Genomic DNA, 113,638 nt, shown 5'->3' with positions numbered 1-113,638 from the left:
TAGAGTGAACCCTCTAAGTGGGACACAAGAAAAAACACCTTTTATGTCGTATAGTTAAACTATATTTCATAAGAGGTGTTTTTTTATGGGGACAAGAGTTCATTATGATCCGGTTGTAAAATGGAAAGCTGTAAAAATGAAAGAGGATGGCTGTTCGAATAAAGAGATTATGGAAACGTTAGGAATAAAAAATGTCTCACAAATTAAGACATGGGTGAAGTGGCATCGTGCTGGAGAGACACATCGATTTAATCAGCCAGTGGGTAAACAATATACTTTTAATAAAGGGATAGAAGCATTTCGGAAGTTGAAGCACTTAAATTAAGGATTAGGCAACTTGAGATGCAAAATGAATTACTGGGAAAGTTAAAAGGGATCTCAAAAAATTAACGAAGACGGGTATTGTAAAGGTAATAGAGGAACTAAAGACAAAATATCCAATTCGAGAAATGTTACTGTTTCTTGAGATCCCAAAAAGTAGTTATTACCGTTGGAAAAGACAAAAGCTTTCAAATGATGATCAGGAATTAATTAAATTGATTAAAAAAATATACAAGAAACATAAGAAAAGGTATGGTTACCGACGAGTTACAGGTGAATTAAAGACAGTTCACGGTTTGAAAATTAATCGGAAGAAAGTTAGAAGATTAATGCGAGAAATTGGGTTATTTGCGAAAATCAGAAGAAGAAAGTTTGTGCACTATAAGCCTTCTGAAAGTGTAAAAATGAAAGATTTAATTAAAAGAAAGTTTAAAGCTGAAGCTCCGAACCAAAAGTGGTATACAGATGTATCGACTCTAACATTTGGAGAAAACCATTTATATTTATCAGCTATTATTGATGGATTTAATAACGAGGTAATAAGCGCTGTAATAAGTGATTCTCCCAATCTAAAGTTAGCCTACGATACAGTAGATCAAGCTTTGGAGAAAAGGAAAATTAACAAAGTTATTCTACATTCTGATCAAGGAGGTCTCTATACATCGCCCAAATTTCAGGCATACGTAAAAGAAAAGAACATTATCCAAAGCATGTCCCAAAAAGGAGTATGCTACGATAATGTTCAAATCGAATCATTCTTCTCACATTTGAAGACAGAAGCCTTCTACTCTCAAGATTACGCAGCGACCAACTCCAAAATCATTGAGATTGTGAAAGAATATATTTATTATTATAACAATGAACGAATTCAAATAAAACTAAATAACCTACCCCCGATAAAATATCGGGAGCAGGTTGCGGCATAGGTGTTTTTTCTGAAGTCCCAAAAATGGGGTTCAGACTATAACTTAGAAATGAGCTTTTTTTTATTAAACTTAATTAAGGGGGGAACTAAATTTTATTATTTTATTACCACAATTGGGATAATATAACTAAATCCTGCATACTCCGCTCTTACAACTGCTGCTCCTTCAGAGGCTGCAAATACATAATGATCTTTCGTAACATAAGCGACATCAGAGTTTGACATTCTCCAAAACACTTCAGTTGTAATATCCTTTACAGTACCATCACTAAATAATGCATTAATTTTTAATTTCATTTTTGAACCTACTGATTTAACAACATTGTCTGGTGTAGCGAATATTCCTACTACATGAGTGGCATGTTTAGCAACAACTTCAATATTTAGCTCTTTCGTCACTCCTAAATAGGATGCGGTAATTGTCGTTTTTCCAACGGACTGGGCAGTAATCCGTCCGGTATCAGAAATGGTTGCAACTGTTTCATCTGCAACACTCCATTCTACATTATCTGTTACTTCAAATCTGTCCCACCGACCATTACCATATACTGCATCAATGCTTATATTCGTCATTTCTTTTGGTTCTAAAACTACTTTATCATCACCGACATTTGACACTAATTCCTTAGGCTTCATTACTCTCACCCAAACTGCATCATTAAAGCCATTATGATAGCGGAAGAAGACATGGGCTTCACCCGTGCCTACTGGCGTGATAACCCCGTTTTGATCAACCTTAGCAACACTCTCATCTGTAGACTCCCATTTTCCCTCTCGATCGACTTCTACAACTTCACTGTTTGTATACTCTGCGAATGGAATGATATCTACTGGCTGATCTCCTGGTTGCATTAGCAGATACCCCTGACTTAAAGTAAGTGAAAATAAGTTAACGGGTCCAAGTGTTTCAATTACATTAACAGGAATTTCAAATTGGTATCCGTCTATTTTACCTATAATAGTAGTTTTTCCATTCTTTTTACCAATAATCTTTCCTTCTGAAATACTAGCAATTGATGGATTCTTTACTTTCCATTTTACCAACTGTGTAAGATTTCTCTGAACGCCATCATTATATTGCCCTGAAATTTTAAAAGGATAAAGTTTACCTCTTTGAACGACAACATCGAAGGTATTAACTAGTAATGATTCAATTTTTAAATCCGTTTCTTGTTTTTCTTGTTGTGGACTTTCAGGTAAAATTGTGACATCAAGTATTTCTGTAATTGTACCGTTGTTGATTAGAACTTGTGTAGTACCAGGTGAGACCGCAGTCAGTACACCATTTTCTACTGTAACAATATCTGGATTTAGTGTTGTACATCTTCCAAGAGATGTAACGTCCGCATTTGAACCATCTTGATATTTTGCTTTTACAGAAAACGGGTGCGTTCGTTCAGTTATTTTAAATTTAATGTCTGTTTCACTTGGTTCTAAATCAATTATTCGACTAACTATCTTTTTATCTGATACAACAATTTCAAATCGTTTTGTGTAGTCCATACTATATACGCTTACATTTGCTGTACCTTTACCATGAGCTGTAATCAATCCATCTTTATCGATCGAAACGACATTTGGGTTAGAAGAATTGTAAAGTGATAAAGAAGTTACATCCAGTTCAGATCCATCCGAATAGTATGCTTTCACGTTTAACTGCTTTTGCTCGTTTACAATCATATTCGTCACATTAGGTGTAACGGTAATTTTTTCAGGCAATGGAGTAGCATTGTATTGCTTAACTATTACTGGAATATCGACAGTTTGCCTCTCAAAAATAGCAGTTAATATAGCTGTACCTTTATTGTGGCCCGTCACCTTATCTAAACTACCTGACGCTACTCTAGGATCGCTACTAATTAGCTCAACGGAATTTGTTACATCCTTTACCATTCCATCACTATATATGGCTTTAATTGATATTTTCTTTTCCTCTCCAGCTTTTAAGTAGAAGTTGGAAGGTGTAGCCGTTAAGCCAATTGGTTTAGGTGCAGAAAGCTTATTTGTGATGTTGACATTTATTTCAATTGGAGGATGTAGATTAGAGCGGTAGGAAGCTCTAATTTTTGTTTTACCTGTCTTACCTCCAATGATTAAACCATTGTTTGTTACTGTGGCAATGCTAGGATTATCACTCGTCCAAGCTGCTTTATCTCTGACATCTACAGACGTACCGTCATTAAATACTTCATTTAAGGTTGCCTCGAATGAAGCATTTGGTAAAATTTCAATATTAGGTGTATCCGTTACAAGTTTTTTCGGTTTAACGACCTTAACCCGTACAGCATCTACAAATTTATCATACTTAAAATAAATATATGCTTCTCCTACCCCAACCGGAGTGATCAAACCACTACTATTTACGGTTGCAACATTAGTATTTGTTGCTTCCCATTTACCAAGTGTTTTCACATCTTTCACTACACCTAAAGATGTTCTAGTTTGAGCTTCAACTTGGACAGGCTTGTCAGTTGCCTCTAGTCTTAACTGCCCTACTGAAAGTTCAAGTCCTGTTGTTTCTACATAAACCTCTTTAACTGAAACAAAAAAGTTAATCTCAGGAAATGTTGAATATTTAACCTTTAAAAAAGTATCACCTGCTGTAATACCTTTTATTTCTCCTTTTGAGACTTTTACAATTGAAGTATCGCTCGATTTCCAAGTAGCAGAACTAGTTACGTCTTTTACAGAACCGTCACTATAAAGTGCTTTCAATTGAATTGATTTCTTTTCTCCTTGTTTAATAAAAGTTGTTCGATAAGCTGATAGCATTAAAGTGACTATTTTCGGTTTTTTTTGAGTTTTAGGCTTGTCTTTCTTTATAGTAATCGAAACATCAACTTTTGATACTGCTGCTCCAAGCTTAAATTGAACTTGTGTAGATCCCGTAGAAATAGCCTTTAGTGTCCCATTTTTTACTGTTACAATCTTTTTATTGGCAGAAGTCCATTGTCCTTCTTTTGAGACATCCTTTTTAGTGCCATCTTCGTATACTGCTACAATTGATAATTTATGGCTGACTTCTGAAAGTGCAAAAGATACCGTAGACTCACTAGGAAGCATTTTTACAATTTTTTTACTCTTAGGGACCTTTATTTCTGTTTTCGATGCTGCAAAGGTCAAATTACTAAATAAAGAGATAAATAATGTAAAAATGATCGTTAATGTAAAAACCCGATTAAGGCTCTGTAACCTCATTTGTTGTCCTCCTAAAATTTTAATTCAGATTGAAATTAGAACTTTTTCATAACAAATTACTAGTATTTGAAGAAATACTAAACTTACGATCATATGGATTTTTAGAAAAAATAATAGATTGAGCACTCAACAACCTAATATTATGAGTATTCAGAATTATTAACAATACAGGATTTTAAATGATCTTGATTTGATTTGTCGATGGATGGGGATTTTTAGTCTAATAGTATGGTATTCCTGTGTAAAATATGATTTAATATGACAATCTTCGAATTAGAGTCCTTGAAAATATGTCTATTGTCTGTGTATATGAAGAGCTGATACTCCATTCTTAGGAGTATCAGCTTCGTAAGAACTTATTATTTCACTACTTTCATCCTACTCGAGTTAATTATGATTCTATTTCTTCTTAATTTCATTAAATTCTATAGTTAATAGCATTCATTGTCGTTTTATTTTACAATTAATGGAAAGTAAATAAAAAAGTGTGGTGAATTCTTTGTTTAAACTATTACTCATTGAAGATGATTCTTCCCTATTCACTGAGATTAAAGACCGTTTATCAGGATGGTCCTATGAGGTATATGGCATAAATGACTTTAGTAAGGTAATTCAAGAGTTTACAGAGATCAAACCAGATTTAGTTATCATTGATATACAACTACCAAAATACGATGGTTTTCACTGGTGCCGTATGATCCGTTCCCATTCAAACGTACCAATTATCTTTTTATCTTCAAGAGATCACCCTTCAGATATGGTCATGTCAATGCAGCTTGGAGCAGATGATTTTATACAAAAACCATTCCATTTTGATGTACTAATTGCAAAAATCCAAGCTACTCTTAGACGCGTTTATAATTACAATACTGAAAAAATTGCTCTTAAAACTTGGTGTGGTGCAACCGTGGACTATGAAAAAAATACGGTATCGAATGAAAATGGTGCAATTGAACTTACAAAAAATGAGATTTATATTTTAAAACTGCTAATTGAACAAAAAAATAAAATTGTAAGTCGTGAGGAATTAATAAATGCCCTTTGGGATGATAAGCGATTTATTAGTGATAATACTTTGACTGTAAACGTAAATCGATTACGTAAAAGATTAGATGAAATAGGTTTAGGGCAATTTATTGAAACAAAGGTTGGTCAAGGATATATTGCTTTAGAAGAGGCGATCTAATGTTTAGAACATTTTTAATTGAGCGATTTAGTTGGATACTTTTTTTTCTATTAACGCAAGTACTCATTGTATTTGTTTCTTTTATTGATTCGTCAATTCCAATAAAATCATTACTTTACATTGTCTTTCTATCACTATTATTGTTTTTTATTTTTTTAGTCGTTCGATATCCTAAAGAAATAAAATTTTATAAAAGTCTCATCGAACGTGAAGATAACCTTGATTTGACTGGTATTGAAGATTCAAATAGTCCATTTGAAGAAATTGTAGAAAACAGTTTAACGAACCAAACAATCTTATTTAAAAAAATAGCTATTCAAAATCAAACTTATTTAGAGCAAGAAAAAGATGAGCTCCTATCATGGATCCATGAAGTAAAAACGCCTTTAACAGCAATGCATTTAATGATTGATCGGATGAAGGATGAAAAGTTGAAATCAAATTTAACTTATGAATGGTTACGTATCCACCTATTACTAGATCAACAGCTTCACCAAAAAAGGATTCCATTTATTGAAAATGATCTTTATATCGAAAAAATTCAACTTGAAGATGTCATTTATCCAGAGATAAAAACTTTGCAATCATGGTGTATTCATAAAGGTATTGGATTTGATATTGAGTTAGAGGAGCTAGAAGTATTCAGTGATGCTAAATGGTTATCATATATAATACGACAGCTATTAACAAATGCGGTGAAATATAGTACATCCTCTGACATTCGGATTATAAGTAAGCAAAAAAATGAACAAGTGATTCTTGAAATTCAGGACTTTGGTCGTGGTATTCACTCAAAAGATTTACCGCGAATTTTCGAAAAAGGATTTACTTCTACAATCCAACATCAAGACAACGCTTCTACAGGGATGGGATTATATTTAGCAAAAAAAGCTGCCCAGTCCCTACATATTACTGTCCAAGTAAAGTCAGAATTAGAAAAGGGTTCGATTTTCACACTAATCTTCCCTAATCGAAATGAATTTGTAAAAATAACAGGCATGTGACAAAATTGTCACATGCTTTTGTTTATTGTTCGGTTAATCAAAGGAAACGGTCTTAGTAACCATTTATACTAATTTTATCGAATGAAAATAAAGGAGTGAATGAATTGAATATTTTAGAAGCAAATAAAATTCATAAAAGTTACGGAAATAAATTTAATAAACAAGAAGTGTTAAGTGGCATTAATTTAAACATCGAAAAAGGTGAATTTGTTAGTATCATGGGTCCATCTGGATCTGGTAAAACAACTTTACTAAACGTTCTTTCCTCAATTGATAAGATCAACAGTGGAACGATTGCAATTGAAGGTAAAGATATAACGGACATGAGAGAAAAACAATTAGCAGAATTTCGTAAAAACTATTTAGGTTTTATTTTCCAGGAATACAACTTACTCGACACATTAACAGTAAAAGAAAATATACTTTTACCTTTATCAATAACAAAAACTTCATCAAGTGAAGCCAATCAAAAGTTTGAAGTAATTGCTAGAGAGCTTGGTATTTATGAATTAAAAGATAAGTACCCTAACGAAATCTCTGGGGGTCAAAAACAGCGTACATCAGCCGCTAGAGCATTTATTCATGAACCGAGTATTATTTTCGCTGATGAACCTACAGGTGCATTAGATTCAAAATCCGCTTCAGATTTATTAAATAAACTAAGTGAACTAAATGAGAAAAGAAACGCGACAATTGTAATGGTTACACATGATCCAGTAGCAGCAAGCTTTTGCAACCGCGTAGTCTTTATTAAAGATGGACAAATCTATTCGCAACTACACAAAGGTGATGATACGAGACAGAATTTCTTTAAAGATATCATGAAAACTCAAGGTGTTTTAGGTGGTGTTCACAATGAGCATTAATCATTTGATATTCCGAAATTTAAAAAAGAATATAAAAAACTATTATTTATATGTTTTTGCTTTAGTGTTTAGTGCTGCTTTATACTTCTCATTTGTTACCTTACAATATGACCCATCAATGGAAGCGACAAAGGGTTCGATCAAAGGAGCAGCAGCAATTCGCTCGGCGTCGATTTTACTTGTTGCAATCGTTTCGATTTTCCTTTTATATGCAAATATGATTTTCATAAAAAGAAGAAGTAAAGAAATTGGTTTGTTTCAATTAATCGGTATGACTAAAAACAGGATTTTTGGTATTTTAACAGTTGAAAATTGTATTCTCTATTTTAGTTCACTGGCTCTTGGGATCTTAGTAGGTTTTTCGATTTCAAGGCTAATCATTATGATTTTATATAAAATCGTAGGCGTTAAAGCGATCGCTACTTTACATTTTTCTTCAGAAGCTTTAGTACAGACATTAATTGTATTTGTTGTCATTTATGCTTTCATTATGTTAATGAATTATGTCTTTATAAAAAGACAAACTATTTTATCTTTATTCCGAGTAGTCTCATCGACTGAAGGTAAGCTTAAAAAAATGTCTATTTTTGAAATAGCTATTGGAATTTTAGGTATCTTACTAATTATTTCAGGTTACTATTTATCATCAAAACTATTTGATGGTGATTTTACAACTACGACTGAACTATTTGCAGTAATGATCTATATTTTAGCGTCTGTCATCATTGGGACTTATTTAGTATATAAAAGCTCTGTTCGCTTTATTTTAAATATCGTTCGAAAAAAGAAAAAGGGCTATTTAAATATTAATGATGTTCTCTCTTTATCTTCAATTATGTTTAGAATGAAGTCTAATGCTTTGTTACTAACCATTATTACAACTGTATCGGCACTAGCAATTGGTTTATTATCTTTAAGCTATATTTCTTATTATTCTGCTGAAAAGACAGCTGAGAGCCATGTCCCTGCTGATTTTTTCTTAAATAATAAGAAGGATTTACAAACTTTCACATCTGCGCTAAATAAAAATGGTATTAAATATACAGAAGAACATACTGAGGTTATTCAAGTTAATGCAAATATAAAGAATATACTAGAAAAAGGGTTAGACGGTATGATGAAGGATACAGAAAAGTTTCCACTTGCCGTCGTAAGTGAAAAGTCAATTAAAGTAAACCTCCATTCTAATGAAGCGTTATTTACTGGATACGATGATATGCTACAAAAGTTTATGACGATAAAGGAATCAGGGCAAGTTGAATTAATTAGCAATAAGGAAAAGTTTAATTTAAACTATTTAGGATTAAAACGTGAAAAGATTATACCTTCCTACTTCACAAATGGTGGATTTCCTACTGTCATAGTAGACGATCAAGTGTATAAAACGTTAAAACAGAATCTTGATCCATCAATTCAAAAAGATTCTACTATCTATAATGGCATTAATATAAGTGATGAAAAACTAATCGAAAAAGCAAATGATATTTTTATGAATCATCAATTAGATAAGAATTATCCTAATGATTCTAGAATTGAAATCATTAAAACCCAGAAAGCAAATATGGGTCTTATTATGTTCATCGTCGGATTTTTAGGACTAACGTTCTTAATGACATCAGGATGTATTTTATACTTTAAACAAATGGATGAAAGTGTTGACGAGAAACCGAATTATACAATTTTACGTAAACTAGGTTTCTCTCGTAGAGACTTATTAAGAGGAATACGCTCTAAACAACTATTTAATTTCGGTATCCCTTTAGTAATCGGACTGATCCATAGCTATTTTGCTGTCCAATCTGGATGGTTCTTATTCGGTACTGAAGTTTGGACACCAATGATAATCGTGATGGTTTTATATGCTATTTTATACTCTGTATTTGGTCTTTTATCCGTTCTTTATTATAAAAAAGTAATTAAAGAAGCTCTTTAGACTAATACTACTTCCTATTAAATAATAGAAGCTGGAACCTTGAGCTTCTATTATTTTTTTACTTATTTTGATTTATAAAATCTTTATACATACTACTTTATAGGAGGATCGGGATGACGAAAACCATTGTTGAAAAACTAAATTTAAAAAAGTATAAAAAAGCTACCATTTTAAATCAACCGAGTGATGCAAATTATTTTGCAGATTTACCACATTTTGATACGGATCTACAAAACCATCCTTACGATCTCATATTTGCTTTTGTACTTGATATGGACTCACTAAAAGAACTAGTCCCAAAAATTATCCAGAATCATTATTTAGATAAAAATGGTTATATTTTTATTGCCTATCCTAAAAAAGGAAACAAAGTCTACCCGACTTATATTCATCGTGACGATTTATTCGAAGGATTAGGTGCTGATGAGAGCGGCTATATTGGTTCAAGTTCAATTAAATTTGCTCGAATGGTTGGACTTGATGATGTCTTTACGGTTGTTGGATTAAAAGATACGACGAAAACAAAAGCTGACAACTCATCGAAACCAAGTCAATGTGTCGATGACTATATCGATATGATTCCAAACGTTGAAAAAGATTTAGAAGATTCTCCTAATATACTTAAGATCTATAATTCTCTAACTCCTGGGTATCGTAAAGACTGGGCTCGTTATATATATAGCGCTAAGCAAGAAGCAACGAAAACAAAAAGGCGTGAAGAAATGAAAATGGCCTTAGGTGCTGGTTATAAAACAATGGATTTATATCGCAGGAATAAAAAATAAAAGTCAAAAATCCACAAGATATTCTTGTGGATTTTCTTCATGTATTAAATTATTTAGAAGTGTAGCCTGTTTTATTATACTTTTTTAGCAACAACGAGTAACTTTACCACCTTTAGAATTATAACGTGACTCTTGCGCTTCGATAAAGAACTCTTTTCTAGATTGAATTGGTTGATTTGGATGGTGTGCTTTCATATGTTCTACATATTTCTCATAGCTTGGTACACCTACTAATAAACTAATAAACTGCTTATAATATTTTTTAAACTCCTCCATCTTATAATGCATAATTTTTCGGTTCACTTTCTTCCCGTTTAATGTATGGAGTTTCATGTAATTTTATTGGTTTATTAGATAATATATTTATCCAATTTCGAACCGAAGCAATTAGAACTAAAAGTACGATGATCATAAACAAACCACAAATCGTTGCATCAATATAGTCATTTAGAATAATCTGGTTCATTTGTGCTTTACTAGTTGCCGGAGCAAGGATCGTCCCAGCATCTACATCTTTAAAAATTTTAGCATGCGCTAAGAACCCTATTTTTGGTGCTGGATGAAATAGTTTTTGCCAACCGGCTGTCATTGTGATGATTAAGATCCATATTGTTGGCACTAATGTAATCCAAGCATATACCTTTTTCCCCATTTTCAGTAGGATCGTTGTGCCCAACAATAATGCAATCGCTGCAAGCATTTGGTTTGCGATACCGAATAATGGCCATAAAGTATTAATGCCACCAAGTGGATCAATAACTCCTTGATAAAGGAAATACCCCCAGCCGAAAACGCAAATGGCTGTCGCAATTAAATTTGCAGGAAGTGAATCAGTCTTTCCAAGTGGCTTATACACATTTCCTAAAATATCTTGCGTCATATAACGTCCGATCCTGGTTCCAGCATCAATTGTTGTTAATATAAATAATGCCTCAAATAAAATAGCAAAATGATACCAAAAAGCCATTAATGCCTTACCACCGATTACTTTTGAAAAGAGTGCCGCCATGCCGATTGCTAAGGTCGGTGCTCCACCAGTTCGAGAAAGAATTGTTTGTTCCCCTACATCTTTCGCTAGCGTAGTTAAATCATTTGGAGCAATAGTAAAGCCCCAGCTTGAAACAACTTGAGCCACTTGATTCACGTCAGTTCCAATTACAGCAGGTGGGCTATTAATAGCAAAATATGCACCTGGAGTTAATAAACAAGCCGCAATCATAGCCATTACAGCTACAAAAGACTCCGTTAACATAGCACCGTAACCAATAGCTCGTGCATGCGTTTCACGCTCAATCATTTTAGGAGTTGTTCCTGAAGAAACTAATGCATGGAATCCAGAAACAGATCCACAAGCAATTGTTATAAATAAAAATGGAAATAGATTTCCGGCGAAAACTGGTCCTGTTCCGTCAATAAATTTTGTAACGGCCGGCATTTGTAAGTCAGGTGCTACGATAATAATGCCGATTGCTAAAGCTAAAATCGTACCAACCTTCAAAAATGTGCTTAAATAATCACGTGGAGCTAATAGTAACCAAACTGGAAGTACTGATGCTATAAATCCATAACCAATTAACATAAGAGCAATTGTTTCTCCCTTAAACGTAAACATTGCCGCTAATGTTGGATTTTCTGCCACAAATTGACCTGCAAATAATGAAATTAGTAATAAAATCACGCCAATAAAAGACCCTTCTCCTACTCGGCCTGGACGTATGTATCGCATATAAATACCCATGAAAATCGCGATTGGAATAGTTGCTGCAATCGTAAACATTCCCCACGGACTTCCTGCAAGCGCTTTAACTACAACTAACGCTAAAACAGCTAATAAAATAACCATAATTCCTAAAATACCAATTAAAGCAATGACCCCAGTTATAGGACCAATCTCTTCTTTAATCATTTCTCCAAGCGATTTACCATTTCTACGTGTCGAAGCAGCTAATATGACAAAATCCTGTACTGCTCCAGCAAATACAACCCCTACAATAATCCAAATTGTTCCGGGCAAATAACCCATTTGCGCAGCTAAAATTGGTCCAACTAGAGGTCCAGCCCCTGCAATCGCTGCAAAATGATGACCAAATAATACCCACTTATTCGTTGGTACAAAGTCTTTACCATCATTATTAATTTCCGCAGGTGTTTTACGATCTTCATCAAGTTTAAATACTTTTTCTGCAATAAACTTACTATAAAAACGATAAGCTACTGCATATGTACAAACTGCAGCTGTGAGGAGCCAAATTGCATTGATTGTTTCCCCTCTTTTTAAAGCTAATACAGAAAAACAGAAAGCTCCAAGTATTGAAATTAATCCCCAAACTACTATTGATTTTAAAGATTTCACAACCAAGATCCTCCTTTTTCATTTATAAAAGAAAGTATATCACCAATTCAGAATTTTTTGTCAATTAGTGGTAAAAAAAGTATAATAACGACATTTATACTGATTCTAATCTAGTTTTTTTTCATAAAAGTAGACGAAAGTTGTATTGAACTTATCGAATTGAAGAAATCAAAGGGAAAAAACAACTTTAGCTTCGGAACATTTGACCTAATCATTTTTTAAAACAAAAGAAAACCATCCTAAGCATTAAAGCTACAGAATGGTCTTCTTTTATATTCATTGAGTTATTTTACATGTTGAATAAAATTAACGTCGATCAACTCATTCAGCCTTTTTATTCCTTTTTCTCCAAGTAACGCTTTCCCGTCGTTCAAGGATGCTAATGCACTTTCAATTAAAAATTTTCGCGGCGTTTTTGACTGCAACAATTCGTTTTGTATAAAATCTAGTAGCTCATTGTACTTTTGTTGTTCTTTACTATTTATAACTGATTTTTTTATTGTACAAATAACACTACATAGCTTTTGTTGAAAATTTTCTTCGGTCTTTCTTACTGGTAACCATCTATCTAATAATTGTAAATTGAATAATTGTTCACCAGATTCCTCAACATCCTCAACAATCTTAATCAAACGTTTTACACTAAATCGAACAACTTGATCCATACTAATATTCATATCTTTTGCGAGGTCATAGTACCTCACATTATGGTGTATAATTCCTAAAAACATAATGGCACTATCTAATAAAAAGTCTTTCTTCTCACTACCAAAGATGTCTATTAAACGTGTATATACCCAATTTAATGTCTTAAAATTACCTTCTCTTATGAACTGTTTAATATCTAAGTCATTTATATAAATTACTTCTTCAAATAGAGAAATCAATTTATTATCTCTATTTGCCTCCATTAATAAAGTTATTTGCTTAATGAAAATTTCAATATTTGAAGGGCTCTGTCCGATCAACAACTCATTTCTTTCATGTTCAAGCTTTTTATAAATCATATTAAATAGTGCGACTACTAAATCACTTTTTGACGAAAAATAGTTATAAAATGTACCTTTCGAAATACCGCTATAGTCTAATATGTCTTGAATAGATGTTGCTTGAAATCCTTTTTCAATAAACAATTCATGAGCTATTTTTACAACATGCTGTTTACGATCATTCATATAATCACCTTGGTTCTAGTTAATGACTGCTTAAAAAACATAGTACATTATTTTAGCATTTTTAACTAGTAAATATCTTCTTAGTTTATTAAAGATTTCTAATGGTTATTATAATTGCATCTAATGAATGAATGGTATATCATATTATCTTATATAGATGATGGAAACATAGTTCAAAAAATTGAACTAGATGTACAAAGAGGAGGGGAAATCATGGATCAGTCCATGAATAAATCGATTAATCCACCATACGGAATTATTACAATCTTAATGGTTGGAGCTTTTATTGCTTTCTTAAACAATACTTTACTTAATATTGCTTTACCTTCCATTATGAAGGATTTAGACGTAGAGCCTTCGACTGTTCAATGGCTTTCTACTGGATATATGCTAGTAAATGGAATATTAATTCCGACTACTGCTTTTTTAATCCAAAAATTTTCTGTTAGACATTTATTTTTAACTGCACTACTTTTATTTAATATTGGTACTTTAACTGCAGGATTTGCACATGTATTTTCTTTATTATTAGCGGGCCGCATGATTCAAGCTTCCGGTTCGGCTATTTTAATGCCATTATTAATGAATGTTATGCTAACTAGCTTCCCTGTTGAAAAACGAGGAACTGCAATGGGCTTCTTTGGGTTAGTAATGATGGGTGCACCAGCAATCGGACCAACTTTATCAGGTTGGATTATCGAACATTATGACTGGAGAATGCTGTTCCATGTTGTTTCTCCAATTGCACTGACGATTTTAATTATTGGCTTTTTCTTACTGAAAGATAAAAAAGAGAAATCAAACAGTACAATCGACCTTTTCTCTGTTCTTTTATCAAGTATTGGTTTTGGTGGATTATTGTACGGTTTTAGTACTGCAGGAACGAAAGGATGGGATAGTCCAGAAGTTTTCGTTACAATAATTGCAGGGGTTATTTCATTAGTCGCCTTTATTGTACGTCAATTAAAACTTGATACGCCAATGTTAAACTTTAGAATTTATCGCTACCCTATGTTTGCTTTATCATCAGCGATCTCAATTGTTGTCACAATGGCTATGTTCTCAGCAATGATGCTTTTACCGATTTACACTCAAACACTTCGCGGCATCAAACCATTTGATGCAGGGTTAATGCTATTACCAGGTGCTTTATTAATGGCAATTATGTCGCCAATTACGGGTAAGTTATTTGATAAGATTGGCGGAAGAATACTTGCAGTAACAGGATTAGCGATTATGACGGTTACTACTTATTTATTAAGTAAATTAACAATGGATACAACTTATACACATATTATTATTTTATACTCATTACGTATGTTCGGTATGTCGATGGTCATGATGCCAGTATCAACAAATGGTTTAAATCAATTACCAAAACGATTCTATCCACATGGTACTGCGATGAATAATACTTTACAGCAAGTATCTGGTGCGATTGGTACTGCTTTACTCGTAACAGTGATGTCGAATCGTACAGAATCAAAAGCTAAAGAACTTGCTGCCGAAGCGATGAAACATGTGACTAGTAAACCTACACCTGAGATGCTTGCTCAAATTAAACAAGAGATCACAATGAAAGCAATGTTAGAAGGAATTAATTTCTCATTTTATGTGACGGTTTTCGTTGCCGCAGTTGCGCTAGTACTTGCTTTCTTTATCAAACGTGTAACAGCTGCAGAGGAACCTGTCGTAAAAGAAAAAACTACTAGTACTAACTTTAAGAAAAAGTTAGCGGAGAATTAAAATAGAGCATTCCCAAACTTAAAAAATCTACAAATTTTAAGACATACCATCAAGATATACCAATAGAAAGTGGACACAAAAAAGACTAAACCATTGTTAGCAAGTATATTACTTGGAAACATAGGTTTAGTCTTTTACATATATTTTTATAGAAATAGATCTATTCCATGATTATTGCTAATGTTAACTTTATACTGCTACTAAAATATACGAAATTTTAGCGGCATTTTCGTATTGCTCTGTTTCAAGATAGTATTCGTATAATTCCATAGCATATTTTTTTAACAAAGATAAGTGGTTTGCTGACTGGAAATACGGAAGCGCTTTTTCCTCTATATACTCGTAGTATTGCTTTTTTTTATACTCTATACGAAAAATAATTATTTTAAATAAAATTTGATATAACATATTGTTCATATTTTTTGCGATTGTTTTACCTTTATGTGCCAATCTTAACGCTTCTGTTTTTTTGATTAATTTACCGTCTTGGCAAAGAATCAAATAATTACGTAGAGTTTTGAGATATGGGGCTGAAGGTTTTTCAACCAGATTAAGTGCTTCTATACATAATCTTTGTGATTTTAAGTAATCCTTTCTTCCCCAGTAAATGAAAGATAAATTACTTAATAGTATTGACTTAATTTCAACTGCATTCAATAAATCACATTCCTGAATTAAATTATAATAGCTTTCCTCTATTTGTTTAATGTCTGTATTTTTATCATTGTGAATTTGTGCAAGCATAAAAGCTTCAGTCTCTAAAGCCATTTTAAAGTTTTTCGTATCTTTAAAGTGACGCAGAGCTTTTTCAGCTTGTGCATATGCCATTGTTTTGTTTTGAATTAAGTAATTAGCTCTCGCTATGTGGTAGTAGTATTCATCATTTCTATATTTATCTATATCAATTTCTTTTAGGATATTGATCGCCTGTCGTGTATCTTTTTCTAATGATATTTCATCTGTTTCAATGTAATAGATTCCCCACACATGCAAGTAGAGATTCTTTTCGAAAGGGGGAAGATTTTGATAGATCTTTTTTACACTTTGTAAAATAGAGTATGTCTTAACATAATCTTTTTTTAAGATATAATATCTGGCCTTTAACAAGGTATAGTAAGCTGCGTACTCAGTAGAGTTTAGAAATGGAATTCTTTCAAATTCTTTATACATCGCCTCTACAAAATCCATCTTTTGCATAATGATGAACTTATGCCAACGATTAAGTTGATTTTCCATATCATAAAGAAGAGCAACTTCTTTTTCTATATCAATCTTCAACCGGTCTGAAATAACCTTAATAATATCGTGGGAATAAGCTGTTTGCTCTAACTCAATTTTACTAATATAGGAAAGTGTGCAAATGCCCCTCCCTAATTCTTCCTGTGTTAACCCCATTTTTTGCCGATAAAATCTGATGATTTGCCCAACTGACAATATACTCTACTCCTTCAAACTCAACCTAATTAATTAAATTTTTAATATAATTAACTTTATCTTAATATATCATCACTTGCAAAGAGTTGACAATTCTTCAAATCTAATTGCTAGTATATGGAAAAATGTTTTAGGAACCACATTAAAGTATTTGATTATCTAATCATTATAAAATAAAACACCTCCAACATGACGCTCTTTATAAAGCAATCTGTTTGAGATGTTTTGGATATATTTATTAATGGAGGATCGGATTACTATTTATCTTAAAATCAGAATGAAACCTCTTCTTCTATGAGCTTATAGTTAGTTACTGTTTTCATCTGTATCATCATGATATGTCCCAGCTTCTTGCTGTGCATTAAATGTCCAGTTTACTTGTAGCTTGTCTCCTTGGAAATGGTTTTGGTCTTGTCCATTATCTACAAACTCGAATAATACGAAGATTTTTTCCTTATTGCCTGCTAAAATGCCATCTGGGATAGGACCATTTAAAGTATCAATTTGAGTGATATCTGGTTGTTGATTTTGTAAATCATATAGTGTTGTTTCAACAATTGGATTTGTTGCACTACTAGTGTTATACATAATTGTTACTTTAATATGTTTAGCTAAATCATCACCGTTATTATTTGAATTAGCATCTTTCACATTATATTTTGTGTCTAATAATACTTTACTGATATTTAATGAGCCATTGTTTTCCAATGTAAATTCACGGTAAATTTCATCTCCAGGTTTGATGTTGCTAATATTTACAACAGCTTTAGGATTTAATCCTAAGTCTAATGTTCCTGCAGCAAAAGTATTATGTGTCTCAACTGTGTCACTAAAATATGCAAATGTTCCTCCTCCAATTAAAGATAATCCTAATGCAGCACTCATGACTCCTTGACTTACTTTCTTCGTAAAACTCATTTTATTTCCCCCTTAGGTATAATATATTAAACTCTTATGTATTCTATAGGTGATACATATGAGATCTAATCAACTTAATCAGGCTTTTGCTGTTTGCTCTAGCTCTTTTTTTGCACTTCCAATTGAATAGATAGCAGAAATAATAAGTAAGATGCCTGGTATAATTAATAAAAGCGATGATCCAATTTTTGAATTCGCATAGTTTAACGCGTAACCTAAATAAGGAATCGTAAAACCAGTATATTTCCCTACTATGTCTTGCTTTGTGACTGTCCATAAATCTGGGCTATTATTGTTATCACCTTTTGTTTTATATGTGATGACGCCGTTCTTATTTTTTTTTTCTATGATTCTATGAGTTATTAACTTTTCTTTAACCCGAAAGGTGATAACATCATTTCTTTGGTAGTTAGTTTGATTTGTATGTAATTTTATTGAGATAATCGATCCTGTTTGAAAAGTCGGTTCCATTGAGCCAGATAATACTGATTTCACTTGGTAACCAAGCATCGAAGGTTCATGCCCGGATAATCTTGAAGAAATAACAACAAATGCTAAAATACAGACTAGTCCTCCAAACATTACTTTGATGAAATTACCTAATATAGTTAATAGTTTCTTCAACTTCTTCACCTACATAAAATTATTTTTGTTCTCCATTTAACTCCTGTACATTATTTGTTTCACTTTCTAGTTGTTTTATTTGAAATGAGATTAGTGAATGAACTTCTTCTATATAGTCAAAGTCAACAGTGGATTGAACATTTTTTGAAATGTACAGTACATCATGGTATCCCTCGCTTACATAATCGAATGCCTTAGGGTCTGCATTTTTTTGATTTTGTATTTGACTATTGAATCGTGAAAGTTCTTCTACATTACTTTCTAAAGCTTTGTATTGAAGACGAACTTTTTGATCAGTTTCTTTGATCTTCTCTTCACTCACCTTCAGTTCTTGGAGAGAATCATCTGTAGATGGAGGATCAATAGATTCATATTCTTTGTTTATAGTCTTAGCAATTTCTTTTGATTCGTTCACTAGCTGTTTAATTGTTGATGGAAATACAAATGCTGTTGATACTTCCACTGGACTTAACGTTTCTTTAGTAGAAAAGGAAGCTTCTGTTTCTCCAACGATTTTCACCCCAACGTAAAATGAAATACTGCATAAGCAAGGCAAAATGATCATTTTATGAATTGAATTCCTCATGTGTTCCCCCCTCTTGTGATGTAATCAAACTCAATTGATTTTTATTATACAGAATTTGCTGAAAATTGTTACCGAGATATTTTCTATTAAAATCATGGTAGAATTTTGTCGAATTTTGAATTATTTGTATGAAAAATCTATGTATCTACTCATATATCTCTCAAGATTAAATAATCGAAAATCCATTGATTTAGTTGGGTTTTTTTTCAATAATTGTAATTGTTCCAAAATTCAAATTTAGGGGTGTAAACAGTGAAAAAGAGAAATTCGAAAAGAACTAGAAGTAAAACCGTTATACCAGCAGTATTATCTTTATCCGTTGCAATGGGTGGCTTAATTCCAGCTACAACATTTGGATCTGGAAAAGCAAGTGCTGCAACCGTTTCAGATGTGGTAAATAAGGACGAGATTATCAAAGCGTTTCTACATTCAAAAGTAGAAAATCAAAGAACAAGACTAGTCAATATTGGTGAACAATTTAAAATTGTGAGCGAAGAAACGGATTCTTTAACTGGTACTTATCATGTACGCACAGTTGAGCAGTATAAAGGAATACCAATTTATGGATCAGGGCAAACTGTTGCACTAGATGAAAATAATAATGTTTATTCATCTATCGGGAAGGTAACACAAGATCTATCGCGTTCATTAATACCGACTGAAGCAACACTTTCAGAGCAAGATGCTGTTGAGATTGCAAAAGATAAAGTTGAATCAAAAATTGGAACAGTTGAACGTTATGATCAAATTGATTCTCAACTAACAATCTATCCTTTTAACGGAAAATATTATTTAACTTATTTAGTTAAAGCGTCAACTTCAGCACCAGCTCCAGGTTTCTTCCACTACTTTGTAGATGCAAATAGCGGAGAAGTGATTGATAGCTATGACGCATTAGATACTGCAATTGACCCAACAACACTTTCAACAGTAACTGGAAGAGGATTAGACCTTCACGGCAAGATGCAAACTTTCCCTGTCGGAAAGGATCTTTCAACTGGAACTAGTTATTTATACGGTGCATCAGTTTACGGAACTAATACTGTTCCTATTTCTACTTTTACTGCAAATCGTGCTAATGAAACAGCCTTTCAAATTGTTTCTGCTTTTGGTTTTAGTGGTTATGATATTACAACCACTAGCTCAAGTAATTTCTTTACTGATCCTGCAGCCATTTCAGCTCAATACAACTCGGATAAAGTCAACCAATACTATCAATATATTCATAAACGTAATAGTTTAGATAATAAAGGTATGACACTAATTAACACTGTTCACGTTGGAGTTAAATGGAATAATGCCGGCTGGAATGGAAAACAAATGGTATACGGAGATGGCGACGGAGTTAAATATAGCTCTTTAGCTGGTGGTTTAGATGTTGCGGGCCATGAAATGACGCATGGTGTGATTACAAATTCTGCTGATCTAATTTATAAAAATGAATCTGGAGCTCTGAATGAATCTCTAGCAGATATTTTAGGTAATTTCGCTCAAATTTACACTACTGGAGTAACTGAGTGGGAACTTGGAGAAGAAATCTTTACTCCTTACATCAATGGGGACGGAGGACTTCGTTCAATGAGTAACCCTGCAGGTAAGGCTCAAAGTTTAATGCCATCAGGTCACTATCCTGATACATACCAAGATCGTTACTTAGGTACTGAAGATAATGGTGGCGTACACATTAACAGTGGAATCAATAACAAAGCTGCTTATTTATTAACTCAAGGTGGAACGAATAATGGTATTACAATTAAAGGAATTGGAAATAAAAAAGCAGAAAAAATCTATTACCGTGCACTTACTCTCTATCTAACTCAATCTTCTGGATTTAAAGAGATGCGAGAAGCTGCAATCCAAGCTGCACGTGACTTATATCCAGATAAAAACGGTGCTCCTTCAGCAGAAACACAAGCAGTCATGGATGCATATACTTCTGTAGGTGTAAACTAATAAATAAAAAAGATAAGTCATTTAATCATGAGCTCTTAATGGGGGTCTCGAGAAAAACTTTTCAAGCGCAAAGTAAACCATGGTTACTAAAATCTAATTTTGTTGAACCTATGTATTGTGTTGTTCAACTATACTAAAATAATTACTAGTGCACCTCAAATGTTAGTCAATACTAATATTAGGGGGTGCATTTTGTATTATTCAGAGGTTTTACAGTTTGGTCCATTCAGTCCTCTACGTTTTGAATGATTAGCTTATAATTTCTAGGGACTTCAAACGTATGATGATCCCCTACAGATGGACTGTATACTTGTTAACTAAGGGGGCTTTTAAAAGAACAAACATTTTCAACTTAAAAAAGATGATCCTGTTCAATACAGAGATCATCTTCTTAAAGCTGCATAGTTTTTTTATTAAGGTTGAACTTTTTTAGTATTTGTATATAAAATAATCAAAATCCGCATGGAGCCCCTGACCAGTCGTATCCTGACATTGCATCCCAACGAATGCACCTGTGAAGAATCCACCGCCTTGAATATAATCATCAGACAGTTTATATGAATAAAGTGTTACAGGGATTACTGTCCATTCTTCTCCATCAAATGAGTAAGAGTACTCATAAACATTCGTTTTCACGTCTACACGAAGATACACATATTCAACATGTTCCGGAACGGTAATTTCGTTGCCTAGAAGAGGTTGATCGAACTTAAAATTATCACATGTTACTATTTCAAGAATTCTGCCCTTTGCTTCATTCCATGTAACTTGACATGAAGTCCAGTTTTGAGTGTTGTAATAGTTTACTAAACCAGCTGATTGATGGAATGTATTTGGATTAAATGCTACTTTTGTTTCTGCAGTAAAGTTAAAATGTTGCCAGCGTCTTGCTATAAATGACTGAGTAAACTTAGATGTTAGGGATTCTCTTCCGTAAAGACGTAGATGCCCTGGATTGTCTTTTAGTGAAACGATCTTCTCTCCTAATGGAATTCTCAAGTTTTGAAAGTGATGGTTTAAGATTTCTAAGTCAAAGTCATCCTTCTCAAGGTAATCAATTTCCCATTTTACTTCATCTATTTTTGGTCCTTCTATTTCAAGTGAAGGACTATTCCCGCCTACAACATACGGCCAATCATTTTTCCACTCAAGCCTTTGAATAGCAGTTTCTCTTCCTAATGGACAGAAGCCTCTTGGATCTAACAATGGTTGTCCTTCTCTTGGTAATGGTCTGCCTGTTAAATGCACTAGGAACCATTCATCTGTATGCGTTTGAACAATTGATGCATGTCCTGCTTTTTGAAGGGGAATTCTTGGCGCATGGAATGACGAAATTAACGGATTTTCTGGGTGTACTTCATATGGACCTCTTAACTGTTTTGACCTAGCAATTGTAGCTTGGTGATCATATTTCGTACCGCCTTCTGCCGTTAATAAGTAATAGTAATCATTTATTTTGTATAAATGTGGTGCTTCCGTCAGTTTAATATCAGTTCCTTTAAAGATAACCTCTGCTTTACCCACCAATTTTTGTTCTTCTACACTGTATTCTTGTAATGAAATACCATAAAAAGGATGATTTCCTACGCGATGATCCCAAACCATATTAACTAAGTATTTTTTTCCATCCTCATCGTGGAATAGCGACGGATCAAATCCAGTACTATTTAAATAAATTGGATCTGACCATTCTCCATCAATCGTTTCACATGTTGCAAGATAGTTATGACAATCTTTCCATTGACCTTCAACTACTTTTACATCCGTGTAAATTAACCAAAACTGTCCGTCACGATAAGATAATGCTGGAGCCCAAATTCCGCCCGAATCTGGATTGCCTGTCATATTTAATTGACTTAAACGATTCAAAGGTCTTGATGCTAAGCGCCAATTCTTTAAATCCTTTGAGTGATAGATCCCTACTCCTGGAAACCATTCGAAGGTTGAAACTGCAATGTAATAATCTTCCCCTACTCGGCAAATACTTGGATCCGGATTAAATCCCGGTAAAATTGGATTACTAATTTTAGCCATTTTAAACTCCTCCATATGTATTTATATCGTTCAATACTTTACTTCTTTAATAAGCACCTTTAATAAAATCAGAAACATTCTTTTGATAGAAAAGCTCTAATTGATCTAATTCAGCTTTCGAAAAAGATTGTATATTCATTGCATCTAAGTTGGCACTCACTTGGCTTTCATTTCTAAATCCAGGAATTACACATGTAATTTCCTTATGATCTAAAATCCATCTAAGAGCCGCACTTGCCATTGATGATCTTCCTTCAGCAATCCAATTAATTCGGTTTGCCAACTCTACTCCTTTTTTAAAACCTAAGCCTGCAAATGTTTCCCCGATATTAAAGGCCGCTCCATTTTCATTAAAGTTTCGGTGGTCATCTTCTTCAAAAATATGGTCAGCCTTATACTTTCCAGACAAAAGTCCGCTGGCTAGTGGTAATCTTACAAGAACTCCAACTCCACGTTTATAAGCCTCAGGAAGTAATGCTTCTAATGGCTTTTGTCTAAAAATATTAAAGATAACTTGTAAGCTTTTCACATTCGGGTTTTCTAAACAAATCATCCCTTCTTCAACCGTTTCAACGCTAACCCCGTAATGACGGATTTTCCCTTCACTTTTTAAGCGGTCAAGTACATCAAATACTTGTCCATCCTTTAAAATTTCAGTTGCTGGGCAATGTACTTGATATAAATCAATCACATCTCGGTTTAATCGTTTAAGACTACCCTCACAATAAGCCTTAACCGCTTCATATGAGTAATTATCCGATGAAAAGATATCACCTCTCCGGCAAAATTTTGTTCCTATATAAACTTTATCTTCTAGTCCTTTTGTGGCTTTAGCTAATAGTTCTTCGCTATGACCATCACCATAAACATCTGCAGTATCAAAAAAATTTACACCTTGATCGATTGCATGTTGTAAGGATTTTAAAGCTGTTGCATCATCTGTTTTTCCCCATGCTCCACCAATTGCCCAAGTTCCAAAACTTACCTCACTAATCATTAAACCTGTATTACCAAGTTCTCGATAATTCAAGTGAAACTCCTCCTCTAATGCAATCTAACGTCTTATACTACTTTCTAAATTCAGATAACATTCTATTTAGTTCCTTCGTGCTAGAATAAACTTGCTTATAAATTGAATAAAGCTTCTCATATTGCTTAACATTTTCACTAACTGGTTTATATGAAGTGACTGGCTTGATGAACTCTTCTGCACAAGCTTCTAATGATTCAAACCAATTACATCCATAAGCAGCAAGCATCGCTGCACCCATCCCAGGACCTTGCTCACTTGAAAGCTTAATAATTGTCGCATTAAAAATATCTGCTTGCATTTGAAGCCAAATAGGATTTTTTGCACCGCCACCAATTGAAATAATTGAATCAATCTTTTTACCATTGTTTCGGAAAATCTCAACTGACTCGTTTAATGAAAAAGTAATACCTTCCATGACAGCCCTCGCAAAGTCACTTCTCTTATGTGCTGCATCCATACCGATAAAACATCCTCTTATAACTGAATCAGCATGAGGCGTTCTTTCACCAACTAAATACGGAGTAAACATTAAACCATTTGATCCAATTGAAACACGATCGACATCCTCTAAAAGTTGATCAAAATTTACACTCTCAGCAAAAGTATCTTTGAACCAACTTAATGAAAATCCTGCCGCTAGCGTTACACCCATTGAATAGAAAGCATCTTCTTTACCATGGTTAAAATAATGAACTTTACCTTTGAAGTCATGTTCAGCGTGCTCTTCATAAGAAAGAACAACTCCTGAAGTACCAATACTACATAGCGTATTACCTTCTTTTAAAATACCTGAGCCAATTGCGCCACATGCATTATCAGCTCCCCCTGCAAATACTTTCACTTCACGACTAAGTCCCGTCAAATTAGAAACCTCTTTTGTAATTGTTCCAACGCAATGATGAGACTCGACGATTGGTGGACAAAGTTGCAGAGGAATATCAAATTTAGTACATAGTTGTTCACTCCACTGCTTTTCTTTTACATTTAAAAGTAATGTACCGGCAGCATCTGAGTATTCAGTATGAATTTCTCCTGTCAGACGAAAACGAAGATAGTCTTTAGGAAGTAAAAATACTGCTGCCTGCTGATAAATTTCTGGTTCATATTCCTTTACCCATAAAAGCTTTGGTAAGGTAAATCCTTCTAGCGCTGGATTTTTTGTTATTTCAAGTAAACATTCTTTACCTACTATTGAATTGATCTGTTCACATTGCTCAGTCGTTCTTGTATCATTCCATAAAATTGCATTACGAAGGCTTTCATTTTCTTTATTCAATAGCACTAGACCATGCATTTGACCAGAAAAACTAATCCCTTCTATATCATTTGGGTGACCATTAAAGTCTCTAACTAGTTCGGTGAGTCCGTCGATTGTTTTTTCAAACCATTCCTCTGGATTTTGTTCACTATACCCGGATTTCTCCTGTATTAATGGATAGGTACGAGATACTTCTTGGCATACTTCTCCGGACTGATTAACTAATAAAATTTTTACAGCACTTGTACCTAAATCAATTCCTACTACATATTTCATAACAATCATCCTTTTATTGTTTTTGATCAAATCGTATGAGAAAAATGTGCTGGAAATTATAAATTTCCCAGCACATTTCATGGTCAAATGGTTTTTAAACTGTAGCGAATTCAGAAATCGCTTCTAATAAATATTGGTTTAGTACTGATTTAAGACGTTCTTCACGACCAGATTTATTTTGGATATCACTTAGATTTAACGCATATGCTTCAAGCGTATGGAAATTTGCTTTATTTTCTACGATCTCTTTACCAATACCGTAAGTAAAGCTGCTATAACGATCTTCAATAAAACTTTCAAATACTTTATCCTCAATTAGTTTATTAGCTACTAACGTGCCAATTGCAAAGCTATCCATTCCAGCGATATGTGCATGGAATAAATCTTCTACATCAAATGATCCTCTTCTTACTTTTGCATCAAAGTTCAGGCCGCCTTTTTCTAAGCCACCATTTTTTAAGATTTCATACATTGCTAATGTAGTAGAGTAAAGATCTGTAGGGAACTCATCTGTATCCCAACCGATTAACTTATCACCTTGGTTTGCATCAACTGAACCAAGCATTCCGTTTATTCGAGCTACGCGTAATTCATGCTCAAATGTATGCCCAGCAAGTGTCGCATGATTCGCTTCAATATTGAATTTAAAATGTTTCTCTAAACCATTAGCTTGTAAGAAAGCTAGTCCAGTTGCCACATCAAAGTCATATTGATGCTTCGTTGGTTCTTTTGGTTTTGGTTCAATTAAGAACTGACCATCGAAACCGATTTCTTTTGCATAATCTACAGCCATATGGAAGAAACGTGCAAGGTTGTCTTGCTCAAGCTTCATATCTGTATTCAAAAGCGTGTCATAACCTTCACGTCCACCCCAGAATACATAGTTAATTGCACCAAGCTCTTTTGCAATTTCTAATCCTTTTTTCACTTTTGCAGCTGAATATGCAAATACGTCAGCGTTATTTGAAGTAGCAGCCCCATTTACATAGCGAGGATGAGTAAACATATTTGCCGTATTCCAAAGTAATTTTGTTTTACTTGTTTTCATATATTCTTTTATCATCTCTACAATGACATCTAAGTTTTTATAAGTTTCACCTAATGTATTTCCTTCAGGTGCAACATCTGAATCATGGAAACAGAAGAAAGGAACATCTAACTTTTCATAAAACTCAAATGATGCTTCTACACGTGCTTTAGCAAGGTCCATTCCTTTTAAATGGTTCCAAGGACGTTGCATTGTACCTGCTCCAAATGGATCTGAACCATCTGCAGTAAATGTATGCCAGTAAGCAACTGAAAAACGAAGTAAATCCTCCATTTTTTGGCCATTAATTATTCTTTGTGGATCATAATATTTAAATGAAAATGGATTTTTTGATTTAGGACCTTCGAATTTGATTTTGTTAATATTAGTAAAGTAACTCATGTTTAATTCCTCCTAAAATAATAATTTTATATGTTATGACTTGTGTGAAACGACAATCCATGTGCGCAATACTTTCAAATCACCTGGCTCAATACCTTGTAAGCCAGTCAATTCTCTATTAACTCCAAGATTAGGGGCGTTAGTTACCCACGTATAGGGCTCTGGGCATAAAAAGCCACTTCTCCCATCTTTGTTATAAACAACCCAATGCTTAAAGCTTTGGTCAACTGTATAATTAATCTCAATTCCTGTTGATTTGTTTGTTATTTGTGCCGTCTGTAGGCCACTGTTATTAGGACTAGCTAAAAAAACATCATCTAACTCTAACCCGTACAAACTCATGCCTTCACCTAGCTCATACTTGTACTCAATATCTTCTAATTCTCCCGTTGGTAAAAATCGTTCATTTAGTTTCCAGCGTTTATCAACTGGAAGCTTGAAGATTGAAGTTTCTTCTGGAAATAAGAAACTAGTATGATAACCAAAGCCAAACGGTAAGACTTCATTACTTTTATTCATTATTTCTGCTCTTTTAGCGAATAAATTATCATTCAGAATAAAGCTCATCCTAATCACAAAATGATGCGGGAATTGCTCCATAACATCTTCATGCTTATTTGAATCAAACTCAGTAGTAATTTTCACTGTTTGCTTATTAACTTCTACACTGGAAATCGTCCACTTTCTTTTGTGAACAAAACCATGAATGTGATTCTGCTTGTCCATTTCATTCATTTCAAATTGATACGTTCTCTCTCCGAATCGAAACTTACCTTGATCGATTCGGTTTGGTGGGAACAAAATTGGTGTACCGTAGAGAACTGGATTAGCCAAATACTCTTCAGTTGAGTCTGGGACTCTTAAAAGCTCAGTATTTGATTTTTTATGAACCATGGAAATCAAGTTTGATCCCCATCCAGGAATAATGATAATCTCTAATTCACTATTACCTGCTTTTATCGCCGGTTCATCTAAAAAAGTGATTTCCTCAGCATAAGTATTCATCTAGATACCCCGTTCTGTCATATTTTCTACACTTAGACTTTACTAATCTTGCCTTGTCTTTCGTCTATGCGATTAAAACTGTACATACCACAGAACATGAAAATCCATGCAATTGATACGACACTAAAGAATGGTATTAGTCCTGGCTGATATAGTAGCAAAAATAATATAGCGATTAGACTAACTAGCATTAGTAAAGTAATGTGAAAATGAAAAACACTTAAAAAGAATGCGTTTTTTAAATAGTCTTTAAGACTAAATTCGTAATGTACATAAAGTGGGAAAATATATAGGAAAACCAATAAATAAACTGCTGCAATGATTAATAAAGGAATGATTAATATAAATTGGAGCATCCCTTCTATCATTCGAATGTAAAATACATCAAACGTTAAGAAGATACCACTACAAATGAATACCAAGCCAAGTTTATTAGAACTTTTAAATTCATTCAGGAAGACAGTTAGAAATGTTCTCCAAATCGGAAGTTCTGTTTCTTTTACGATCCATTTACGTACAATTGTAAAAAGGGCCACTGTTGCTGGGAAAAAACCAAATATGACCAGTCCAGCAATTGTAAAGAGGAACCATAGTAGATTGACATAGGCTAATTTCATAACCCACTCACATAACGTAAACAATTTTCCCATTGTTTTTCCGAGTATCATTTAATCACCCTCCTTTACGAATTCATCTATAGCATTATCTAATGGCGTTAACCTTTTACCGATCCAGAAGCAATTCCTTCTACAATTCGATTACTTAATATTAAGAAGGCAATTAGGATTGGTAGAATACTAATAACTAATGTAGCCCCAATTGCTCCCCAATCAGTCGTATACTGTCCAATAAAGTTTTGAATACCAACTGTGAGTGTTTTAAATTGATCTGAACTAATAAATGTATTCACGAAAACAAACTCATTCCAGTTGTAAATCATATTTATGATTGCTGCTGTAGCAATTACTGGTGATGTCATTGGTAAAGTAATCTTAAAAAAGATATGGTTAATTGATGCCCCGTCCATAATCGCTGCTTCTTCTACCTCCCTAGGGAGAGCCTCGTAAAAACCAATTAAAATCATAATCGTAATTGGCAAGTTAAAAGCTGTGTACGTAAGGATTACCGAGAGTGGATTATCAATTAAATTTATTTTTGTAAAAGTATTAAATAAAGGAATCAGCGTTGAATGGACCGGAATCATTAAACCAACCATAAATAACCCTAATACCCATTTACTTGCTTTCCAGTTCATTCTTGTAATTGCAAAGGTTACCATACTAGCTAATACAACTGTTAAAATAACGGCAGCAATTGTATAAGTTACACTATTAAAAAAATACTGACTAATATTTCCCTCAGTCCAAACTTTCGTATAATTCTCCCACTTTGGGCTTTCAGGTAAAGAAAAAGGTGACATATTAAACACTTCTTGGTTATTTTTTAATGAAAAAAGGAATAACCATACGATCGGAAATAGTTGAAAAATCGCTACGATTGTAAGGAAAAGATACATAAATCCGTAAGCAATTTTACTAAAAATACTATTTTTGCTACGGTCAGTTTTCTTTTCTGTTACAATGGCTTGAGATCCTGTAGCTCTTACCGTATCCACTTTAAATCCCCCTTCCTTTTAGTAAATATCGTTATTTGCTTCAGTAAACTTACGAATAATCCAAGTAACGACTAAACAAATAACTAATAAGAAAAATCCAATTGCACTTGCATATCCAAAGTCAAAACCTTTAAATGCTTTTTGATACATATAAGATGCCATTACTTCACTTGAACCGTTTGGCCCCCCACCTGTCATAACATAAATTAAATCAAAATATTTAAGTGATCCAACAACAGCAAGAACAATCGTTACTTTAACGACATTCATAATTAACGGTAATTTTATTTTCAATGCGATTTGAATTGGGGTCGCCCCGTCAATTCTTGCAGCTTCGATTAGAGAATCTGGAATATTTTTAAGAGCTGCATAGTAAATCAGAATATAAAAACCAGCGTACTGCCAAATAATCGGAATAATAATCGCATATAGTGCTAAGTTTGTATCTGCTAACCATGCCGGTGGATTATTAACCCCTAGAGAAACAAGTAAGCTATTTAGAATACCGTTAGTGGGATGATAGATTTTAAGCCAAAGCTGAGCAATTGCAACGGAAGCAAGCAGCATTGGAATAAGATAGATCTTTCTAAGAAGGTCTGCACCTTTTATTTTTCCGGCAAGTATAAATGAGATGAACAAGTAACCAATTAAACTAACTGCCGAAAATACCGCTAATAAAAAGGAGTGGAAAGCACTTTTCCAAAATAGAGGATCATGTAATAAGTGGGAGTAATTCTTTAAACCTATGAATTCCTTTTCCCCAATTCCATTCCATTTCATTAAGCCAAAGTATCCAGTTTGTACAATTGGAACGTAAATCAAAGCAAGGATTAGAAAAAGAGCTGGTGTAATATATAAGGCGATTATTTTTTTATTTGACATAGCTTTATTCATTTTGATTCAACTCCTTCCTTTCTATTTAAAAATCAAGGGCATATTCAATATGAAGCCATATGCCCTTTTCTTTTTGTACATTAGAATTTATTTTTCTTCTGCTTTTAAAGCTTCTTCATGTTGTTTTGCAAAATCTTTTGGTTTTACTTCATTTCCAAATAAAGATTGAATTAAGTTTAAGTGAGTCTCCGCTACAGAAGCACTCATTTGAACATCAGCAAATAGTGTTAGGTTGCTAGCTTTATTTAATTCATTTAACACGTCAATATATAACGGTGGTAAATTTACTTTTGAAGTATCAACCTTTGTCGCAGGAATTACACCCGCTTTTTCAACAGATTGCTCTCCCCACTTCTCTACAAAAAATTTCACAAAGTCTTTAGCTTCAGCTTTAACTTTTGAATGTTCTGCTACGAATAAACCAACACCAGGTCCACCAACCCAGCTATTAATATTTCCTTTTCCGCCTTCATAGGTAGGGAATTTAAAGAAACCTACATTGTCTCGGAAATCTTTAGGAATTTCTTCATTTGTCGTAAAGTTTGGAAGCTCCCAAGTTCCCATTAAGTACATAGCTGCATGTCCATTTAAGAATTCAGATTTACCCTCATCATTAGATAATCCATTAAAACCTTTATTAAATGCTTTTTCTTTCACTAAGTTTTGAACCTCTGTTGCCGCTGTTACAAGTGCAGGATCCTCGAATGTTCCTGTACGGTTAATTGCTTTGTTTAATACATCAGCTCCACCAATTCTGTCTGCTAAATACATATACCAAAGTGAACCTGTCCAACGATCTTTATTTCCTAAAGCAATAGGAGCAACTCCATTTTTAGCAAGTGTTTTAACAACATTTTGGAATTCGCTATAAGTTTGTGGTACTTGAAGATTATATTTTTCAAAAATTGCTTTATTGTAATAAATTGGAGCGATGTTTAGTTCTAGAGGTAATCCATATGTTTTACCATCAACTGCATATGCTTCTGTTGTTCCACTTACAAATGAATCTTTTAATCCGTTATTTAACACATCATCTAAATCAGCAAAAAGGCCACCTTTTACAAATGGTTTCATATATCCTGCTGCCCATGTAAACCCAACATCAGGAAGTTCGTTAGACGAAGAAAGAACTTTAATCTTATTCTTGTATTGCTCATTTTCAAGAACTTCTACCTCGATTTTTACATCCTTATGTTCAGCCTCATATTGCTTAATAATGTCAGAGACAATTAAGTTTTGTTGCTTAGAACTTCCAGCCGGCCAAAGATGCATAAACTTAATTACCTTTTTGGAACCGCTTTCAGTTGAGGCGTTATTCGATTTACCACAGCCAGTTAAAGCAACCATAAGAATAAGGACTAATGCTAACATTAATGAAGACGCTTTCTTAAACATGTCAAACCTCCATTTTTTGAATTTTTCGTTACAAGTAAATTCTAGCACTAAAAAAAAAACGCGGTAAGGTAACCACGATTGGATAAAATTCCACTATTTTTGGATTAGTGCATCATCAAGTTCTGACATTTTTCTAAATTTACTAGGGGTAATACCCTCGTAGTCCTTAAAGATCTTAATGAAATATTTAGCTGTTTGATAGCCTACTTCTAGTGCAATTTCTCCAATTTGCAAATCAGTTGTCAGTAGCCGATTTTTTGCAATTTGTAATCTCTTTCTAGTCAAATACTCACTAAACGTTAACCCCACCTGCTCTTTAAATAACACACTAAAATAACTCGCATTTAGATGTACCGCTTCTGCAACATCCTTTAATGAAATTTGATTACTTATATTCTGATTAATAAATACTTTAGCTGACTTAATTGAATTAGAGTGATTATGAACTTGATCTAGCTTTAATAATTTCTGATCAGTCACTTTTTCCATATACTCAATCCGTTCATTATTCGCTTCCTTTTCAAGCGCTTGCTCAATAGCCTCAATTAATTTTTGTTTACTTACCGGTTTTAATAAATAATTTACAACTCCTAGACGAATAGCCTCCTGGGCATATTCGAAGTCAGGGTGTCCAGAAATAATAATGGAAACAAACTTATGACCTTTGTCCTTTAGGGTTTTTAAAAGCTCTAAACCATTCATTTCTGGCATACAAATATCAGTTACTAATAAATGAATTTTTGTTCTGCTCATCTGTTCAAATGTTTCTTGACCATTTGCCGCACTCAGAATTTCAAATTTACCATTTGACCATTTCTCTAATGTTTTTTTTAATCCTTGTCTAGTCACTTGTTCATCATCAACAATTAGAATCGTCTTTGTATCCAAATTATTCTCCACCTTTGTCTGGAACTTCGAATAATACAGTTGTACCTTTACCGACCTCACTTTCTAAATGAAGGCCTCTTAAGTCATAACCTTCGTAATATAATTTAATTCTTTTATTTACATTAGTAAGTGCCATCCCGATCCCTTTAAAGGATGACATATTATCATTTTTAATTGCTAGATTAAGAGCATCAAGGGCTTCTCGATCAATCCCTGGTCCATTGTCATGAACAATTACTAGTAAATTAGAAGTGTCCTCAATTCTTTCAATCTTGACTAATACAAGCCCTTGTTCCCGACTACTCTCAATACCATGCATAATAGCGTTTTCAACTAAAGGTTGGATTAACAGTTTAGGTATTTTAATGGCTAATAGATTAGGCTCAACAGATATCTCCCATAACAACCGTTCTCCTAATCTCATTTTCATAATTTGTAAATATCGTTCAATTTGGTCAAGAGCAGCTTGTATAGTTACCCATTCACTACTGTTTGCGTTACCAATTGTATAGCGAAATAATCCTGACATTGCAATCACTATTTCTGCTAAATCATCCTCACCCCTATCATCTAAAGACCAATAAAGTGCATTTAGCGTATTATATAGGAAATGCGGATCAATTTGGGCTTGTAGTGCCTTCAACTCAGTTTGACTACGAAGTAATTCTTTTTCATAAACGACCTGTATTAAATGATTGGTGTTTTCTACCATCTGATTATACGTTCTATTTAATTCAATAATTTCTAATGAAGCTGCGCTTTCCTTGTTAATTTTCAATTCGTCCATTTTCGCATTCTTCATTGTATTTGTAAGTTTCTTTATCGGTCTTGTAATCATTGTTGCTAGAATAATGGATGACACGACAAAAATGATAAAACCAATTGCGCCAGATAAAAGAGTTACTTTTCTTACCGGTGTTACTCTCTCATTTAAAAAGCTTGTAGGTTTTAAAATAACAAGCGTCCAGCCTGTTTTTGTAGATGTTTGTGTGACAATCATATATTGCTTTTTATTTACTTTTATCGATTCGTATCCTTCTACTAAAAATTTTTGAATATCAATGCCATAATTATCCGTTATCGGAGTTAAATCCCTATCAAGAAGCATCATATAATCCTTCTCCCCAGGAGATAAATTACTTTCTTCAACTTGAAAGTAACTATTAAGAATTCTTACTACTAAATAGCCTCCATTTGAAAACCAGCGATCCATTAAGCTTACCCTTCTTATTGCATAAGAATAGTTACTATTTTTAGGATCTTTTCCTACCCACACTAATCTTCCTTTCTCAGCTTCCGCTTCCTTTACCCATTTCTCATCGATTACACTAGATAAATTTTTTTCACCGAATGGAAAAATACGATTACCTTCCGAAGAATATAACTCGAAAGAAGAGATTCCATTTGAATAAGCTAAAAAGTTATTTATTACTCTAATTAATGATTGTCTTTTCGCAAAATCAACACTTTCTCCGTTTTTCAATCCAAGTAATATTTGCTGAACCGTCTCGTTAGTCATTAATTGATTTGACAAAGTATCAATTTGCTTATACAAGGTTTCCATTCTTCCGTTTGCTTCAACAGCCGTTTGTTTGATTTGTTTCTCTGTTGTATCTTTCATTAAAGTTCCAACTTGGTTATATACCATTATGGATACAATCGATAAAACAATCACCATAACAATCAAGAAAACTGCCAATATTTGATTTCGTAAAGTGTTTAATTTTCTGATCCGTAGTCTAAATTTGAGGATTTTAATCACCTCCTCAGTAGTAAGATAATGTAAGGGCTTTATATTAAAATAATCATACTATATTTAGCATTAGTCTGAATATTAAAAACACCTACCTAGTAATAACTACCAGATAGGTGAAATTAATCTTGAGATAATAGTTAGTTTAAATGAAAACAACACAAAAAAGGGAACCTAAACATTTGATGTTGAGGCTCCCTTTTCTACTTCCTTATTTACTATTCATTTACACCTACCCTGTCACTTATTAATTTGTCCAACTTTACTCCATTCTGCCTCCTGAAGAGTTCTCCATAAAATTTTCCCGCTTGCAGTAGTTGGTAATCGATCAATAAACTCGACATGTCTTGGATATTTATAGTTAGCCATATGCTCTTTAGACCAATCGATAATGTCATCCTCACTGACTTTGCCTAAATAATTTGGATTTAAGATTATATATGCCTTTACTGTTTCTCCCCTTTTTTCATCTGGCTTACTAACAACACATGCTTGTTGAATAGCCGAATGTTTATATAATAGGTTCTCCACCTCAGTTGGCCATACTTTAAAGCCTGACGCGTTAATCATCCTTTTAACACGGTCAACGATAAAATAGTACCCTTCATCATCAAACCGACCAATATCTCCTGTACGGAAAAATAGTTTTCCGTCTATTTCTATAAAAGCTTCATTCGTTTCTTCTGGTCGATTAAAGTAGCCTTTAAATACTTGTGGTCCATTGACAATAATCTCACCAACCTCACCAACACCTAACTGTTTCATTGTTAATGGGTCGATAATTCTGGCGTCTACGTCAAATGACGGAATTCCAAGACATTGAAGTTTTGGTCGATCTGGTGGATTAAAATGCGTCTGAGCAATTGTTTCAGATAATCCATACCCTTCTACAAACTTTAAACCTGTTAATTGGAAAAGTTGCTCTCCTACTGCTTCTGGTAGAGGAGCCCCTCCACCTGCAATATTTACAAGGGACTTGATGTCGTCAGTATTTAAACTTGGATTTGATAAAAAGTCGATTAGCATAGTACTTATATTTACCCAATGAGTACATTGATAGTGTTTAATCAGTTTGCATGCATGGCTTCGATTCCATCTAGTTAGCAATACCATACTTGAACCAGTGAGAATCGGAGTATGCATTCCATGAACCATTCCTGTAACATGGAATAGAGGTAAAGTTGAAAAACTAACGGCATTTGCAGAAATATTCATCCAAACAGCAGATCCTACTACATTTGCTTGTACCGTTTTATGCGTATGAATACAGCCTTTCGGTAAACCGGTTGTTCCTGAAGTATATGGAAGAACTGCAACATCTTCTGAATTACCTTCATAAAGTGATGGAGTGAGCTGTGTTTGTATAGCATCCTCCCAATAAAATAGATTTTTATTTTGATAAACTTTCTTTGGCTCAGTTATTTCTGCCGTTAAATCGGAAACTAAAGGAATGGTTGGTAAGTATTCAGAGTAAACTGCAACGACTAAATTCTCTAATTCAGTTGTAGCATGTAAAGGTTCAATTTGAGAGGTTAGTTCTTGGCCAATGATTGCGGTTTTAATTTTACAATCATTTAGATAAAATTCAAGTTCATTAGTGGTGTTCATCGGGTTAATTGGTACTACAATTCCTCTTACTCTTAATATTGCATAAAAGGCGATCACGTATTGAGGTGAGTTTTGCATATAAAGCATTACACGTTCACCAGGGGATATTTCTAACTCATGCTCAAGATATCCTGCTAAATAATCAACCTCTTCAAGAAGCTGCTTATACGTTTTTGATGCGCCATAATACTCTATGGCAGTTTTATTTGGATATCTTTTTGCTGAAACGACTAAATTATCATAAAGTGTTGTCTCAGGTAAAGTTAAAGATTTAGAAACCCTTTTTGGCCAATGTGCAAAATGTGAAGTACTCATAAATTTCCCCTTTCGCTTATGTACCTTATTAATATTAAATTTTAATACTGACATCTCTTTCTTGTATGTATACAAATGTTAGTCATTAACAAAAAAGTACAGGGCAATTTAATAAAATAACCACCAGAACAGAAAACGCTTACAAATCATTTGATTTAAATAGGATCTCCTGAAAATTAACTGAAAGTAAATTACAAAGTGAGGTATTTGCTAAGTTTAGTGTGGAAAGGAAATGTGTGGAATAGTAAAATATGATCAATATTGTTAACTTTAGACTTTATTATAATGGAAAAGCTTAAATGAATAAATAGTTTTTTGAAAATTTAAAAAATACTTAGTTTGAGTATCCAAAATTTTTTTAGTAAAATCACATACAATTACCACTTTTCTATGTTTCAATTAATAACAAGTGAGGTGTTAGCATATGAGAATTGGAATAATCGGTCTAGGAGATATAGCTACAAAGGCATATCTACCAGTTCTTTCTGAAAAAGAAAATATCGAGTTAGTGCTATGTACAAGAAATAATGAAAAACTGGGCTTTTTATCAAACAAATATCGGATCGTTGAAACAGTAAATTCAGTAGAAGATTTGTTAGAAAAGAATATTCATGCAGCATTTGTTAGTACAGCTACGGAAGCTCATTATTTGATAACTAAAAAGTTATTATCAAATGGTATAAACGTTTATATCGATAAGCCCATTTCATTGAACTTTAGTGAAACTGAACAAATTGTAAATCTGACCAGGAAACAAGGAAAAATAGCGATGGTTGGTTTCAATAGACGATTTATCCCTAGAGTAAGAGAGCTGACTATGCATGGAAAAGCTAACTTAATAATCATGCAAAAAAATAGATTTAACTTTCCTGAATATACTAGAAGATTTGTTGTAGAGGATTTTATTCATGTAGTAGACACACTTAGGTATTTAATGTCCACTAATGTAGTTGATTTAAAAGTAAACTTCTTAAAAAAAGATAATATGCTCGAACACTTAGTCATCCATCTTATAGGAGAAGGTTGCACGGCAATTGGAATAATGAACAGAAATAATGGTGTTACGGAAGAAATTATTGAATATATGACACCACAAAATAAATATGTAGTAAGTAGTTTAGTCGAAACAACCCATTATCATAATAAAGAAATAAATATTACGAAATTTGGTGATTGGGAACCAACCTTATATAAACGCGGATTTTACCAAATAGTTGACCACTTTCTCGACTGTTTAAAACAGAATAAAACCCCAGATCCTTCAATAGATGATTCCTTAATCACTCACGAAATTTGTGAAAGAATCGTTCAGTATATCGATTCTAATACTTATTAAATGAAAAAACCCGAATAGTAGACATTGATGTGCCTAATTATTCGGGTTATATTTGTTAATTATTCTTGTTCAGCCATTGCATCTTTAGGAGTACCGAATAAATACGTTAGAACGAAACCACCAGCGTAACCAGCAAGTAATCCGATCAAATATTTAATCCACATTCCGTGCGCAATAAGTGGAACTAACGCTAGACCTGAAGGACCGATTGCAATTGCTCCAACATGACCAAGCATTCCTATTACTGCACCTCCAATACCACCACCGATACAAGCAGTGATAAATGGACGACCAAGAGGTAATGTAACACCATAAATTAATGGTTCACCAATACCTAAAATACCTACTGGAAGAGCACCTTTAATCATATTTGATAATGATTTATTCTTTTTGCAACGTAACCATAATGCTAATGCTGCACCAACTTGTCCTGCACCTGCCATTGCAAGGATTGGTAACAAATCTGTTGCACCTGTTGTATTAATTAATTCGATATGAATCGGTGTTAATACTTGATGTAAACCTAACATTACTAATGGTAAGAATCCCATACCTAATATAAATCCTGCCAAAATACCGCCTTTTGAAATAACCCAGTTAATTGAGCCAATTAAGTTATCAGAAATAAATCCTGCAAATGGCATGATGAAGAAAATTGTTAGCAAACCTACTACTAATAAAGCAATCATAGGTGTAATAATAATATCTAAAGAATCTGGAATCACTTTACGTAATTGTTTTTCTAAAAGTGATAATAAATAGACTGCAAGTAGTACACCAATAATACCACCTTGTCCTGGAGCCAATGGTTCACCATTAAAGATATTTTTAATTGGTTGATCAGGAAGCATACCTGTTAAAAGTGTTACCCCACCAATTACTCCACCTAGGGATGGTGTCGCCCCGAATTCCTTCGCTGCGTTAATACCAACATAAATTGCTAAATAAGCAAAAATTGCGTTTTTAATTACATTTAAAACTGTTACATATTGTGACCAAGTAGCCGCCTCTAGATTTCCAGCAGTAATATTATTTAATAAAACTGAAGCAATACCAGCAATTAAACCTGCACCTACGAATGCTGGAATTAATGGAATAAAGATATTACCGACTTTTCGTAAGAAGTTTTTAAAAGGTGTATTATTTTTCTTTTTTAACTCAGCTTTAAGATCTGATCCTTTTTCTTTTAAAGCCGCTGATGAAGTTCCTTGTTTTCCCGATGAGCTGTTTTTCAGATGACCAAATTGCTCTGCAACTTTAGTTACTGTACCAGGACCTAAAATAATTTGGTATGTTTCATCATCAACAGTTCCCAAAACACCGTTAATTTTTTTAACTTGATCTTCATTGATTAAACTACGATCAGCCACATTAACACGAAGTCTTGTCATACAATTCGTATATGAAACTACATTATCTGTACCACCGATCGCATCAGCGATTTCAGAAGCTATTCTTTGATATTTATCCATCTTCTTCTCCTCCAAAAATTTATTTTTGTATCGCTTTTCGAACAAATCCTTCTGATTTTTTCAATTGCTCAATTGCTTGCTCATAACTAAATCCTGTAAGAATCATAACGATTGCTACTTTTGGACTTTGATTCGACTTCGTTAAATACTCTTCTGCAATTTCATACGTACAAGAAGTTGCTTCCATTACAATACGCTTTGAACGCTCAACTAGTTTTTCATTTGTTGATTGAACATCAACCATTAGGTTACCGTATACTTTACCTATACCAACCATTGAAGCTGTAGATAACATATTACATACTAACTTTTGAGAAGTACCGGCCTTTAATCTAGTTGAACCTGTTAATACTTCAGGTCCATTAACAACTTCGATTGCTATTTCTGCTTCTTGTCCTATCTTTGATCCTTTGTTACAACTAACCGCTACAGTTGAAGCACCAACTTCTTTGGCGTATTTTAAACCACCAATAACATAAGGCGTACGACCACTTGCTGCAATTCCAACTACAATATCATTTTTACTTAACTTAATTTCCTTTAAATCTTCAACTGCTAGTTCTTCGCTATCCTCTGCGCCTTCAACTGCTTTTATAAAAGCCTTTTCTCCCCCTGCAATTAACCCCACTACCTCTTCTGGGCTTGTTCCAAAAGTAGGAGGACATTCCACTGCATCTAAAAGTCCAATACGGCCACTTGTACCAGCACCTATATAAATCAAGCGACCTCCATTTTTGAAAGCAGTTACAATTTTTTCAACAGCTTTAGAAATATTAGGAATTTCATTTCGAACGGCAGCAGCAACCTTAGCATCCTCTTCGTTCATTACGGTTAAAAATTCTTCTATAGACATCTCATCTAAATTCATTGTTTTTTCATTTCTTGTCTCGGTTGTTAAATTCTCAAGCATGTTCGCTTCACCTCAAGTAATTTTTTAAAACTAAATTTAATTTCATATATATTATAACTATCTTTGAAATAAAATTTCAACATTAAAATCCATTAGGAAGAAATTTCATATTATTAATTCGTATTTTTGTTCAAATAAATGTCATATTCATAAAACCCCTACTAACACTTTTTCTATTAAAAGTTGCATAAATTTATTATTTATCCAGCAAAAAAGTTTAATTTCAAAATTACAATTTCAAAACATAATTAATAAACCATTGTGGCATTTTAAACCTATGTATTTAAAATATGTTTGTTAATCGAATGACAACTTCATTAAAATAAAATGCATTTATATAGATGAAAAGACAACAACATCCTCCATATGATTAAGGATATTTTGTCACTAACTAGGGGTTTACAATGAAAAAGATTACTTTGTTTTATCAAAATTTCTCTTTAGTGGAGATCAGCATACTTCTTTGCTTTCTCTTACCTCCAATAGGTATTTCAATGCTATTGATCATCGGGCTTCATACACTGTATACTCAATGGTTTATTAAAAAACGTTTTATTTATTCGTTTAGTTCATACTTTTTCTTATGCTTATTTTTATCTACTATTGGTGCTGCTCTATTAAGTAGAAATAGATTATTTTTATTGGTCAGTATCACGATTCTTAGTTACTGGGGAATTTATTGTAGGGTTTTAGTAACTGAGAAAGGTCAATTATTTCAGAGATTTCGTATGATCATAATCTTTGGGGGCGTATATAGTTGTGTAATTGGGTGGATTTCTAAATGGTTTGCACTTCCTAAGATAGTTGGTTATTTATTAGGAACAGTGCTTTTTGGAGAAATAGAACCTAAAAATTTTAACCGTCTAATTGGTTGTGCATACAATCCCAATTTTACTGTTTTTATTTTATTAATCGCTCTCTCTTTTCTCCTTGCTAGTTTACTTTCTAGTTTAGACAGAAAGCACTATATAAACTTAGCATGGCAGCTTCCAATCCAACTACTACTTAGTTATGGAGTTTATCTTACCGGTTCAAGAGCTGGCTTTGCGACAATGATTCTGATTTATTTACTTTTTTTCTTCCGATTTAATCGAATCTTTTTCTTTTTTTGTACAACCATCGGGCTATTCTTTTCGAAATGGTTGCTTTATATAATGCCAAGAGCCGATTCTATTTTTCAAGAAGGGCAGAAAAGATTGGACATTTGGCAAAACGCATATTTGATATGGAGAAATCACCCACTATTTGGTGTGACACCGATTGGATTTGGTCAAGAGTATGAAATGCAATATGGTCATTTCATCACCCATGCACATAATTTACTGCTAGGTATGTTTGTAGAATATGGGACATTAGGTGGATTGGCTTTTTTAACATTAATTAGTGTACAAATTGTTAAATGGATTCATTTATTCTTTTTTGAGCGCAGTAGGAAATGTTACTTAAACAGTTTTTTGCTCGGCCTATCAATTATTTTGTTTACAGGTGTATTTGATGAACCTGTGTTCTCTCCGCAAATTTGTTTCCTGACTGTTATAATGCTTGGCTGTTGGGATCGGTATTCGAAACGTATGCAATTTAATATCGAGTTTTCAGCAATTCAAGGCAAGTTTATTAGTGTTTATGGGAGTACGGCGAGGTTAGTTGTTAGTTCACACATGATTTTTCATTATTTAAAATCGAAGTTTATTAGTAATAAATATTAAAAAGACCCCTACAATTATTAGGGGTCTTCAGACTGTTGACAAACGNNCTGCGGTGCTCATTACCGTCTAGGGTAACTCCGCTCCTCACCAGGCTTCGCGCCTCGAAAGACAAGCGCTTGCAATCAGTCTGAAAATCAGATTTTTTGTACTTTGTCGACACACTAGAGACCCCTACAATTATTAGGGGTCTCTAGTGTGTAGTTTATGATATTTTTTTCGTAACTTGTTCTTGCGCTTTTGCTTCTACTGACACATTTCGTTTTGTTAAGAATAGATTTAAAATGATCGCAGTTAAGGAGCCTGTCACGATTCCATTTTGCATTAACATTTTTAAAAAGTCAGGTAGTTGGTCGAACATTTGTGGAAGTGTTGCTGAACCTAACCCTACTGCTATACTGCACGCTGCGATTAATAGGTTGTCTCCTTTTCCTAAATCGACTTCTGATAGTATTGAGATCCCAGCAGCCGCGACAGATCCGAACATAACAATCATTGCGCCTCCAAGAACAGCATTCGGAATAACTGTCGTTAAAGCCGCTAGTTTAGGTAATAAGCCAAGAACAACCATAATACCTCCAGCAGCATAAATAACTTCACGAGATTTCACTTTTGTAAGTGAAATTAAACCAACATTTTGGGAAAAAGCTGTATACGGAAATGCATTAAAAATACCACCGAGCATAATTGCAAGACCTTCTGAACGCAATCCATTAACGATTTGATCTTGTTTAACCTTTTGATTAGTCGCTTTTCCAACTGCAAAATAAACTCCAGTTGATTCCACCATACTAACAATACATACGATAATCATTGTGATAATAGCTGTAATACTAATTTTCGGTGTTCCGAAATAGAATGGTTGAGCGATACTGAACCACGATGCTTCTGATACGCTTGAAAAATGGACAATACCCATTGCATAGCCTGCAATTGTACCTACAACTAAACCAACAAGTACAGAAATTGTACGTAAAAACCCTTTAGCCCATCTATTAACAACTAAAATTACGATAAGTGTAAGAAGTGCTAGTAATAAATTTTGTACTTTACCGAAGTCTGGACTACCTTGTCCACCCGCTGCATTATTCATAGCCACTGGAATTAGAGAAAGCCCAATAATCGTTACAACTGATCCCGTTACAATTGTAGGGAAAAATTTTAAAAGCTTGCCATAAAAAGGAGCAGCTAAAACCACGAAAATCCCCGAAATAATGATAGCACCGTAAGCTGTCGGTAAGTTTGATGTGGATGCAATTGCAATAATTGGACCAACCGCCGTAAAGGTACATCCTAAAACAACTGGTAATCTGCTACCAAAGTATTTAGTTCCCATGCTTTGCAGAATTGTTGCTATACCACAAGTAAATAAATCTGCTGCAATTAGATATGCGATCTGAGTTGGCGTAAGTTTAAGCGCGCCACCTATTATAAGAGGTACAACAACTGCACCGGCATACATAGCCATGACGTGTTGAAAACCTAATGTGAATGCTTTTTGTTTACTTAACAATCTGATTCTCTCCCTTGTCATTGCTTTAATTTATCTATATTTTGTTGTACAGTTATTACTCTTTATAAACAAAAAAGGACAGGTTCCGCTTGAGTATGTTTCTCTCAAGTGAAACCTGTCCTTCTGGGTTTTTATCCCTAATGGTGTAGCACGTGTAGTGCCCACATCGCTTGGACCAGCCATTTAACTTATACAGTAAATGCGGAACCCTAGATGTGCTTTCACTCATAGTCGGTCGATTATATTGGTCGTCCGGTAGAAACTTATGGGCCATATCCCCATGATTATATGAGTTATTTATCTATTTGTACCTTGATAATGTTACACATGCTATTCAATATTTTCAAGTAGAAAATGTAGGAAAAGGTGCTCCATTAGAAAAAAACTAATGGAACACCTTCTATTATGTTCTACGCATATAAGCTTTTACAGTTAGTGGTGCAAAAATTGCTACAATTACGGCTGCTCCAATAAGCGAAATGATTAGATCTGAACCTGCAGTTCCTGTGTTCGTAAGATTTCTTACAGCAGTGATCAAATGTGAAATTGGGTTTATTTTTACAAACCATTGAAGCCAATTTGGCATTGTATCGACTGGCACAAAGGCATTAGAAAGGAATGTCAATGGAAATAGTGCTAGCATAGAAATTCCTTGTACGCTTGATGCTGTACGTGCAATTACTCCAAAAAAGGCAAAAATCCAACTAATCGCCCATGAACAGACAATGACAAGTAGCCCGGCTAAAACGACATAGTCCAATCCACCTTCAGGGCGATATCCCATTATATATCCCATAGAGAAAGTAAGAACTGTAGCGATTGTATAACGTATCGTATCAGCCAATAAAGCACCGGCGAGTGGTGCAATTCGAGCGATCGGCAGCGACTTGAAGCGATCGAATACACCTTTATCCATATCCTCACGCAATTGTACACCTGTAACAATTGAAGTAGTAATGACAGTCTGAACTAATATTCCTGGTATGATTACCGGCAAATAACTCTTAACATCTCCGGAGATTGCTCCACCAAAGATATAAGTAAACATAAGGGTAAAAATAATAGGTTGTAATGTAACATCAAATAATTGTTCTGGAGTACGCTTTATTTTTAATAGACCACGATAAGCCATCGTAAATGAATTTTTTACTGATTGTCTAAAGCTAGTTTTATTTTTCAATTCACGATAAGCAGCTTGTTTTATTGAAGTACTCATACTCTTTCTCCCTCCAATTCTTTTACTTTATCTGACTCCATTAATCCATCATTTTCTACGCTATTACCAGTAATCGTAAGGAATACTTCATCAAGAGTCGGCTTTTGTACACTCATCTCGGCTAGATGAATACCTTCATCACGCAAGGCGACCAGTAAGTCTGTCACTCGGTCAGGATCTGTCATTGGTGCAGTAATCTTTCCTTCTACTAATGTAATATTAGATTTTACTTTAAGTACACGTTCTACTGTCTGACGGGCCTTTTGAACATCTTTTATATCTTGAATCTTTAATTGTAACGATGAACTACCAACTGAAGCTTTCAATTCATCAACAGTACCTTCTGCAACTACATGACCACGATCTATTACTGCAATTCGATCAGCTAGTTCATCTGCTTCTTGAAGATATTGTGTTGTTAATAGAACGGTTGATCCTTCTTTTACTAAACGACGAATCGTATCCCACATTTGATTTCTCGTACGAGGGTCTAAACCAGTTGTCGGCTCATCTAAAAAGATAAGTGGTGGCTGAGCAATTAAACTTGCAGCCAAATCTAACCTACGACGCATTCCACCTGAGAAATTTTTTAGTGGACGTTTTGCTGCTTCCGTTAATCCAAATTCTTCTAATAAATCAGCTGCTTTCTTTCGAGATTCCGCTCTACCCAAACCTAGTAATCTTGAGAAAATGATCAGATTCTCTGTAGCACTTAGTGACTCATCAACCGAGGCATACTGACCAGTAACGCCAATTAATTGACGCACAATTTGAGCCTCTTTTAAAACATCATGTCCGAATATGCGTGCAGTACCTTCGTCTTGTCTTAGTAAAGTAGCCAGCATTCTAATTGTCGTTGTTTTCCCCGCACCATTTGGACCAAGTACACCGTAAATACTTCCAGCACGAACGTTTAAATCTACTCCATCAACCGCACGATTTTCACCAAATACTTTCACTAAACCACTCGCTTCTACGGCTAAATCTCCATTATTAGGGGTAATTATTTTTTTATTTAAATATTCCAATTTACTTCCTCCTTTACGACTTATTACAAGATGAATATATCGACTAATTATGAATTAAGTATGAACTTTAGATAAAAAAATTTCTTTCCATATCCAATGCAAAAAACTTCCCTCATATAAATGAAGGGAAGTCTATGATTATTCATGTACGATCGTCTGATTTAGTTGTAGGAACTCTGAATCGATTTCATGCAGAAAAGGAGTCACTTCACCTAAGCTATATAGGTGTAACTGATGCATTGCTCGTGTACATGCAGTATAGAATAGTCTTCGTAGTCGCTCATCTCCATAAACTCGAGCTGATGCATCATAAATAATCACTGCATCGAATTCAATCCCTTTTGCCAAATAGGCGGGAATAACGACTACTCCCTGTTCATATTCAACGGAGTTTCTCTTCACATGCTTGATTCCTTCTACATCTTTTAATGCTTCATATGCCTCTAAACTTTCCTCAGCAGATTTGCAAATGACAGCAATTGTATTAAATTCACTTTTCTTTAAATCTTCTATTTTAGATGCAATATGACTGTGCAAATCTTCTCGACTAGATATTTGTGTTAACACAGGCTTAACCCCAACACGTTCAAAAGGTGTAATTAGATTGCCTCCTGGTATGAGTCTACGTGTGAACTCAACAATTGGTTTTGTTGATCTGTAACTGCGTGTCAGATTAATCACTTTTGTTTCATCTGGTCCATATAACCCTTGAAGAACATTAAAATCCCCCATTTCACTGGCGTGCGCAAAAATAGCCTGATTAAAGTCTCCTAAAACAGTCATCTTTGCAGAAGGAAATAATCTCTTTAAAAATTCAAATTGGAATGGAGAATAATCTTGTGCTTCATCTACAAGCACAAATTTAATCGTAACATTTGATTGGAAGCCTTGAATCAATTCTTTTAAAAGTAAGTAAGGTGTAGCATCCTCATAAAACAATTTGCCTTCATCTAACATATTTAATGTTAACTGACATATGTCTTCCCAATTTTCAGGGGTATCCCCTTCAATCCATTGTTCAATTTGAGTTGGATTGGAAAATAGCTGTTTATATATACCCTTTATGTCAATAAAACGCAATCCTCGAACCCACTCACGTAGTGGCTTTAGTTTTTTACGCACGACCATCCGACCTAATACCTTAATTTCTTGTTCGTAATCATCGAATGTATCTTCTTTAGAACGTTTTTTCTGTAAATACTTATATGCTTTTTGATAATCATCTTTGCTGAGTAACTCGATTTCATCCTGTACCCATGTTTTTTTCAATTCTAGCTTTTCCATTTCATTGATTTGTTTGTTTAACCATTCCGTTAACTTCTCTAAGCGGTTGTTAAATTTTAAAGAAGTGTCGATGCTATAAAATCTTTCATATATCTGTTTAGCTGTAACGACTGATTTACCTCTAAATTTAAATCCTCTAAAGACCATACCGGATAATTCAAGCGATTGTCTGTATGCCTTAATCGTTTCAAAGAAATGAGTTGAAGCTTTAAATCGAATGCTTGAAGTCCTAGTCTTATAGGAAGGATCATCCATAGCAGTTAGCACATACTCTAATTGCTCATAATTATCCTCAACTTGGAATGCATCACTTAGCCTATGGACTAGATATTCTTGAAATGTAACTTGTTGCATATTTTCTTCGCCAAGTTCAGGTAAAACTCTAGATACGTAGTTATTAAACATTGCGTTAGGCGAAAATAAGATAATTTGATCTGCTTTTATCCAATTTCTATATTTATATAGCAAATAGGCAATTCTTTGCAAAGCTGCAGATGTCTTTCCACTACCAGCCGCCCCTTGAACAATCAGTAATCTGCCTTTGTCATAGCGTATAATCTGATTTTGTTCTTTTTGAATACTGGCTACTATGCTTCTCATATGCTTATTCGTTCCTTTGCCTAGCACATGTTGCAAAATCTCATCACCGATTGTAAGACTAGTATCGAACATGGATTCAATTACACCGTTACGTATAATGTATTGCCACTTTTCATCTAATACGCCATTTACTTTTCCACCCGGTGTATCATACTCAGCAGGACCTGGTGGATAATCATAGTAAACACTCGAAACCGGGGCCCTCCAATCATAGACTAAAATATTCTCTCCTGATTCATCCATTAGCGTAGAAACGCCAATATAAACACGCTCCGTTTCAGACAATCCTTCTTCTGTAAAGTTGATGCGACCGAAATAAGGAACCTCTTTCATACGACGAAGTGCTGATAGTCGGTTGGAAGATTGCTTATGATTAATTTGGCCGATCGCTAAAAGTTGAGATTGTTGTCTCAAACTAATAACTGTCTCTAAATAGTCATCAAAGCTATCTGTATTAACTTTAACCTCATCCCAAAAGTTTTTACGAACATTGATTACTTCGTTTTTACGTTGGGCTGTTTCTTCTGTTAATTTACTAATTTTGTCCGAGATTAATTCAAGCACAGCATTTACTCTTACCTGTTCTTTTTGAAGTTCGTTGTTCATTTCATGCACTCCTTTAAAAGATAAAAATGGGGGTTGACTCTAGAGGATTTGTATAGTAAAATTAAAATAGGGAAAATATGACCTCTTCATAATTTCTATTATATATACTGTATTAATCTACCACGTTTTTATCTTTAAAGCAATAGTCCTCATATAAATTCATCATTATTTCATCTTAATGACTAAGTTTCATAAACTCAAAAAGTAAAATGACCCACCAAAAAATGATCATTAAACCACTTATAGTAAGGTCATCATTATTATTTATTAATTTTTTTGTACATACTTCAAATAGTTACTTTTTATTAAAATCCGCCATAAATATTATTTATGTTCATTCAAAAATACAAGTTCGCCATTCACAAAAGTAGCTTGAACATTAAACTTACGATCAATTAAGACGATATTTGCTTTTTTCCCGCACTCGATACTTCCAACTTCATGATCAATTTTAAGTAATTTTGCTTGGTTAAGACTGACCATTGGTAAAATAGTTTCTAAAGGGACCTCTAAAATGTCATTTACATTTTTTAAACACTCCATTAAATTTGTCGTGCTTCCTGCTAACGAGCCAGTTTCTATTGTTCGAGCGATTTTATTTTCCACTTTAACATCTAATGTTCCAAGAGTATAGAATCCATCTGGTAAATCAGCAGCAGCCATTGAATCACTTATTAAAAGAATATGCTCAATCCCTTTTGCTTTGTATAGTAGTTTAATTGCTCCAGGGTGGACATGCTGTAAATCTGCTATACATTCACAATAACATTGATCGTTTGTTAAAACTGCACCGAGACAGCCAGGATCGCGATGATTAAATCCCCTCATGCCATTAAAAGTGTGAACAGATATTCTTGCCCCATGTTCAATTGCGTTATTCGTTGTGTCAAAGTCTGCATTTGTATGACCGATCGACACGTGAATTCCTTTATCTGTTAGCAATTTAATAGCTTCCCCCGCATTCTCTTTTTCTGGAGCTATTGTGATTACTTTAACCGTATTATTTGAAACTTTTATAAGTTCATATAACTCATCAGTTTGAAGTTCACGGATATACTTGACTGGATGGGCACCGCGATGCTCAGTTGTAATATACGGACCTTCTACATATGATCCAATGATTTCTGCTCCTTCTGTTTGTCCCATCGAATCACTTACGATTTTTACAGCTTTCTTAATTTTTTCGAAATCATGAGTCAGTGTAGTTGGCAAAAATCCCGTCACCCCATGACGTGCAAGTGACAGAGACATTTCTCGTAATGAATGAATACTAGCATCCATCGTGTCATTTCCAGCAATCCCATGAATATGTAGATCAATCAAGCCTGGAATGGCTACAAAATTGGCATAATCCAAAATCTCACAACTAGGTCTGTCTGTTGTTATTTCACTTATTTTTCCGTTCTCAATCAGTATATAGCCATTTGCAACTACTTTACCGGGTGTATAAATTTTTTCTAGCTTAATTGCTTTCACACTACTTCCCCCTCTATTGTTCGCAAGAATTCTTTTTCAAAAAGAACAATAGGCAACACCAAATTAGGATGCTGCCTGTATAATTTAATACTTATACATGTAAGTAATTTAATTTTTTTAAAGTTAAGTAACATGCTCCATACAACCCGGCGTCGTTCCCAAGAATCGAAGGAAATACGATTGTTTCTTGATGATAAATTGGCATGGTTTCCTTTTTAATCTCAGAGTTGATGTCCTGTATAAACCGGTCCCCTTGCTCAGCAATTCCTCCCCCGATAATAATTGCCTCCGGGTTCAGAAGATGGATTATATTTGATAGACCAATGCTTATATAATGGATAAATCTTTTATACACGTCAGAAGCAATTGAATCTCCTTCTTCTACAAGAGCCAAGATTTCTTCTCCAGCGATTTTCCCTATAACTTCACCATTTTTGTTCTTTTCATCAATAAAGTCACTTACTAAGGCAGAGGTAGCAGCATATCTTTCAAAGCACCCTCTCCGTCCACACCCACAAGAACGTCCATTATGAATGATAACGGTATGACCAAGTTCTCCAGCTAAATGACGTGAGCCGCTTACAATCCTCCCATCTATGATTATGGTGCTTCCGATTCCTGTTCCTAATGTTAAAAAAACTACATCTTTCTTCCCTTGAATTGCTCCCTTCCACATTTCACCGAGGCAAGCACTTTTTACATCATTTTCTACAGTAACCGGTAATTTAAATAAATTGAAAAGTATTTCGCCTAACTTCATTCCTGAATAGTCGGGTATATTGTTGGAAAATAAAATTTCACCTGTTTCTTGATTTACAAGACCACAGGAGGAGATACCGATTCCTGCTATTAAAAAATTATTTTGGAGCTTTTTTATATTCTCAGTCAAAAGTTCAGGAAGCAGTTTTTGTATATTATTTTTAGGTGTTGGCACCTTATCTTTGTAGACCAATTGCCCATCACGATTTATTAGTCCAAATTTGATAAATGTACCCCCAATATCAAAACAAACTATATTTTCCACCTTGATCTCCCCCTGTTAAATCCTTCACCTTAATGAGATTAAAGTAATATTGAACTTTTGATAATTCAACTGACCCAGTCCTCTCTGAGGAAGCATTGGAAATCCCACAGGCACATGACCACTTTAAAGTATCTTCTATTGAAAAACCTTTCGAATGAGCAAAGGTAAATCCTGCAAGCATACTATCTCCTGATCCAACTTGGTGCGCATTTGTTAAAGATGGAATAACTGCCTGCAGTGTAGTATTTTCACTAATTAAAAGAGCACCTTCTCTTCCTAATGAAAGTAAAACGTATTTGGTACCCTTTTGGCATATATCCCGGGCGTACTTGATCATATCCTCTATTGATAATTGGTGTAACCCAATTAACCTGCAAAACTCTTCTCTGTTCGGCTTAATTAAAAAAGGCTTCCCCTTTATACCATGGGCTAGTGATTCTCCGCTTGAATCTAATAGAAAATACTTCCCTTTTTGATTCGTTTTTTCAATTATATTTCTATAAAAATCAGAATCGATTCCAGAAGGCAAACTACCGGAACCTACAATATAGTTATTCATTTCTAGAATGGTATCAAAAGTTTTCAAAAATTCTTCTCTTTCATTTTCTACTATATCTGGTCCTTGTTCAAGAATTTCTGTATGACCTTCTTTCGATTCAATTGCTAAACAAAACCTTGTCTCTCCCTCTATTTTTACAAAACGATTAATTAAATTGTAATTTGGGAGTTGCTCGGATATCCATTCGCCACTTTTACCGCCTAAAAAACCGGTGCAAGTAACTTTAGCCCCTAACTGAGATAATACACGTGATACGTTAAGTCCTTTTCCACCAGCTGTTTTATCTACAGTTGTAACACGGTTAACACCATCTAAATGAAAGACGGGTAGATTATACCGAATATCAATAGCTGGGTTTAATGTAATTGTAGCAATCATTTTTCTAACCCCGATTCATACTACCGCACATTTTAATTTTATCAGCAATGACTATTTTCATTTCTCTTACTGCATCTTTAAAATAATATCTAGGATCATTAGCATCTGGGTGTTCTCTTAAGTAACCGCGCAATCCTTTAGCAAAAGCGATTTTTAATTCAGTAGCAATATTTACTTTACATATTCCATTTTTTATCGTTTTTTGTACTAATTCATCGGGTAAGCCTGAAGCCCCATGTAGAACTAGCGGAATATCAACTTCTTTTTGGATTGCACTTAATCTTTCAATATCTAATTTAGGTTCCCCTTTATATAGACCATGGGCCGTCCCAATGGCAACGGCTAACGAATCAATCCCCGTTCTTGAAACAAACTCTTTAGCTTGAGTTGGATTTGTATAAATTTGGTCCTTTTCATCCACTTCAAGGTCATCCTCTACCCCACTGAGACGGCCGAGCTCCGCCTCAACAGCAACTCCAAATGAAGAAGCATAATCGACTACTTCACGAACGATTCGAATATTTTCTTCAAATTCGTGATGGGAGGCATCAATCATAACTGAGTTGATTCCACTATCAATTAAAGCTTTAATATCATTAACTTTTTCATGGTGATCTAAATGAAAACAAATTGGAATATCGTATCTTTTTTTTGAAGCCTCCATCATACTAATTAGAAATTCTTCCCCCATATAACTTACTGTACTAGGTGTAGCTGCAATCAAAACCGGTGAACGTAGCTCTTGAGCTGTTTCTAAAACTGTTTTCATCGTTTCTAAGTTATGAATATTAAAAGCCGGAACTGCGTAGCCTTTGGATTGTGCTTCTAAAAGAATCGTACTTCTTGATGTAATCAAGATAAATCTCCTCCATTCTTTATCTCATTTGTAAAAGGGTGAATCGTAACTCCTTTAACAACTCTGTTAACTACTCCTAATGGAGAAGGGTTATCCGGAGAAAAGCCTAGATTAATAGATTTATACATAGCAAAAGTTTGTGCGTATAAAATAAAAGGGAAAGTTAGAAGAATATCTTCATTAATTCCAGGAAGATCCACATAATAGAAAAGATCACTATACTCTTCTGCCACTTGATCCTTTAAAGATGAAATTGCTACTACTTTCCCTCGATTGGTTTCCTTGTAAATCTCTTCTAAAATGTCCAGGTCGTACTGTCTCGTATAAGGGTTACTAGATAAAAATACAAATACAACGGTATTCTTATCTAAAATGGACTTAGGGCCGTGTCTAAATCCTAATGAAGTATCAAAAGTAGAAGGAATTGTTCCGCCTGTTAACTCCAATAATTTTAATGATGCTTCCCTTGCCAATCCTTCAAAAACCCCTGAACCTAAATATACAACTTTTTGAAAAGATGAATTCGCTAGCTGTTTTATACTTTCCTCGCTCCCACTAATAATTGAATGACCAGCATGGATTAGTTCATCGACTTTCTTCTCCCATGTATGAATCTGTTCAATATTGAAAAGCAGTAGAGCTGAAAACAGCATAGTCGTAAAACTACTCGTCATTGCAAAACCTTGATCATTTGCTTCTTTTGGCATATAGATGACCAAATGATTCTTATCATTTTTCTTCTCTTGGGCCAGTAGTCCATCTTGGTTACATGTAAAAACGATTCCATAAAAATCATCTATAACTTGTTCTCCTAAATGAATAGCAGATAAACTCTCTGGACTATTTCCTGAACGAGCAAATGAAATCATAATTGTAGGAATATTCTTGCTTAAGTAAGAATATGGATTGGACACAATATTTGTTGTAGCAATACTCTCTACTACTATTTTTTTGTTATTTACAATTTGTTTTAAATAAGGAAGGACTGTGTCACCAACAAATGCTGATGTACCTGCGCCGGTTAAAATAATTCGTAACTGATCATGTTTATTTTCAATGCTTTTTAAAAATGTAAGAATTCGGTCTCTATTAAATAAAAGAATATCCATTGTTTCATTCCACAATCTAGGTTGCTGGGCTATTTCTTTTGCTGTATGAGTCGCGCCAACGTTCATTCTTTCATATTCGTTCGATTTTAATAGCTCCATTCTATTTCCTCCTATTTTAACTGTTAATGTCATCATTACCAGTTTGGTTAAATAGATACCTCTGTATCTATTTTTAGCACGTAGAAAACACTTTAAAAGCTGGTTTTAGACTGACCGCATGTATTCGTTTGATAAGCAGTCTTTAGTGCCTATTTCAGCTCTACTGTATAAGTAAATTTATCTCCTCTTGCAATCGAAATTGTATACTCAATTACTTTGCTTTGTTCGTAAGTTACCCGTTTAAGCATAAGACATGGTGCACCCTCAGTAATGTTAAGCATTTCTGATTCCACTTTATTAGCACTAACAGCCATAAAGCTTTCTAAGGCGCTAGAAATATTTACATTATACTGAGTTCTAAAGATTTCATACATCGGTGTATGTTGCAATTCTTCACTAGATAAATTTTTAAAATCCTTTACGGGTACATAGGAGGTTTCATATAACATCGGTTCCTGATCTGCAAGTCTTAACCGAACGATCTTAAATACCTCTTCTTCTACCGGTATTTCCATGACCTTTGCTACTTTACTGTCACAATTGATTTTTTCAAAAGAAACGACCGATGTCGTTGGTATTTTCCCTGCTTTTTTCATTTCTTCTGTAAAACTATAAAATTTTACGAGACTTTGGTTATACGTTCTTTGGGAAACATATGTCCCCTTGCCGTGGACTTTATAAATATAACCTTGTTTTTCAAGCTCTTGCATCGTCTGTCTTACCGTTGTTCGGCTAACTTGATAAGTGTCACATAATTCTCGTTCAGATGGTAGCTGATCATTTTCAGCAAGCTCGCCTGATTCGATTTTTTCTAATAAAATGTCCATTAATTGATAATAAAGAGGAAGTCGGGAATCCTTTTCTACCATGATTAGCTCCTTTAGTGGTATCTTTGTCATAACCAGTTGAATATACATCTATTATACATAATATTGAAAAAGATACCACATTATGTCGCGACAGAATTTTCTACAAAACTCTCTCTTCTGTCATTCTTAATTTTTTCTCATAGTCATCTAGTGAAACCATTGTTCCTGAAACTCTTGATTCTTCTGCAGCATAAGCGATCATATGACTTTTAGCAGATACAATTGCTGATGTTAAGCTGCCTTTGTCTTTTTTAGTAACGCGTTGAATGAAATCAGCCATAATACTTGTATCGGCTCCCATATGACCACCATCTACAGTTGATGGCTTAATTAATTCCTTCTTACCGGAAAAATAATTAACTTCAATTTCATTTTTCGTATCATTTCCAATTATTTCGCCTTTTGTTCCCATAATTTTAAAGTTACGGAATGTCTCATTTGTAAATGCAGTCATAGTAAATGCTACTGTTACGTCATTTTCAAATAATAAATTAACTACTTGATGATCAACAACATCATTATCACAGTGATATACACAGCGACCATATGGTCCCTCTTGAATTGCCTTAAGTCTACTTTCAAGACTTGAACTTGCTGAAATAACATTTGCTGGCCAAACATCGCGGTCGTGTAAATACCATTTTGCCGCTGAATAAGGGCATTCCTTTTCCACCTTACAACCATCCAAGCAGCGATCTGTTGAACCCTCTGGTGCGTTTTCCTTTTTAAAGTACGTTAAACTTCCGTATGAAGACACACTCTTACACTCTGTGCCAATTAACCACGCAAGCATATCCATATCATGGCAACTTTTTTGTAAAAGCATGGAGCTTGATTCAGATGAGTTTCGCCAGTTTCCGCGGACAAAACTATGAGCTTGGTGAAAGTAACCTACATTCTCATTCCACTGGATCGATACGATATCACCGATTACCTTTCGATCAACTACTTCTTTTAATGCTTGATAAAATGGCGCATATCTCATAACATGACATACCGTTAACAATGTATTATGTCTTTCTGCTGCTTCAGCTATTTTTAACGTCTCAATTGGTTCTGGAGACATCGGCTTTTCTAATAAAATACTGTATCCTTTTTCAATTGCCTTCATAACAGGTTTATAATGATTACGGTCTGGACTACAGATTAATAATGCCTCACACAGCTGTTCTTTTTCTAATAACTCAGTCCAATCTTCAAATCTCATATCCTCGGGGATGTTGTGAGCTTTTGCAAATTTTTCTCTTTTTTCTTTATTTGGCTCCGCTACAGCAATAAATTGAATTTCATGTGGATACTGTAATGCATATGATCCATATGCATAAAATCCTCTACTTCCCGCTCCTATTAACGCTGCTTTCATAATCAGTTTCCTCCAAGCTTTGTAAGATTTTTATTTACCACCTGTAACTGCAATTCCTTCAATAAATTGTTTTTGTAAAATCATAAATAAAATAAGCATTGGTAATATCGCTAAAAATGATCCTGCCATTAAAACTGGATAATTGGTTAAATATTGTCCTTGTAATGATGACAAACCGACGGACAATGTCATTGATTCCGGTGAGCTATTAACAATCATTGGCCACATTAATTCATTCCAACTCCATAATGTCGTAAAGATACCTAATGCAACTAAACCTGGCTTTGCTAAAGGAAGCATGACTTTCCAATAGATTTGGAAATGATTACAGCCATCTAATCTAGCTGCCTCCTCTAATTCCTTTGGTAACCCCATAAAAAATTGTCTTAAAAGGAATGTACCAAATGCGCTAAATAAACCTGGAACGATTACTGCCTGTAAAGTGTTTAACCAGCCTAATTTCACTATAATCATATATTGTGGTAATAAAAAGACTTGCCCTGGAACCATTAAAACCGATAATGCGATTAAAAAAAGAATATTTCTTCCCGGGAACTCAATTCTGGCAAAAGCATATGCAGCTAAAGAGCATAATAATAATTGACCAATTGTGCGAATGACAGTGATGATTAGCGTATTAAACATAAATTTAAAGAATGGTAGTAAATCAAACACCTCTTTATAATTTACCCACTGGAAATGCTTTGGAACAATAACAGGTGGAACATGAATCGATTCAGCATAAGTTTTTAATGAAGTTAATAACATCCATATAAAAGGGAAGACCATCGCCAAGGCGCCGACAATTAGAATTAAATGAATTAAGATTGTTTTACTTGTAATATGATGTCTTGCTTTCTCCAATGGTTACTCCTCCTTCAATCATAATGAACCCATTTCTTTTGCAAAACCATCTGAATCGCTGTAATGATTAAAATAATGATTAATAGTAAAACTGCAATTGCAGCTGCATAACCTTTGTCATTTATTACGAATGCATGTTGATAAAACAAGTACACAATTGATTGGGTATTCTCGAGTGCTGTACTGCTTTTCCCAATCATCATAAAAATTAAATCGAACACTTGGAACGCTCCAATAAAGGACATGATTGTTACGAAGAATATAACCGGGGAAAGTAACGGTAGTGTTATTTTAAAGAAGACCTTGACTGGCCCTGCACCATCTATTTCCGCTGCTTCGTAATATGATTTTGGAATGCCTTGTAGTCCTGAAAGAAAAATAACCATGTTGTAACCAAGTCCACTCCAAATTGCTACTACAATAATTGAATACAATGCAATTTTTGGATCACTTACCCATTGTGGACCTTTTATTCCAAAGGTGGATAAAAGATAATTTAGGAGCCCATAATCCGAATTATATAACCATCTCCAAACCATAGCGATCGCTGCTGGCATTGTAATAACAGGTAAAAAATATAAAGTTCGATAAACAGACTTGCCTTTAATTTTTTGATTTAAGAGAACTGCTATAAGAATGGATAAAAAAATACCAATCGGAACTGTAAAAACGATATAAATTCCTGTGTTTTTAAACGACTGTAATAGGTTAGAGTCTTCTAGCATTCGTTTATAATTGTCTAATCCAGTCCACTCATATTGGCCGAATGCTCCCCATTCTGTGAAACTAAAGTAAATCGTTTGAATGATTGGCCATAAATAGAAAATAGTTAAACCAATCATTGTCGGTGCAATCATACAATACGCCCAAAAATAATCTGATCGTTTTTTCGTCTTTGAAAGGCTTGGTATTTTTAATTTACTATTTGATTTCACTTCAACTTGTAAAGGCATTTCTTTCACTGTATTCACTCCTTTTAAGGGAAATAAAGAGAAGAAGTAATTTTAGGCTTTAGAAAACTTCTTCTCTCCATTTTTTTAGTTCTTAGCTAATGCCTCGTCTGCCTTTTTCGTTAATTCTTTCGCAGCATCTTCAACACTTTCTTCATTACTCCATGCCTTTTTCAGGATATCTGTTTCATACTGCCAGATTTCACCGGTATTTTTCACACTAGGTAATGGAACAGAGTAATCAACTCCATCGATAAACGCTTGAAGATTTAAGTTTGGAACAGATTTTAACCAAGCATCTTGTGTACCATTATAAGCAGGAATCACAGTACCAGTTTTCGCATATACTTCTGCTGCTTCTTTAGAACCTAGGAATTGCACAAACTTCCAAGCAGCATCTTTATGCTTCGTATTTGCCGCAATAACGTTTGCTAACCCATGAATAGAAACTGCACGTTGTTTTCCTTTTGGTACAACAGCTACATTTAAATCTGGATTTTTCTTATATTCTGGAACCATCCAAGGTCCATCAAACATCATAGCAATTTTTCCAGAAGAGAATAACTCTGATGGGGCTGTTTCCGTCATTTGAGCTTGAGTTGGAGACATGCCTTCTTTTATAAAGCTAATATTATATTTAAGTGCTTCAATCGCCTCAGGTTGATCAAATCCGACTGATTTACCATCATCAGAAATAATATGTCCACCATTTTGCCAAATGAAATCATAATAGCCGCCTTGATTACCCATTAAAGCTGCAAATCCGTAAACTCCCTTATCTTTATTTGTAAGCTTCTTAGCTACCTCTTTTAACTTATTCCAATCCCAAGTATCATCTGGATAAGGTATTTTCGCTTCATCAAAAATCTTTTTGTTATACCAAAGTCCAGTAGTATCAAAGTCTTTTGGAATACCATAAAGCTTTCCATCTACTGTATAAAGTTCGACTAATGACTTCGGATAATTATCTAAACTATAGTTGTCCTTTGATGCTAAGTCACTAAGTGGGACAATTACTTTACCTTCCGCATATTGGACTACATGTGGACCATTCATCCATAAAACGTCTGGTAATGCTCCTCCTGTAGCAGCTGTTTCTAGCTTTTGGAAATATTGTGCATAAGGAGTAAGCTCAGTTTTCACTTTAATATTAGGGTACTTTTCATTAAATAACTTTATAATTTCATCAACCGCGGGAACTTGCTTCTTATCCCAAAAACCGTAAGTAATTTCAACCTTTCCATCTTTTGCATTCCCCGATGTGTCATTGCTACCACATCCAGCTAATCCTAGTAATCCTAAAGTCAAGGTTAGTAGCAAAACAAGCCACTTTTTCATCTAATTCCCCTTCTTTCTCTTAAAAGTTTAATAGCTCTTTAGTCCAGTAGTTACTCTAAATGACATGAATCGGAATAATATGCCTTATAAACATGTTGTAATGATGTTATTACCAGTTAAATTGAAAAGGCTTACAAAAGTGTTTGTTTCTGTTATTAAACGGTCAGTTCACCCCCTGTATTCATTTCATAATACCTTCTTAGTAATGATGTCATTACCAGTTGTAAGTAGTATATCACCCTTTTTTTAAATCATGAATACTTTTTTTAAATTTTCCAAAAAATTAAATCGACATATTTCACCATGATCTCCCTTATTTAGTTACTATTCTCAACTATTGATGACAACAAAAAGAACCTTCAATTTAGTTTGAAGGTTCTTTACCTTTAACTATAAGCTAGCTCTTTTTCGCTTAATCCAAGCGCTTTTGAAGTTGAAGCCTGAATTTCTTCCAAAAGTTCTGGATGTTCTTGTAGAGATAATCCAAATGAAGGAATCATTTCTCTAATTTTTGGTGCCCATTCCATCATATGTTGTGGGAAGCATTTTTCTAATACTTCAAGCATTACGTGAACAGCTGTCGAAGCACCTGGAGATGCTCCAAGTAATGCCGCTATTGAACCATCAGCTGCACTAACTACTTCAGTACCGAATTGAAGTGTCCCTTTCCCTGCTGGAGTGTCTTTAATAACTTGTACACGTTGACCAGCAACTACGATATCCCAATCCTCACTCTTAGCATTTGGAATAAATTCACGTAATTCTTCCATACGTTTTTCATTCGACAATAAGACTTGTTGGATTAAATATTTAGTTAAAGCCATCTCTTTTACGCCTGCTGCTAACATAGTCATAACGTTATTTGGTTTTACAGAACTAATCAGATCCATGTTTGAACCTGTTTTTAAGAACTTTGGTGAAAACCCAGCAAAAGGCCCAAATAATAAAGACTTTTGGTTATTGATATATCTTGTATCAAGATGCGGAACAGACATTGGTGGTGCACCAACTTTAGCTTTTCCGTATACTTTTGCATGGTGTTGCTTGGCAACCTCTGGATTGTTACATACTAAGAATAGTCCACTTACAGGGAAGCCTCCAATATGTTTTGACTCTGGGATGCCAGTTTTCTGTAGTAATGGCAGACTAGCTCCTCCACTACCGATAAAGACAAATTTTGCAAAGTGGGAATCGATGTTACCAGTGCTCATATCATACACTTTCACTTCCCAACCGCCATCACTAGTGCGTTTAATGTCCTCAACACTATGTCTATAATTTATTTCTACATTATTACTCTCTAAGTGCTCAAACATCATACGTGTTAAAGCGCCAAAGTTCACGTCCGTTCCTGAATCTATTTTTGTTGCCGCTATTGGCTCATTAGATGTGCGTCCTTCCATGATTAGCGGGATCCATTCCTTCAACTTTTGAGCATCTTCCGAGTATTCCATCCCTTTGAATAGAGGATTTTTGGAAAGCGCTTCAAATCGTTTATTCAAAAATTCCACATTTTCTTTACCTTGCACTAAACTCATATGAGGAATTGGCATGATAAATTCTTCTGGATTCCCAATCAAGTTTTTATTTACAAGATATGACCAAAATTGTCTTGAAAGTTGAAACTGCTCATTAATTTTTATTGCTTTGCTAATATCAATCGATCCATCAGCTTTTTCTGATGTATAGTTAAGCTCACATAACGCAGCATGTCCCGTACCTGCATTATTCCACTCATTAGAGCTTTCTTCTCCTGCCTTTTCTAATTTCTCGAATACTTTAATTTCCATTTCCGGTGCTAACTCTTTTAGTAATGATCCCAAAGTCGCGCTCATGACTCCGGCACCAATTAAGATAACGTCTGTTCTAGTTTGTCTGTTGCTCATAATAACCTTCCTTTTCCCCTTTTTTTGCAAAAAAGTAGGTTTTCCTGCTTAGGTGTCACAAAAAGCAAGGCACCACCTAGGAACACACCTTTTCTGTCTCAATTATATCTTATTAATAGTATAACACATTTAAACTACATTTTAATAATAGTATATCACTATTTAATTATAACCAATTAATAGTATATTTCTATTATAATTTGTCCAAAAAATTTTTTTCTTTATCTGATAATTATAAACTATTTAAACAATGTAAAAAAGTTAAAAATCTATCATTAAGGTCCTTATTTTAGAAAAACAAATTCTGACCCACTATTATTTAATATTCCCTACCTTTATATAGTAAGCGCTTATTTTAACTTTGTCTCGTGAACAATTTATAATATCTGAAGGAAAGATTTGCTTATTATTTTAAAATTATTTAATGTAACCAAAATTTAGTCTAAAACTACTCCAATTTATGTAAGTTATACACAAAAAAGAGACTGTCGAGAAAATCCCGACAGCCTAGTTCAACTCAATTTGAGTCCTTTCATTCCCCGTTCGAAAAAATATATTTTCTATTTATATAAACATTTACTTTTTGAACGTCTTACATTCTCTGTCAATTACGGTTGATCCATTACTTTTCACTGTTACCTTTATGTTTAAACGTAACGCTGATTGTATGATTCTTAGTTATATTCGTAAACGTGTACGTATTATTTTTTAACTTTGTATCTACTCCATCAACTTTAAACGTTGCAACCTCATAACTTCCCTTAGCAGGTGTAATTTTGAATGTTTGATTTACACCTTGATCTAATGTAAGCACTCCACTTGGGCTGATCGTTCCATTGCCTTCAGCTGATGCTACAATTGTATATACGATTTTCTTGAACGTTACGTTAATTGTGTGGTCCTTCGTTATATTCGTAAATACATAGGAGTTATTTGTAAGATTTGCATTCACGCCATCAACAGTAAATGTAGCAACTTCATAGCCCTTATTCGGTGTAACCGTAAACGTTTGATCTTTCCCATGGTTTACAGAAACTTTACCGCTCGGACTGATCGTTCCATTGCTTCCAGCTGCTGCTGTGATTGTGTGTACGATTTGTTTAAACGTTACATGAATTGTATGATCTTTTGTTACATTCGTAAACGTGTACGTATTGTTTGTTAATTGTGCATCGACGCCGTCTACTTTAAACGTTGCAACTTCATAACCTTCATAAGGAGTAACAGTATACGTTTGGTTTGTTCCGTAATTTGCTGTAATTCTACCGCTCGGACTAATTGTACCGTTACTTCCTGCTGTTGCCGTGATAATGTGAACGATTTGTTTGAACGTTACATTGATCGAATGATTCTTCGTTACATTTGTAAATGTGTACTCGCCGTTTGTTACAGTAACTTCTTGCCCGTCAATACGAACGCTTCCAATCTCAAAACCTGTATTCGGTGTGATTTTGAACGTTTGATTTGATCCATGTTTCACTGAAGTAAAGCCTTCGGGATCAATATTACCGTTGCTGTCAGTTGTTGCCGAAATCAAATGTGATAAATCATCACTTATGATAATCGTAAATGACGTGTCGATATAACCAGGCGCAGAAATTGTAAAGTGATAATCACCTAAGTCATTAAATAATGATCGATCAACAAATGTCAGTTCTTTAGCTGTAAGCGTGTACTTGCTAGAATCAACGACTTTGCCATTTAGTGATACAACAGGGTTAGCTGCAAGCCAATCTGAATCTTGATTGTAGCTAGTAGTGATTTGCGTATCTTCTTGAATATAAGCGATTTTTGATGCAAACACTGGTGCATTGTTCTTAACTACTTGAGTTACCTTTGTGTCCGGGTAGCAATATGCCGTAAACTTAATCTCTTTGTTTCCTGTTGTTGTAAATGCTGTTCCAGGAAGTGTTATTGTGATATTGCTCTTATCTGATGAGATTGTCGCGTCAGATTTAACCGATACTCCCTCTACTGTAATATCACCAGAAACTGCCTTAGCTGCATTTGCCCATCTCATATTTTCAGTATTATTAGGTACTGTAATAATCACTGGTTTATTAATTCCACTTGGCGTCAAGTCCGGTGTTGGTGCCGTTCTTTGAGCAAATGGTTGAGCGATTGTGATTGGCGTAAAGTAAGGTGATATGAACTTAACGTTCTTGTTACCTGCAGTAGTATTAGATTGTGTTGCATTTCCATCAATCGTTACTGAACCTGTTCCATTTTTTACAGATGTTGTGACATATGGTTTTACTGATGAAACAGATGTGAACTGAATAGTGACATCACCATTATCTATCGTTTGATCTGACGTTGGTGCAAGTAAAATTGAGCTTCTCCATAAAGGATTATCATCCCCGTTAATAGAGTAAGTAATCGTATCGCCAAACTGAGGCGTTTCTGTAGTTGACGAAAGTGCAATTGAAGGTGCAGTTTGTGGTGTAACAGTTGCATTTACATTAACGTCAGCATAACCTGGAGCTGAAACAACAAAGCTTCTTGTAACTGCAGAGCCACCATTTGTTCTTACTAAATCATATGGAATTGTTAATGTTCCTGCTGTTTCATCAATCACAACTCTAGTTTTGATTGAATTTCCAGCAAATTTAATATTACCAGTAGCCTTCACTGCCGAAATCCAATCAGATGAAGCAGTACTAGGATTGAAATTCATCACTAGGTCTTTTCCAGCAAAGATTGTACCAGTAGGAGCTGTTAGGGTAATACCTTGCTTGTATAAAGGTTGATTAACCGTAGCAGTTTGGTAATTTGTTGCTATGACGCTTATCGCTATGCTTCCTGGTGCTGTAATCAACGATTTATCTATTTTAATAGGTGTTCCTGGTGCATCGACTATAATATTATTAGCCGTAAAATCTGCTCTTAGAATTGTAGTGCCACCTATTTGAACTGCTGTTATTGCATCTCTCCATGCTTGTGTATCGGTTGTAGCTCCAACTCCAATTGAAATTGGGTTTGAATTATTATCATTAAAATATCGATTTGGTTCAGCCGTTAATGTTGGAGACGCGAACGCATTAATTCTTTGCGAGAATGAATACGTGTCATAGTTGTCCGCTGCGATTGAAATCTTCCAATCTGCTCCATTTAATGATGGCGTCGAGAAAACGCCTGCCGGAATCGTAAAGTTAAATGTTGTTGCATTTGCAGGTGTTACTTGGTTAAAGAGAGCAGCTAATTCATCTCCCTTAAAGTTTTTAACAACATTATTACTTGGATCGGTTACTGTTATTGAATTAATATTCGATTGCCAAATATCACGATAGTGCGCAGCTGTTGAGCCCGTCGTATCTGATCGAGTGAACGTCAACGCTTTTCCAACTGTTGCAACGTTGTTTGGTGACAATAGTGAAAAGCTATTTCCTCCACCATTTTGCATTTTAAATTTTAAAGAGCGATCCATATAGCCTGGTGCCTTGAACACAATTGTGTGGACTCCTGCTTTTTTGAACAATGATGGATCAAATTCATATTGCCCTTTTCCATTTACAACTTTTTCGGTAATCGAATTTGTTGAAACGCCATTATATACGTTAGTAGCTTCTTTTCGGTCGACTCCATCAATCAGAATTTGTCCACCTGCTCCGTCTACTGCAGCTCTCCATGTTGTGTCCTCAATTTGTGTAACTGTAGATGCACCCGATACAACGTCTGGTGTTTTATAACTTACAGAAAATAATTGAAACGGATTAACTTTTCCATAATATACGAAAGCGTTGCTATCACTTGTTTTAATATATGGCACTGGTTTTACAACAGTATTAAATGCAGCAAGATCTGAACCGCTTGGTAATGTGCCTAACCCAGTGATCGTTATTGTTTTACTTGTAGTTAACACGATTTTTCCTTCTAAAGTTGAAGCATTTGGTGCAGTCGTATTATATTTTCCAAAGTTTTTGATGATGTATTCAAAGTCGGTATAATCAATTGTACCGTCGAAGTTTAAATCAGCATTTCTAGTGTAAGTTGATGGTGTGTCGACAAAGCTATTGTAGGCTGCACTTTCTGCCTCAATGTCTTTCATATCGATTACATCGTCATCATTTACGTCACCTGCAAGCATGATTGCATTCGGAACAAAATAATTTCCTCCTGCTGCGTAATTATATTGTCCTTCAGTATTAACAGCTAATGTACCATAGTATGTTAAATGACCTGGCATTTTCATTGTAAAGTTGTATGGTTTATTTCCTGCTTGCATAGGAAGGTCAGTTGTGAATAAACCATTCTGAACAATCCCTGGATTTGCACTTGTAGCGCCGGCTGTAGTATCTTCAGCTACCTGTAATTTAGACGTAATACCACCTGCATTAGGGTCTTCAAAATTAATCTCAACGCCCGAATCAGTAGCTGTTATTGGCGTTGATCTACCAAATACATTAGAGGTCGGATAGTTTTGAAATCCTTCTGGTCTAATACTGCCACTAATATAAGCTGAGCCTCTAATATAAAGTTTTTTATCAAGGAATGTAGGGACTCGATCCATCCCGTTTTTCCCGCCTTCATATGTTGTGATTTCCGGGATATTCGCTGAACTTTGAAGCCATAATGTATCTAATCCAGCATCATTTGTCACTTTGTATTTAATATCAAGAAGAGGCATTTCTTTGGCAACACCCTCGCTCATTGTGTCTGCTGTATTTAATACACCTTGAGCTTGTATATCTTTTGGAAGATTGAAACTGAATATAAAATCGCCATTTACATCCGTGTCTTGATGAATCCAAGTCTTATCAGCTGTGATACCCTTTGTTGCTAAAAAGGCTTTATATTCTGGACTAAAATCGATATCCTTAAGTTCAGCAAAATAAAGGCTATCAATATAGAATTTCGCTCCAACAAGATTTTTCGGATATTTAATAGATAAAGTTGATTTAAAGTTGTCTCCTTTTGAGACTAATGTTTTATCAACAAGGAAGTCAGGGTCGACCCCATTTAATGTAGTAGAACCAGGTGAATCTAATCGTGCGAAGCGATTCACTACATACTCATTACCTTTTTTAACAAAATAATAAAATTGTCCTTGCGTTTCAAGATTACCTGCAAAAGAATAATCTTCAGGATAAATTCTGAACTGTACCCCGTAATTTTCTTTTTGAGGGTCAGCATCAGTATTCACGAGGTCCTCTTTACTAATACCAAATTTAAATTGTCCATCACCACTAGGAGTAAGGAAATAATTGACGTAAGGTGCTGAGTTTGAATCACCGAGCATTCCGTCAATTCTACCTAAAGATTGACTTACATCTGTATCAGTATCATAGTTAGGTGGTGCAGGAACTTTCGTTTCATGCCCAACATTCTTCATATAATCAACATTTGAATCATAAGCCTTTCCTGAGAACCATTTTAGCGCTCCATCTGTCATAGGACCATTTGGATCAATTTCATAAATACCTGGTTCACTACCTTTATCCATTTGTACTGTTGGTGGAGTGTTATCAACATAAACTGTGCTGTTTTTTTCATATAACTGACCACTAGAAGCGTCTAAAGCACGCGCTTGTATTGTATAGCCACCTTCTCCAAGTTGCTTTTGGGTTGATTGTTGTTGTGTCAGTTTAACTGATAAATTAGGATCATCCTTGGAAATTGGATCTTTATAAGGATAATAACTACCATTAAGTAATAGCGGTGCATAAACTAGATTACCAAGAGTAAAAGCAGAAAGATTAAATGTAGCAATATATCCTATATATTTACTGCCAGTTACATCCATAATATAAAGTTTAAAGCCGAATGAAGGGTCTAATGGACTTTTCACTCGAACCTCTGCCCAAGATTGAGGAGTAACAGCAAATGTATTAGGATTAAAGTTTTTATCGCCACTTAGCGTAAAGGCTTTTCTTTGAATTCTAAAATCTAGTCCTCTACTTTGAACGTTAATAGCAAGAGGCATACGGTAAGTTTCATCAGGATTAGCTGTATTAACAAAGTTAATATATGCCTCATAATACCCACTTGCTGCTGAAGCAGGGGCATTGAATTTTACATTTAGTTGAACTGTTCCTCCTGCTGGAACTGTAATTGACTTTAATTCAGTCTCAGGTGATGTTGCATTACTTATACTAATTTTAGCGCCTTGTTCCTTACCATCTTGTCCGCTTGTCACAAACGAATCCTTAAAGAATACACTTGATGCATCGAAAGTCTTTTTACTATCTCCATTATTAGTAATATACAAGTCGCCTGTTTTCGTAACAGAACCGTCTAGTGAACGAGCTGTATAACCAAACGAAAACGAACCTGTTGTATTTGCTACTGTAATGATATTGGAACTTGACGAATCATCAGTTGATGACCGCGATTGAATATAGTCCTTTACTTTAAATTGCATATCAGAATGCACTGCCTGATATGGATCAGCTTTACCTGAGCCAATCTGGAATAAGCTTTTTTGTGAGTCGATAGCATCCGCTGTTTGCATCAATGCTACTTTAACATCTTCAGGCTTATAGTTTGGATGCGCTGATAAAATCAATGCTGCCATACCTGCAACGTGAGGAGTAGCCATTGATGTACCAGACATTGATTGGTAAGCATACGAATAATCTTTGTTATCTGGTTCCCATATATCATATGGAGCTGTTGAGAAAATATCTATACCTGGCGCAACTACATCAGGTTTAATTGCTAATGAACCTGAAACAGGACCAGTGGAACTAAAACTAGCAAGTGAATTACCTGGCATTGTGAAGTTTCCAGCGTTCGATACAGATATTTTTTTGATCGAACCTTCTTTAAAAGCGTTATAGAATTTTGTTCCATCATTCTTGCCTATTTGTAAAGTGTAAACCGTACTACCCTTAGAACCAAAATAAAATGGATAATACCCTTGCTCATCAAATAGAAGATCAGGATTGTCTGTTGGATTCCATAAAATCATCGCTTTAGCATGTTCATTAGCCGCGTACATCATTAGTTGGTCCATAGAAGCGGCACCACGCTTAACAATAACAACCTTATCTTTCACATCAATATTTTTATTACGTAAAGAATCGTACCAAGCAGGTGTGCCATATCCAGCATCTACGATATCATACTGAGTCAATCCACTAAGCTTTGAATTCGATTCTGAGAAATCCTTTCCGATTAAACGAGTATTTGTAATCGAAAATGAATCTTCTCCTGATGCTCCATATGAATGAATGTCAAACATTGGAATTTGGGTAGGTGCAGCAATTGCGCCGACAGTTATCGCCTTTGCTGAAGTCCCCGGTGTCCCCAATGTTCCAGCCCCCGGCCCAGAATTACCAGCAGCAATAACCGCAGTAACTCCAAGATCTGAAATATTATTAATTGCAACCGCATTAGAAGACAAAGAATCATTATAATTCGCACCAAGTGATAAGTTAATTACTTTACACCCATCCTTATATGATTGTTCAATCCCTGCCATAACAGCCTCATCTGTACCACCATGAGGACCTAACACACGGTAAGCATATAACTGAACTTCTGGAGCAACTCCTCTAAGTGCATATGGAGAACTGTTTCTTGATTGACCTGCAATTGTTCCAGCTACGTGAGTTCCATGAGAAGTAATATAATTATGATAATCCGTTGGAAAGTTTGGATCTTGTTGATCAGATGGAAGTGAATCATTGGCATTCTTTGCAGCTAACCAGTCAGAATAGACCGTTTCCATTGGGTCGTTGTCATTGTCTACAAAATCCTTACCGCCTTGGTATTCTCCAGCAAGATCTGGGTGATTATAGTCAAGACCTGTGTCAATAACGCCGACTTTTACCCCTTTTCCTGTGATGTTTTCGTTTTGTAGATCGTGTATTTTTAACCAATCAAGAATTGCTGTTTCACCAGATTGTGGACCTTCTGGACCTGGAGGTGGAACAGTCCCAGACTGCGTATTAACTGTTTTTTCTGATACAGAAGAGCTCTCTTTAGTACTACTTGTTGCTTGTATATTAGAGCGATTTAATCGAATAGTTGATAATAAATTAGGATTTGTTTTTTGATCTGAAACCTTTCCGTCTCCTGTTGCGCTCGCAGGAGCATCGATTGACTGAGAAGCTGGAATTGGAGCATATTTAACATTTTGATAGACACTCTTTACGTAAGGTAATGCTAACAGATCATTAAGGGAACTTTTAGGAATTTTGACAGCTAAACCGTTAAATACTTGAGTATACTCTCTTCCTATTTTAATAGAGCTAGATTCGCCTGCTGCTTTCAATTTTTTAGACTCATTACTAACAAAGCCCTTAAAGTCACTGTGTGTTTTATTTACTTCTGTTTGAGCACTTTCTAACGTAACAGCAGGTGTGTTTTCTTGATTAACAGAAAGTTTTCCAGAAGATGCATTCTTCTGTTGATTTTTCATTTGAATTGGAGCTGGATCAACATTAAATTGAATAATTAAATCTAGTTGGTCTGAAGAATTTAATAGCTTTGGATCAAATTGTAGCTTCTCTAAATATAAATTTTGTAATTGTTGTGCTTGAGTCAAGTCAAGTTTGCTATTACTGCCTAACTGAACAGTTTGACTATTACTTGCAAATGTTCCACCTGTCATGGCAAACGCCGGAACTGTGTATCCTAGTAGTGTGGAAGTTGCAAGAAACGTTGACATGACCATCTTTTTCATTTTACGATGGCTCATACCTTTCTCATTTCCCTTCTTAATTTAATATAGAGTAAAAGTCCTATTCCCCCCTAGCCATTTCCCCCTTTTAACAACAAAATTTTTATACTTTTAAAAATTTTACGACAATTAAGTCGCCATTCTTCATTATAATTTGGGTTATAAGAACAGTAAATTGGGGAATTCTAGCGTAAAATGCGGGACGAAACTTGTCATTTTTTGTTAAAATTTGAGGTGATTTTCATTTTCTCATTGTTTTACATGAGTAATTTATATAGATGGATTTGGGGGAATTGTAACTTGTTACACTAAAAATTTTAATAATTTCAATATTTTGATGATAAATTAATTATTTTTAATCTACATACTCAAGTAAAGAACATAAAAAAAGAACCCTCATTTTTTTGAGAGAACTTTCTTTATATTCCTTATAGAATCATCTGTTTGAATATGAGTGCCTATTTTTTAACCTCTTTCACAAATTTCCACGTTAGCCCATTATCCCTTGATTGATAAAGTTCGCTACTATTACCGTTATAATCCCCGTCTGAACCTTGACCAACCAACATGCTTAAAACTCCGCCTTCCTTAAAAGGTAGACTTGGCGTATCAAATGGTTTTATAGTCTGTCCGGAATGCAATTTTACTTCGTGAGGTGTATAGTTTACTTTTTTGAAAGTTTTACCCCCATCGTCTGTGCGGTATAAGGATCCTTCATTTCCAGAAGGATTAACTGCTCCTAAAAATCCGAGTTTGTCATCAAAAAAGATGATTCCCGTTGCGCCTCCAACAGTTCCGCTGTATGGGTCATTATTTATAACGGTCCATGTATTGCCTTCATCAGTGGTTTTGCTTAATGAATAAAACGTGCTCCCTAAAGCCTTATCAGCAACGTTTAATTTATAACCGACTTCTTTAGATTGGAAAAACTGTTCGTTTGTATTTGTTTGTTCATTTTTCTTCTCATTTGAAGTAACTTGATTTGAAGAAGGTTTGCTCCAATTTGGATCGCCTATTAAGTTATATCTAGAAGGTGTAATGAATTGATCCATTCCAGGAACAAATAACGATACAGTATACCCAATGATTTCTGTACTCGCTGTTTCCGGATGATATTCTCTTCCATTCTTATCAATATTAATGATTCCATTTGGATTGTACCCCCAATTTCTTTTGCCGTAATAGAGCAATCCATACTGATTTTCATCCCATTTACTAACTGCTTTTTTAATTGGAATCACATTAACGGTTTCAAGTAAAGGTTTTAATAGTTTATCGTTATTATAAGTAGGAGCAGCATAACCGTTTAAATAGACTGTAATATTTTTCGACTTATTTTTATCATAAGTTATTAGAAAACTTTCTTCTTTTCCATCATCATTCTTCCCATAAACAAATGTGTCAAAAGATGTAATGATTCCATTCGAATTAAATTTTAGGGAGAAATTATTTTCCATATAAAGTTTTTTAGGCAATTTATGCTTGTTATCAATATCTTCAAAAATGCCCTCTACACCGTATTGATAGATATTATTATGCTCAAATTTAATCGATCTTTCGTTTTTCAATGACTCTATATACCACGCAAGTTTACCACCAAAATTTGTCGCACTTTTATATATGTTTACTCCATAAAATAATGTTATTGCAACAAACAAGATTATAGAAATCCACTTCCATGCTTTTATATCTGTTAGTTTGTTCTGTTTCCGCTCACTACCTTTTATAACTTTTATTGCGGTAAATAAAATGACCGATATTATTAGGGCTAAGCTTATTAATAGCATAGGTAGATTTTTATCGATACTTCCATACTTGCAAATTGCAGCTAACTTTACTCCAAATATCCAGTATCCAATTAAGAAAAGTGGATTTGCTAATAATGTTATAAGTATTCTTTTTACTTTTCCCTTCAATCTGTAGATCCTCCTTAATTGAATTTGGCGTTCAATTCACTAACTATAAGTATACTTTGTTTGATTCTGCATGACTTGTTATTTATAGTTTTTTCTTATTAAAAAAACCACCCCATATAAATCTTAAGATTTTCTTAATATTAATAAAAAAAGATTTCAGTTTTCTAGAGAGATTTTTCGTGAATTCATATATAAAAAATTGGTTCGAAAAAATAAGAAACATCCTAACGTCCTGAAGGCTTTAATACAAAGAGGACTGATCATGTTGATATCTGATTGGAGAATCTAAGTGGTGCCACAATTAATATCTAATAAATAGAAAAGGGAATGTGCCACCCAAAAATTTTGGTAGCACATCCCCTTTTCTATTTTCCTTATAAACGGCCATTTATGTTAATTCTGGCCAATACTCTCTATTTGCTTCAATTAAATCATCTAATATTTCTTTGGCTACTTTTGCACTTGGTACCGTTTTAGATAGCGTTAATGCCTGCCAAAGTTTTTGGTAACTGCCTTCAATATAAGCTTGTACGACTAGTTTTTCTACTGTTACTTGTTGGTACATTAATGCTCTTTGGAATTCAGGAATCTTTCCTTGGCTTAATGGTTCTGGTCCATCTGTTCCAACAATACATGGAACTTCTACCATCGCATCATTATCAAAGTTAGCAATCGTTCCGTTGTTTTCTACAATTAACAGCATTCTTTCGTGCGTGTTAAATGCAATGGCACGAGCAAGGTCGACAACAAAAGTTGCGTGGGCTCCCATTTCAAATTCGCAATCTTTGGAAGTTCCATTTTCAATAATCGTTCTTGCCATAGAAAAGACTGTCTTCTCTCTTCCAGCTATAACTTCATTTGCTCTTGTGTATTCCTGATTAGATGTTTTTACTACATAATCAGGATAGAAGTAATATTTTAAATAAGTGTTAGGCAGAAATCTTGGATCAATCGCTAAAAGATCTTTAGCTTTTTTATGTGTTTCCTGCCAGCTAGCGTCTGTATGCTGAGTATCGACTTCTTTTTGAGTTAAATAGCCGTTTTCCGCTACATAATCACGAATTTGAGGTAGATATTCTTTTCCTTCTTTATCTTTTATACTTGTCCACCAACCGAAGTGATTTAATCCAAAATAGCGTACTTCTAAGTCCTCTGGTTCCTTACCAACGATGTGTGACATTCTACGAAGAGTACCTACAGGCATATCACAAATATTTAGTACTTTTGAATTCGGACGAAGGACACGGCAAGCTTCAGCTACAATGGCTGCAGGATTAGAATAGTTTAACATCCAAGCATCCGGAGAATATTGTTCCATCAAGTCGATCATTTCGATCATAGGTCCAATACTTCTCATTCCATAAGCGATTCCACCAGGTCCGCACGTTTCTTGCCCGACAACATTATGTTTTAATGGAATTTTTTCATCCATTTCACGCATTTCATATTTTCCAACACGGATATGGGCAAAACAAAAGTCGATATCACTGAAAGCTTCTTCTGGATCAGTTGTAAAACAATATTCAATATCAGGGGCATTTTCTTTTAGCACAATCTCAATTGCCTCACCTAATACCGCTTGTCGTTGCTCATCATTATCATATAATTTTAGTTTTCTAAGTGGGAAACGGTCAAGATTATCTAATAACATCATGACAATCCCTGGTGTGTACGTACTTCCTCCGCCTGCAATAACAACTGAGAATTTTTTCATCTTCTCCATTCCCTTCTAATCTATAGTTCTATGTTTGTTTCTATTTTTATTCATTTTTACTTAATCCCAAATAGTTATCAACTGCTTTACGAACGTTATTTACCTGTAAGCCGTAGACAACCTGGACGTTTTTATCGTTAATAATAACGCCACTAGCACCTGTTTCTCTCTTTAATACATCTTCGTTAACCTTTTCTGGATTATCCAGTGTCAGTCGAAGTCTTGTATAGCAATTGGTAATTGTAGTAATATTGCTCGCTCCGCCTAATGCACCAACGATCACTGGGGCAATTCCGTCATCCCCTTGCGTCGCGGCAGCTTCGGCTTTTCCTCGGCTTTGCTTTTCTTTATATTCTTGCTTCGTATATAACTTTGTTTCTCCACCTTCATCTTCTCTTCCAATTGTTTTGAAGTTAAATTTCGTAATTAAAAAGCGGAAAACTACATAGTAAATACCGAAGTAGATTAATCCTATTAAAATATACATTGGCCAATGTGTTTTTTCGACTCCAAGTGGTACGTTGAACAATAAGAAGTCAATCATACCGTTTGGACCAATTGCACGAACATCAAATAGATGGAACGTCACCATCGCCAAACCACTTAACACAGCATGTACGACAAATAATAATGGCGCCACGAACATGAAAGAGAATTCAATAGGTTCTGTAACACCTGCAATAAATGATGTAATAGCAGCAGGAATTAAAATCGCTCTTGCCTTTGCTTTGTTCTCTGGCTTTGCTGTATGGTACATCGCTAAACATGCACCAATTAAACCGAACATTTTTGAAATACCACGAGCATCCCAAACGACACTTGGAGAAAGCTCTTTTACAGAAGGATTTGTAATTTCCGCGTAATAAATATTTCTTGCTCCTTCAAATACTTGTCCGCCAACTTCTTGGACACCACCCAATGATGAATATAAAAATGGTGTATAGACTAAGTGATGTAGTCCAGTAGGAATTAATAAACGTTCCAATGCTCCATATAAAAATATTCCGAAGCTTCCACTATGTTGGATAAACGACCCTAGACCATTAATTCCAGATTGGAAGACTGGCCAAATATAAGTAAGTGCAATAGATAAAAGTACAACAACGGGAATAAGTACGATAAATACAAATCGTGATCCTCCGTAAATTTGGAACGCACCTTTAAATTCTTTATCAACGAATTTATTGTGAACGATAGCGGTTACAATTCCGAGAATAAGTCCAAGGAACACACCCATATCAAGGATTTGTACACCCAATACGGTAGTTTGTCCTGATCCTTGCAACGTTTCACCTTCAAACAGAATTCCGCTAAGTTGCATAAATTTATTCATAGCGTTTACAAATACTAGATAACCTAATAAAGCTGTAAATCCTGCAATCGCTTTTTCTTTATTAGCTAACCCAATTGCAATCCCTACACAAAATATCAGTCCCAAGTTAGCAAGAATCGAAACCAATGATCCAGTTAAGATTGTCCCAAAACCGGTAGTAATCGGATTATCCAAAAACGGAAAGACTTCCATTAGCTTTGGATTAGTAAATAAATTACCGAATGCAATTAAAATACCCTCAATCGGTAAAATAAGTATTGGAATGAACATTGCTTTTGAAAATCGTTGCATGGCCTCCATGACTTTCATTTTCATTTTGCCTTACCCCTCCTATATATGTAATCGTTTTCGTTTATAGGTTAAGAATACAATGTAAGCCCTTTTATAGTCGATAGAATTAAGGGAACAAAAAACGTGTTTCACATATTGAAACACGTTTCATTCATTCCTATCCTTTTTGGTAATAATCGTCTCTACATACTGCTTGACGATAAATTCAAACATTAACATCAAACTTGGAAAAAAGCTATTTGGCAGAACGTTTCGGTCATCAAGTTTATTATGATCGATGATTTTAAAATTCAAATCAGAAAGTCCTGCAATTCGGTTTTCTATTTCTTTTGTGAACGACACTGTAAAAATGTTATGCTCTTTTGCAGCCTGTATTTTATCAATGATTAACTGTGTTTCGCCCGATTTTGAGATAACCACTAAAGCACCAATATCTTCAAGGTTATTTTCAAAAACGCCAATCGAATCACTACCACTTGCAAAGATTGTTTTTTTACCCAATACTAATAATTTTTTATACAAGTATTCAGCTGCAATAGCTGAAAAACCAGTAGCATAAATAAAAATATAATTTTGACGCAGATTTAATACATTTTGTATAAACGACTGAATATCCTCTATTGAATTATTGTTCAAAAAGTCTCTTTCACTAATCTCTAAGAAATCTCCGACAACGCCACTTGTTGTTAATTCTACCTTTTTCACTAATGGCAACAGTTGATAATACATATCCACGAATCCAGCATATCCCAATTTTTTTGACAGGCGAATCACTGTCGCGGGGGAAGTAAAATTTTCCTTCGCAATTTTACGAACTCCCATTTGCAAAACTGTATCAATATGATTAATGATATATTGCACTATTTGGATTTCTACCTCTGAAAGATTCTTTCCTTGAATAATTTTTCTGATGTCAATCATAGTTTAATCTCCCACTCTTTTATAGGGGTGACTCTAGCTACTAAGCCATGAACCGTACTCTAGAATTTTCGTCACACTGTAAACATTCTCCACTCTATTTAAGTTATCGTTTACTACTAACATTTCTTCTTGTATTATTTGCTCCATGTACGATATTAATTTTACCATCTGTTTTAACTATTCTTCTAAAAAAGAGCCTAATCTATTTATGATAAGGTTCATTCCTATTGATTCTAAATGACCTGTAAATTTGCTCAACTAAAACTAATTTCATTAATTGATGTGGAAAAGTCATTTTTGAAAATGACAATGTATCATCCGCTCTTTTCATCACAGCATCACTTAGACCTAATGAACCACCAATTACAAATGCTACTTTGCTGTTTCCATATGTAGCAAGTTGATCTAATTTTTTTGCTAGAGATTCAGATGTATGTTCTTTTCCCTTAATTGCTAATGCAATTACATATGTGTCTTCTGCTATTTTACTTAAAATTCTTTCCCCTTCTTTTTCCTTCACGATTTGCGTGTCTGCATCACTTAAATTCTCTGGTGCCTTTTCATCTGCAACTTCGATTATATCCATTTTTGCATAACTAGATAATCGTTTTATGTATTCATCGATCCCCATCTTTAAATACTTCTCTTTTAACTTTCCAACACTGATAATTGAGATATTCACACTGTATCCTCACTTTACAAACAAGTTATACACAAAAGTTATCCACATACCCACAATTTCTATCCACATTTAGTGGGGGAATCTATGTTCGATACAATATATATGGCATCATTTTGACAATATTCACAGGTTGTGGATATATTATGCGATTTTTCGACTTTATTCAACAAAGGTGTTTCACTATACTTATCCACAAAATCGTCAAGAGCCCATTCGATATGCTCATCACAGCTTAATATCATTTTTTCCATTTATACACAGCTCCTTTTTTTAACATAAAAAAGAGGAGAAAGTAAACTCTCCCCTTAAGTATGTGCTTTGTTTTATACATACACTATATCTGTTGGTTTTTGAGGATCCGTGTCATGAATTTCAAATTGCATCCCAACTTCAAATCCTTTTCCCTCTAATGTTTGTGTAACAGACATTCTGGCAAGCTCTTTCATATTATTATCTTGGCTTAAATGAGCAAGATAAATACGTTTTGTTTTATCTCCAATTACATCTGACATTGCTAGTGCAGCATCCTCATTTGATACATGACCAACGTCACTTAATATACGACGTTTAATACTCCATGGATATCTACCCATGCGTAACATTTCGACATCATGGTTACTTTCAAAAATGTACATATCTGCGTTAGAAATGATTCCCTTCATTCGGTCACTCACGTAGCCTGTATCCGTAATTGTAACAAATTTTTTGTCGTTGTGATGAAATACGTAAAACATTGGTTCAGCAGCGTCATGTGATACACCAAATGATTCTACTTCAATATCCCCAAACTGAATCGTCGTTTCCATGTTGAAAATGAACTTTTGTTCTGTTGGAATTTCTCCAATTAAATGGTTCATTGCTTTCCATGTTTTTTCGTTCGCGTAAATTGGGATTTGATATCTTCTGGCAAGAACACCAAGTCCTTTAATATGATCACTATGTTCATGCGTGACTAGAATACCTGAAACTTCTTTTATATCCCTGTTGATTTCTTTAAATAAAGACTCCATCGCTTTACCGCTTAGTCCTGTATCAACTAGTAGCTTCGTTTTCTCCGTCCCAACGTATAACGCATTTCCGGTACTTCCACTTGCAAGTACACTAAAATGCAGACTCATCTCTATTCACTCCATTGCTCTTTATCTATCTTAATTATTTGCCCCTCAATAGCATTTACAAAGTAATCCTGCTTTTCATTGATAACAATATGCCATGCTGGTGCTATGAACTTAACTCCATTTGATAATGGGATTACTGTATAATAGCCAAAATCAACTTTTGTAATACGATCACTCGGTTTTAACTCATCTTTCACAAATAAATTTTCAATGGCTTTAATTGCTGGTAAAGCTTCTTGCACATTCTTTTTATCAATCATTTCTTTTAAGTTTTCTAAATATCTTTGGCGATACCCGTAAATCTCATTTTTATCGTTATACTTTATTTCAACTACTGAGCTTTCGATATTATAAATTAGGCGATCTTTATAGGTTTGACAGAAGTATATCGTTTTTGTTGTTTGGTCTATTTGACAATAACGATAGTTACCACCATTCCAAACATGCTCTTTCACAAAGTTTTCTAAAAAGAGTATTTTATTTGTAGTTGCAATGGGAACTGGTTTTTTTAATTGGCTTTGTAATACATCTTTGTAGATTTCTATGTTCTGTCCTTTTCTATCAGCAACAGTTTTTTTCGAGAAATCCTTACTATTACCTGATATATAAGATTCCTTTAAAGAATTTTTAGGTAATGTCACATATGTGATATCATTTTCCTTTAATTGATCCTCAATACTCGATTCAGCCATCGTATCAAACTGATCGGAACTTCGCTTTTGATAATATTGAATCGCTAAAAATAAATCTAATACTAAGAAAGTTAAAATAAATATTGTTTTGATTCTACTCCAATCCAACAATATTCACCCCAGTTCTACTTAGCAAATCTTGATCAATCTTCTTATATGAATCATCATAATTTATAATCCAAACAGGTTTTAACTGGATTGCTCTGTTATAGTACGGTTGATTGATATTTGATTTATCATCATCAAATATCGTCTCGTACCCTAAGCTAATATCTTTAATAAGAGATTTGTTAATAGACTTATTATTCGATATGATCTCCATAATTTGAGAACCAGCCATTAACTCCATTTCACTTTCCTTCTTGTCCACCTGGATTCTAGTAAATTTATACAATGGACGTCTAAAGGTTTCTATATCATCTACTCCCCAACTCGTCGTAATTGTTGAATTATTATAAACGGGTAAATTATTTACAAAAAGTCTAAATGAAACTTCATTATTCTCTGGTTTAACACTAGATAATATATATCCATCAGTCCAGCCACCATGAGCATTAATAAAATCAACGCTTCTTTGAACTAATAAATTAGGACTTTGATTATTGTTGTTTTCAGCTGTTGTCGGGTTAACGAATGAAATTGAACGATTTAATGGTGACACTGACATTAACCTAGTACCATCTGTGAAAGTATCTCCTGAATCAGTACTTTCTCTTCGGACATTTGAAGGATCACTAAATATTGCATCTTTTAATTTATCAACATCTATATCCGTTGTAAGAAACTCCATCGTTGTTAATTTGATTGGTTTTTTAGGTAGATAAATTATTTTACCTGAATCTAACTCATATCTTAAGCTTTCAGTAAAGCTTTCGTAATTGTCTCTTATCTTTTCAACGGAAGTAATAATTAAAGAGTTATCAAAAGATGCACCATACAGAATATTTTGTGCTTCATTTGAAAAGTAGATCTTTGCAGAAGAATCTTGTTTAGTAGATAAATTGATAATAATTCTATCAAATAAAACATTTTGTAATCGTTTTGCATCTAAATTAAGTACTTTACCTAATGTCTCCACCGGCACTACAGTTGGAAAGATAATTTCTATTTTATTTTTTCCTTTTGTTATTGTTTGGTAGGCAACTTCAGTTGTTTTATTTGTCAGGTTTTCAAAGTTTGTGATTTCAGATTTCTGCAATGACCTATAAATTGGTGATATGTTACTTTGTTTAGTTGTTTCATAATTTTTATTTGATTCATGAACAACTAACAAATTCGGAATAACTATGTCCCCAAAGTCTCGTTTCGCACCAATCGAAACTTTTTGGACATAGTCTTGATTTTGAAGTACATCATATGTTGGTTGATATGACCATAAGCTATACGAAAGAACTAAGCTTACTATAACAAGCGTAGTTAATATAACAGATTTTATATGTTCTCTTCTCATTCCCACTCATCCTCTTGGTCATCAGCCACTGGAAGTGTGAAATAGACTGTTGTACCCTTTCCTTCTTCACTTTTAGCCCATATATGACCATCGTGCGCATAAATCATTTCTTTTGCCAAAGCAAGCCCTAGTCCAGTGCCTCCAACTTGTCTCGATCTAGCTTTATCTACACGGTAAAAACGATCAAATATCTTGGATAAATTTTCTTTTGGAATTCCCATACCTTCGTCAGTAATACTAACTAGTATTTGATCTCTAGACTCTTTAATACGATAAGTTATCGTCCCACCTTCTGGTGAATACTTTAAAGCATTTGAAATAATATTATCTAACACTTGTGTAATTTTATCTTCATCTATAAATACAAATCTTGTCTTGCTTATAAACTCTCGTTTGAACGATACTTCTTGAGACTTACTCATTTCATGTCGATCAATTATACGATTAAACAATTCCGTAAAGTTAACCCAATCCTTCATTAAACGATACTCGGTACTATCTAACTTAGATAATTGTAATAAGTCATTTACTAACCTAATCATTCGTTCAGTTTCATCTTGAGTTACTTGTAAAAACTTAGGGGCAATTTCTTTATTTTCCCAAGCCCCATCTGATAATGCTTCTAGATAGCTTCTCATCGTTGTTAGCGGCGTTCTTAATTCATGTGACACATTGGAAACAAAATCTCTACGTTCTTGATCTATTTTTTCTTGTTCAGTGACATCATAAAGTACAGCGATTAGACCATTAACTTTACCAGACTCTTTTTGTATAGTTGAAAAGCTAGCTCGTATAATCATTGGTATCTTATTATCGCTATAATCTAACATTATTGAATCTGGCTCATCGTATAAATCATCTAAAGTATTAACCTTTTCAATTCCTAATACCTCTAAGATTGATTTATTTAATACTGTTTCACGTGAAACATTTAGCATCGTTTCTGCCGGGTCGTTTAAGAGAATAATTTTCCCTCTACGGTCAGTTGCAATAACCCCATCCGACATATGCTCTAGTACAGATTGAAGCTTTCTTCTTTCTCCATCTGTTGAAGCTCTAGCTTGTTGTAAATTACGTGATAGATTATTAAATGATAATGTTAATTCACCGATTTCATCTTCACTATAGGCTTTTAATTTCCGAGAGAAATTTCCTTTCGCCATTTCTTGTGCCTGTCTTCTTATTTCAGAGATTGGCTTCGTAATTGCCTTAGCCAATAATATCCCTAAAATAGAGGTAATCGCGACTGCTATTAGTGTACCAGTTGAAAAAATACGATTAATTAACTCCATTCTTTCATAAGTACTTTCCATTGAAGCACTCGTATATATGGCTGAAACAATTTCGTCGCCTTCCATTACTGGAGTGACAATCGTTTTCATTCGATGACCATTTTTAGGATCGATTAACACTTTTTCGGTTCTAGTACCTACTAAAAGTGCTCTTTTAACTAAAATATTAGTTGTCCTTTTTCCAACAATAGACCGATTACTAGAATCTGAAGTAGCAATGACTTCACTATTTTGGTTAATAACTCTTACGTCTGATATTCCAATATTTTTCCCAAAGTCAGAAACAATTTTTTGGATATTAGCTTTTACCTCTGGATCGTCCAGAGTTTTCTTTTTTTCATACTCAATTTTTATATTATAAGCCAATAGCTTAGCACGTTCGTTTATCGCAACAGTAAAACTGTTTACGAGTTGCTTTTCGAGTTCTCTCGAAAAATAAACGCTAATAATTTGCATAGCTACTAAGATGAGTAAAATATAAACAAGTACAAATTTAAATACAATTGATTTAAATAAACCAACTTTATTATAAGCTGCCATTAATCTTGCTCCGGATCACGTAGGTAATATCCCACTCCTCTTCTTGTTACAATGAAAAGTGGATAACTTGGGTTGTCTTCAATCTTTTCACGAAGTCTTCGAATTGTTACGTCAACAGTTCGTACATCCCCAAAGTAATCATAACCCCAAACTGTTTGAAGTAAATGTTCTCTCGTCATAACTTGTCCGATATGCTTCGCTAAGTAATATAGTAATTCAAATTCGCGGTGAGTTAATTCTATCTTCTCGCCTCGTTTAGTTACGATATAAGCGTTTGGATTAATAACAAGCGAGCCAATAATAACTTCAACTGACTCCTCTTTTTCAGATGTAGTTCCTGTTTGATGTCTACGTAAGTTTGCTTTTACTCTGGCAAGCAACTCACGTGTACTAAATGGTTTTGTTACGTAGTCATCTGCTCCCATTTCTAAACCTAGTACTTTATCTAATTCAGAATCCTTTGCAGTAATCATAATGATCGGCATTTCATGGTTCTTTCTAATTTCTCTACAAACTTCTAAACCATCTCTAATTGGTAGCATAATATCTAATAAAACTAAATCAGGAAGAAACTCATCTACTTTTTGTAATGCTTCCTCTCCATCATACGCACAAACAATTTCAAAACCTTCTTTTTCTAAATTAAACTTCAATATATCTGCAATTGGTTTTTCATCATCAACTATTAATATTTTTTTATTCATTCCCCGCACTCCTTTTCTAGTCAGTTTTTGCTACCATCAATTCTATACATATCTTTTGCAATTTATTATTAAATTAGGCAACAAATAAACTTTTCATAGTAATTTCGTTTTGTGGACTATCTCTCTAAATATAATATGACTACAATTTTACGTGTTGTTTTTTTTACATACACCTAGATTTTTGAAAAAAACCCCTAGCTTGTTGCTAGAGGTCTACTCCACTTACTTCTATTTTAAATTAAGTATGTTTTTTTGTAAAATCGGTTCTATGTTAAATGTTTTAGGTGATGTAACTGGTAAGCTGGTTTTAATTCTTTTGAAAACTTAAATAGCGTTTTATTTACCATTTATCCTCTTCGGTTAAATTTTCAACCTTTTTATAGAAAACGTGACGCATTTTCTTACATTTCTTTCAGTCATAATCATCCCAACTAGATTTTACTCGTTTTCTTACACCATCTGCTTTTAATCGCCTGAATCGATAAAGCTGAAAACCATTCAATCGAGCCTCTTTGATAACGAAATATTTCAACAAAATGGCAAATTTCCCCGCTATGTTCCTCTACTTTTGCCACTAGGAATTCATTTCCACGTAACTCCACTCATTTAACTTGTTTCTCGACAATTCAAGTATAACAATTATTGGATGTTACGTGTTTTTTTATCTAAAATTGTGTACAAACCCAAACAAATAGTATAGAGCCGTAATTTTGAACTGTTTTATTCAATTTCTATAAGGTTTATATAAAATAAAAAACTACTGTATATACAGTAGTTTTTATGATGGCTCGGGACGGAATCGAACCGCCGACACGAGGATTTTCAGTCCTCTGCTCTACCGACTGAGCTACCGAGCCATTATATGGCGGTCCCGACCGGGATCGAACCGGCGATCTCCTGCGTGACAGGCAGGCATGTTAACCGCTACACCACGGGACCAAAGATAAGTTTAATAAAGGGATGACCCGTACGGGACTCGAACCCGTGTTACCGCCGTGAAAGGGCGGTGTCTTAACCGCTTGACCAACGGGCCACATTAATTAAAGAAAAGATGAGCCATGAAGGATTCGAACCTTCGACCCTCTGATTAAAAGTCAGATGCTCTACCTACTGAGCTAATGGCTCGTAATTAAAAATATTACTTAAACAGTTTAAAAAATTTATTTAGTCTCTAATGACGTCCTTGTCTCAGGTCGTAATTCAAGTAGCAGCTCGACAAGTACGCTGTAGTAATTACTTCGAAGTTTATTCGATCGTGCTCTACCTACTGAGCTAATGGCTCGTAATTAAAAATTCATAAACAATGTATTAGTTATGACGACAAGATTTATCTTATCATACTTTCAAATAAATTTGCAATAGTTTTTTAAAAAAAATAATAAAAGCCCTTAAAATTTTATTTAAGGGCTTTTTATTATATTAAGCTCCGTAAACGTTACGTACGATATTTGTTTGATTACGGTCTGGACCTACTGAGAATACAGATAATGGAATACCTACTAACTGAGACACACGTTCTACATAGTGTCTTGCATTAACTGGTAATTCATCAAGATTTTTTACTCCTGTAATATCTTCTGTCCAACCTGGAAGTTCTTCATAAACTGGCTCACATTCTGCAAGTTGTTTTAAGCTAGCAGGGAACTCAGTAATTGTTTCTCCACGGAATTTATAAGCAACGCAAATTTTAACAGTCTCTAGTCCTGTTAATACGTCAATTGAGTTAAGTGATAAATCAGTAATACCGCTAACGCGACGAGCGTGACGAACTACTACACTATCAAACCAACCAACACGTCTTGGTCTTCCAGTAGTTGTACCGTACTCGCGACCTACTTCACGAATTGTATTTCCAACTTCGTCGAAAAGCTCAGTTGGGAATGCACCTTCACCAACACGAGTAGTGTAAGCTTTACATACACCAACAACGTGGTTAATTTTTGTTGGACCAACACCAGATCCAATTGTTACTCCACCCGCAACTGGGTTAGAAGAAGTAACGAATGGGTATGTACCTTGGTCGATATCTAACATTACACCTTGTGCGCCTTCAAATAATACGCGTTTTCCACCATCAATTGCATCATTTAATACAACAGAAGTATCACACACATATTTTTTAATTTGTTGTCCGAACTCATAATATTCTTCAAAAATCTCATCGATATTTAATGAATTTGAATCATACATTTTTTCAAATAAGTTATTTTTCTCTTCAAGATTACGTTTTAACTTTACATAAAACTCTTCTTTATCTAAAAGGTCCGCCATACGGATTCCCACACGTGCAGCTTTATCCATATAAGCTGGTCCAATACCTTTTTTAGTTGTACCAATCTTATTATCACCTTTACGCTCTTCTTCTAACTCATCTTGTTTTAAATGATAAGGTAAGATTACGTGAGCACGGTTACTAATACGCAAGTTGTCAGTTGTAACACCTTTATCATGTAGGTATGCTAGCTCTTTCACTAAAGCTTTAGGATCTACAACCATACCATTTCCAATAACACAAATTTTTTCTGAGAAGAAAATACCTGATGGAATTAAATGAAGTTTGTACTTTTCACCATTAAATACGATTGTATGACCTGCATTGTTACCACCTTGATATCTAGCAACTACTTCTGCCTGTTGTGATAAAAAGTCAGTAATTTTTCCTTTTCCTTCGTCTCCCCATTGAGAACCAACTACTACTACTGATGACAATGTACTGCACCTCCGATTAAAAATACGCTATTTCCGAACTAAAACCAAAACTAGTATATCAAACTTACGGAATTTGTCAATAAATCTCTTTTAGCAAATATGTTCTAAGTTTTATTTGTTCGTAAATACAAACTAAAGAAATTGATAAAAGTAGTTTACCCTAACAAAAAAAAATAATCACATAGATTCACTATGTGATTATTTTTTAAATGAGAACAAAATAGTCGAAATCATACTAATTGAAAATATTATTAGGCACCAGGTGCTTGCTCATCAAACCTTCGTTCTAAGTTTACGAACTTGTTATATTCTTTTACGAATGCTAACGAAACAGTACCTACTGGACCATTCCTTTGTTTAGCAATGATAATTTCAATAATATTTTTATTCTCTGATTCTTTATCATAGTAATCATCTCGGTATAAGAACGCGACAATATCGGCATCTTGCTCAATACTTCCTGATTCACGGATATCAGACATCATTGGACGTTTATCCTGTCTTGATTCAACGCTACGTGATAACTGAGATAAGGCTATTAGAGGTACTTTTAATTCCCTTGCTAGTCCTTTGAGAGAACGTGAAATTTCAGATACTTCTTGTTGACGATTTTCTCCACTTTTGCCATTCCCTTGTATAAGCTGAAGATAATCAATTAGAATCATCCCTAAGCCATGCTCTTGTTTCAGTCTTCTACACTTAGCTCGTATGTCATTTACTCTAATACCAGGTGTGTCATCTATATATATGCCTGTTCCAGCTAGGCTACTAGCAGCCATCGTAAGCTTATTCCAGTCTTCTTGTTCAAGATTACCTGTACGTAATGCTTGGGCATTAATATTTCCTTCTGCACAAAGCATACGCATAACAAGTTGATCTGCTCCCATCTCGAGACTAAAAATTGCTACATTTTCATCTGTTTTAGTCGCTACGTTTTGTGCGATATTCAACGCAAAAGCTGTTTTACCTACTGAAGGACGAGCAGCTACTATGATTAAGTCGTTCGGCTGAAATCCCGCTGTCATACGATCTAAATCAGTAAATCCTGTAGGTACGCCTGTAATTTCGCCGCGTTGATTAAATAGTGTCTCAATCTTACTAAATGTAGTAAATACTACATCTTTAATACTTTGAAAACCAGAAACGTTTGTGCGCTGAGCTACTTTTAGAATACTTTTTTCAGCCTCGTTTAGTACAACATCTACTGGAATATCTGGAGCATAGCTTTCGGTTACAATATTTGTAGCGGTTCTTATTAATCTTCTTAAAGTAGATTTTTCTTCAACGCTCTTTGCATAGTATTCAACGTTAGATGCCGTTGGTACAGAAGCCAGCAAATCATTTAAGTATGATACTCCTCCTACTTCTTCTAACACACCTTGATTAGCTAGTTCAGAAGTTAGTGTGATAACATCAAGAGGCTCATTCCTTGAAGCAATCTTGAGCATCGCTTCAAATATTTTTTGATGGGCTGCTCGATAAAAGTCATCTGGTAAAAGCCGTTCTGATGTTGATATTAGCGCCTCTGAGTCTAACAGAATGGCCCCTAATACAGCCTGTTCAGCTTCTATATTCTGTGGTGGAGTACGATCATTTAGCAAATCACTCATTTCTTGTCCTCCAGATGCTTGTTTTTCTTATTGTTCTTTAACGTGTACTTTTAAAGTTGCACTTACTTCAGGATGCAATTTCACTTTAATATTTGTTACACCTAGTGCTCTAATCGCGTCATTCATTTCAAATTTACGCTTATCTAGTTTAATTCCATGTACTTTATTAAGCTCATCAGCAATTTGCTTGCTTGTGATTGATCCGAAAAGACGGCCACCCTCGCCCGATTTAGCTTTTAATTCTACCGTTAAAGTTTCAATTGTTTCTTTTAGCTTTTTACAATTTTCTAATTCGATTTGTGCATCTTTTAATTCTTTATTTTTTTTCGCTTCAAGAGTTTTCATATTACCTGCAGTAGCTTCAATAGCATCTCCATTTTTGATTAGGAAGTTTGCATAGCCATCAGCGATATTTTTAGTTTCTCCTTTTTTACCTTTCCCTTTTACATCTTTTAAGAAAATTACTTTCATTTGTTTGTTCTCCCTTCAATATATTCATCGATTATTCTCAATAAACGTTGTTCAACTTCTCTAATTGAAGAAGATTCAATTTGGGCAGCAGCATTTGTTAGGTGACCACCACCGCCAAGCTCTTCCATAATTAATTGAACATTTATATTCCCTAATGAACGACTGCTGATGCTAATAACATTATCAGACCTTTTCGCAATAATAAAAGATGCAATAACATCCGTCATCGTTAATAATGTATCGGCAGCTTTTGCGATTAACACTTGATCATAGTTTACATTATCTTTTCCAAAGCTAATTGCAAAGCCCTCTTTGTACATATAGGCTTCTTCTATTAATTCTGCTTTACGTATATATTCATTCATATCTTGTTTTAATAAACTTTGGACGAGGATCGTATCCGCGCCATTCGAACGTAAGTATGACGCTGCGTCAAAAGTTCGTGCCCCCGTTCGGAAAGTAAAACTCTTTGTATCAACAATAATACCTGCTAGTAAAGCTGTTGCTTCAAGCATGCTTAATTTTATCTTCTTAGGTTGATACTCCAATAATTCAGTTACTAATTCTGCAGTAGAGGAAGCATACGGCTCCATATAAACTAAAATTGCATCCTTAATGAAGTCTTCTCCTCTTCGGTGATGGTCTATAACAACAATCTTATCTGTCTCATTTAAAAGTGATTCTTCTTCAACCATTGTTGGTCTATGAGTATCTACTACAATTATTAATGTATCTTCAGAAATAATTTCTTTTGCTTTTTCGGGTGAAATAAAACAAGACATAAATTGTTCATTTTTAGACATTTCCTTCATCAACCGATGAACACTTTTGTCTACTTCATCTTTATTAATTACTACATAACCATCTACTTCATTATGCATTACCATTTTTAAAATACCAACTGCTGAACCAAGAGCATCCATGTCAGGTAACTTATGACCCATTATCATAACATTGGTGCTGCTCTTCATTAAATCTCTTAATGCATGCGAGATCACTCTTGCTCTAACCCTCGTCCTCTTTTCTACAGGGTTTGTCTTTCCACCGAAAAACTTTACTTTACCGTTAATGTTTTTAACAGTTACCTGATCTCCACCTCGGCCTAGCGCTAAATCTAAACCTGATTGGGCTAATTGTCCAAGCTCAGTTAAATTTAAACTGCCTACTCCGACACCGACGCTTAAAGTAAGAGGCAAATTACGTTTTGTAGTTTCTTCTCTTACTTGATCTAATATAGTGAATTTATTATTTTCTAATGTTGCCAGAATACCTTCATTTAAAACTACACTATAACGATCGGATGAAACACGTTTCAAGAATATACCATGGTTATTAGCCCAACTATTTAACATCGTTGTAACTGCACCATTTACGCTAGAACGCTCCTGATCATCTAATCCCTGCGTCATTTCATCGTAATTATCTAGTAAAATAACTCCGATTACTGTTCTTTGATCTTCGTATAACTTCTCTAGTTGAGCCTGTTCTGTCACATCAAATAAGTAAATATATCGTTCTTCCCTCTTAATAACAACTCGATATGTTCTTTTACTTATATTTAATACATCTTCTTTTTTCTCTTTTTTCGAAATTAAAGCCATTAATCCTTCAGATAGATCATATATGTGTTTACCAATTAATGAACGATCGTCTAAAATATTTAAAATATATTGATTGCCCCATTCAATATGGTACTCTCTATCGTAAAGTAATACTCCAATTGGCATTTCTGTAATTGCTTCATTACTTAAATTCTTCACTCTCGACATAACTGATTCTATATACATATCTAAAACGTAGCGATACTTAATTTCTAATTTTACAACTAGAAAAATAACGCATAAAAAGATAACGATAAAAATTATCCCTATTTTAGGTTGAATATAGACCACGGTTCCAATCAGAAACACTGAAAGAGCAGTTAAAAGATAGACGGGTATAAGAAACATCTGTTTCTTATGAAAATCTTGCATACGTTCAACCCCTAAGCCAAATAAAATCTAACTTACATATTAAAGTTTATTCACTTTTTTACAACAAATTAGTAACATATGTTTTTAATTTTAAATCTTTCTTCTATTAAATATTCCAATTGAGACGATTCCAATAAGTAAAACAATATAAATTAATGGTTGAATGATAAAACTTACTATCAATATAATAATTGGTACTGCCTTAGAAAATCGTTTTAAATAACTAAAATAAAAAATCGATGCATAACCCTGAACGAGCAGCAAAATTTGAAGTACATATGTTAAGTTAATCACTGCAGTATTGAGGAAGCTGCCTTGTTCCAAGTTGAAGAATGAAAAAATCATTACAATTAAAAAGAACCACATGAATCCAACTGGGAGTCTAAACTCTCTAAATGGCTTAAATTTCGGTGTCTTATAACCTAATCTCCTTATTAATGGAAAAGTCACTAGTTGTGTTAAAAAAGCAAGTATAAAACTAACCATTAACAGTAATGAAGGAATTAATGTAGGAATTAATTTAATAGCATTTGTGAGACTATCCAATGCCTTTTCATTGGTGTTTGTACCAAGACTGGCACTAAGTTCCTTACTTTTTTCTATAGCCTCAGTTGCCATGTCTATATTCTCTTTAACGAAATCAATATGAAAAATAGCTTTGAATAGTATGTAGGATAGTACTGTATGTATTAAATATAAAAAAGTACTGGTAAGTAAAATCTCCCCTTTACTTCGCTCATTTTTCAATAGATAACCAAACGCTACACCAACTGTTGAGTACATTAATGTAATTGGAAGTAAATTAAATGAGGTAATCACAATTGTTAATCCCAACGCCACACAGCAAATTAAAAGTGATTCCTTAATAGAGTATTTAATACTTAAAATAATAAACGGCAGCGGCATAAGGAATGCCATAATAAATGAGAGAAACGGTACAAATCTAAATATTAACAGTAGTACTGAGTAAATAGCTAATAGTACTGCCCCCTCGGTAATAAATCGAGTCGATTTCAAAATAAAGCTCCTTTCAACTACCCCTACTTATTTCACGATAAGCATACTATTTCTTATTTTACCATAAAACTTATTTTTTCATAAATACAAAAAAAGTACAGCATGAGAATGCTGTACTTTTTATTACTCAGCTTATTCAGCTACGTATGGTAATAAAGCCATTTGACGAGCGCGTTTGATTGCGATCGTTAATTTACGTTGGTATTTCGCAGAAGTACCAGTTACACGACGAGGTAAAATTTTACCACGCTCAGAAACGAAACGTTTTAATAACTCAGTATCTTTGAAGTCGATAGTAGTGATGCCATTTGAAGTAAAGTAACAAACTTTACGACGTTTAGCACGTCCACCTTTGCGTCCACCCATTGCCATTGTTATTTCCCTCCTCTACTATAAAATTAGTTTCTTAGTAATGCCAACCGATCAGCATTACACTGTTTTTATTATTAGAAAGGAAGATCGTCATCAGTAATATCAATCGTTTTGCTTGTCCCACCAAATGGATCATCATTAAAGCTAGGCTTTTGAGATGGTGCTTCGAAAGGATTTCCAGCGTTAAAACCTTGATTTTGTTGGTTCATACCGAATGAACCACCTTGGTTACCTGATGCATTTCTTGGTTCTAAGAATTGAACAGAGTCAGCTACAACTTCAGTTACATATACTCTCTTACCATCTTGACCATCATAACTTCTAGTTTGAATGCGTCCTTCAACGCCAGCTAAGCTTCCTTTTTTCAAGAAGTTTGCTACGTTTTCAGCAGGCTTTCTCCAGATTACGCAGTTAATAAAATCTGCTTCTCTTTCACCTTGCTGATTTGAGTAGGTACGATTCACCGCTAGAGTAAATGTTGCTACGGCAACCCCACTTGGTGTATAACGTAAGTCCGGATCCTTTGTTAAGCGACCTACAAGTACAACACGATTGATCATCTGATTCCTACCTCCCTAAAGCATTTAAAAAATATTATTTTTCTTCTTCACGAATAACGATGTGGCGGATGATATCTTCGCTGATTTTCGCTAAACGATCGAATTCTTGTACCGCTTCTGGTTTAGAAGAAACGTTTACAAGCATGTAGTATCCATCACGGAAATCGTTAATTTCATAAGCTAAACGACGTTTACCCCACTCTTTAACGTTTGTGATTTCAGCACCTTGTTCTGTTAAAACGCTGTTGAAACGCTCAACTAATGCTTTTTGTGCTTCGTCTTCCATGTTTGGACGAACGATGTACATGATTTCGTATTTATTCATCACAATGTCACCTCCTTTTGGTCTAACGGCCCAATTAAGGGCAAGGAGCAATTTTATTAATCACTCACGAGTTAAAATTATAGCATAGTTTTTTTAAGATAGCAAATCAATAATTTAGTTGCTATTCGATTAAACATTAAATCGGAAATGCATTACATCTCCATCTTGAACAATGTACTCTTTCCCTTCAAGACGTACTTTGCCTGCTTCTTTTGCTGCTGTCATATTACCATAAGTCGATAAATCCTCAAAAGAAACCGTTTCTGCACGGATAAAGCCACGTTCGAAGTCACTATGAATCACACCAGCACATTGTGGAGCTTTCATACCTTTTTTAAACGTCCAAGCTCTTACTTCTTGTACACCTGCAGTAAAATAAGTTGCCAATCCTAATAAAGAATACGCTGCACGAATTAATTGATCTAAACCTGATTCTTCAATTCCAAGTTCTTGAAGGAATGTACGTTTCTCTTCATCATCTAACTCAGCGATTTCTTCTTCAATTTTTGCACTGATTACAATTACTTGAGAACCTTCTTTAGCTGCAAATTCTCTTACTTTTTCAACGTATTCGTTAGCTGAAGCATCTACAAGGTCATCTTCACCAACATTAGTAATGTAAAGCATTGGCTTAGTCGTTAACAAATGCAATCCTTTTACTACTTTCATTTGCTCTTCCGTAAACTCTACTGAACGAGCTGGCTTGTCATTTTCAAATGCTTCTCTTAATTTCACTAAAATTTCATGTTCATAAGATGCATCTTTATCTTTTTGTTTTGCTAATTTAGCTACACGATCAATACGTTTTTCAACTGATTCTAAGTCTGCAAGAATTAGTTCTAAGTTAATTGTTTCAATATCTGCAATCGGATCAACTTTTCCAGATACGTGAGTAATATTATCATCTGCAAAGCATCGTACTACTTGGCAAATCGCGTCCACTTCACGAATATGAGATAAAAACTTATTTCCTAATCCTTCACCTTTACTTGCACCTTTAACGATCCCAGCGATATCAGTAAATTCAAAAGTTGTTGGAACAGTTTTTTTAGGTTGTACTAATTCAGTTAACTTTTCTAAACGGTAATCTGGTACTTCTACCACACCTACGTTTGGATCAATTGTACAAAACGGATAGTTTGCTGATTCAGCACCCGCTTGTGTAATTGCATTAAATAATGTCGACTTTCCTACGTTTGGTAATCCTACAATTCCTGCTGTTAATGCCATATTTTCCACTCCTATACGAACTTAGTTAATCTTTCACAATTATATTGATTTCAAAAAAAAATAACAAGAAAATCTAAACATTAATTCATAACATACGAAAGGTATCTAATACGAGCGATCCTTCAAGTTGCTCTACTAGATACCCATTGTTTTAAAAAACGTTCTACTCTTCAGAGCGAACTAAAACCTTTTTTAATTTTCGAGTGAACTCTCTACGAGGTATTAATACGCTATGTTCACATCCCTCACATTTTAATCGAATGTCCATACCCATTCGAATAATTTTCCATCTGTTCACTCCACAAGGATGAGGTTTTTTCATCTCTACTATATCATTTAGGTTAAATTCTTTTTCTTCCATTCGAAAACTTCACTTCCTTAAAATAGTAGCATATAAACTATACATTCGCATTTTCATTTTTAGGTTCTAATTGTTTATATAATACCATCTTTGGATACGGAATTTCTATGTTATTTCTTTCAAGTACTTCCTTAATTTCTTTTCGAATTGCTCTAGAAATCTTAAATTGTGTCATTGGTTTAACTTCTGAAGCGATTCGCAAAGTTACTTCTGATGGGCCTAAGTTTTGGATTCCTAGATACTCCGGAGGTTTTACCATTTCTTCATATCTAGCTGGCATCGTTTCTAAATGCTCTTCGATTACAGATTGCGCATGTTCAATATCGCCCTCATAAGAAATGCTAACATCTACCATTGCCACAGCATTATGTAATGAAAAATTAGTTACTTCGGTAATCATTCCATTTTGGATGATATGAAGCTCACCTGTTCCGCTTCTAATTTTTGTTGTTTTTAAACCAATTGATAATACTGTTCCTTCAAAATTTTGAACTCTAATATAGTCACCAACTGAAAATTGATCCTCAAACAAAATAAAAAATCCAGAAATGATATCCTTTACTAGGCTTTGTGCACCAAAACCAATTGCTACCCCACCTATTCCTGCTCCAACTAAAAGTCCTTTTATTTCCACACCAAAGATCGGGAGAATCGTCAAAGTAGCAATAAAGAATATGACATATGCAAGTACATTTTCCATTAACTTAATAAGCGTCACTGATCTTCTTTCTGATACTTGTAACGGTCCTCTAGCATTAACTTTTAAGAGATTACGGATTAACTTTCTTCCGAGTTTTACAACCAATACTGAAACAATAATAATTATAACTATTTTTATTGATGATCTTAAAATATTGTCCCATTGTTCTGGCGTTAGCATGCTTTTCTTTATTACTTTTTCAGCACTTTCTATATTTTCTGCTGCATTATTCATACTGTCTTTTTTCCCCCTAACTATTTTCAAATGACTTCAAACGTAATACTAAACGAATTATCACTTTAAAACTACAAATATGAACAAATGTAATAATAGTTTAATTTTAATGACGAAGGTCGCTTGACGAAAGTATAAATTGTTTAAATTTTGCATAAACTAATACTACTCTCTTAAATGAAAAGTAGGCGATATTATGCAATTTTCAGCAAATCCTTTGCGTAACCTATTCAAGGATGATTATTCTGTATTTCTAGATGACGAAAACGCTATTAACAGATTTGCAGATCGTTTATGTAAGTCGCTTCCAAGTTTACACACTAAAGAAATTGTTTTTGTATGTATTGGAACTGACCGTTCTACAGGAGACTCTTTAGGTCCTTTAGTGGGAACCATGTTAGGAGAATTAAACTTAAGTAAGTTTCACTATTATGGTACTCTTGATGAACCAATTCATGCGTTAAATCTTTCAGAACAACTTGAAATAATTAAAGGCAAGTATAACAACCCTTTTATCATTGCTGTAGATGCATGTTTAGGCAGAGTAAAAAGCATCGGTAGCGTGCGCTTATCCAATGGTCCTTTAAAACCTGGAGCTGCAATGAAAAAGGAGTTACCTTTAGTAGGCGAAATTAACTTAACCGGCGTAGTAAATGTTAGTGGATTTATGGAATTTTATGTTTTACAAAATACTAGACTAAGCCTAGTAATGAAAATGGCTAAGTTTATTGCGACTTCAATTAAAGAAACCGAAAGAAAATTTACCCGTCAATTAGATTATTAGCATAATAGTTTCTTAACTTTCAATTATAAAAAGGCAAATCAAAACAAAAAGGGAGTATTAACTGCATTGAAAGACAACACATTTAATATTCCCTAATGAATAACTCATTTTATAATTGAAAGAATTCTTTCCAAATCCTCTTTGTTAAAGAATTGGATTTCTATTTTCCCTTTATCTTTAGCCGATTTAATTTTAACCGACGTTCCAAATTTTTCTTGTAAAAGCTCCTCATACTCGCTAAAAAATATGTTTTTAGTTGGACTTTTCTTTGGTGTTTCACGTGAAACATTTTCATTGAGTTCATTAACTAACGTCTCAACTTCTCGAACACTCAGGTTTTTTTCAATTACTTTTAATGCTGTACTTTCAATTAACCCTTTTCGTTTTAGTCCTAAAAGTGCTCTTCCGTGTCCCATTGAAAGAGTACCTTCTTCGACCATTTTTTGAACAGAGTTTGGTAAAGTTAAAATTCTTAAATAGTTAGCTATATGTGGACGACTTTTCCCAAGTTTCTTCGCCAGTTGTTCTTGGGTTAAGTGTAATTGTTCAATTAAAGTTTGATATGCTTCTGCTTCTTCAAGAGGATTTAAATCATCTCGCTGTAAATTTTCTAAAACAGCTAACTCCATCATTTGATCTTCAGTCAGGTCTCTTACAATAACTGGAACCGTATTTAAACCTGCATTTTTTGCAGCACGATATCTTCTTTCACCAGCTACGATTTGGAAACCTTTTATACTTTTTCTTGCAATGATTGGTTGAAGAATCCCGTGTTCAATTACTGACTGAGTTAATTCTAACATTGCAGTCTCATCAAATACTTTACGAGGTTGGTATGGATTAGGTCTAAGTTCTTTTAGATCGATTTCCTGGACTAACTCTTCTTGTTGATTAATATCTTGAAAAAATGCTCCAATACCCTTACCCAAACCTTTAGCCATTATCAATCACTTCCTTTGCCAGATCAAGATATACTTCTGCACCTCTTGACTTTGGATCATATGTAATGATCGGTTTACCATGACTTGGTGCTTCGCTTAAGCGTACATTTCTTGGAATAATTGATTTATAGACTCTATCTTGAAAATATTTTTTTACTTCTTCTATAACTTGGAGTCCTAAATTTGTACGAGCATCTAGCATTGTTAACAGTACGCCTTCAATTGCTAAACTTTTATTTAAATGTTTTTGTACTAAACGTACAGTACTTAATAGCTGACTTAAACCTTCAAGTGCGTAGTACTCACACTGAACTGGAATAATAATTGAATCGGATGCAGTTAATGAGTTTAAAGTTAATAAACCTAGTGATGGAGGACAATCTATTAGAATATAATCATAGTTACCTTTTACTGTATCTAAAGCGCGTTTTAATCGTACTTCTCTAGAAATGGTAGGTACTAATTCAATTTCCGCTCCAGCAAGTTGAATTGTTGCCGGAATAATATCAAAATTTGGAATAGCAGTGTTTAAAATGACATTTTTTGCCTCAACATCATCAACTAATACATTGTAAACGCACTGATTTACGTCAGCCTTTTCAATTCCAATACCACTAGTTGCATTACCTTGAGGATCTATATCGACTAGTAATACTTTTTTTCCTAAGTGAGCTAAACAAGCACTTAAATTTACCGATGTTGTAGTCTTACCAACACCACCTTTTTGATTAGCTATAGAGATTACTTTAACCACTATGTAATCTACTCCTTCCACAACAAACAATTCTTATTTTCTATTTTACCATGAATAGATTCATCGTTGTGTTTAGATTTATAAATCAATAAAAAAATTCACCACTTAAAAGAGGTGAATTTTAGGATTATTTCTTTGGAATTTTAATTGTTATTTGATAATAGTCATCATGTTCTTCTTCTTGACTATCAATGTTCATGCCTGTTTTAGTAACCATTTGTAAAGATTCACGGATCGTATTCATCGCAATTCTTATATCTTTGCTAATCGCTTTAAATTTACGTTTAGCCTTTGGTTTTTTCTCAGTAAGTAATGTAACTACTCGTTCTTCCGTTTGTTTAACATTCAATTGCTTTTCAATTATTTCATGAAGAAGAGTAATTTGGAGTTGAGGTAACTTTAATGGAATAAGTGCGCGTGCATGACGTTCCGTAATCGACTTATCCAATAATGCTTGTTGTATTTCCCCAGGAAGTTTCAACAATCTCAATTTATTTGCAACAGTCGATTGACCTTTACCTAGTCGCTGTGCAAGAGCTTCTTGAGTTAAGTTATGTAAATCAATTAGTTTTTGGTAAGCTACAGCTTCTTCAAATGGAGATAGTTCTTCACGTTGTAAATTTTCAATCAGAGCAACTGAGGCAGTTTCTGTATCGTTAAACGTTTTCACAATTGCAGGAATTGTATCCCAACCTAAAGATGAAACAGCTCTGAATCTTCTTTCCCCGGCAATTATTTCATAAAAGTTTGGTCTAATTTCCCTAACAACAATCGGTTGAATAATACCATGAGTTCGAATGGTTAGCGCTAGTTCTTTAATTTTTTCATCATCAAAGAATGTTCTAGGCTGATACTGATTCGGTACAATGTCCGATACTGGAATCTGGCGAATAACTTCATTACTCGAAACCGAATCTTGAACGTCATCACTATTTTCTTTTTCTGATAAGCCAAATAACCTAGATAATGTGCTTTTCAATGTGATTCCCACCCTTTTAGAATTTCGTTCACAATAGAATAAACATAACAAATGTTTCACGTGAAACATTTGTTAGTTTATCATATTAATTCTCTAATGGTTCTTTACCAGGAGTACCCGGTTTACGAGGGTACTTAGTTGGTGTTTTACGTTTCTTTTCTACTATAACAATATTTCGATCACTGTCCTCACCTGGGAGAGTAAAATGATTAATTGATTTAACTTCTCCACCAAGTGTTTTTATAGCATAATTCGCTTTATCCAACTCTTCTTGACCAGCAGCACCTTTAAGTGCAACAAAATGACCGTTTTGTTTAACAAGTGGTAAGCATAATTCAGTTAACACGGACATTCTAGCAACTGCTCTAGCAGTTACAACATCGAAAGATTCTCTCATACCAGTTCTTTTAGCAAAAGTTTCTGCACGATCATGAATAAATGATACATTCTCTAATTCTAATTCCTTCGCTAAATGGTTTAGAAATGTAATCCTTTTTTGAAGGGAGTCTACGATCGTTAATTTTATAGATGGGAAACATATTTTAATTGGAATAGAAGGGAAGCCCGCTCCTGCACCAATATCACATAAAGTGATTTCATCAGCGAAGTCGAAATAAAAAGCGGCGCTAATGGAATCATAAAAATGTTTTAAATATACTTCGTTTTCTTCTGTAATAGCAGTTAAGTTCATTTTATTGTTCCACTCAACTAGTGTGTGGAAATATATATCAAATTGTTTTAATTGAAAATCTGACAAATCGATTCCTTTATCTTTAAGAGCAGCGATAAATTGTTCTTTATTCACTAGTAATACCCCTATCTATTATTAGTTCGATATTCTTGCAATTTTTCCTTGTTCTAAATAAACAAGTAGAATTGAAATATCTGCTGGATTAACACCAGATATACGAGAAGCTTGACCTACTGATAGAGGGCGCACTTGCTCAAGCTTTTGTCTTGCCTCAGTAGCAAGGCCGTGAATAGCTTGATAATCGATATTTTCAGGGATTTTCTTTAAATCCATTTTTTTCATGCGTTCTACTTGATTTAATGATTTTTCAATATAACCTTCATACTTAATTTGTATTTCAACTTGCTCTTTAACATCTGGATGTAGATCTTTTTCAGATGGAGCAAGAAGGTGTATATGTTCATAAAGCATTTCAGGACGTCGTAAAAGATCTGCTGCACGAATACCATCTTTTAGCTCACTACCACCATTTTGTGCAATTAATTCTTGTACTTCTTTTGTCGGTCTTAATTGCGTTGCTTTTAAACGCTCTATTTCTTCTTCAATTAACATTTTCTTTTGTTCAAACTCTGCGTATCTTTCATCACTTATTAAACCAAGTCTCTGACCAATTTTTGTTAAACGTAAATCGGCATTATCGTGACGCAATAATAATCGATATTCTGCTCTAGAAGTAAGAAGACGGTATGGTTCATTTGTCCCTTTCGTTACAAGATCATCGATTAAAACACCAATATAAGCTTCAGAGCGATCTAAAATTAACTCTTCTTTACCTAGAGAACGACACGCAGCGTTAATTCCTGCGATTAAACCTTGACCAGCCGCTTCTTCATAACCCGAAGTTCCATTAATTTGACCAGCAGTATACAGATTCTTAATTTGCTTAAGTTCCAATGTTGGCCATAATTGTGTAGGGACAATCGCGTCATATTCAATTGCATATCCAGTTCTCATCATTTGAACATTTTCAAGGCCTGCAATCGAACGAAGCATTTTTTCTTGTACATCTTCAGGTAAACTAGTTGATAACCCTTGTACATAAACTTCTTGAGTATTTCTTCCTTCAGGCTCTAAGAAAATTTGATGTCTCGGTTTATCATTAAATCGGACAACTTTATCCTCAATAGAAGGACAATAGCGTGGCCCAGTTCCCTTAATCATACCAGAGTACATCGGCGAACGATGTAAGTTATCGTCGATGATTTGATGTGTAGTTTCACTCGTATAAGTTAACCAACAAGGTATTTGTTCTGTTTCAACTGGTTCTGTTTCAAAAGAAAATGCACGAGGTACATCATCACCAGGTTGAATTTCTGTTTTTGAATAATCAATACTATGACTATTTACACGAGGAGGCGTACCTGTTTTAAATCGAACAAGTTCTATTCCTAATTCCTCTAAGTGCTCAGAAAGCTTTATTGCCGGTTGTTGGTTATTAGGCCCACTTGAGTATTTTAATTCTCCTACAATAATTTCTCCACGTAAGAAAGTACCAGTTGTAATGACAACTGTCTTTGAACGATAAATTGCACCTGTTTGCGTAATTACACCCGTGCATTGTCCATCTTCTACAATTAATCTCTCTACTAAACCTTGCTTTAGTGTTAGATTTTCCGTATTTTCAATGGTTTTCTTTAATTCGTGTTGGTACGCGAATTTATCCGCTTGAGCACGCAATGCACGTACTGCAGGACCTTTACCCGTGTTTAACATTCTCATTTGAATATGTGTTTTATCAATATTTCTGCCCATTTCACCGCCAAGTGCATCGATTTCACGTACAACAATCCCCTTGGCAGGACCACCTACTGATGGATTACAAGGCATAAATGCTACCATATCGAGATTAATTGTCAGCATTAATGTTTTTGCACCCATTCGAGCAGATGACAAACCGGCTTCGCATCCAGCATGACCAGCTCCAATGACGATTACATCATAATTGCCTGCTTCAAAACTCATTTTTTCTCCTCCTAACCATTTTATTTTCCTAAACAGAATTGAGAAAATAGCTGGTTGATTAAACTTTCCTGAACTGTATCTCCAACGATTTCACCTAACAGTTCCCATGCTCTTGTTAAGTCAATTTGTACTAAATCAATCGGCATACCATTTTTCATTGCCTCAATCGCGTCATTAATTGTCTGTTCTGATTGTTTTAATAGCGCAATATGTCGAGCATTAGATAAATAAGTTAAGTCTTGTGCCTCAATTTGCCCTTCAAAATATAAATTGGCAATTGCTTTTTCTAGATCATCAATTCCTCTTTCTTCTTTTAAAGAAGTCGTAACAATTGTAGCATTACCGACTAACGCTTTTACTTCATCCATATCAAGCTTTTGTGACAAATCTGTTTTGTTAATGATCACAATTACATCTTTGCCGCTCATTTCGCCAAATAATTTACGGTCTTCTTCACTAAGTTGCTCATTATTATTTAAAACAAATAAAACTAAGTCAGCTAAGTTCAATACTTTTTTAGATCTTTCAACACCAATCGCTTCTACAACATCCTTCGTTTCACGAATACCTGCTGTATCGACAAGTCGTAATGGTACACCTCTTACATTTACGTATTCTTCAATAACATCACGAGTAGTACCTGGAATATCAGTAACGATTGCTTTACTTTCCTGGACAAGTGTATTTAACAGAGAAGACTTCCCAACATTTGGTCTACCAATAATGACAGTAGCTAATCCTTCGCGTAAAATCTTACCTTGTTTTGATGTTTCTAGCAGTTTTTGTATTTCAACTCGAACTGTTTTTGCTTTTTCTATTAAAACAGTATTGGTCATTTCTTCAACATCATCATATTCAGGGTAATCAATATTTACTTCTATATGAGCCAATATTTCAAGTAATGTCTGTCTTAAGCCGTTAACTAGTTTCGACAAACGACCTTCAACTTGATTCATAGCTATAGCCATTGCTCTGTCAGTCTTAGAACGAATTAAATCCATAACTGCTTCGGCCTGAGATAGGTCGATTCGTCCATTAAGGAATGCTCTTTTTGTAAATTCACCAGGCTCTGCTAATCTAGCCCCTTGTGATAATACCAATTCAAGTACTTTATTAACAGAAAAAATTCCACCATGACAATTTATTTCGACAACATCTTCACGAGTGAACGTTTTTGGTGCTCTCAAGACCGAGACCATCACTTCCTCAACAGTATTCCCGGAAATTGGATCAACTAAATGTCCGTAATGAATTGTGTGTGAATCTACTATATTTAAATCTTTTTCTTTAAATAATTTATTCGCTATTAGAACAGCTTCATCGCCGCTTAAACGAACAATGGCAATTGCACCTTCGCCTTTTGGTGTCGATATGGCTGTAATTGTATCGAATTCCATCAAAAAATCACCTCGGAGCATGTTAAACTAAAGTTAACATGTTACTTCTAAATCTATAGCATAGCATAAAGAAATTTATAATTGAATGTTTTTATATTATAACCGTACGAAAGTACAAGTAAACTTATATGACTTGAAGAAGAACATTAAAAAACCAATTAAGGATTAACCCTTAATTGGTTTCTTTAAATCTATAACTAATTGACGATGCGGATCTTGGCCTACAGACTTCGTAGAGATATTTGGCATATCTGTCAGTATATGATGTATAATTTTTCTTTCGAAAGAAGGCATTGGCTCTAAAGAAATAGCTTTTCTTGTTTTTAAAACTGTTTGAGCAGTCTTTTTTGCTAGAATCTCTAGTGATTCCTTACGTTTTAATCGATAGTTCTCTGCGTCAACGACAACATGAACCAATTGTTTTGAATGACGATTTACAAATGTTTGAACTAAGAATTGTAGAGCATTTAAAGTATTACCTCTTTTTCCAATAATAAGGGCAACCTTATCACCCTTTACAGTAAATAAGAAGGTTTGTTCCTTATTACCTTGCAACTCAAAATTTACAACTGCAGTTTCGTCAAGACTCTTCACAATATTAAAAAGGTAGTCATATGCTTTCTCGATTAAAGTCTTCTTTTTAACAACTAATACTTTAGCAGGTTTAGCACCAAATCCTAAAAATCCTTTTTTACCGTCTTCGATTACTGTAATTTCTACTTCTTCTTCTGTTGAACTAAGTTGCTGAAGTGCTATTTGAACTGCTTGTTCGATTGTTTGACCAGTAGCAGTTACTTCTCTCACTTACTAGCCCCTCCTACACTGTTATTTTTTTCGGTAGTATTACCTCTATTAACAAATAATGTTTGCATAATCATGAATGTATTACCAACTACCCAATATAAAGCTAAAGCAGATGGAAGTCTAACAGCAAATATTAAAATCATGATTGGCATAACATAAAGCATGATTTTCATTTGTTGAGCAGCAGGTCCTGTCATTGTACCAGTACTCATTGATACTTTTTGTTGAATGAAAGTTGTAATACCTGCGATGATTGGTAAAGCATAAATTGGATCTGGGTGTCCTAATTGGAACCATAAAAAGTCATGTGCCTTAATTTCCATTGTTCTCATAATTGCATGATAGAACGCAATTAAGATTGGCATTTGAATAAAAATTGGTAAACAACCAGATAAAGGATTTACTCCATGTTGTTGGTACAACTTCATTGTTTCTTCATTTAATTTTTGGACAGTTTTTTGATCCTTAGAAGAATATTTTTCTTTAAGCTTGGCCATTTCAGGCTGGATTGATTGCATCGCTTTTGTGCTTTTAATTTGTTTGATCATTAATGGTAGTAATGCTAAACGAATTAAAAGTGTTACGACGATAATCGACATACCATAGCTTCCACCAAAAATTTTAGATACAGCTGTGATTAACCATGATAGTGGATAAACGAAATACTCATTCCAAATCCCTGTACTTTCAGATGTAATCGGTTGGTTTGTTTGCGAACATCCAGCTAACACGACTACTAACAAAAGAACTGTAACAAGCAATTGGTACTTCTTAGTCTTCAAACTAGTTCCTCCTTTAAGAAGTTACATTTAAATATGTAATTACTTAATTTGATTTTTATCTTATTTTATGTTTTGAATCACGTATTTTAAGCGCTTCTGCCCTTTTCAACACATGAATTAAACTTTTTTTAAATTCATTAAAAGGTAGATCAGTACAGGGCTTTCTCGCGATTACAACATAATCCATATTCACACGAAGATCATCACTTAATTCAGTAAGAGCTTGTCTTATATACCGCTTAATATGATTTCTCTCTACAGCATTACCTAATTTTTTACTAACTGATAATCCTATACGAAATTGTTTTTGATCTTCTTTTTTTAATGTGTAGATTACAAATTGTCGATTTGCAGTTGACGATCCCTCTTGAAAAACGCGACTAAAATCTGCATTCTTTTTTATTCTGTTTTTCTTGTTCATGTTCCACTGACACCTCAAATGATTCCTTCAATAATCATAACAATTTTTTTATAAAAAATGAGGCCTTTTTTACTTACAAATTGTGACATAAAAGCAAAAAAAGGCCTTCTTATTAGTGAAAAAGACCACTGTTGACAGTGGCCTACGCAGATAATACTTTTCTTCCTTTACGACGACGAGCAGCTAGAACTTTACGTCCATTTGCAGTGCTCATACGGCTACGGAAACCATGTACTTTGCTGCGTTTACGTTTGTTTGGTTGAAATGTTCTTTTCATTATATGACACCTCCCTGAGGAATTACTGTTATAGACAGTCCTATAAATTATAAAGAATAACTACTATTAATGTCAATGTAAGATATCAAATCACGTTGAATAATTATTTCCAATTTATGAAGAATGGTTGATCCAGTGAGTTTTTGTATAAAAAAAATTAAGTCACATTTATTTAATATAAGAAATGAAACTTACTTTTATCATTTCCTTCCAATAAATTTTCAAACGAGTATTTCGAGTAAAAATATGGTGTCGAAAGATTTTTTTAACTGGGCTTTTAAGTGAATAAAAAAATCATGCAGAAAACACTACTTCCCCTTTTTTTGATATTGTTAAATGCTCTGTGGATAATATTTTCCTACACATTTTTTACCCACAACAGTTATTGACATTTTTTGCACAAGTTCTTTTTCTGTGGACAATTTTTTTAAACAAGTGGATTAGCATGTGGATAACATTAACTACTCATTGAAATAGCTAAAGATTTTTGATATTATTAATTTGTTTTCCACTTTGGATAAGTTGTTCTTTATTTTTATTTGTCCACAGATGTTAATAACTTGTGGACAGGTTTTACACTTGTACTATTTTTAAGTTATCCACATGGGTGAATACTGTCAAATAAAGTGGATTTTTGCAGTTTTATAAAATAAAGACTATTCAATGATATGAATAAAAATAAATATGTAGATTATATGCTTGCACAAAAGTTAAACAAGCTTTGTAAGGAGGGATTACTGTTTGGAGAATATAGGGGATCTGTGGTCCAGGGTTCTAGCAGAAATAGAAAAAAAAATAAGTAAACCAAGCTTTGAAACATGGCTAAAATCAACAAAGGCGTTTTCTTTAAAGAATGATACTTTAACTATTATTGCCCCAAATGAATTTGCCCGTGATTGGCTTGAGTCAAAGTACTCATCTTTGATAATGGATACAGTATTAGAAATAACTGGAGCGGAATTAGAGATCAAATTTATCCTTCCTCAAAATCATGTAGAAGAAATAGAGATGAATATACCGGCAGTTAAGGCAAAAGTTAAATTTGAGGAACCAGTAGAGTTCGGACAAAGTATGTTAAACCCTAAATATACTTTTGATACATTTGTAATTGGTTCAGGTAATCGCTTTGCACACGCAGCATCATTAGCGGTTGCTGAAGCGCCAGCAAAGGCCTATAACCCGTTATTTATTTACGGGGGAGTAGGATTAGGAAAAACACACTTAATGCACGCAATTGGACATTATGTACTCGAACATAATCCGAATGCAAAAGTTGTGTATTTATCATCAGAAAAGTTTACAAATGAATTTATTAACTCTATTCGTGATAATAAGGCAATTGAATTTAGAAATAAGTACCGTAATGTAGACGTACTACTTATAGATGATATTCAGTTCTTAGCTGGAAAAGAACAAACCCAAGAAGAATTTTTCCATACTTTTAATACGCTTCATGAAGAAAGTAAACAAATTGTCATCTCAAGTGACCGACCACCTAAAGAAATTCCTACATTAGAAGATCGACTTCGCTCGCGATTTGAATGGGGCCTTATTACGGATATCACACCACCAGATTTAGAAACTAGGATTGCCATTTTACGTAAAAAGGCAAAGGCTGAGGGGTTAGATATTCCAAATGAGGTAATGTTATATATTGCAAATCAAATTGATACAAATATCCGTGAATTAGAAGGAGCACTTATTCGTGTAGTCGCTTATTCATCGTTAATTAACAAGGATATAAATGCTAGTGTGGCCGCTGAAGCATTAAAGAACTTAATTACAGCAACCAAGCCTAAAACAGTATCAATACATGATATTCAACGAACAGTTGGAGAATTTTTTAACATTAAATTAGAGGATTTTAAAGCAAAGAAACGTACAAAATCCGTAGCCTTCCCAAGACAAATTGCAATGTATCTTTCAAGAGAGCTTACAGACCATTCTTTACCTAAAATAGGAGAAGAGTTTGGAGGCCGAGATCATACAACTGTTATTCATGCGCATGAAAAAATTTCAAAATTAATTGAAACTGACTCACAGCTGCAATCTCAAGTTAAAGAAATCAATGAAAAACTAAATCAGTAGAGTTATTTACCTGTGCATAACTTTCTATCTTTTTTACACAGTCTATCCACATGTTGATAGACTTATTTTTCTTTAATAAAATGTAGTTATCCACAAATCCACAGGCCCTACTACTATTACTATATTATTTTATTAATTATATAAGGAGTACAAACAATGAAATTTACTGTACAAAAAGATCATCTTGTTAAAGCTGTACAAGAGGTTATGAGAGCTGTTTCATCAAGAACAACTATTCCAATCCTAACTGGGATTAAACTAGTCGTTACAAATGAAGGACTAACTTTCACAGGTAGTGATTCAGATATATCTATAGAATCCTACTTACCAACAGTATTGGATGATCAACAACTAGTTGATGTAAAACGAACTGGAAGCATTGTATTAAATGCTCGATATTTTAGTGATATTGTAAAAAAATTACCTTCAGATTTCGTCGAATTAGAATCTGACCATAATTATGTAACAACAATAAGAGCGGGAAAAACAGAATTTAACCTAAATGGTTTTGACTCTGAGGAATATCCACTACTTCCTCAAATTGAAGAACATGAAACAATTTCAATCTCTGCTGATTTGTTAAAATTCATGATTCGTCAAACAGTGTTTGCAGTATCAACTTCAGAAACTAGACCAATTTTAACCGGTGTAAACTGGAAGATTGAAAATGGTGATCTAACTTGTATTGCTACAGATAGCCACCGATTAGCTTTAAGGCAAGCTAAAATTGACGGAAGTTCTGCAACTAGTGAATTTAAAGCTAGTGTAGTTATTCCTGGGAAAAGTCTAAATGAGTTAAGTAAAATTCTAGATGATAATGATGAAAAAGTAGAAATCGTCTTAACAGAGCACCAAGCATTATTTAAAACAAAACATCTATTGTTCTTTACACGATTATTAGAAGGTAATTATCCAGATACATCAAAATTAATTCCAAGTGAAAGTAAAACTGAACTTACTGTCATGACGAAAGAATTCTTACAAGCAATTGATCGTGCTTCTTTATTAGCAAGAGAAGGTAGAAATAATGTTGTTCACTTAGAAACAGTAGGTAACTCAGTGGTCAATGTTTCTTCTTATTCTCCTGAGATTGGAAAAGTAGTAGACGAAATCGTTTGTGAAGATATTAAAGGGGAAGAGTTAAAAATCTCTTTTAGTGCGAAATATGTTATGGATGCATTAAAAGCAATCGAAAGCCCAGAAATTTATATTCAATTCACAGGGGCTATGAGACCATTTTTAATTCGTACCGTAAATGATTCAAGAACATTGCAATTAATTTTACCAGTTCGCACATACTAGTTAGTAATTTCTATCGAAAGGGGCTGACCTAATAGAATGTACTAGCAATCTCCAATGAGAAGAATAATAAAGAATTTATTCTTCAAGTTTGTTTGTTGGAGAGTGCACAGTATATTTAGGTCAGTCTTTTTTGTACTTAAAAGACAAAATAAGGGTTAAGTGTTTTTTTTCTAACAGAAGTTTAGTACAATTAAGGAATGGAAAAATGAGGGTGATTAAAAATGAAAACAGAAAAAGTTAAAATAAATACAGAATATATTACATTAGGTCAATTTTTAAAACTTGCGGGTGTAATTGACACAGGTGGAATGGCTAAATGGTTTCTATCGGAGCATGAAATCTTTGTTAACAATGAACCTGAGAATAGAAGAGGAAAAAAATTAGTTTTAAATGATACAATAACGATAACTGGAAAAGGTTCATATATTATAACTTCTTAAGTTTTGGGGGAATCCCATTGTATATTAAAGATTTACAGCTAAAACAATACCGTAATTACGAAAAACTTGAATTAAACTTCCAAAATAATGTTAATGTCATTATTGGTGAGAATGCTCAAGGAAAAACAAATTTAATGGAATCCATTTATGTGCTAGCTTTAACAAAGTCCCATCGAACAAGCAACGATAAAGAAATGATACGTTGGGATGAAGAATATGGTACAATAAAGGGTACGTTACAGAAAAAAAATCAACAAGTAACACTACAGCTAATCCTCTCAAAGAAAGGTAAGAAAGCAAAGCTAAATCATCTTGAACAGATGAAGTTAAGTCAATATATAGGCGTGATGAATGTCGTTATGTTTGCACCGGAAGATTTACATTTGGTAAAAGGTAGTCCGCAAGTGCGCCGTAAATTCCTAGATATGGAACTAGGACAAGTTTCGCCTGTTTACCTACATGAATTAAGTCAGTACCAAAGAATCCTCCAACAGCGAAATTCACTACTAAAAACATTACAATCTAGCCGAGAGCGGAACTATTTAATGCTTGAAGTCCTAACATCTCAGCTTGTAAAACATGCCGTAAAAATAATAGAAAAACGAATTTCGTTCATCAAATTACTACAAGATTGGGCATCGCCTATTCATAGTCAAATTTCTAGAGAGACCGAAAAACTAGAAATTATATATAAACCAAGCATTAATGTATCAGATTTAACAGATTTGACGAAAATGGAAGATGAGTACATAAAACAATTCGAAGCTGAAAAAGAGCGTGAAGTATCAAGAGGTACTACATTGCTCGGTCCGCATAGAGATGATTTAGTCTTTATGGTAAATGATAAAAACGTCCAAACTTTTGGATCACAAGGACAGCAGCGGACAACAGCCCTTTCATTAAAACTAGCAGAAATTGAACTGATTAAAGAAGAAGTTGGAGAATATCCTATACTTTTACTAGATGATGTTCTTTCGGAACTAGATGACTATCGTCAAACGCATTTATTAAATGCAATTCAAAATAAAGTACAAACTTTTGTCACAACAACAAGTGTCGACGGAATTCAGCACGAAACGATAAAACAAGCTAATATTATTAATGTTTCACATGGAACAATTATAAGTACTTCTCGATAATAATTTATGAAATTTCTACTACGCCGCCTAATAAGCATAGCTGAAATTTACTAATTCTTTTATGTAAAATAAAAAAAGTAGGTGAGTGTTCATGACAATGGATCAAAAGATGCAAGAACATAATTATGATGAAAATCAGATACAGGTTCTCGAAGGTTTAGAAGCCGTGCGTAAAAGACCGGGTATGTATATCGGTTCTACGAGCGGAAAAGGATTACATCATTTAGTATGGGAAATCGTTGATAATAGTATAGACGAGGCATTGGCTGGATACTGTGATGAGATTAATGTAACAATTGAAGAAGATAATAGTATTACAGTTAAAGACAATGGCCGGGGTATTCCTGTAGGTATCCATGAAAAAATGGGTAGACCTGCACTAGAAGTAATTATGACAGTGCTTCATGCAGGTGGAAAATTTGGCGGTGGCGGATACAAAGTATCTGGTGGATTACACGGGGTAGGTGCTTCAGTAGTAAATGCGTTGTCTACTTTGTTAGAAGTTCACGTACATCGTGAAGGTAATATTTATTACCAACAATTCTCAAAAGGTATACCTGTTGCAGATATGAGTATCGTTGGTGAAACTGATGTTACGGGTACAATTACTCATTTTAAGCCTGATGCAGAAATTTTCACTGAAACGACAGTTTATGAATTTGATATCCTAGCAAATCGTTTAAGAGAATTAGCGTTTCTTAATAGAGGAATTCGCTTAACAATCGAAGACCGTAGAGAAAACAAACAAAAGAAAGAATTCCATTACGAAGGTGGAATTAAATCTTACGTTGAACATTTAAATCGTTCAAAAGAAGTAATTCACGACGAACCAATTTTTGTAGTTGGTGAAAAAGACGGAATTAGTGTAGAAATTGCACTTCAATATAACGAAAGCTACACAAGTAATATATACTCATTTACGAATAACATTAATACACACGAAGGTGGTACGCACGAGGTTGGTTTTAAAACAGCTTTAACTCGTGTTATTAATGATTATGGTCGTAAAAATGGTTTGATTAAGGAACAGGATAGCAACTTATCTGGTGAGGATGTACGTGAAGGATTAACAGCGATCGTTTCAGTTAAACACCCAGATCCACAGTTTGAGGGACAAACAAAAACTAAGTTAGGTAATAGTGAAGTTCGCACGATTACAGAGCAAATTTTTGGTGAAAACCTTGAAAAGTTTTTATTAGAGAATCCAACAGAGGCTAAAAAAATAGTTGAAAAAGGTTTAATGGCAGCTAGGGCCCGCGTTGCTGCTAAAAAGGCACGTGAATTGACAAGAAGAAAAAGTGCTTTAGAAGTATCAAGTTTACCTGGGAAATTAGCTGATTGCTCTTCAAAAGATTCTTCTATTAGCGAAATTTATATCGTTGAGGGTGATTCAGCGGGCGGAAGTGCTAAACAAGGACGAGACCGTCACTTCCAAGCAATTCTTCCTTTGCGTGGAAAAATTATTAACGTAGAAAAGGCTCGACTTGATAAAATTTTATCTAATAACGAGGTTCGTTCAATGATTACTGCTTTTGGTACTGGAATCGGTGATGATTTCGATATCGAAAAAGCACGATATCATAAAATTATACTGATGACGGATGCCGATGTAGATGGCGCCCACATCCGTACTTTATTGTTAACGTTCTTATATCGTTATATGCGTCAAATCATTGAAAGTGGTTATATTTATATTGCTCAACCACCTTTATATAAGATCCAACAAGGGAAAAAAATACAATATGCTTATAACGATCGACAAATGGAAGAAATCATGTCGACTTTAAATGCAGTACCAAAACCTGTTATTCAACGATATAAAGGTCTAGGTGAAATGAACCCTGAACAGTTATGGGAAACGACAATGAATCCAGAAACTAGAACGTTACTACAAGTTAATCTTCAAGACGCGATTGAAGCAGATGAAACGTTTGAAACATTAATGGGTGAAAAAGTAGAGCCAAGACGTAACTTTATTCAAGATAACGCTAAGTATGTTAAGAATTTAGATATTTAACAAGTATTTGTAAGGAGCTATATGCTCCTTTTCTCAGGTAGATATGGAAACTAAAGGGAGGTGCCGATGTTGAGTGAAAATCAACAAATTAAAGAAATAAATATTAGTCATGAAATGCGTAATTCCTTCCTAGATTATGCAATGAGTGTAATTGTTTCTCGAGCATTACCAGATGTACGAGACGGCCTTAAGCCTGTTCATAGAAGAATTTTATATGCAATGAATGATTTAGGTATGACTGCTGAAAAAGCTTATAAAAAATCAGCGCGTATCGTTGGTGAAGTAATTGGTAAGTATCACCCGCATGGTGACTCTGCTGTATATGAAACAATGGTACGTATGGCTCAGGACTTTAACTTCAGATATATGCTAGTAGATGGCCATGGGAATTTTGGATCGGTTGATGGAGACGCTGCAGCGGCGATGCGTTATACAGAGGCTAGAATGTCTAAAATTTCGATGGAATTGATTCGTGATATTAATAAAAATACGATTGACTATCAAGATAACTACGATGGTTCTGAAAGAGAGCCAATCGTTCTTCCTGCACGATTCCCAAACTTGTTAGTAAACGGAGCAACGGGTATAGCGGTTGGTATGGCCACAAATATTCCTCCGCACCAATTAGGGGAAGTAATTGATGGTGTTCTCGCATTAAGTAAAGACCCAGAAATCACTACACAAGAATTGATGGAATATATTCAAGGTCCAGATTTTCCTACATCAGGTATGATTCTGGGGAAAAGTGGTATCCGCAAGGCCTATGAAACTGGCAAAGGCTCTATCATTATTAGGGCAAAAGTTGAAATTGAAGAAAAACCAAACGGTAGACAAACAATTATCGTTTCGGAATTACCATATCAAGTAAATAAAGCTAAACTTGTTGAACGAATTGCTGAACTAGTTCGTGATAAGAAAATAGAAGGTATTACTGATTTGCGCGATGAATCTGACCGAACTGGTATGCGTATTGTCATTGAAGTTAGAAGAGACGCAAACGCAAATGTACTTTTAAATAATTTGTATAAACAAACTGCTCTTCAAACTAGTTTTGGTATTAATTTATTGGCACTTGTAAACGGTGAACCAAAAGTCTTGTCTCTAAAGAGCTGTTTAAAACACTATTTAGACCATCAAATCGTTGTTATTAAACGTAGAACACAGTTTGAATTAGAAAAAGCAGAAGCACGTGCACATATTTTAGAAGGTTTGAAGATTGCTTTAGACCATTTAGATGAAGTAATTAGCTTAATTAGAGCTTCTCAAACAGGAGAAATCGCTAAAAATGGGTTAATGGAAAGATTTAACTTATCCGAAAAGCAAGCTCAAGCAATTTTAGATATGAGATTACAACGTTTAACTGGATTAGAGCGCGAAAAAATCGAAGAAGAATATCAAGAGCTAATCAAGCTAATTGCAGAATTAAGAGCAATTCTTGCAGATGAGGAAAGAGTTCTTGAAATTATTCGTGAAGAATTAACGCAGCTTAAAGAGCAGTATAATGATGAAAGAAGAACAGCAATTGTTCCTGGTGGAGTTGAAATCATTGAAGATGAAGACTTAATACCAGTAGAGAATATCATTGTAAGTTTAACTCATAATGGTTATATCAAACGTCTTCCGGTATCCACATATCGATCTCAACGTAGAGGTGGACGTGGTATTCAAGGAATGGGTACGAATGATGATGATTTCTTAGAACACTTACTAACACCTTCAACACATGATACAATTTTATTCTTTACGAATAAGGGAAAAGTATACCGTTCAAAAGGTTACGAGATTCCAGAGTTTAGTCGTACAGCTAAAGGATTACCAATCGTAAACTTACTAGAAATTGACCGGGATGAAAATATTAACGCTATTATTCCAGTAAGTGAATTCTTAGAGAATTGGTACCTATTCTTTACAACAAAGCAAGGAATAGCAAAACGTGTACCTCTATCTGCCTTTGCAAATATTCGCACTAACGGATTAATCGCGATTAACTTAAAAGAAGATGACGATGTAATATCGGTACGTTTAACTGACGGAACAAAAGATATTGTTGTCGGTACTTCAAAAGGTATGATGATTCGTTTTAATGAAGAAGATGTTAGATCAATGGGAAGAACGGCAACTGGTGTTAAAGCAATTACACTTTCCGATGATGATTATGTAGTTGGAATGGAAGTTGTTGAAGAACACTTAGATATTCTTGTTGTTACGGAATTAGGTTATGGTAAACGAACTGCGCAAGAAGAATATCGAATTCAAAGTCGCGGTGGTAAAGGGTTAAAAACACTTAATGTTACAGAGAAAAATGGTAAAATGATTTCATTAAAGTGTGTAAGCGATGAACAGGATTTAATGTTAATTACCGAGTCTGGTGTAATGATCCGAATGCCAATTGAACAAATTTCCCGTTTAGGTCGAGTTACTCAGGGAGTTAAATTAATAAAACTTGATCAAGAAGGTCATGTTGCAACTGTAGCAATTGCTGCGAAAGAAGAAGAGGAAATTGATGAAGAAGTTGAAAACGAGGTTGAATTAACAAATCTTGAAAACGAAGATGATGTTGAAACAACAGAAGAATAATTAAGAAGTGACCGGTAAAGAGAGAACTAATAGGTTCTCTCTTTTTTTTGGTCATAAACCAGTTTCGTAATAAGAATCAATGAGAGGAGAAATTTATATACTTCTAAAAGTTAGCGTGGGTTTATGAAGCTTAATTCCGAGTAAATTAGGAGTAACCAAATTGCCTAATACTTTCACATATAGTATAGGAAGTGTATTTACCGATATACCTTTTGCAGTCTCATTGTTTCTATTTGGTTAGTATATTTTCTTTTATTTTTCCTACTTTCGGAAAGTGTATGATAGGCTTTAGGCTTAAAGGAATACTAATGAAGCGTAATGTTTTATTTTTTTATAAATTATATTATAAAAACTATTGACCAAGGGTGTAGGATTTGTTATTATATAGAAGTCGCCAAGAGATACGGACGACAAAATGAACTTTGAAAACTAA

At 34.3% G+C, this 113,638-nt stretch carries 88 protein-coding genes, 4 tRNA genes and 1 riboswitch; of the genes, 18 read left to right on the top strand and 74 right to left on the bottom strand.

Annotation, left to right across the window (positions count from 1 at the left end; translation table 11 throughout):
• Nucleotides 1-85: 85 nt before the first annotated feature.
• Entirely contained in the window at nucleotides 86-325 is a 240-nt protein-coding gene (locus CN925_RS02805; RefSeq protein WP_098844584.1) for a hypothetical protein, read from the top strand.
• 28 nt (nucleotides 326-353) lie between these two features.
• On the top strand, nucleotides 354-1,247 hold the full coding sequence (locus CN925_RS02800; RefSeq protein ID WP_142339175.1) for an IS3 family transposase: 894 nt from the start codon (nucleotides 354-356) through the stop codon (nucleotides 1,245-1,247).
• 95 nt (nucleotides 1,248-1,342) lie between these two features.
• Here CN925_RS02800 and CN925_RS02795 read toward each other — a convergent pair whose 3' ends face one another.
• A complete protein-coding gene (locus tag CN925_RS02795; RefSeq protein ID WP_098844578.1) occupies nucleotides 1,343-4,444 on the bottom strand; it encodes an Ig-like domain-containing protein in 3,102 nt (1,033 codons plus the stop codon).
• A 499-nt stretch (nucleotides 4,445-4,943) separates the two neighbouring features.
• On the opposite strand from CN925_RS02795, the gene CN925_RS02790 reads away from it, so the two are divergent.
• The 5 genes from CN925_RS02790 (at nucleotide 4,944) to CN925_RS02770 (ending at nucleotide 10,218) form a co-directional block, all read left to right on the top strand.
• Nucleotides 4,944-5,630, top strand: coding sequence for a response regulator transcription factor (locus tag CN925_RS02790; protein WP_098844575.1), 687 nt, complete (start codon nucleotides 4,944-4,946; stop codon nucleotides 5,628-5,630).
• Entirely contained in the window at nucleotides 5,630-6,634 is a 1,005-nt protein-coding gene (locus CN925_RS02785; protein ID WP_098844572.1) for a sensor histidine kinase, read from the top strand. Before CN925_RS02790 ends, CN925_RS02785 begins: the two co-directional genes overlap by 1 nt.
• A gap of 104 nt (nucleotides 6,635-6,738) precedes the next feature.
• Nucleotides 6,739-7,500, top strand: a complete 762-nt coding sequence (locus CN925_RS02780) for an ABC transporter ATP-binding protein (RefSeq protein ID WP_098844570.1) — start codon at nucleotides 6,739-6,741, stop codon at nucleotides 7,498-7,500.
• Nucleotides 7,490-9,433 (top strand): FtsX-like permease family protein, encoded by a 1,944-nt coding sequence (locus CN925_RS02775; protein WP_098844568.1) that lies wholly within the window; start codon nucleotides 7,490-7,492, stop codon nucleotides 9,431-9,433. Before CN925_RS02780 ends, CN925_RS02775 begins: the two co-directional genes overlap by 11 nt.
• A 113-nt stretch (nucleotides 9,434-9,546) precedes the next feature.
• Entirely contained in the window at nucleotides 9,547-10,218 is a 672-nt protein-coding gene (locus CN925_RS02770; protein ID WP_098844566.1) for a YdeI/OmpD-associated family protein, read from the top strand.
• 84 nt (nucleotides 10,219-10,302) lie between these two features.
• Here the strand turns inward: CN925_RS02770 and CN925_RS02765 are convergent, their stop codons facing one another.
• The 3 genes from CN925_RS02765 to CN925_RS02755 form a co-directional block, all read right to left on the bottom strand.
• A complete protein-coding gene (locus CN925_RS02765; RefSeq protein WP_098844563.1) occupies nucleotides 10,303-10,506 on the bottom strand; it encodes a YbdD/YjiX family protein in 204 nt (67 codons plus the stop codon).
• A complete protein-coding gene (locus tag CN925_RS02760; protein ID WP_098844561.1) occupies nucleotides 10,496-12,571 on the bottom strand; it encodes a carbon starvation CstA family protein in 2,076 nt (691 codons plus the stop codon). Before CN925_RS02760 ends, CN925_RS02765 begins: the two co-directional genes overlap by 11 nt.
• Nucleotides 12,572-12,855: 284 nt before the next feature.
• On the bottom strand, nucleotides 12,856-13,746 hold the full coding sequence (locus CN925_RS02755) for a TetR/AcrR family transcriptional regulator (protein WP_098844558.1): 891 nt from the start codon (nucleotides 13,744-13,746) through the stop codon (nucleotides 12,856-12,858).
• Between the two features lie 213 nt (nucleotides 13,747-13,959).
• On the opposite strand from CN925_RS02755, the gene CN925_RS02750 reads away from it, so the two are divergent.
• Nucleotides 13,960-15,492 (top strand): DHA2 family efflux MFS transporter permease subunit, encoded by a 1,533-nt coding sequence (locus CN925_RS02750; RefSeq protein ID WP_098844555.1) that lies wholly within the window; start codon nucleotides 13,960-13,962, stop codon nucleotides 15,490-15,492.
• A 189-nt stretch (nucleotides 15,493-15,681) separates the two neighbouring features.
• Here CN925_RS02750 and CN925_RS02745 read toward each other — a convergent pair whose 3' ends face one another.
• The 4 genes from CN925_RS02745 to CN925_RS02730 all read right to left on the bottom strand — a co-directional run bounded on the left by CN925_RS02745 (nucleotide 15,682) and on the right by CN925_RS02730 (nucleotide 19,054).
• On the bottom strand, nucleotides 15,682-16,926 hold the full coding sequence (locus tag CN925_RS02745) for a helix-turn-helix domain-containing protein (protein ID WP_098844552.1): 1,245 nt from the start codon (nucleotides 16,924-16,926) through the stop codon (nucleotides 15,682-15,684).
• A gap of 306 nt (nucleotides 16,927-17,232) precedes the next feature.
• Nucleotides 17,233-17,844, bottom strand: a complete 612-nt coding sequence (locus CN925_RS02740; RefSeq protein ID WP_098844549.1) for a TasA family protein — start codon at nucleotides 17,842-17,844, stop codon at nucleotides 17,233-17,235.
• A 78-nt stretch (nucleotides 17,845-17,922) separates the two neighbouring features.
• Nucleotides 17,923-18,468 carry a signal peptidase I SipW gene (gene sipW / locus CN925_RS02735; RefSeq protein WP_098844546.1) on the bottom strand — a complete coding sequence of 182 codons (546 nt, stop codon included), beginning with the start codon at nucleotides 18,466-18,468 and terminating at the stop codon, nucleotides 17,923-17,925.
• Nucleotides 18,469-18,487: 19 nt separating this feature from the next.
• Complete coding sequence (locus CN925_RS02730; RefSeq protein ID WP_098844543.1) at nucleotides 18,488-19,054, bottom strand: DUF4047 domain-containing protein; 567 nt, start codon at nucleotides 19,052-19,054, stop codon at nucleotides 18,488-18,490.
• A 252-nt stretch (nucleotides 19,055-19,306) separates the two neighbouring features.
• On the opposite strand from CN925_RS02730, the gene CN925_RS02725 reads away from it, so the two are divergent.
• Nucleotides 19,307-21,007, top strand: a complete 1,701-nt coding sequence (locus CN925_RS02725) for a M4 family metallopeptidase (RefSeq protein ID WP_286138242.1) — start codon at nucleotides 19,307-19,309, stop codon at nucleotides 21,005-21,007.
• Between the two features lie 429 nt (nucleotides 21,008-21,436).
• Here the strand turns inward: CN925_RS02725 and CN925_RS02720 are convergent, their stop codons facing one another.
• The 12 genes from CN925_RS02720 to CN925_RS02665 all read right to left on the bottom strand — a co-directional run bounded on the left by CN925_RS02720 (nucleotide 21,437) and on the right by CN925_RS02665 (nucleotide 36,510).
• Nucleotides 21,437-23,041 carry a glycoside hydrolase family 43 protein gene (locus CN925_RS02720; RefSeq protein ID WP_098844540.1) on the bottom strand — a complete coding sequence of 535 codons (1,605 nt, stop codon included), beginning with the start codon at nucleotides 23,039-23,041 and terminating at the stop codon, nucleotides 21,437-21,439.
• Nucleotides 23,042-23,087: 46 nt separating this feature from the next.
• A complete protein-coding gene (locus tag CN925_RS02715; protein WP_098844537.1) occupies nucleotides 23,088-24,071 on the bottom strand; it encodes an aldo/keto reductase in 984 nt (327 codons plus the stop codon).
• Nucleotides 24,072-24,108: 37 nt separating this feature from the next.
• Complete coding sequence (gene xylB, locus CN925_RS02710; RefSeq protein ID WP_098844536.1) at nucleotides 24,109-25,608, bottom strand: xylulokinase; 1,500 nt, start codon at nucleotides 25,606-25,608, stop codon at nucleotides 24,109-24,111.
• A 94-nt stretch (nucleotides 25,609-25,702) separates the two neighbouring features.
• On the bottom strand, nucleotides 25,703-27,037 hold the full coding sequence (gene xylA, locus CN925_RS02705; protein WP_098844534.1) for a xylose isomerase: 1,335 nt from the start codon (nucleotides 27,035-27,037) through the stop codon (nucleotides 25,703-25,705).
• A gap of 33 nt (nucleotides 27,038-27,070) precedes the next feature.
• Nucleotides 27,071-28,042, bottom strand: a complete 972-nt coding sequence (locus tag CN925_RS02700; protein ID WP_098844531.1) for an aldose 1-epimerase — start codon at nucleotides 28,040-28,042, stop codon at nucleotides 27,071-27,073.
• 32 nt (nucleotides 28,043-28,074) lie between these two features.
• Nucleotides 28,075-28,710 (bottom strand): YesL family protein, encoded by a 636-nt coding sequence (locus CN925_RS02695; RefSeq protein ID WP_098844528.1) that lies wholly within the window; start codon nucleotides 28,708-28,710, stop codon nucleotides 28,075-28,077.
• Between the two features lie 47 nt (nucleotides 28,711-28,757).
• Nucleotides 28,758-29,585, bottom strand: a complete 828-nt coding sequence (locus tag CN925_RS02690; protein ID WP_286138244.1) for a carbohydrate ABC transporter permease — start codon at nucleotides 29,583-29,585, stop codon at nucleotides 28,758-28,760.
• Nucleotides 29,586-29,675: 90 nt separating this feature from the next.
• A complete protein-coding gene (locus CN925_RS02685) occupies nucleotides 29,676-30,551 on the bottom strand; it encodes a carbohydrate ABC transporter permease (RefSeq protein WP_098844525.1) in 876 nt (291 codons plus the stop codon).
• Nucleotides 30,552-30,638: 87 nt separating this feature from the next.
• Nucleotides 30,639-31,946: an extracellular solute-binding protein gene (locus CN925_RS02680; protein ID WP_098844522.1), complete on the bottom strand. Its 1,308-nt coding sequence runs from the start codon at nucleotides 31,944-31,946 to the stop codon at nucleotides 30,639-30,641.
• A 93-nt stretch (nucleotides 31,947-32,039) separates the two neighbouring features.
• The gene (locus CN925_RS02675) at nucleotides 32,040-32,834 is read right to left on the bottom strand and encodes a response regulator transcription factor (RefSeq protein ID WP_098844519.1); all 795 of its coding nucleotides are present in this window, start codon (nucleotides 32,832-32,834) and stop codon (nucleotides 32,040-32,042) included.
• Nucleotide 32,835: 1 nt separating this feature from the next.
• Entirely contained in the window at nucleotides 32,836-34,533 is a 1,698-nt protein-coding gene (locus tag CN925_RS02670) for a sensor histidine kinase (RefSeq protein WP_286138241.1), read from the bottom strand.
• A 294-nt stretch (nucleotides 34,534-34,827) separates the two neighbouring features.
• Nucleotides 34,828-36,510 (bottom strand): long-chain fatty acid--CoA ligase, encoded by a 1,683-nt coding sequence (locus tag CN925_RS02665; RefSeq protein ID WP_098844516.1) that lies wholly within the window; start codon nucleotides 36,508-36,510, stop codon nucleotides 34,828-34,830.
• A gap of 424 nt (nucleotides 36,511-36,934) precedes the next feature.
• Between CN925_RS02665 and CN925_RS02660 the strand changes: the two genes are divergently transcribed.
• Nucleotides 36,935-37,846, top strand: coding sequence for a Gfo/Idh/MocA family protein (locus tag CN925_RS02660; RefSeq protein ID WP_098844513.1), 912 nt, complete (start codon nucleotides 36,935-36,937; stop codon nucleotides 37,844-37,846).
• A gap of 59 nt (nucleotides 37,847-37,905) precedes the next feature.
• Here CN925_RS02660 and CN925_RS02655 read toward each other — a convergent pair whose 3' ends face one another.
• Together CN925_RS02655 and murQ are read right to left on the bottom strand one after the other, a co-directional pair.
• Nucleotides 37,906-39,318 carry a PTS transporter subunit EIIC gene (locus tag CN925_RS02655; protein WP_098844510.1) on the bottom strand — a complete coding sequence of 471 codons (1,413 nt, stop codon included), beginning with the start codon at nucleotides 39,316-39,318 and terminating at the stop codon, nucleotides 37,906-37,908.
• 19 nt (nucleotides 39,319-39,337) lie between these two features.
• Nucleotides 39,338-40,228, bottom strand: coding sequence for an N-acetylmuramic acid 6-phosphate etherase (murQ, locus tag CN925_RS02650; protein WP_098844508.1), 891 nt, complete (start codon nucleotides 40,226-40,228; stop codon nucleotides 39,338-39,340).
• A gap of 404 nt (nucleotides 40,229-40,632) precedes the next feature.
• Here murQ and CN925_RS02645 point away from each other — a divergent pair, with 404 nt between their 5' ends.
• The gene (locus tag CN925_RS02645) at nucleotides 40,633-41,934 is read left to right on the top strand and encodes an O-antigen ligase family protein (RefSeq protein ID WP_098844505.1); all 1,302 of its coding nucleotides are present in this window, start codon (nucleotides 40,633-40,635) and stop codon (nucleotides 41,932-41,934) included.
• A 202-nt stretch (nucleotides 41,935-42,136) separates the two neighbouring features.
• On the opposite strand, the gene CN925_RS02640 is transcribed toward CN925_RS02645, so the two are convergent.
• From CN925_RS02640 to CN925_RS02435, 42 genes are all read right to left on the bottom strand, one after another.
• Nucleotides 42,137-43,444, bottom strand: coding sequence for a nucleobase:cation symporter-2 family protein (locus tag CN925_RS02640; protein ID WP_098844502.1), 1,308 nt, complete (start codon nucleotides 43,442-43,444; stop codon nucleotides 42,137-42,139).
• Between the two features lie 208 nt (nucleotides 43,445-43,652).
• Nucleotides 43,653-43,756, bottom strand: a riboswitch (purine riboswitch).
• A gap of 91 nt (nucleotides 43,757-43,847) precedes the next feature.
• Nucleotides 43,848-44,660: an ABC transporter permease gene (locus CN925_RS02635; RefSeq protein ID WP_098844500.1), complete on the bottom strand. Its 813-nt coding sequence runs from the start codon at nucleotides 44,658-44,660 to the stop codon at nucleotides 43,848-43,850.
• The gene (locus CN925_RS02630) at nucleotides 44,657-45,688 is read right to left on the bottom strand and encodes an ATP-binding cassette domain-containing protein (RefSeq protein WP_098844498.1); all 1,032 of its coding nucleotides are present in this window, start codon (nucleotides 45,686-45,688) and stop codon (nucleotides 44,657-44,659) included. Before CN925_RS02630 ends, CN925_RS02635 begins: the two co-directional genes overlap by 4 nt.
• A gap of 138 nt (nucleotides 45,689-45,826) precedes the next feature.
• Nucleotides 45,827-48,178: an RNA polymerase recycling motor HelD gene (gene helD / locus CN925_RS02625; protein ID WP_098844495.1), complete on the bottom strand. Its 2,352-nt coding sequence runs from the start codon at nucleotides 48,176-48,178 to the stop codon at nucleotides 45,827-45,829.
• Nucleotides 48,179-48,502: 324 nt separating this feature from the next.
• Entirely contained in the window at nucleotides 48,503-49,654 is a 1,152-nt protein-coding gene (gene nagA / locus CN925_RS02620; RefSeq protein ID WP_098844492.1) for an N-acetylglucosamine-6-phosphate deacetylase, read from the bottom strand.
• A gap of 91 nt (nucleotides 49,655-49,745) precedes the next feature.
• Nucleotides 49,746-50,678, bottom strand: a complete 933-nt coding sequence (locus CN925_RS02615; RefSeq protein WP_180232808.1) for an ROK family protein — start codon at nucleotides 50,676-50,678, stop codon at nucleotides 49,746-49,748.
• A complete protein-coding gene (locus tag CN925_RS02610) occupies nucleotides 50,656-51,615 on the bottom strand; it encodes a 1-phosphofructokinase family hexose kinase (protein ID WP_098844487.1) in 960 nt (319 codons plus the stop codon). Before CN925_RS02610 ends, CN925_RS02615 begins: the two co-directional genes overlap by 23 nt.
• 4 nt (nucleotides 51,616-51,619) lie before the next feature.
• Nucleotides 51,620-52,471, bottom strand: coding sequence for a tagatose-bisphosphate aldolase subunit GatY (gatY, locus tag CN925_RS02605; RefSeq protein WP_098844484.1), 852 nt, complete (start codon nucleotides 52,469-52,471; stop codon nucleotides 51,620-51,622).
• Nucleotides 52,468-53,679, bottom strand: a complete 1,212-nt coding sequence (locus tag CN925_RS02600; RefSeq protein ID WP_098844482.1) for an SIS domain-containing protein — start codon at nucleotides 53,677-53,679, stop codon at nucleotides 52,468-52,470. Before CN925_RS02600 ends, gatY begins: the two co-directional genes overlap by 4 nt.
• Nucleotides 53,680-53,828: 149 nt before the next feature.
• Nucleotides 53,829-54,548, bottom strand: a complete 720-nt coding sequence (locus CN925_RS02595; protein ID WP_098844479.1) for a GntR family transcriptional regulator — start codon at nucleotides 54,546-54,548, stop codon at nucleotides 53,829-53,831.
• 100 nt (nucleotides 54,549-54,648) lie between these two features.
• Nucleotides 54,649-55,914 carry a Gfo/Idh/MocA family protein gene (locus CN925_RS02590; RefSeq protein WP_098844477.1) on the bottom strand — a complete coding sequence of 422 codons (1,266 nt, stop codon included), beginning with the start codon at nucleotides 55,912-55,914 and terminating at the stop codon, nucleotides 54,649-54,651.
• A 27-nt stretch (nucleotides 55,915-55,941) separates the two neighbouring features.
• Nucleotides 55,942-56,700: a carbohydrate ABC transporter permease gene (locus CN925_RS02585; protein WP_098844594.1), complete on the bottom strand. Its 759-nt coding sequence runs from the start codon at nucleotides 56,698-56,700 to the stop codon at nucleotides 55,942-55,944.
• Nucleotides 56,701-56,789: 89 nt separating this feature from the next.
• Nucleotides 56,790-57,728, bottom strand: coding sequence for a carbohydrate ABC transporter permease (locus tag CN925_RS02580; RefSeq protein ID WP_180232809.1), 939 nt, complete (start codon nucleotides 57,726-57,728; stop codon nucleotides 56,790-56,792).
• A gap of 84 nt (nucleotides 57,729-57,812) precedes the next feature.
• On the bottom strand, nucleotides 57,813-59,063 hold the full coding sequence (locus CN925_RS02575; RefSeq protein ID WP_098844472.1) for an ABC transporter substrate-binding protein: 1,251 nt from the start codon (nucleotides 59,061-59,063) through the stop codon (nucleotides 57,813-57,815).
• 386 nt (nucleotides 59,064-59,449) lie between these two features.
• A complete protein-coding gene (locus CN925_RS02570) occupies nucleotides 59,450-60,949 on the bottom strand; it encodes a malate:quinone oxidoreductase (protein WP_098844469.1) in 1,500 nt (499 codons plus the stop codon).
• A gap of 622 nt (nucleotides 60,950-61,571) precedes the next feature.
• The gene (locus tag CN925_RS02565) at nucleotides 61,572-69,593 is read right to left on the bottom strand and encodes a S8 family serine peptidase (protein ID WP_098844466.1); all 8,022 of its coding nucleotides are present in this window, start codon (nucleotides 69,591-69,593) and stop codon (nucleotides 61,572-61,574) included.
• A gap of 440 nt (nucleotides 69,594-70,033) precedes the next feature.
• Nucleotides 70,034-71,515 carry a WD40/YVTN/BNR-like repeat-containing protein gene (locus CN925_RS02560; protein WP_483295158.1) on the bottom strand — a complete coding sequence of 494 codons (1,482 nt, stop codon included), beginning with the start codon at nucleotides 71,513-71,515 and terminating at the stop codon, nucleotides 70,034-70,036.
• 364 nt (nucleotides 71,516-71,879) lie between these two features.
• Entirely contained in the window at nucleotides 71,880-73,205 is a 1,326-nt protein-coding gene (locus CN925_RS02555) for a 6-phospho-alpha-glucosidase (RefSeq protein ID WP_218937212.1), read from the bottom strand.
• A gap of 46 nt (nucleotides 73,206-73,251) precedes the next feature.
• A complete protein-coding gene (locus CN925_RS02550; RefSeq protein WP_098844459.1) occupies nucleotides 73,252-74,853 on the bottom strand; it encodes a PTS transporter subunit EIIC in 1,602 nt (533 codons plus the stop codon).
• Between the two features lie 123 nt (nucleotides 74,854-74,976).
• Nucleotides 74,977-75,750, bottom strand: a complete 774-nt coding sequence (locus CN925_RS02545) for a MurR/RpiR family transcriptional regulator (RefSeq protein ID WP_098844456.1) — start codon at nucleotides 75,748-75,750, stop codon at nucleotides 74,977-74,979.
• 202 nt (nucleotides 75,751-75,952) lie between these two features.
• Nucleotides 75,953-76,432, bottom strand: coding sequence for a 23S rRNA (pseudouridine(1915)-N(3))-methyltransferase RlmH (rlmH, locus tag CN925_RS02540; RefSeq protein ID WP_098844454.1), 480 nt, complete (start codon nucleotides 76,430-76,432; stop codon nucleotides 75,953-75,955).
• A 59-nt stretch (nucleotides 76,433-76,491) separates the two neighbouring features.
• Nucleotides 76,492-76,674 (bottom strand): CxxH/CxxC protein, encoded by a 183-nt coding sequence (locus tag CN925_RS02535; protein WP_098233312.1) that lies wholly within the window; start codon nucleotides 76,672-76,674, stop codon nucleotides 76,492-76,494.
• 81 nt (nucleotides 76,675-76,755) lie between these two features.
• Nucleotides 76,756-77,550, bottom strand: a complete 795-nt coding sequence (locus CN925_RS02530; RefSeq protein ID WP_098844453.1) for an MBL fold metallo-hydrolase — start codon at nucleotides 77,548-77,550, stop codon at nucleotides 76,756-76,758.
• Between the two features lie 2 nt (nucleotides 77,551-77,552).
• A complete protein-coding gene (locus CN925_RS02525; RefSeq protein WP_098844452.1) occupies nucleotides 77,553-78,350 on the bottom strand; it encodes a two-component system regulatory protein YycI in 798 nt (265 codons plus the stop codon).
• The gene (locus CN925_RS02520) at nucleotides 78,337-79,692 is read right to left on the bottom strand and encodes a YycH family regulatory protein (protein WP_098844451.1); all 1,356 of its coding nucleotides are present in this window, start codon (nucleotides 79,690-79,692) and stop codon (nucleotides 78,337-78,339) included. Before CN925_RS02520 ends, CN925_RS02525 begins: the two co-directional genes overlap by 14 nt.
• Nucleotides 79,689-81,524: a cell wall metabolism sensor histidine kinase WalK gene (walK, locus tag CN925_RS02515; protein ID WP_098844448.1), complete on the bottom strand. Its 1,836-nt coding sequence runs from the start codon at nucleotides 81,522-81,524 to the stop codon at nucleotides 79,689-79,691. The genes CN925_RS02520 and walK overlap by 4 nt, the downstream gene beginning before the upstream one ends.
• Nucleotides 81,524-82,228 (bottom strand): response regulator YycF, encoded by a 705-nt coding sequence (yycF, locus tag CN925_RS02510; protein ID WP_088012660.1) that lies wholly within the window; start codon nucleotides 82,226-82,228, stop codon nucleotides 81,524-81,526. The genes walK and yycF overlap by 1 nt, the downstream gene beginning before the upstream one ends.
• A gap of 784 nt (nucleotides 82,229-83,012) precedes the next feature.
• A tRNA-Phe gene (locus CN925_RS02505) sits at nucleotides 83,013-83,085 on the bottom strand.
• A gap of 6 nt (nucleotides 83,086-83,091) precedes the next feature.
• Nucleotides 83,092-83,167 (bottom strand) — tRNA-Asp (locus CN925_RS02500).
• Between the two features lie 22 nt (nucleotides 83,168-83,189).
• A tRNA-Glu gene (locus CN925_RS02495) sits at nucleotides 83,190-83,261 on the bottom strand.
• Nucleotides 83,262-83,280: 19 nt separating this feature from the next.
• Nucleotides 83,281-83,353 (bottom strand) — tRNA-Lys (locus tag CN925_RS02490).
• A 294-nt stretch (nucleotides 83,354-83,647) separates the two neighbouring features.
• Entirely contained in the window at nucleotides 83,648-84,937 is a 1,290-nt protein-coding gene (locus CN925_RS02485; RefSeq protein ID WP_098844446.1) for an adenylosuccinate synthase, read from the bottom strand.
• Between the two features lie 251 nt (nucleotides 84,938-85,188).
• Nucleotides 85,189-86,547, bottom strand: a complete 1,359-nt coding sequence (gene dnaB, locus CN925_RS02480; RefSeq protein WP_025568964.1) for a replicative DNA helicase — start codon at nucleotides 86,545-86,547, stop codon at nucleotides 85,189-85,191.
• Between the two features lie 27 nt (nucleotides 86,548-86,574).
• Nucleotides 86,575-87,018: a 50S ribosomal protein L9 gene (gene rplI / locus CN925_RS02475; RefSeq protein ID WP_098844444.1), complete on the bottom strand. Its 444-nt coding sequence runs from the start codon at nucleotides 87,016-87,018 to the stop codon at nucleotides 86,575-86,577.
• Nucleotides 87,015-88,991 carry a DHH family phosphoesterase gene (locus tag CN925_RS02470; protein WP_098844442.1) on the bottom strand — a complete coding sequence of 659 codons (1,977 nt, stop codon included), beginning with the start codon at nucleotides 88,989-88,991 and terminating at the stop codon, nucleotides 87,015-87,017. Before CN925_RS02470 ends, rplI begins: the two co-directional genes overlap by 4 nt.
• 90 nt (nucleotides 88,992-89,081) lie before the next feature.
• Complete coding sequence (locus CN925_RS02465; RefSeq protein WP_180232805.1) at nucleotides 89,082-90,008, bottom strand: YybS family protein; 927 nt, start codon at nucleotides 90,006-90,008, stop codon at nucleotides 89,082-89,084.
• 132 nt (nucleotides 90,009-90,140) lie between these two features.
• Nucleotides 90,141-90,374: a 30S ribosomal protein S18 gene (rpsR, locus tag CN925_RS02460; RefSeq protein WP_025568960.1), complete on the bottom strand. Its 234-nt coding sequence runs from the start codon at nucleotides 90,372-90,374 to the stop codon at nucleotides 90,141-90,143.
• An 80-nt stretch (nucleotides 90,375-90,454) separates the two neighbouring features.
• Nucleotides 90,455-90,940: a single-stranded DNA-binding protein gene (ssb, locus tag CN925_RS02455; RefSeq protein ID WP_098844439.1), complete on the bottom strand. Its 486-nt coding sequence runs from the start codon at nucleotides 90,938-90,940 to the stop codon at nucleotides 90,455-90,457.
• 34 nt (nucleotides 90,941-90,974) lie between these two features.
• On the bottom strand, nucleotides 90,975-91,265 hold the full coding sequence (gene rpsF / locus CN925_RS02450; protein ID WP_098844591.1) for a 30S ribosomal protein S6: 291 nt from the start codon (nucleotides 91,263-91,265) through the stop codon (nucleotides 90,975-90,977).
• A 129-nt stretch (nucleotides 91,266-91,394) separates the two neighbouring features.
• Nucleotides 91,395-92,495, bottom strand: coding sequence for a redox-regulated ATPase YchF (gene ychF, locus CN925_RS02445; protein WP_098844436.1), 1,101 nt, complete (start codon nucleotides 92,493-92,495; stop codon nucleotides 91,395-91,397).
• 163 nt (nucleotides 92,496-92,658) lie between these two features.
• Nucleotides 92,659-92,856: a DUF951 domain-containing protein gene (locus tag CN925_RS02440; protein ID WP_098232427.1), complete on the bottom strand. Its 198-nt coding sequence runs from the start codon at nucleotides 92,854-92,856 to the stop codon at nucleotides 92,659-92,661.
• Nucleotides 92,857-92,893: 37 nt separating this feature from the next.
• The gene (locus CN925_RS02435) at nucleotides 92,894-93,790 is read right to left on the bottom strand and encodes a mechanosensitive ion channel family protein (protein WP_180232804.1); all 897 of its coding nucleotides are present in this window, start codon (nucleotides 93,788-93,790) and stop codon (nucleotides 92,894-92,896) included.
• A 196-nt stretch (nucleotides 93,791-93,986) separates the two neighbouring features.
• On the opposite strand from CN925_RS02435, the gene yyaC reads away from it, so the two are divergent.
• Complete coding sequence (yyaC, locus tag CN925_RS02430; protein WP_098844434.1) at nucleotides 93,987-94,574, top strand: spore protease YyaC; 588 nt, start codon at nucleotides 93,987-93,989, stop codon at nucleotides 94,572-94,574.
• A gap of 104 nt (nucleotides 94,575-94,678) precedes the next feature.
• Here yyaC and CN925_RS02425 read toward each other — a convergent pair whose 3' ends face one another.
• From CN925_RS02425 to rpmH, 10 genes are all read right to left on the bottom strand, one after another.
• Nucleotides 94,679-95,515, bottom strand: coding sequence for a ParB/RepB/Spo0J family partition protein (locus CN925_RS02425; RefSeq protein ID WP_098844431.1), 837 nt, complete (start codon nucleotides 95,513-95,515; stop codon nucleotides 94,679-94,681).
• Nucleotides 95,508-96,269: a ParA family protein gene (locus CN925_RS02420; RefSeq protein WP_098844429.1), complete on the bottom strand. Its 762-nt coding sequence runs from the start codon at nucleotides 96,267-96,269 to the stop codon at nucleotides 95,508-95,510. Before CN925_RS02420 ends, CN925_RS02425 begins: the two co-directional genes overlap by 8 nt.
• 127 nt (nucleotides 96,270-96,396) lie before the next feature.
• Complete coding sequence (noc, locus tag CN925_RS02415; protein WP_098844426.1) at nucleotides 96,397-97,248, bottom strand: nucleoid occlusion protein; 852 nt, start codon at nucleotides 97,246-97,248, stop codon at nucleotides 96,397-96,399.
• Nucleotides 97,249-97,333: 85 nt separating this feature from the next.
• Complete coding sequence (gene rsmG, locus CN925_RS02410; RefSeq protein WP_098844424.1) at nucleotides 97,334-98,053, bottom strand: 16S rRNA (guanine(527)-N(7))-methyltransferase RsmG; 720 nt, start codon at nucleotides 98,051-98,053, stop codon at nucleotides 97,334-97,336.
• 21 nt (nucleotides 98,054-98,074) lie between these two features.
• Entirely contained in the window at nucleotides 98,075-99,961 is a 1,887-nt protein-coding gene (gene mnmG, locus CN925_RS02405; RefSeq protein ID WP_098844421.1) for a tRNA uridine-5-carboxymethylaminomethyl(34) synthesis enzyme MnmG, read from the bottom strand.
• Between the two features lie 20 nt (nucleotides 99,962-99,981).
• Complete coding sequence (gene mnmE, locus CN925_RS02400) at nucleotides 99,982-101,358, bottom strand: tRNA uridine-5-carboxymethylaminomethyl(34) synthesis GTPase MnmE (RefSeq protein WP_098844417.1); 1,377 nt, start codon at nucleotides 101,356-101,358, stop codon at nucleotides 99,982-99,984.
• A gap of 165 nt (nucleotides 101,359-101,523) precedes the next feature.
• Nucleotides 101,524-102,162, bottom strand: a complete 639-nt coding sequence (jag, locus tag CN925_RS02395; protein ID WP_098844415.1) for an RNA-binding cell elongation regulator Jag/EloR — start codon at nucleotides 102,160-102,162, stop codon at nucleotides 101,524-101,526.
• The gene (gene spoIIIJ / locus CN925_RS02390) at nucleotides 102,159-102,944 is read right to left on the bottom strand and encodes a YidC family membrane integrase SpoIIIJ (RefSeq protein WP_098844412.1); all 786 of its coding nucleotides are present in this window, start codon (nucleotides 102,942-102,944) and stop codon (nucleotides 102,159-102,161) included. The genes jag and spoIIIJ overlap by 4 nt, the downstream gene beginning before the upstream one ends.
• Before the next feature lie 55 nt (nucleotides 102,945-102,999).
• Entirely contained in the window at nucleotides 103,000-103,365 is a 366-nt protein-coding gene (gene rnpA, locus CN925_RS02385; RefSeq protein ID WP_098844410.1) for a ribonuclease P protein component, read from the bottom strand.
• A 142-nt stretch (nucleotides 103,366-103,507) separates the two neighbouring features.
• A complete protein-coding gene (rpmH, locus tag CN925_RS02380; RefSeq protein WP_056467137.1) occupies nucleotides 103,508-103,642 on the bottom strand; it encodes a 50S ribosomal protein L34 in 135 nt (44 codons plus the stop codon).
• 741 nt (nucleotides 103,643-104,383) lie between these two features.
• On the opposite strand from rpmH, the gene dnaA reads away from it, so the two are divergent.
• From dnaA to gyrA, 6 genes are all read left to right on the top strand, one after another.
• Complete coding sequence (gene dnaA / locus CN925_RS02375) at nucleotides 104,384-105,730, top strand: chromosomal replication initiator protein DnaA (RefSeq protein WP_098844406.1); 1,347 nt, start codon at nucleotides 104,384-104,386, stop codon at nucleotides 105,728-105,730.
• A gap of 156 nt (nucleotides 105,731-105,886) precedes the next feature.
• Complete coding sequence (dnaN, locus tag CN925_RS02370) at nucleotides 105,887-107,032, top strand: DNA polymerase III subunit beta (protein WP_098844404.1); 1,146 nt, start codon at nucleotides 105,887-105,889, stop codon at nucleotides 107,030-107,032.
• A 221-nt stretch (nucleotides 107,033-107,253) separates the two neighbouring features.
• Nucleotides 107,254-107,472 carry a S4 domain-containing protein YaaA gene (gene yaaA, locus CN925_RS02365; protein WP_098844401.1) on the top strand — a complete coding sequence of 73 codons (219 nt, stop codon included), beginning with the start codon at nucleotides 107,254-107,256 and terminating at the stop codon, nucleotides 107,470-107,472.
• A 17-nt stretch (nucleotides 107,473-107,489) separates the two neighbouring features.
• The gene (recF, locus tag CN925_RS02360) at nucleotides 107,490-108,611 is read left to right on the top strand and encodes a DNA replication/repair protein RecF (RefSeq protein WP_098844398.1); all 1,122 of its coding nucleotides are present in this window, start codon (nucleotides 107,490-107,492) and stop codon (nucleotides 108,609-108,611) included.
• Nucleotides 108,612-108,708: 97 nt separating this feature from the next.
• Nucleotides 108,709-110,628, top strand: a complete 1,920-nt coding sequence (gene gyrB / locus CN925_RS02355) for a DNA topoisomerase (ATP-hydrolyzing) subunit B (RefSeq protein ID WP_098844586.1) — start codon at nucleotides 108,709-108,711, stop codon at nucleotides 110,626-110,628.
• Between the two features lie 66 nt (nucleotides 110,629-110,694).
• Nucleotides 110,695-113,205 carry a DNA gyrase subunit A gene (gyrA, locus tag CN925_RS02350; RefSeq protein ID WP_098844395.1) on the top strand — a complete coding sequence of 837 codons (2,511 nt, stop codon included), beginning with the start codon at nucleotides 110,695-110,697 and terminating at the stop codon, nucleotides 113,203-113,205.
• Nucleotides 113,206-113,638: the final 433 nt, after the last annotated feature.

The organism is Bacillus sp. AFS055030 (assembly GCF_002574545.1).
Lineage (GTDB): Bacteria > Bacillota > Bacilli > Bacillales > Bacillaceae_G > Gottfriedia.
Note: the sequence above shows the minus strand (reverse complement) of the source record. Positions and strands in the feature narration are given on the sequence as shown.

What these genes read in the sequence shown, in the direction of transcription:
- CN925_RS02580 (WP_180232809.1), bottom strand. Translation starts at nt 57,728, where the DNA reads ATGCCTTTACAAGTTGAAGTGAAATCAAATAGTAAATTAAAAATACCA.
- CN925_RS02785 (WP_098844572.1), top strand. Translation starts at nt 5,630, where the DNA reads ATGTTTAGAACATTTTTAATTGAGCGATTTAGTTGGATACTTTTTTTT.
- ssb (WP_098844439.1), bottom strand. Translation starts at nt 90,940, where the DNA reads ATGATCAATCGTGTTGTACTTGTAGGTCGCTTAACAAAGGATCCGGAC.
- CN925_RS02595 (WP_098844479.1), bottom strand. Translation starts at nt 54,548, where the DNA reads ATGGTAGAAAAGGATTCCCGACTTCCTCTTTATTATCAATTAATGGAC.
- gyrB (WP_098844586.1), top strand. Translation starts at nt 108,709, where the DNA reads ATGGATCAAAAGATGCAAGAACATAATTATGATGAAAATCAGATACAG.
- rplI (WP_098844444.1), bottom strand. Translation starts at nt 87,018, where the DNA reads ATGAAAGTAATTTTCTTAAAAGATGTAAAAGGGAAAGGTAAAAAAGGA.
- rnpA (WP_098844410.1), bottom strand. Translation starts at nt 103,365, where the DNA reads ATGAACAAGAAAAACAGAATAAAAAAGAATGCAGATTTTAGTCGCGTT.
- CN925_RS02700 (WP_098844531.1), bottom strand. Translation starts at nt 28,042, where the DNA reads ATGAATACTTATGCTGAGGAAATCACTTTTTTAGATGAACCGGCGATA.
- CN925_RS02435 (WP_180232804.1), bottom strand. Translation starts at nt 93,790, where the DNA reads ATGAATAATGCAGCAGAAAATATAGAAAGTGCTGAAAAAGTAATAAAG.
- CN925_RS02770 (WP_098844566.1), top strand. Translation starts at nt 9,547, where the DNA reads ATGACGAAAACCATTGTTGAAAAACTAAATTTAAAAAAGTATAAAAAA.
- helD (WP_098844495.1), bottom strand. Translation starts at nt 48,178, where the DNA reads ATGAACAACGAACTTCAAAAAGAACAGGTAAGAGTAAATGCTGTGCTT.
- rpsF (WP_098844591.1), bottom strand. Translation starts at nt 91,265, where the DNA reads ATGAATAAATACGAAATCATGTACATCGTTCGTCCAAACATGGAAGAC.
- CN925_RS02665 (WP_098844516.1), bottom strand. Translation starts at nt 36,510, where the DNA reads ATGAGTACTTCACATTTTGCACATTGGCCAAAAAGGGTTTCTAAATCT.
- CN925_RS02425 (WP_098844431.1), bottom strand. Translation starts at nt 95,515, where the DNA reads ATGGCTAAAGGTTTGGGTAAGGGTATTGGAGCATTTTTTCAAGATATT.
- ychF (WP_098844436.1), bottom strand. Translation starts at nt 92,495, where the DNA reads ATGGCATTAACAGCAGGAATTGTAGGATTACCAAACGTAGGAAAGTCG.
- CN925_RS02695 (WP_098844528.1), bottom strand. Translation starts at nt 28,710, where the DNA reads ATGATACTCGGAAAAACAATGGGAAAATTGTTTACGTTATGTGAGTGG.
- gyrA (WP_098844395.1), top strand. Translation starts at nt 110,695, where the DNA reads ATGTTGAGTGAAAATCAACAAATTAAAGAAATAAATATTAGTCATGAA.
- CN925_RS02570 (WP_098844469.1), bottom strand. Translation starts at nt 60,949, where the DNA reads ATGAGCAACAGACAAACTAGAACAGACGTTATCTTAATTGGTGCCGGA.
- CN925_RS02755 (WP_098844558.1), bottom strand. Translation starts at nt 13,746, where the DNA reads ATGAATGATCGTAAACAGCATGTTGTAAAAATAGCTCATGAATTGTTT.
- CN925_RS02600 (WP_098844482.1), bottom strand. Translation starts at nt 53,679, where the DNA reads ATGGAGCTATTAAAATCGAACGAATATGAAAGAATGAACGTTGGCGCG.
- CN925_RS02645 (WP_098844505.1), top strand. Translation starts at nt 40,633, where the DNA reads ATGAAAAAGATTACTTTGTTTTATCAAAATTTCTCTTTAGTGGAGATC.
- xylB (WP_098844536.1), bottom strand. Translation starts at nt 25,608, where the DNA reads ATGAAATATGTAGTAGGAATTGATTTAGGTACAAGTGCTGTAAAAATT.
- CN925_RS02610 (WP_098844487.1), bottom strand. Translation starts at nt 51,615, where the DNA reads ATGATTGCTACAATTACATTAAACCCAGCTATTGATATTCGGTATAAT.
- rpsR (WP_025568960.1), bottom strand. Translation starts at nt 90,374, where the DNA reads ATGGGTGGACGCAAAGGTGGACGTGCTAAACGTCGTAAAGTTTGTTAC.
- CN925_RS02565 (WP_098844466.1), bottom strand. Translation starts at nt 69,593, where the DNA reads ATGAGCCATCGTAAAATGAAAAAGATGGTCATGTCAACGTTTCTTGCA.
- CN925_RS02775 (WP_098844568.1), top strand. Translation starts at nt 7,490, where the DNA reads ATGAGCATTAATCATTTGATATTCCGAAATTTAAAAAAGAATATAAAA.
- yycF (WP_088012660.1), bottom strand. Translation starts at nt 82,228, where the DNA reads ATGAATAAAAAAATATTAATAGTTGATGATGAAAAACCAATTGCAGAT.
- CN925_RS02585 (WP_098844594.1), bottom strand. Translation starts at nt 56,700, where the DNA reads ATGGTCTTCCCTTTTATATGGATGTTATTAACTTCATTAAAAACTTAT.
- xylA (WP_098844534.1), bottom strand. Translation starts at nt 27,037, where the DNA reads ATGAGTTACTTTACTAATATTAACAAAATCAAATTCGAAGGTCCTAAA.
- yaaA (WP_098844401.1), top strand. Translation starts at nt 107,254, where the DNA reads ATGAAAACAGAAAAAGTTAAAATAAATACAGAATATATTACATTAGGT.
- yyaC (WP_098844434.1), top strand. Translation starts at nt 93,987, where the DNA reads ATGCAATTTTCAGCAAATCCTTTGCGTAACCTATTCAAGGATGATTAT.
- CN925_RS02720 (WP_098844540.1), bottom strand. Translation starts at nt 23,041, where the DNA reads ATGGCTAAAATTAGTAATCCAATTTTACCGGGATTTAATCCGGATCCA.
- CN925_RS02680 (WP_098844522.1), bottom strand. Translation starts at nt 31,946, where the DNA reads ATGTTTAAGAAAGCGTCTTCATTAATGTTAGCATTAGTCCTTATTCTT.
- CN925_RS02575 (WP_098844472.1), bottom strand. Translation starts at nt 59,063, where the DNA reads ATGAAAAAGTGGCTTGTTTTGCTACTAACCTTGACTTTAGGATTACTA.
- CN925_RS02750 (WP_098844555.1), top strand. Translation starts at nt 13,960, where the DNA reads ATGGATCAGTCCATGAATAAATCGATTAATCCACCATACGGAATTATT.
- CN925_RS02635 (WP_098844500.1), bottom strand. Translation starts at nt 44,660, where the DNA reads ATGAGTACTTCAATAAAACAAGCTGCTTATCGTGAATTGAAAAATAAA.
- rpmH (WP_056467137.1), bottom strand. Translation starts at nt 103,642, where the DNA reads ATGAAAAGAACATTTCAACCAAACAAACGTAAACGCAGCAAAGTACAT.
- CN925_RS02440 (WP_098232427.1), bottom strand. Translation starts at nt 92,856, where the DNA reads ATGGAAGAAAAAGAATTTAACCTAAATGATATAGTAGAGATGAAAAAA.
- murQ (WP_098844508.1), bottom strand. Translation starts at nt 40,228, where the DNA reads ATGCTTGAGAATTTAACAACCGAGACAAGAAATGAAAAAACAATGAAT.
- CN925_RS02550 (WP_098844459.1), bottom strand. Translation starts at nt 74,853, where the DNA reads ATGAAAATGAAAGTCATGGAGGCCATGCAACGATTTTCAAAAGCAATG.
- mnmG (WP_098844421.1), bottom strand. Translation starts at nt 99,961, where the DNA reads ATGAGTTTTGAAGCAGGCAATTATGATGTAATCGTCATTGGAGCTGGT.
- CN925_RS02470 (WP_098844442.1), bottom strand. Translation starts at nt 88,991, where the DNA reads ATGCAAGATTTTCATAAGAAACAGATGTTTCTTATACCCGTCTATCTT.
- CN925_RS02545 (WP_098844456.1), bottom strand. Translation starts at nt 75,750, where the DNA reads ATGATTGACATCAGAAAAATTATTCAAGGAAAGAATCTTTCAGAGGTA.
- walK (WP_098844448.1), bottom strand. Translation starts at nt 81,524, where the DNA reads ATGGCAGCTTATAATAAAGTTGGTTTATTTAAATCAATTGTATTTAAA.
- CN925_RS02765 (WP_098844563.1), bottom strand. Translation starts at nt 10,506, where the DNA reads ATGCATTATAAGATGGAGGAGTTTAAAAAATATTATAAGCAGTTTATT.
- CN925_RS02740 (WP_098844549.1), bottom strand. Translation starts at nt 17,844, where the DNA reads ATGAGTTTTACGAAGAAAGTAAGTCAAGGAGTCATGAGTGCTGCATTA.
- dnaN (WP_098844404.1), top strand. Translation starts at nt 105,887, where the DNA reads ATGAAATTTACTGTACAAAAAGATCATCTTGTTAAAGCTGTACAAGAG.
- CN925_RS02660 (WP_098844513.1), top strand. Translation starts at nt 36,935, where the DNA reads ATGAGAATTGGAATAATCGGTCTAGGAGATATAGCTACAAAGGCATAT.
- CN925_RS02555 (WP_218937212.1), bottom strand. Translation starts at nt 73,205, where the DNA reads ATGAAAAAATTCTCAGTTGTTATTGCAGGCGGAGGAAGTACGTACACA.
- CN925_RS02520 (WP_098844451.1), bottom strand. Translation starts at nt 79,692, where the DNA reads ATGAGAAGAGAACATATAAAATCTGTTATATTAACTACGCTTGTTATA.
- CN925_RS02685 (WP_098844525.1), bottom strand. Translation starts at nt 30,551, where the DNA reads ATGAATAAAGCTATGTCAAATAAAAAAATAATCGCCTTATATATTACA.
- CN925_RS02530 (WP_098844453.1), bottom strand. Translation starts at nt 77,550, where the DNA reads ATGAGTCTGCATTTTAGTGTACTTGCAAGTGGAAGTACCGGAAATGCG.
- CN925_RS02805 (WP_098844584.1), top strand. Translation starts at nt 86, where the DNA reads ATGGGGACAAGAGTTCATTATGATCCGGTTGTAAAATGGAAAGCTGTA.
- mnmE (WP_098844417.1), bottom strand. Translation starts at nt 101,358, where the DNA reads ATGGAATTCGATACAATTACAGCCATATCGACACCAAAAGGCGAAGGT.
- CN925_RS02655 (WP_098844510.1), bottom strand. Translation starts at nt 39,318, where the DNA reads ATGGATAAATATCAAAGAATAGCTTCTGAAATCGCTGATGCGATCGGT.
- dnaB (WP_025568964.1), bottom strand. Translation starts at nt 86,547, where the DNA reads ATGAGTGATTTGCTAAATGATCGTACTCCACCACAGAATATAGAAGCT.
- CN925_RS02730 (WP_098844543.1), bottom strand. Translation starts at nt 19,054, where the DNA reads ATGAGGAATTCAATTCATAAAATGATCATTTTGCCTTGCTTATGCAGT.
- CN925_RS02795 (WP_098844578.1), bottom strand. Translation starts at nt 4,444, where the DNA reads ATGAGGTTACAGAGCCTTAATCGGGTTTTTACATTAACGATCATTTTT.
- CN925_RS02535 (WP_098233312.1), bottom strand. Translation starts at nt 76,674, where the DNA reads ATGATATTAAGCTGTGATGAGCATATCGAATGGGCTCTTGACGATTTT.